The organism is Streptomyces ficellus (assembly GCF_030406405.1).
In the GTDB taxonomy this organism is placed as follows: domain Bacteria; phylum Actinomycetota; class Actinomycetes; order Streptomycetales; family Streptomycetaceae; genus Streptomyces; species Streptomyces ficellus_B.
Window position 1 is genome coordinate 171,882 of record NZ_JAUEPL010000003.1, and the last position, 85,549, is coordinate 257,430.

The following is an 85,549-nucleotide window of genomic DNA, read 5'->3' on the forward strand; positions in this document are numbered from 1 at the left end:
GCAGCGCACCGCGCCGAAGGCCGAGTCGAAGACCGTCACCACCCCGACCGGCACGAAGGTCGAGAAGGGCGACGGCGAGTACAAGGTCAAGGCCGGCGACACCCTCAGCACCATCGCCCAGGCGAAGAACGTCGAGGGCGGCTGGAAGAAGCTGTTCGAGCTGAACAAGGACATCGTCGACGACGCCGACCTGATCTACCCGGGCCAGCAGCTCCACCTGAGCTGACCCCCTCCGCCGCCCCGGCCCGGCGCGCTCTCCCCCGTGCGCGCCGGGCCGGGGCTTTTCGGCGCCGGCCGCCGAAGCCCACGGCCCGGCTTGCCTACCGACCGGTAAGTTTCGTGGCATTTCGCACCGTATGCAGGCTCCTGAGCCCTTTTTCGTCCCAGGAGGCGGGCGTCGGCTGGTCACGGCTCCCCGGCCGGTTAGGCTCTTGCCGCAAGGCCAAAGAGACCCTGCACCGCATGCGTCACATTTTGCGTCACATCCCAGAAGGAGATGCTCGTGCCGTCCATCGACGTCGTCGTAGCCCGGGAAATCCTGGACTCCCGAGGCAACCCCACGGTCGAGGTCGAGGTCGGCCTCGACGACGGCAGCACCGGCCGTGCTGCCGTCCCGTCCGGTGCGTCCACCGGCGCGTTCGAGGCCCTGGAGCTCCGCGACGGTGACAAGGACCGCTACCTCGGCAAGGGTGTCGAGAAGGCCGTCCTCGCCGTCATCGAGCAGATCGGCCCGGAGCTCGTCGGCTACGACGCCACCGAGCAGCGGCTGATCGACCAGGCGATGTTCGACCTGGACGCCACCCCGGACAAGTCGTCGCTCGGCGCCAACGCCATCCTCGGCGTCTCCCTCGCCGTCGCGCACGCCGCCTCCGAGGCCTCCGACCTCCCGCTCTTCCGCTACCTGGGCGGCCCGAACGCGCACCTGCTGCCCGTTCCGATGATGAACATCCTGAACGGCGGCTCGCACGCCGACTCCAACGTGGACATCCAGGAGTTCATGATCGCGCCCGTGGGCGCGGAGTCCTTCTCCGAGGCCCTGCGCTGGGGCACCGAGGTCTACCACACCCTGAAGAAGGTCCTGAAGGAGAAGGGCCTGTCGACGGGTCTGGGCGACGAGGGCGGCTTCGCCCCGAACCTGGAGTCCAACCGCGCCGCCCTCGACCTCATCCTGGAGGCCATCAAGCAGGCCGGTTACGCCCCGGGCAAGGACATCGCGCTGGCGCTCGACGTCGCCGCGTCCGAGTTCTACAAGGACGGCGCGTACGAGTTCGAGGGCAAGACCCGCTCGGCCGCCGAGATGACCGAGTACTACGAGGAGCTCGTCGCCTCCTACCCGCTGGTCTCCATCGAGGACCCGCTGTTCGAGGACGACTGGGAGGGCTGGAAGGCCATCACCGAGAAGCTCGGTGCGAAGGTCCAGCTCGTCGGTGACGACCTGTTCGTCACCAACCCCGAGCGCCTCGCCCGTGGCATCGAGGAGGGCGCGGCCAACGCCCTGCTCGTCAAGGTCAACCAGATCGGTTCGCTGACCGAGACCCTGGACGCCGTCGAGATGGCCCAGCGCAACGGCTTCAAGTGCATGATGTCGCACCGCTCCGGCGAGACCGAGGACGTCACCATCGCCGACCTGGCCGTCGCCACCAACTGCGGCCAGATCAAGACCGGTGCCCCGGCCCGCTCCGAGCGCGTCGCCAAGTACAACCAGCTGCTGCGCATCGAGGAGATCCTCGACGACGCGGCGGTCTACGCCGGCCGCAGCGCCTTCCCGCGGTTCCGCTTCGCGGACCAGTAGGCACAGTCGCTTCGCGGACCAGTAGGCACAGTCGCTTCGCGGACCGGTAAGCGCGGTCGCCTCGCTGACCGGTAGGCGCGGTCGCGTTCGCGGACCGGTAGGCGCGGTCGCGTTCGCTGACCGGTAAGCGCGGTCGCCTCGCGGATGACCGGCGAGCACGGCAGCGCGGCAAGGGCTGATCCGCGAAGAGCCCGGTTACGTACGTCCCCGGCCACGGTCCCGTACCGTGTCCGGGGACGTCCGTACGTAGCAGGGGAGGCGCACACGATGGCCCGGGACCGGTTCTCCACCGCGACCAGGCTGCGACTGCTCGGCGAGCAGACCGCCGCCCGCGTCTACCGCTCCCAGACCCGCCGGCAGGCCCGCCGCTCCCGGCTCACCGGCCGCGCGGCCTTCCTCGTGCTGGTCGTCTGCTCGATGGTGGTGGCCCTGGCCTATCCGATGCGCCAGTGGGTGTCCCAGCGCGCCGAGATCGCCGAGCAGCAGCGGCTGGCGGCCGAGGCGAGCGAGCGCGTCGAGCGGCTGCGCGACGAGAAGGCGCGGCTCCAGGACGACGCCTACATCAGGCGGCTCGCGCGCGAGCACCTGCACTACGTACTTCCCGGGGAGACCGGTTACACGGTCATCGACCCCGACGCGGCACGTCAGCGCCGCACCGACCAGGGCGCGGCGGACCGCCCCTGGTACTCCAACCTCTGGGACGGCGTGGACAGCGCCGACCGCACCACGGACAAGTAGAACCAAGGCAGGCATGGACACCCCCCCTCCGCAGACCGAACGCACCGAGCCCACCGAGGCGGACGTCGAGGCGTTCAAGGAACAGCTCGGCCGCCCGCCGCGCGGCCTGCGGGCCATCGCGCACCGCTGCCCGTGCGGCCACCCGGACGTGGTCGAGACCGCGCCGCGGCTCCCCGACGGCACGCCGTTCCCGACGACGTACTACCTCACCTGCCCGCGGGCGAACTCCGCGATCGGCACGCTGGAGGCGAACGGCGTCATGAAGGAGATGACGGAGCGGCTCCAGCAGGACCCCGAGCTGGCCGCCGCCTACCGCGCCGCGCACGAGGACTACCTCGCGCGCCGTGACGCCATCGAGGTCCTTGAGGGCTTCCCGAGCGCGGGCGGCATGCCGGACCGCGTGAAGTGCCTGCACGTCCTGGTGGCCCACTCCCTCGTGGCGGGCCCCGGCGTGAACCCGCTGGGCGACGAGGCCCTCGCGATGCTGCCCGAGTGGTGGGCCAAGGGCCCCTGCGTCACCGCCCACCAGCAGGCCGAGGAGGCCGGATCGTGACCCGGGTCGCCGCCATCGACTGCGGTACGAACTCCATCCGCCTCCTCATCGCCGACATCGACCCGGCGACCGGCGAAGTCACCGACCTGGACCGGCGGATGACGATCGTCCGCCTCGGCCAGGGCGTCGACAGGACCGGCCGGCTCGCGCCCGAGGCGCTGGAGCGGACGTTCGCGGCCTGCCGCGAGTACGCCGCCGCCATCAAGGAGTACGGCGCCGAGAGGCTGCGTTTCGTGGCCACCTCGGCCTCGCGCGACGCGGAGAACCGGGACGACTTCGTACGGGGCGTGCTGGACATCCTGGGCGTGGAGCCCGAGGTGATCACCGGCGACCAGGAGGCCGAGTTCTCCTTCACGGGGGCGACGAAGGAGCTGACGGGCTCCGACGAGTACCTGGTCGTGGACATCGGCGGCGGCTCCACGGAGTTCGTCGTCGGGAGCACGCACGCGCGCGCGGCCCGGTCGGTCGACATCGGCTGCGTACGCCTGACCGAGCGTCATGTGCGCGGCGACCCGCCTTCGGAGGCGGAAGTCGCGGCGATCCGGGCCGATGTCGAGGCGGCCCTCGACCTGGCGGAGCAGACCGTTCCGCTGCGCGAGGCGCGCACGCTCGTCGGGCTCGCCGGGTCCGTCACGACGGTCGCGGCGATCGCGCTGGGCCTGGAGGCGTACGACTCGGCGGCGATCCACCGCTCCCGCATCCCCTGCGAGCGGGTCGCCGAGGTGACCGCGCGGCTGCTGGCGGCGACCCATGACGAGCGGGCGGCGATCCCGGTGATGCACCCGGGCCGGGTGGACGTCATCGTCTCCGGGGCGCTGGTCCTGCTGGCCGTCATGGAGCGGATCGGGGCGCGCGAGGTGGTCGTCTCCGAACACGACATTCTGGATGGAATCGCCCTGTCCCTGGTGTGACGGAACCTCCGCCGGACACCCCCGGCGGGACCTCCCCGGAAAAGTTCGTGAAGTTCTTCACAAGGAAAAGGGCCCTGATGGGGGTCGCTGAGCCCGTTGAGGGCCTCCGGCGGCCCGGTCAGGGCCCTTTCGCAGGCGTGGAAGCGGCCCGTGGCTATGTTTCCCAGGCGTGAACGCCAGTGGTCATTTCGTGTGACGAACCGTTCGCAGCCGCAGTTCACAAGGGGTGAAGAACGCCGTCCGTGACACCCTGGTTCCCTGGCCGCGCCATGACCTCGCTCACGTGGGCCGCGCAGTGTAGCAGAGGTGCGCCAGAAGCTTGTGAAGGGGCGCACGAGCGGCCCCCCTGAGGCGGGTGGATACTCGATGGCATGAGCACCACGGAGCGTCCCAGGATCCTCGTAGTAGGCGGTGGGTACGTAGGCCTGTACGCAGCTCGGCGCATTCTGAAGAAGATGCGCTACGGCGAGGCGACCGTCACGGTCGTCGACCCCCGGTCGTACATGACCTACCAGCCCTTCCTCCCCGAAGCCGCCGCCGGCAGCATCTCGCCGCGGCACGTCGTCGTCCCGCTGCGACGCGTGCTGCCCAAGGCGGAGGTACTCACCGGCCGGGTCACCACGATCGACCAGGACCGGAAGGTCGCCACCATCGCGCCGCTCGTCGGCGAGGCGTACGAGCTGCCCTTCGACTACCTGGTCATCGCGCTCGGCGCGGTCTCCCGCACCTTCCCGATCCCCGGCCTCGCCGAGCAGGGCATCGGCATGAAGGGCATCGAGGAGGCCATCGGGCTGCGCAACCACGTCCTCGAGCAGCTGGACAAGGCCGACTCGACGAACGACGAGGAGGTCCGCCGCAAGGCGCTGACCTTCGTCTTCGTGGGCGGCGGCTTCGCCGGCGCGGAGACCATCGGCGAGGTCGAGGACCTGGCCCGCGACGCCGCGAAGTACTACAAGAACGTGAGCCGCGACGACATGCGGTTCATCCTGGTGGACGCCGCCGACAAGATCCTCCCCGAGGTCGGCCCCAAGCTCGGCCAGTACGGCAAGGAGCACCTGGAGAGCCGTGGGGTGGAGATCTACCTCAACACCTCCATGGACTCCTGCGTCGACGGCCACGTGGTGCTGAAGAACGGCCTGGAGGTCGACTCCAACACCATCGTGTGGACCGCCGGTGTGAAGCCGAACCCGGCGCTCGCCCGCTTCGGTCTCCCGCTCGGCCCGCGCGGCCACGTGGACTGCGAGCCCACGCTCCAGGTCAAGGGCACCGACCACATCTGGGCCGCCGGCGACAACGCCCAGGTCCCGGACCTCGCCGCCCGCAAGGCCGGCAACGAGAACGCCTGGTGCCCGCCGAACGCCCAGCACGCGCTGCGGCAGGCCCGGGTCCTCGGCGACAACGTGATCTCCGGCATGCGGGGCTTCCCGCAGAAGGAGTACAGCCACGCCAACAAGGGTGCGGTCGCCGGTCTCGGCCTGCACAAGGGCGTCGCGATGATCGTCATGGGCAAGATGAAGATCAAGCTCAAGGGCCGTCTCGCCTGGTACATGCACCGCGGCTACCACGGCATGGCGATGCCGACCTGGAACCGCAAGATCCGCGTCTTCGCGGACTGGACGCTCGCGATGTTCCTCAAGCGCGAGGTCGTCTCGCTCGGCGCGATCGAATCGCCGCGCGAGGAGTTCTACGAGGCGGCCAAGCCGGCCCCGGCGGCGACGAAGTCGGCCCCGGAGAAGGCCAAGGCCTCCTGACCGTTCCGCCCGGTCACCCGGTCACCTCGCCGAGGGGCCGCCCGCCATCCGTGGTGCGGGCGGCCCCTTCGCGTTCCCCGTTCCGGGCGCGGCGACGGCCCTGCCCCTTCGGCCCCCACCGCCGGCCCCGCCGAGCGGTGGCCACCCCACCAGCCCGGGTTCAACGGGTCTTGGAGGTGTGGGTGGGATCGGGGGGCGTGCGCGCGCGCCCGCGCGTGACCCCGCGGCGACGGTCCAACGGTCCCGCGGCGTCGTCCGGCCCGGCGCGTCGGTCGTTTCCCGGGGGTCCGGCGGGGGGAGGCTCCGGCGGGGTGAAGGGGTGTCAGGGCAGCGCGGGCGGAGGGTGACGGCACGCATTTTGCTCCCGCGTTGCCTCGTTTCGGGACTGCATTCGTCCACCCCGGGTGTTTACGTGGTGTTGAGCATTTCTGGGATTTCCGTCATCACGGAGGTGTGCGTCATGGCCGACGCCGCGTCGCGGCTGACCGCTCTCGCCAAGGACCTGCTGGGACATCCGCTGCCGATGCGGATCCGCGCCTGGGACGGCAGTGAAGCGGGGCCTCCCGATGCGCCCGTGCTCGTCGTACGCCACCGCAGGGCTTTGCGCCGGCTGCTGTGGAGGCCGGGGGAGCTCGGCCTCGCCCGTGCCTGGGTCGCGGGCGAGCTCGACGTCGACGGCGACCTGTACGAGGCCCTCGACCGGCTCGCGGGCCTGATCTGGGAGCGCGGCGCCGACGCCAAGGACGCCGTGCACGCCGTACGCGACCCCAGGTTCCGTGCCGCCGCCCGTGGCCTGCTCCAGCTCGCCGGGCCGTGGCCGCCGCCTCCGCCGCCCGCCGAGGAGGTCAGACGCCGCAGCGGCCCGCTGCACACCAAGCGGCGCGACAAGGAGGCCATCAGCCACCACTACGACGTCGGCAACGACTTCTACGAGCTGGTGCTCGGCCCCTCCATGGTCTACTCGTGCGCCTACTGGTCCAAGGACACCACCCTCGAACAGGCGCAGGCCGACAAGCTCGACCTCATCTGCCGCAAGCTCGCCCTCAAGAAGGGCGACCGGCTGCTCGACGTCGGCTGCGGCTGGGGCTCGATGGCCATCCACGCCGCCCGCGAGTACGGCGCCCGCGTCGTCGGCGTCACCCTCTCCACCGAGCAGGCGGCCTACGCGCGCAAGCGCATCGCCGATCAGGGCCTGACCGACCTGATCGAGATCCGCGTCCAGGACTACCGGGACGTCAAGGACGGGCCGTACGACGCGATCTCGTCCATCGGCATGGCCGAACACGTCGGCGCTGCCCGCTACCGCGAGTACGCCGACGAACTGTACGCCCTCCTCAAGCCCGGCGGCCGGCTCCTCAACCACCAGATCGCCCGCCGCCCCGAGAAAGACGAAGCGGCCTACCACGTCGACGCGTTCATCGACGCCTACGTCTTCCCCGACGGCGAGCTGGCCCCCGTGGGCCGTACCGCCGCCGCCCTCGAAGAGGCCGGGTTCGAGGTCCGCGACGTCGAGGCCATCCGCGAGCACTACGGCCTCACGCTCCGCCAGTGGGTGGCCAATCTGGAGGCCAACTGGGCCGAGGCCCAACGGCTCACCTCACCGGGCCGCGCCCGCGTCTGGCGGCTCTACATGGCCGCCTGCGCCGTGGCCTTCGAGCGCAACCGGATCGGCGTCAACCAGATCCTCGCCGTACGGACGCCCGAGGACGGCACCTCGGGCCTGCCGCTGCGGCCCAGGGCGTGGACCGAGACCACCTCCTGAGCGCCACGCCCCGAGTGCCACCACGTCGTGAGCACCGCGTACGCCGAAGGGCCGGGCTCCCGCACCAGGAGCCCGGCCCTTCCGCGTGCGTACCCCGACCGCTACTCGGTCTTGATGGCGTTCAGCATGTTCAGCCTCGCCGCGCTGCGCGCCGGCCACATCGCGGCCAGCACGCCCACCAGGGCCGCCAGAATCAGGAAGATCCCGATCCGGTCCCACGGGATGACCAGCGCGTAACCCGGCAGGCTCGACTTGATGGTCTGGCCGATCGCCCAGCCGAGGAACGAGCCGAGGCCGATGCCGACCACCGCGCCGAAGACCGAGATGACCACGGCCTCCAGCCGCACCATCCGCTTCACCCGGCGCCGGTCCAGACCGATCGCCCGCAGCATGCCGATCTCCTGCTGCCGCTCGAAGACCGACATCGCCAGGGTGTTGACCACGCCGAGCACCGCGATGAGGAGCGCCATCGCCAGCAGGCCGTACATGACGTTCAGCATCATGTTGATGAAGCCGCCGAACTGGTCGCGGATGTCCTTGTGGTCCATCACGCTGATCGCGGGATTCTCACCCAGGGCGCTGATCAGGGCCTTCTCGTTCGCCGCGGTCTGGCCGCCGGCCATCTTCACGAAGATCTGCGGGATGTACGGCTTCGCCTCGTGCGGGGCGACCACCTCGGTGTCCACCAGGACCGGCGAGAGGAACTCGCTGTCCTTGAAGATCGCGCCGACCGTCAGTTCGCCCTTCTTGTCGTCGTTGAACGTCACCGGCAGGGTGTCGCCGACCTTCCAGCCCTGCTTGGTGGCCGTCTTCTCGGCGATCGCCAGCTGGCCCTTGCCGAGCGTGCCCAGCGAACCGTTCACCAGCTCGACGTTGAGGACCCGCTCGATGTCGCCCGGCGTGATGGCCGACGCCGACACCCAGTCGCCCTTGATCTCGAAGGACGAGGACTGCTGCGGCGAGACCGCCGTGACGCCCGGCACCTTCTCCAGCGCGGCCAGCGCGGACTTGTCCAGGTCACCGCCGCTGGCCATGGCGACCATGTAGTCGGCCTTGATCTGGTCCGTGGTCATCTTGTCCAGGGCCGTGCCGACCGTGACGCCCAGCACCGACAGGCCGGTGACCAGCGTCAGGCCGATGGCCAGCGCGGAGGCGGTGGCGCCGGTACGGCGCGGGTTGCGGACCGCGTTCTGCCCGGCCAGCTTGCCCGACACCCCGAAGGCACGGACCAGCAGCGGCCGTACGAGGGCGATGACCGGGCGGGAGAGCAGCGGGACCAGCACGATGACGCCGATGAGCGCGAGGAACGCGCCGAGGGCGATGATCCACCGGCCGTCCGAACCCATCGCCGCGCCGGCCACGATCGCGCCCGCGCCGAGGGCCGTGATCACTCCGCCGATGGAGTTGCGAACGACCAGGGACTTGGTGGTGGCCACCGCGTGGACGCTGCTCATCGCCGCCACCGGCGGGATCTTCGCGGCGCGGCGGCCGGGCAGCCAGGCGGCGAGCATCGTGATCAGCACGCCGACGCAGAGCGCGGCGATCACCGGCGTCGCGGTGATGACGAGCGGTCCGGCCGGCACCTTCATGCCGAACGCGGCCATCCCGGAGCGCAGGCCCGCGGCCAGGCCGACACCGAGCGCCAAGCCGACCACGGACGCGACCAGGCCCACCACACCGGCCTCCGCCAGCACCGAGCGGGTGATCTGCTTGCGCGAGGCGCCCACGGCCCGCATCAGCGCGAGCTCCTTGGTGCGCTGCGCGACCAGCATGGTGAAGGTGTTGGCGATCAGGAAGATCCCGACGAACAGGGCGATGCCCGCGAAGCCGAGCAGGATCTGATTGAGGCTGCTCAGCCCCTCCTCGATCTCCTTCGCCTGCTCATCGGCGAGCGCCGCGCCCGTCTTGGCCTCGGCGTTGTCCGGGATCAGCGGCTCGACCGCGTCGAGGATCCGGCGGTCGTCGGCGCCGGACGCGGCGGTGACGGTCAGGTCCCGGTAGTAGCCCGGCGCCAGGTAGAGCCGCTGGGCGACGGAGGTGTCGAAGAGGACCAGGCTGCCACCGGCGCTGACGGCGCCGTCCTCGGTGGTGAAGACACCGGCGAGGGTGTACTCCTTGACCGGCCCGTTGGTGGCGACGCGGACCTTGTCGCCGACCTTGTACTCGCCCTTGGCGGCGGTGTCCTTGTCCAGGGCGATCTGGTCGTCCTTGACGGGGCCGGAGCCCTGCACGAAGTCGTAGGCGGCGTCCTCGCCGTCCTTGCCGGGGGCGAAGTTGGAGCCCTTGTTGGACCAGCCGGCGCCGATCAGCTTGCCGTCGGGGTCGGCGACCCCGGCGAAGCCGTCCACCCGCCCGGTGACGGAGGCGACCCCGTCCAGCTTCCCGATCCTGTCGAGGGTCTGCTGCGAGAGGCCGGGCTCCTGCTTGGCGTCGCTCTCGCTGGCGTACGAGGTGACGGCGACCGCGACGTTGTCGTAGCTCTTGGCCGACTGGCTGCGGAAGGCGTGGGAGAGGGTGTCGGTGAAGACCAGGGTGCCGGAGACGAACGCCACGCCGAGCATGACGGCGAGCACGGTCATCAGCAGCCTGGCCTTGTGCGCGAGCACATTGCGCAGGGCGGTACGGAACATGAGGTGTGAGTCCTGGGGTGAAGTGGGATCGGCGGGAATCCGGGGCGGCGCCCCGGCGGCGCGTCAGCTCGTGCGGCCCTTGGCGTCGAACTCCTTCATCCGGTCGAGCACGCCGTCCGCCGTCGGGTGCAGCATCTCGTCGACGACCCGGCCGTCCGCGAGGAATATCACCCGGTCGGCGTAGGAGGCGGCCACCGGGTCATGGGTGACCATCACGACGGTCTGGCCCAGTTCGCGTACGGAATTGCGCAGGAAGCCGAGCACCTCGGCGCCCGAGCGCGAGTCGAGGTTTCCGGTGGGCTCGTCGCCGAAGATGATCTCGGGGCGGGAGGCCAGGGCGCGGGCCACGGCGACGCGCTGCTGCTGGCCGCCGGAGAGCTGCGCCGGCCGGTGGCTGAGCCGCCCGGACAGGCCCACCATGTCGATGACCTTGCGCACCCACTCCTTGTCGGGCTTGCGGCCCGCGATGTCCATGGGGAGCGTGATGTTCTCCTGGGCCGTCAGCGTCGGCAGCAGGTTGAACGCCTGGAAGATGAAGCCGATCTTGTCGCGGCGCAGCTGCGTGAGCTGCTTGTCCTTCAGGGAGCCGAGCTCGGTGTCGCCGATGCGCACGGACCCGGCGCTGAAGGTGTCGAGGCCGGCCACGCAGTGCATCAGGGTCGACTTGCCGGAGCCGGACGGGCCCATGATCGCGGTGAACTCGCCCTGGTGGAAGTCCACGGTGACCCGGTCCAGGGCCACCACCTGGGTTTCCCCCTGTCCGTAGACCTTGGACAGATCCGTGGCGCGGGCGGCCACCGCGGTGGCGCGGTAAGCGGTGGGGCTGGTGGTCACGAGGGGACTCCTGTCGAGGGTTCCGCGGTGTCGCGGCGGTTGTTCGAGGACTCATCCATCGTCTTCGCCGCGTGGCGCCGGGGCGTCCGCCCGCGTGCCCGTTCCTGGGGCAGCCTGGAGTCGGACCGGCGGGCCCGCCCCTCCTCCTGAGGTATGACGGCGCCCCTGAGACGCGGTCCGGGGGCAGGAGGGGTGGCGAGGGGAGGGAACGGGAGCGGGGAGGGCAGGGAAAATCGGGAGGGTTCTCCGACCGGGTGACATCAGGCGGCGACTTTCCGTCATTCCTTTGCGCGTGCCTTTCGCGGCCGCGAGCCCCGCAGGGATGGCCACCGAACGCCCTCCACCTGCGCTGACACACCCTCAGACGTCAATAAAATAAGACAACATCGGGCCACTGTTCCGCTGTTCGGGGGACGCGTCCGGATAGGCTCCTGTGCCAACGCGGAGCCGCGCGCCACGCCCGGATGGTGGAATGCAGACACGGCGAGCTTAAACCTCGCTGCCCCTTCGAGGGCGTACCGGTTCGAGTCCGGTTCCGGGCACTCACGACGCACCCCACGGGAGCGGTCCCACGACGTCGCGGGCCGTAAAGATCCTCCCCGAGCACTAGGGTGTTTCTTTTGCTCGCCCATTACTCTTGTTCCAAGGCCGCGCACGGCGGCCATGGAGGAGTGAGATGAGGAGCAGCAACCCGGTCTTCTCGCGACGGGGGTTCAGCCGCGACAACGGCTATGCGGGCTTCAACGCGCAGCAGCCGCAGGCCGGGGGCCCCGCCGCTGGAACCAACCCCTACGCGACGAACCCGTACGCCACCAACCCGTACGCGACGCAGGACGCCCAGCGCGGCGCCCCCGCACAGGCCCCGGCGCGCCCGGGCGCGATGACCATCGACGATGTCGTCTCGCGCACCGCCATGACGCTCGGTACGGTCTTCGTCACCGCGGCTCTCGCCTGGTTCCTGATGCCCGTCGACCCCGCCAACCTGGGCAGGTCGTACGGCATCGCGATCGGCGCGGCCCTCGTGGCCTTCGTCTTCGCGATGATCCAGGCCTTCAAGCGCAAGGCCTCGCCCGCGCTGATCCTGCTGTACGCGGCGTTCGAGGGCGTCTTCCTCGGCGTGATCTCCAACGCCGTCTCGACGTACGTCTCACCGGGCGTCGTCCCGCAGGCGGTGCTGGGCACCATGGCGGTCTTCGCCGGTGTGCTGATCGCGTACAAGATGCGCTGGATCCGCGTCACCCGCCGCTTCTACGGCTTCGTGATGGCCGCGGCGATGGGCTTCATCCTGCTGATGGCGGTGAACCTGCTGTTCTCCGTCTTCGGCGGCGGTGACGGCCTGGGCTTCCGCAGCGGTGGCCTCGGCATCCTGTTCGGTGTCATCGGCATCGTCATCGGCGCGTGCTTCCTGGCCCTGGACTTCAAGCAGGTCGAGGACGGCATCGCGTACGGCGCTCCGCGCGAGGAGTCGTGGCTGGCGGCCTTCGGCCTCACCATGACCCTGGTCTGGATCTACCTGGAGTTCCTACGGCTGATCTCGATCCTGCAGGGCGACGACTGACGCCCGTGATCGTGGGAAGGGCCCGTCCGGCATACGCCGGGCGGGCCCTCCGCCGTGTTCGACGCCCGTCGTCAGAGCAGCTTCCGCGCGGCTCGCCTCAGGTCGTACTCATGGATGATCGCTTTGGCGTGTCCGTAACTGAGGTTGTGCTCGCCCCGGAGCCAGCTCACCTTCTCCTCGAAACGGACGAGGGAGGGGCCTTCCTCGACGGCGCGAAGCCATTCGGACACTTGCCGGCCGGTGCAATGGGGAATGCGGGAGAGCAGATTTCGATGGGTCTCTTCGGAGAAGACTTGGGACATCGGCGCCTCCGGACGCTTTGCGCGTGTGCTCCTTCACGACACCGTGCCCGAGCGTTCGCCCGTTGGCAACAGTCCCTTCGGGGCGCGTAGGGTCGCGGGGTGCTTGATACGACTGAGCTGACCGTCGCCGTCGAACGGTTCGCCGACCGGCTGCGGGCCGCACCGCAGAGCCGGCTCCAGCGGGGCGCGGCGGCCCAGGGACTGGCGCTGGCCAGGGAATTGTCGCTGCGGGCGCAGCGGATCGAGGCGCCGGACGCACCGCCGCGGACCATGCCGGACGCCGGGATCTTCGCGGTTGCGGACCAGCTTGTGGTGGCGTGCAACGATCTGGCGGAGGTCTTGCGAACGGCCCCGGCCGGCTCTCCGCTCCAGGGGGAGCTGCTGCGGCGGGAGCTTGACGAGGCCGTGGCGGCGGTGCGGCGGGCGGCCGCTACAGCGACGCTATGACGCGGTCGGCCAGGATGTAGACGTTGTCGGCGTCGCTGCCGTCGCCGCACGCGAAGGTCAGGGCGTACGCGCCCGAGACTCCGGAGCCGCCCAGCAGGACGGGCGTCTCGCCGCTGCGCAGCGCGTCCGCGAGGCGCTCGGCGGTCTCCCGGTGGCCGGGGGTCATGCACAGGGTCGTGCCGTCGGCGAAGACGTACACGTCCAGCGTGCCGAGCGGACCGGGGCGTACGTCGGTGAGCGCCGTACGCGTCTCGGCGAGCTCCTCCAGCCGGGCCACGGTGCGCTCGTGGTCGGTGACGACAGGTGTCTGGACCGGCACGAAGTCGGGGTGGGAGGGGTGGCGGCGGCGGGCCGCGGCGAGCTCCGGGGAGTCCTCGGGGTACTCGGTGAGGCCGGGGAAGTCCGGCAGCTCGGCGAGCGAGTCGAGGTCGTCCAGACCATCGGCGTACTCCGCGTACTCGGCGCCCAGGTCCATGGCCTCCAGGCCCGCGAAGTCCGCCTGGCGCGGCACGAAGAACGGCCCCTCGTCCGCCAGGCCGGCCATCCCGCCCAGCAGCGGCCCCGGCGCGTCCGCGGCGTCCCTGGCCTCCTGGGCGGCCCAGAAGGCCCGCGCCTCGGCCAGCTCGCGCTCACGCTCCTCGGCGAGGGCCTCGGCGACGGCGGCGCGTATGTCCTCGGCGGTGCGGGCATGGGGTACGGCGGGAGCACGGCCGTCGCCGTTCGCGGCGGCGAGCTCCGTGCGCAGCGCCGTGACCTGCTTGCGCAGCCCGTGGGCGGCGTGCAGGGCAGCGGCGCCCACGGCCGTGGCGGCGGCCGTGGTCATCAGCAGGGCGAGAGACATGGCGCTCACTGACTTACTCCCGGTTTCAATCGATCCCCCGCACTTCCTACATCAGCTTGTCGTGTGCTCGCGCCCCCTGTCAGTGCATTACGTCACGAATTGGACAGGTATTTTGTCGCGGCGTTCGCGCCGCTGACAGCCATGACCTGCACAAACGAATCTCCCCCGGGAGATAGGTCACATCCTGGGGGAGATTCGGTCACGGCTGGGACGCGGAACGATTGGTTCACGAGCGTGCTCTCGTGGTCGGGTTCCGCTTCGCTATCGCTGCGGGCAGGTGCCGCCCTCGCCGCGTGGGGGAGCCGTATGCCGGTACGGCCGGGCGGCCCCTACCCTCCGCTACAGCTCAGCTGAGCCGCTCGGTGTTCTTGGTCGCGCTCAGCTTCGCTACCGCTGCGGGCAGGTGCCGCCTCGCTGCGTGGGGGAGCCGTATGCCGGTACGGCCGGGCGGCCCCTACCCTCCGCTACAGCTCAGCTGAGCCGCTCGATGACCATGGCCATGCCCTGGCCGCCGCCCACGCACATGGTCTCCAGGCCGAACTGCTTGTCGTGGAACTGGAGGCTGTTGATCAGAGTGCCGGTGATGCGGGCGCCGGTCATGCCGAAGGGGTGGCCCACGGCGATGGCGCCGCCGTTGACGTTGAGCTTGTCGAGCGGGATGTCCAGGTCCCGGTAGGACGGGATGACCTGGGCGGCGAACGCCTCGTTGATCTCCACCAGGTCGATGTCGCCGATGGTCAGCCCCGCGCGCCGGAGGGCCTGCTGGGAGGCCTCGACGGGCCCGTACCCCATGATCTCCGGGGAGAGGCCGGAGACGCCGGTCGACACGATGCGGGCGAGCGGGGTGAGGCCCAGCTCGCGCGCCTTGGTGTCGGACATGATCACGAGCGCGGCGGCGCCGTCGTTGAGCGGGCAGCAGTTGCCGGCGGTGACGCGGCCGTCGGGGCGGAAGACCGGCTTGAGGCCCTGGACACCCTCCAGCGTGACGCCGGCGCGCGGGCCGTCGTCCTTGGAGACGACGGTGCCGTCGGGGGTCGTGACCGGCGTGATCTCGCGCTCCCAGAAGCCGTTCTTGATGGCTTCCTCGGCGAGGTTCTGGGACCGTACGCCGAACTCGTCCATCTCCTGGCGGGTGACGCCCTTCAGGCGGGCCAGGTTCTCCGCGGTCTGGCCCATCGCGATGTACGGGTCGGGCAGCAGGCCGTCCTCGCGCGGGTCGTGCCAGTCGGCGCCCTCCTGCTCGGCGCGGGCGGCGGTGCGGGCCTCCGCCTCGGCGAAGAGCGGGTTGTGGGTGTCGGGCAGGCCGTCGCTGGTGCCCTTGACCGAGCGGGACACCATCTCGACACCGGCGGAGATGAAGACGTCGCCCTCGCCCGCCTTGATGGCGTGCAGGGCCATGCGGGAAGTCTGGAGCGATGAGGAGCAGTACCGGGTGATGGTGCAGCCGGGGAGGTGGTCCATCCCCATCTGCACGGCGACGATACGGCCGAGGTTGTGCCCCTGCTCGCCGCCGGGCAGGCCGCAGCCGAGCATCAGGTCATCGATGTCACGCGGGTCGAGCTCGGGCACCTTGGCGAGCGCGGCCTGGATGATCGTGGCGGTCAGGTCGTCCGGCCGCAGGTCCTTCAGCGAGCCCTTGAAGGCCCGGCCGATGGGGGAGCGGGCGGCTGAGACGATCACGGCTTCGGGCATCACGGCTCCAGAGGGGCGAAGGGCAGGACTGAGAGGGAAGTTACCTGTACGTACCGCATAGGTCACCGGGGCGGGCATGTGATGCGGACCGCATTTCTAAGCGCTCGCTCAGGTGGGGTTCCGATTCCCCGCTCTGCCCCTTCCCGAAACCCGGGGCTCCACCCCCTGGCCGGCCCCGTCAGGAGTGGGCGTCCGGGAGGGGCGCCGGGTCCGGGACGGCGGCGGGCAGCCGGCGACGGCGGCGGTGCTTGAGCAGCGCCCACGGCGCACGCGCGCCCGTGACCTCCGTACCGGCCTCCTCCACCGCCTCCGCCGCGGCCTTCGCGACCGGCAGCATGCCCTCCCGGCGGTCCGCCTCCAGCCGGTCCTCCTCCGGCCATACGCCCAGCACCGCACAGACCGTCGGCAGCACCGCCATCGCTGCCGTCGCGTACCCCTCCGCCGACGGGTGGTAGTTGTCCGCCCCGAACATCTCCCGCGGGTTCGCCGCGAACTCCGGCCCCAGCAGGTCGCCCAGCGAGACCGTACGGCCGCCCTGCTCCACGACCACGATCGTCTGCGCCGCCGCCAGCTGCCGTGACACCCGCCGCGCCAGCCACCGCAGCGGCTGGTACACCGGCTCGATCGTGCCCAGGTCGGGGCAGGTGCCGACCACCACCTCCGCTCCCGCCGTACGCAACCGGCGCACCGCCGCCGCCAGATACCGCACCGACTGCGTCGGCGACATCCGGTGCGTCACGTCATTCGCGCCGATCATGATCACGCACGCGTCCGGGAGCCGCCCCGGATGGGCCAGGAGGAGCGTGACCTGGCGCTCCAGGTCGTCGGAGCGGGCGCCGGGGAGGGCGACGTTGCGCAGCTCCACGGGACGCTCCGCGACCGCCGCCAGGCCCGACGCCAGCAGCGCGCCCGGTGTCTGGCCCGCCCGCCGCACGCCCTGCCCCGCCGCCGTCGAATCACCCAGGAGGGCGAGCCGCAGGGGCTCCGCACCGCCTTCGTACCCCCGGCCGTACAGCCCGTCGGCCGCCGGCGGCAGCGGCGCCACACCACCACCCACCGAACGCTTCGCGAGCTGCACCTCGGCCAGCAGCACTCCGACCGCCGCCACCCCCAGCAGGCCGGCGCCGCCGCCCCCGTACGCCGCTCCGGCGGCGATCCGCCGTGCCACCCTCGCCCTCGACATAGGGGCAGTCACCTCCTCGTAGCCGTACAAGAGCTAACTGCCCCGTAACCACCTCCGACTACGCATACGCTGGCTGGACCATTACGGAGACCCCGGAGACTACGGTGCAATACCACGACTCGATGATCAGCCTCGTCGGCAACACCCCGCTGGTGAAGCTCAACAGTGTGACCGAGGGCCTTCAGGCCACCGTCCTTGCCAAGGTCGAGTACTTCAATCCCGGCGGTTCGGTCAAGGACCGCATCGCCCTGCGCATGATCGAGGCGGCCGAGCAGAGCGGCGCCCTGAAGCCCGGCGGCACCATCGTCGAGCCCACGTCCGGCAACACGGGCGTCGGGCTCGCCATCGTGGCCCAGCAGAAGGGCTACAAATGCATCTTCGTCTGCCCCGACAAGGTCTCGACGGACAAGATCAACGTTCTTCGGGCGTACGGTGCCGAGGTCGTCGTCTGCCCCACGGCGGTGGACCCCGAGCACCCCGACTCGTACTACAACGTCTCCGACCGCCTCGTCCGTGAGACGCCCGGTGCGTGGAAGCCCGACCAGTACTCCAACCCGAACAACCCCCGTTCGCACTACGAGACCACCGGTCCCGAACTGTGGGAGCAGACGGACGGGAAGATCACCCACTTCGTCGCCGGCGTCGGCACCGGCGGCACCATCACCGGCACCGGCCGCTACCTGAAGGAAGTCAGCGGCGGCACGGTGCGCGTCGTCGGCGCCGACCCGGAGGGATCGGTTTACTCCGGCGGCTCCGGGCGGCCCTACCTGGTCGAAGGCGTCGGCGAGGACTTCTGGCCCACCGCGTACGACCGGACCGTCACCGACGAGATCATCGCCGTGTCCGACAAGGACTCCTTCCAGATGACCCGCCGCCTCGCCAAGGAGGAGGGCCTCCTCGTCGGCGGGTCGTGCGGCATGGCCGTCGTCGCGGCGCTGCGCGTCGCCGAGGGCCTGGGCCCCGACGACGTCGTGGTCGTCCTGCTGCCGGACAGCGGCCGCGGCTACCTCTCCAAGATCTTCAACGACGAGTGGATGGCCGACTACGGCTTCCTGGAGGAGGCCGGCCCGTCCGCCAGCGTCGGCGACGTGCTGCGCCACAAGGAGGGCGGGATCCCCAAGCTCGTCCACATGCACCCGGAGGAGACGGTCGGCGAGGCCATCGACGTCCTGCGGGAGTACGGCGTCTCCCAGATGCCCATCGTCAAGCCCGGCGCCGGACACCCCGACGTCATGGCCGCCGAGGTCGTCGGCTCCGTCGTCGAACGCGAGCTGCTGGACGCCCTGTTCACCAAGCGCGCCTCCCTGGACGACCCGCTCGACAAGCACATGAGCGCGCCGCTGCCGCAGGTCGGCTCCGGTGAGCCGGTCGCCGACCTGATGTCCGTCCTCGGTGACGCGGACGCGGCGATCGTGCTGGTCGAGGGCAAGCCCACCGGAGTGGTGAGCCGTCAGGACCTGCTCGCCTTCCTCGCGCGAGGCGGCAAGTAGGCACCGCGCCACGGAGCTTCGCGCAAACGGTACGAGCACGTCACGTAGCGGCAGCACCCGCTTAACACGCGCCCGGCATCGTCATCCGTGTCGGCGTAAGGGAACTTCCGGAGCGGCTCCCGGACCTCTCAGCACGCCGCGGACGCGGAGACCGGCCCTGACCCGGGCCCGTGTCCCCCGCGGGGACCGCCGTCGTCCCGCCCCCCGGCAACGGGGGTGCGGCGGTCCCCGCGGTTTCCTCCCTCAGCCCCGGATCTCCGTGTCGTCCGGGAGTAGTTCGGTGATCCTCGTCCAGATGGGCGTTCAGTAGCCAGTCCGTCACCGATGGCCTCGCGGTTCTCCCGGATTCAGCACGCCGCGCCGCCGAACACGAGGCCTGTGCCGGTGCTCAGGCCGGGCTTGACGGGTCGGGCGCCACGGTCGGCGCGGTCAATCCTCGGGCAGCTGCGGGCAGTGGCCGGCCGGGGGTTCGGCCCGTCGGTGGTTGGGCACCGAGCGGTCCTCGCCACTCCGGGGTCCGGCTATCGCTTGCCGGGGCTGTATACCGTCATGCAGAGTGCTGGGTGAGTGAATAAAACGAGGGGGACGGACGGCATGAACGACAGCCCTGCCACACGGCTGCAGGCGCTCTTCGAGGGGCACCGGCTGACGCCGACGCAGCGGCGGATCGCGCACTCGATGGTGCGGCGCGCCGCCGATGTGCCGTTCCTGTCGAGCGTGGAGCTCGCCGAGCTGGCCGGAGTCAGCCAGCCGTCCGTCACCCGGTTCGCGGTGGCGCTCGGGTTCGACGGCTACCCCGCGCTGCGCAAGCACCTGCGCGAGGTGGCGCCCGGCGAACCCGCCGCGGGGGCGGGCGAGTCGGCGCTCAACGAGTACCAGCAGGCGGTGCTCGGCGAGATCGAGAACCTGCGCCATCTCGCCGAGATGCTCGCCGACCCCGAGCCGGTGGAACGCGCCGGGCGGCTGCTCGCCTCCTCCCGGCCGCTGCCCGTGCTGGGGCTGCGCGCCGCGTCCTCGCAGGCGCGCGGGTTCGCGTACTTCGCGGCCAAGGTCCACCCCGACGTACGGCTGCTCGACGAGGGCGGCACGATGCTCACCGACCGGATCGACGCGGCGGTGCGCGCGGGCGCCACGGTGCTGCTGTGCTTCGCGCTGCCCCGCCACCCCCGGGAGGTCGTGGACGCCCTCGCGTACGCCCAGGAGGCCGGTCTGACCGTCGTGACGGTCGCCGACTCGGCGTTCGCCCCGGTCGCCAAACACAGCGACCTGCTGCTCCCCGCGGCGGTCGGCACCGGCCTCGTCTTCGACACCGCGTGCGCGCCGATGCTGCTGGGGCGGGTGCTGCTGGAGGCGATGTGCGACGGGCTGCCGGACGCACAGGCGCGGCTGGAGGAGTTCGACGCGCGGGCGGCGGCCCGTGGCCTGTTCGTGGAATAGGGCGGGTTCGGCAGGTTCCTCGAAGGGCTTTTCCCTCTCAGGAGACTTTAAGGAAAGGGCGCTACCCTCCCGCCGCACCCAGGTGGTCGTGGAAAGGGAGGCGGACGTGGCGCGGGGAGCGCAGACGCTGGCGAGAGTGGCCGTGGTCGTACGGGCGGGGGCGGCACCCATGTGGTGGCTGGGGCTGCTGGCCGCCGCTGCCGGGGCGTGGCCGGAGGGGCTCACCGGGCGGCGCATCGGGCTGCTGACCGGGGCCGCGCTCTTCCTGGCGACCGCCACCGTGGTGGCGCTGGCGCGGCGCGGGCGGTACGCGCGGCTGGCGGCGCAGGCCACCAGGGCCGCGCGGGCCGACTTCCTCCAGGACCGGGCCGTGACGCTACGGGTCTGGCGGCGCGCCCACCGCTGGTGGCTGGCGGCCGCGTTCCTCGCCGCGCTCGGCTCGTCGTTCGCGCTGCCCGGCGCGGGCGGGCTGTGGCTGGCGGGCGCGGGCGCCGGGCTGTGGCTGAAGGCCGTGTGGCTGGGCCGCCGGGAACGTACCGAGGACAGGCTGCTGTGGGTGCGTACCGACTGGCTGGCCAAGGGACCTGCCGGCAAGCCCGTCAAGGCGTACCGGTCCACGGGCATCGCGGCGGGCGACGCCGCGCCGGGCGGGGCGCGGCGGCGCCGCTGAGCCTGCGTCAGATCTCCAGCTCCGCTTCGATCTTGCGCAGTTGGTGGCGTGCCATCGCCAGGTTCGCCCGGTTCTTGTCGAGCGCCAGGTAGAGGAACAGGCCGTTCGTGCCACGGCTCTTGAGCAGCCGGATCAGGTGGTACTGACCGCCCAGGGTGATCAGGATGTCCTCGATCTCGTCCTGGAGGCCGAGCATCTCCATGGTGCGCAGCTTGGCCCGTACGACATCGGTGTTGCCCGCGGCGGCGACCGCCAGGTCGAGATCCTTGCCGCCGCCGATCGTGCCGAGCGCCATCCCGCTGGTGTAGTCGACGAGCGCCGCGCCCAGAGCGCCGTCGATGGTGGTCGTGGCTTCCTTGAGGGCGGTTTCGGCGTTGGCCATGGCGTATCACGCTTCCTTCGGTTGATGGGACGGGAGGGGCGGTATGGCGGGCAGGGGCAGGGGTGCCGGTGACCGGGCGGGTTCGCGTCGTTCCAGGGCGCCGTCGACCAGCTCGCCGATGCGGGCACTGGAGCGCCGGGCCTCCAGGTGGAGGCGGCCCACGTTGACGCGGGGCTCGGCGAGCAGGGTCAGCACGGCCGCGCCGCCCGCCGCGTACGTCGCGACGTAGCCGTCCTCGCCGCGCACCAGCAGCTCGCGGAAGGCGCCCTGTCCGGTGGCGTCGGTGAGCCGCAGCGCGACGCCGAGCGCGGCCGCGGTGAGCGCGGCGACGCCCTCCGCGGCGTCGGCATCGGCCGTATCGCGGGCCAGCACCAGGCCGTCCGCGGTGGCCGCGAGAGCGCCGGTCAGCTGCGGGAGACGCGCCCGCAGACGTCTGAGCTCGCCGAGCACCTCGGCTTCGGCCGTCATCAACTGCCTCCTCTCGGCGCGCTGTCGCAGGGCGCGCCTCATGAGCTGGTCGGGCGGGGCGTCACAGGTGTGCCTCCAGGGCGTCACGGAGCCGGCGGAGCAGGGCGATGTCGGGGTCTCGGGCTGGGGCGGGGTCTGGGTCTGGGTCTTGGTCTTGGGCTCGCTCTGGGGCGGGGTCTCGGTCTGGGTCGCGGTCTGGGTCTGATGCGGTTTCGTTGGGGGCCGGCTCGTACGGGGTCGGCTCGTGCGGGGTCGCGACGAGCCCGGCCGCGGCCAGCCGGCGGACGTCCAGCAGGGTGTGGAAGGCGGGGCGGCCCAGTGCCCAGGCGAGCTGCGCGGGGGTACGGACCCCGTCGGCCTGCGCCAGCAGGGCGCGCTGACGGGCGGTGACCGTCTGGCCGGGGGACGCGGGCCGGGGAACGACGGGCGCGGTGTCGACGGCCGGATACGGCCACACGCTGTCGAGCAGCAGGCGGCGGCGCAGCGTCTCCCGCTCCACGTCGGTCGCGGAAACGGGGCGCACCGTGCCGGTCCAGGGGGCGACGCCGTACCGGAAACGGGCGGGGCCGCCGGGGGCGAGGGCGAAGAACGCCGCGTCGAACAGAGCCCCCAGCAGGCAGATCTCCAGCTCGCCGGCCGCGATCCGCCCGCGCGCCAGCCGCCCGCCTGCCGTCAGCAGCACGTCCGGCCCGGGCGCGACCGGGCTCTCGGCGTGCACGATCCGCCCCTCGACCAGGTACAGCGTGCCGTGATCGCGCAGCAGCGCCCCGGTCGCCCGCTCCTCGGCGAGCCTCAGCAGCATGGGCGACACCACCGCCCCGCCGACGTGAGCGCTCACACCAGCACCAGCCGCTCGGCCAGCTCCCGCAGGCGGAGGCGGGCGAGGGCCAGGTTGCCGGTGGAGCGGTCCAGCCACAGATGGAGGAAGACGCTGCTGTCGAACGTCGTCCCGACGAACCGCAGCACGTGATACGCGGTACGGGTCGTCACGATCACGTCCTCGACGGGCGGTTCCCGCACGGTGACAGGCGATGAGACCGAAGGTTCGAGGGCCGGATCGGCGGGGGTGACGTGTTGCCCGTTCACGTCCGGGGGCGGCAGCTGGGCGGAGGCGGCCGCGGGCGGCGGATCAAAGTCCGAAACCTGCCGGGCGGCGACTGCGGCCCGTCCCGCGAGGAGCGGGAGCCGGGGGTCGGCCGGTGAGGAGGGGTGGGTAGCCGGCGCGGTCGGTAAGCCTGTGGGCCCGGCCGGCGTGGCGGGGTGGGTGGCCTGTGAAGCGGTGGGGGCGGTCGGTGGGGTGGGGTGGCTGGCCGGTGTGGCGGTGGGGGCGGTTGGCGTGGCGGGGTGGGTGGCCTGTGAAGCGGCGGGGTCGGTCGGTGGAGCGGGATGGCTGGCCGGTGTGGCGGTGGGGGCGGTCGGCGTGGCGGTGGGGGCGGCCGGTAAGCGGGTGGGACCGGTCGGTGTCCCCCGGTGGGTGGTGCGTGAAGTGGCGGGGCCGGTCGGTGGGGCGGGGGGGCTGGCCGGTGTGGCGGTGGGGCCGGTCGGCGGGCTGAGGTGGCTGGCCGGTGACGCGGGCGGGCCGGCCGGCGTGGCCGAGAGGTCGGCTCGTAAAACGGCTGGGTCGATCGACGGGACCGGTGAGGCTGTCGGCGTGGCCAGTTGGGTGGCCGGTATCGCGGGCGGGGCGGTCGGCGTGGCCGGTAAGCCCGCTCGGTCGGCCGGTATCGCCCGGTCGGTGGCCCGTGAGGCGGGGTCGGTCGGCGTGGCCGGTTGGGCGGCCCCCCGTGAAACAACGGCGTCAGTCGGCGTGGCCAGTGAGGCTGCGCTGCCGGGCGGTGGGGGCTCGGTCCCGCGCCCGGGGGCGGCCGAGAAGGCCGTCCCGGGCAACGCGTCGCCCCCCGAGGCGCACGCGAACGACTCGTACTCCGCCGCCGCCCGCGCCAGTTCGGCCGTTTCCGCGGCGGTCGTCTCGTGGTCGCCCACCGGGGACTGGCCGGCCGTGCCGAGGGCGAGGCCGCTGGTCCAGTCGACGAGCGCGGCGCCCCGCGCGCCCGGCAGGGCCATCGCTTCGAGCAGGCACTCGTCGATTCCGGGCACGCGGGCTCCCCTCCCTGTGTTTCCCGTTGCGCAACCACATCGCTGTGACGGTGACGTTACTCAACGTTCGCCCTACAGGGGGGAGTTTTGGCATTTTCCCGTGGAACGTGCCAGGCGGGTGATACAGTCGCCGGTTACGCCTCTCCGCGCACCCGCATCACCACCTTGTTCACCGCCCACAGCCCCACGCCGATCGCCACGAGGATCGCCGCCCGGATGTAGACGTCCGCGTCCCGCTCGGCCAGCGGGCTGGCGAGGATCAGCGCGGTGATCGCCCCGAGGACCGGCAGCACCGTCGGCGTACGGAAGTGCTGGTGGTCGACCGGGTCGCGGCGCAGCACCAGTACCGCGATGTTGACCACCGCGAAGACGCACAGCAGCAGGAACGCGGTCGTGTCGCCCAGGCCCTCGATCTCGCCGGTCGAGACCAGTCCGATGGCGAGGATGGTCACGAAGACGATGCCGACGACGGGGGTGCGGCGCACGCGCAGCACGCGGCCCATCGCGCGCGGCAGGATCCGCTCGTTGGCCATGCCGTAACAGAGCCGCGAGGCCATCATGATGTTGATGAGGGCGGAGTTGGTGACGGCGAACAGCGCGATGAGGGCGAAGACCTTGGGCGGGAAGTCGAGTCCGCCGGCCTTGACCACCTCCAGCAGCGGACCGCTGGACTTCTCCAGGGTCCGGTAGTCGACCAGGAGTGAGGAGACCAGCGCCACCAGGACGTAGATGGTGCCGGTGACGGCGACGCCGGTGAAGATCGCCCGGGGGAAGACGCGGACCGGGTCGCGGGTCTCCTCGGCCATGTTGACCGAGTCCTCGAAGCCGACGAACGCGAAGAAGCCGAGCGCGGTGGCCCCCAGCACGCTGGTGAGCAGCGCGTACCCGGTTCCGGTCGCCTGGAACTCACCCAGCCGCGACGGCTCTCCGCCCTCCGTCAGCACCGCCCACGCGCCGATGGCGAGGATGACCGCCAGGCCGGTCACCTCGACGAGCGTGAGGACAACGTTCGTCTTCACGGACTCCGACACGCCCCGGAGGTTGAGCGCGGCGAGGGCCAGGATGAACAGGATCGCGATCAGCGTGGGCGGAACCACGCCTTCCGTGAACTCGGCGAGGTAGTCACCGCTGAACGCGCGGGCGGCGGCGCTGGCGGACGACAGGCCCGAGCACATCACCATGAAGGCGACGATGAAGGTCAGGAAGGGGACCTTGAAGGCCTTCTGGGTGTAGAGGGCCGCTCCGGCCGCCCTCGGATACTTGCCGACGAGTTCGACGTACGACGCCGCCGTCAGGATCGCGACGACGAAGCCGATCACGAAGGGCAGCCACAGCGCGCCCCCGACCTTCCCCGCCACCTTGCCGGTGGTGGCGTAGATGCCGGTGCCCAGGATGTCGCCGATGACGAAGAGGATCAGCAGTTTCGGCCCGATGGCCCGCTTGAGAGCGGTCGGTTCCTCGGGGTGGCCCCGGGCCGGCTCTTCGGTGGTGGTCATGGGGAGGTTCTGCCCGAAGTGGCCGACGAGATTCCGCTCAGTTCATCCGATCGGTTCAGCCCGTCAGCAGTCCGTCAGGAGTCCGTCAACAGTCCGTCAGCAGTGCGTCCGGGTGTCCGCCGCCCGCCTCGGCGACGATCTCCGCGACGGTCTGCGGCGGGCGTACGGTCGCGAAGCGGACGCTGCCGTCGTCGCGGACCGTGAACCCGTACACGCCCGGGCGGGTGAGGGAGTTGTACGCGTAGTGGTGCGCGAAGTAGTACGCCCCGGTGTCCAGCGCCGCCACGATGTCGCCCTGTTCGAGCAGCGGCAGCGGGCGCTTCACGGCCAGCAGGTCGCCCGCGAAGCACGCCGGTCCCGCCACGTCCTGGTCGACGGCCGGGCCCTGCTTGGGCCGCCCCTTCGCGTCGTACGCGGCGATGCGCAGCGGCCACGACGCCGGGTCGTAGACGGTACGGGTGGCGACCTGGACGCCCGCGTGCGTGACGGCGATGGGGCGGGAACCCGACGTCTTGGCGTACTCGACACGGGCCAGGACCGTGCCGTGCTTGGCCAGCAGTGACCGGCCGAACTCGGTGACCAGGCCGTACCGCCCGTCGAAGAGCCCCGGCACTTCGGTGGCCAGGAGGCGGGCGTACTCGGCGTACGTCGGGGTCTCGTCGTCGGAGGTGAAGTTGACCGGCAGGCCGCCGCCGATGTCGATGGTGTCGACCTGGCGGCGCCCGGCGGCCGCGTTGATCTCCTCGGCGAGCTCGTAGACCTCCTTGATGCCGGTGACCATCAGCCCGAGCGGTACGCCCTGGGACCCGGAGTGGGTGTGCAGCCGGGTCAGCCAGGGGCGGGCGAGATACGCCTGGACGACCCGGGCGCGGGCGCCCTCGTCGCGCAGCGCGATGCCGAACTTGGAGGTCGCGGTGGCGGTGGAGAGCGCGTCGATCGTGCCGCCGCCGATCTGCGGGTTCACCCGGAGGCCGAGGGGGGAGCCCGTGTGGCCGTGGGCGGCCAGCAGCGTGTCGAGCCGGGCCAGCTCCTGCGGGTTGTCGGCGTTGACGGCGATGTTGAGGGCCAGGGCCTCGCGCAGCTCGGCGGGGGTCTTGGCGGGCGAGTCGAGGACGATCCGCTCCGGTGGGACGCCGGCGGCGCGGGCCAGGGCCAGCTCGCCGGGGCTCGCGACCTCGGCGCCGAGCCCCGCCTCGTACAGCAGGCGCAGGACGGGGACGAGCGGGCAGGCCTTGACGGCGAAGGCGTGCAGGACGGGCGCGTCGGTGACATCGGCGAAGGCGGCGCGCAGCGCGGCGGCGGAGGCGCGGATGCCGGCGACGTCGAGAAGGGCGGCGACGGGTTCGGTCCCGGTGAGGAGGGCTTGGTCGACTGCTGCTCGTACGGCCTGATCGCGACGGTCTGAAGCCATGTTCTCCAGCCAATCACCCGGCCTCGCGCACCGCAGCCGTTGACTACATCTATTCATCGGTCCAAGATGTGAATAACTGGTTCTGCAATCAGTGATCGCGATCAGCGATAGCAATCAGCGATCGCAGTCAGCGATCCGCCATCAGCATCCGAGGAGGCATCCCCATGTCAGGACCCCGCCCCGTACGGGCCCCGCGCGGTACGGAACTGAGCGCCCTGGGATGGCAGCAGGAAGCCGCGCTGCGGATGCTGCAGAACAACCTCGATCCCGAGGTCGCCGAGCACCCCGACAAGCTCGTCGTCTACGGCGGCACGGGCAAGGCCGCCCGCGACTGGCGTTCCTTCGACGCGATGGTCCGTACGCTGCGCACGCTCAAGCAGGACGAGACGATGCTCGTCCAGTCCGGCCGCCCGGTCGGCGTGATGCAGACCCACGAGTGGGCCCCGCGCGTCCTCATCGCCAACTCCAACCTGGTCGGCGACTGGGCGAACTGGGAGGAGTTCCGGCGCCTGGAGGCCCTCGGCCTGACCATGTACGGCCAGATGACCGCCGGGTCGTGGATCTACATCGGTACGCAGGGCATCCTCCAGGGCACCTACGAGACGTTCGCCGCCGTCGCCGCCAAGAAGTTCGGCGGCACCCTCGCCGGGACGATCACGCTGACCGCCGGCCTCGGCGGCATGGGCGGCGCCCAGCCGCTCGCCGTGACCATGAACGACGGCGTCGCCATCTGCGTCGACTGCGACCCGCGCGCCATCGAGCGCCGCATCGAGCACCGGTACCTGGACGTCCGCGCCGACTCGCTCGACCACGCGCTGTCCCTCGCCGTCGAGGCGCGCGACGCCCGCCGGCCGCTGTCCATCGGCGTCCTCGGCAACGCCGCCGAGCTCGTCCCGCAGCTGCTGGCGATGAACGCCCCCATCGACATCGTCACCGACCAGACCTCCGCCCACGACCCGCTGTCCTACCTGCCGCTCGGCGTCGCCTTCGAGGACATGGCCTCCTACGCCGCCGAGAAGCCCGCCGACTTCACGCAGCGGGCGCGCGAGTCGATGGCCCGGCACGTCGAGGCCATGGTCGGCTTCATGGACGCGGGCGCCGAGGTCTTCGACTACGGCAACTCCATCCGTGGCGAGGCGCAGCTCGCCGGCTACGACCGGGCGTTCGCCTTCCCCGGCTTCGTACCGGCGTACATCCGCCCCCTGTTCTGCGAGGGCAAGGGCCCCTTCCGCTGGGCGGCCCTGTCCGGTGACCCCAAGGACATCGCCGCCACCGACAAGGCCATGCTGGAACTCTTCCCGGAGAACGAGTCCCTGGCCCGCTGGCTCAAGATGGCCGGCGAACGCGTCCACTTCCAGGGCCTGCCCGCCCGCATCTGCTGGCTCGGCTACGGCGAGCGCGACCGCGCGGGCGAGCGCTTCAACGACATGGTGGCCTCCGGCGAGCTGGCCGCCCCCCTCGCCATCGGCCGCGACCACCTCGACTGCGGCTCCGTCGCCTCCCCGTACCGCGAGACCGAGGCCATGCTCGACGGCTCCGACGCCATCGCCGACTGGCCGCTGCTCAACGCCATGGTGAACGTCGCCTCCGGCGCCTCCTGGGTCTCCATCCACCACGGCGGCGGCGTCGGCATGGGCCGCTCCATCCACGCCGGCCAGGTCACCGTCGCCGACGGCACGCCACTGGCGGCCGAGAAGATCCGCCGCGTCCTGACCAACGACCCGGGCATGGGCGTCATCCGCCACGTCGACGCGGGTTACGACCGCGCCGAAGAGGTCGCCACCGAGCGCGGCGTCCGCATCCCGATGCGGGAGGAGTCATGAGCGAGGTGGTGGGCGATCGTCCCGCAGGGCAGCGGGGGCGCCTCCCTGGGGGTACCCCCGGGCGAAGCCCCGGGCGAGAGGCCCAGGGGGCGGGTGGGCGCGGGGCGGCGGAGCCGGGGCCCTCGTTCCACACCATGTGGGCCGAGCTCGCGCCCATCGGCCGCCACCCGGCGAGCGGCGGCTACCGCCGCTACGCGTGGACCGGCGCCGACGCCGACTGCCGCACCTGGTTCCAGGAGCAGGCCGAGGCGCGCGGGCTCACCTACGAGACCGACCGCAACGGCAACCAGTGGGCCTGGCTCGGCGACCCCCTCGGCGAGGACGCCGTCGTCACCGGCTCGCACCTGGACTCCGTCCCGGACGGCGGCGCCTTCGACGGCCCGCTGGGCGTCGTCTCCTCCTTCGCCGCGCTCGACGAACTCCGCCACAGGGGGGTGGAGTTCCGCCGACCGGTCGCCATCACCAACTTCGGTGACGAGGAGGGCGCCCGCTTCGGCCTCGCCTGCGTCGGCTCCCGGCTGACGGCCGGGCAGCTGACGAAGGAGGCGGCGTACGAGCTGCGCGACGGCGACGGCGTCTCGCTGCCGCAGGCGATGGAGGCCGCCGGGTACGACCCGGACTCCATCGGCCCCGACCCCGAACGCCTCGCCCGTATCGGGGCGTTCGTGGAGCTGCACGTCGAGCAGGGCCGGGCCCTCGACCTGACCGGCGACCCGGTCGGTATCGCCTCCGCCATCTGGCCCCACGGCCGCTGGCGGTACGACTTCCACGGCGAGGCCAACCACGCCGGGACGACCCGCCTGGCCGACCGGCGCGACCCGATGCTCACGTACGCCGAAACCGTCCTGGCCGCCCGCCGTGAGGCACAGCTCGCGGGCGCGGTGGCGACCTTCGGCAAGATCGCGGTCGAGCCGAACGGCGTCAACGCCATCCCCTCCCTCGTACGCGGCTGGCTGGACTCGCGCGCGGCCGACCAGGCGACGCTGGACACGGTCGTCGCCGGTATCGAGGCGGCCGCCCACGAGGCCGCCGCCCGCCAGGGCGTCGACCTCACCGTCGTACGCGAGTCCTTCACCCCGGTCGTCGAGTTCGAGCACGCCCTGCGCGACGAGCTCGGCAAGATCCTCGGCGGCCAGGTCCCGGTCCTCGGCACGGGCGCCGGGCATGACGCGGGCATCCTGTCGGCGTCCATTCCGACGGCCATGCTGTTCGTACGCAACCCCACGGGCGTCTCGCACTCCCCGGCCGAGTACGCGGCCGAGGACGACTGCGTGGCCGGCGTCCGCGCACTCGCCGACGTACTGGAGGGCCTGGCGTGCAGGTGACGACGTACTGGGCGGAGCACGCCTGGCTCGGTGACCGTGTCGAGCCGGGCGTCGCCCTCACTGTGTCCATGAGCGGCTCCGCCGCGGGGACGGATGGCCGCGTCACCGCCGTACGCACCGGTGCCGACACCCCCCCTCCCGGCGCGGTCGTGCTGCGGGGCCTGACCCTCCCCGGCCTCGCCAACGCGCACAGCCACGCCTTCCACCGGGCCCTGCGCGGCACGGTCCAGGTCGGCAGCGGGACCTTCTGGACCTGGCGCGAGGTCATGTACCAGGTCGCCTCGCGCCTGACCCCCGACACCTACTTCGCGCTGGCCCGCGCCGTGTACGCCGAGATGGCCCTGGCCGGCATCACGGCCGTGGGGGAGTTCCACTACCTCCACCACGCGCCCGGAGGCACCCCCTACGCCGACCCCAACGCCATGGGGGAGGCGCTGATCGCGGCGGCCGGCGAGGCGGGCATCCGCATCACGCTGCTCGACACGGCGTACCTGTCCTCCGGCTTCGGCGCCGCCCCCGACCGGCACCAGCTCCGCTTCTCCGACGGCACCGCCGACGCGTGGGCCGAGCGCGCCGCCCTGCTGAAGGACCGGGAGGGCGTCCGCATCGGAGCGGCCATCCACTCCGTACGAGCCGTCCCCGCCGCCCAGTTGTCCACGGTGGCCCAGTGGGCCGCCGACCGCCAGGCGCCCCTGCACGTCCACCTCTCCGAGCAGACGGCCGAGAACGACGCCTGCCTGGCCGCCCACGGGTGCACCCCCACCCGGCTGCTCGCCGACCACGGCGTGCTCGGCCCGCGCACCACCGGCGTCCACAACACCCACCTCACCGACGATGACATCGCCCTCCTCGGCGGCTCCGGCACCGGCACGTGCATGTGCCCGACCACCGAACGGGACCTCGCGGACGGCATCGGACCGGCCGTCGCCCTCCAGCGCGCCGGCTCGCCCCTGTCGCTGGGCAGCGACAGCCACGCGGTGATCGACCTGCTGGAGGAGGCGCGGGCGATGGAGCTCGACGAGCGCCTCCGCTCCCGCACCCGAGGCCACTGGACGGCCGCCGCACTGCTGCGCGCCGCCACCGCGGACGGGCACGCCGCCCTCGGGTGGCCGGACGCCGGCCGCCTCGAAACCGGGGCGCTCGCCGACTTCACGACGATCGCCCTCGACACGGTCAGGACAGCGGGACCGGTGCCGCGTCTGGCAGCTGAGACAGCGGTATTCGCCGCGTCGGCAGCGGATGTGCGCCATACGGTCGTGGGCGGTCGTCATGTCGTACGGGACGGGTCCCACGCCCTGATCCCGGACGTACCCCGAGCCCTGACCGACTCGATCGCCGCGCTGCACCGCTGAAACCGCTGAAGGAGACACCCCTCACCATGAACAGCATGAACAGCGGCCCCGAGACGACGAACAGCCCCCCGGCGACAGCCGCCCCCGCGACGGCGAACAACACCGTCGCGGCGACGGCCACCGTCATCACCAACATCGCCAGCCTGGTCACCAACGACCCCTCCCTGGGATGGGGGTCCCCCCGCTCCAGCACATTCGAGAGTGGGGGAGGATCCCCCCTCGGACTGATCCAGGACGCGGCCGTCGTCATCGAAGGCGACCGCATCGCCTGGATCGGTGAAACCAGCAAAGCACCCGCCACTGACAATCGGGTCGACGCGGGCGGCCGGGCCGTGATCCCCGGGTTCGTCGACTCCCACTCCCACCTGGTCTTCGCGGGCGACCGCACCGCCGAGTTCAACGCCCGCATGTCCGGGCAGCCCTACGCCGCCGGCGGCATCCGCACCACCGTCGCCGCCACCCGCGCCGCCACCGACGAGGCCCTCGAAGCGAACCTCACCCGCTATCTGCGCGAGGCGCTGCGCCAGGGCACGACCACCTTCGAGACCAAGTCCGGCTACGGCCTCACCGTCGAGGACGAGGCCCGCGCACTGCGCATCGCCGCCGCCCACACCGACGAGGTCACCTACCTCGGCGCGCACATCGTGTCGCCCGACTACGCCGACGACCCCGCCGGGTACGTCGACCTCGTCACCGGCCCGATGCTGGACGCCTGCGCCCCCTACGCCCGCTGGATCGACGTGTTCTGCGAGAAGGGCGCCTTCGACGGGGACCAGGCCCGCGCGATCCTGACGGCGGGCAAGGCACGCGGCCTCCACCCGCGCATCCACGCCAACCAGCTGACGTACGGCCCCGGCGTCCAGCTCGCGGTGGAACTCGACGCGGCGTCCGCCGACCACTGCACGCACCTCACGCAGCAGGACGTCGACGCCCTCGCGAGCGGCGACACGGTCGCCACCCTCCTGCCCGGCGCGGAGTTCTCCACCCGCGCCGAGTGGCCCGACGCCCGCCGCCTGCTCGACGCGGGCGTGACCGTCGCCCTCTCCACAGACTGCAACCCGGGCTCGTCGTTCACCTCCTCGGTGCCGTTCTGCATCGCCCTCGCCGTACGCGACATGGGCATGACCCCGGACGAGGCGCTCTGGTCCGCGACGGCGGGCGGCGCCGCGGCCCTCCGCCGCACCGACATCGGCCGCCTCACCCCCGGCGCCCGCGCAGACCTCGCCCTCCTCGACGCCCCCTCCCACGTCCACCTGGCGTACCGCCCCGGCGTCCCCCTGGTATCGGCGGTCTGGCGCCGCGGCGAGCGAGTCGCCTGACGCCCGCTCCTCGTCGCGACGCCCTAGCGTGGAAGGGTGCCCGGGAGCGGAAACGCGGTGACGCTGTTCCTCTGCGGCGACGTGATGCTCGGCCGCGGGGTGGACCAGATCCTGCCGCATCCCGGCGACCCTGCCCTCCGCGAGGGGTACATCCGAGACGCCCGGTCGTACGTCGAGCTGGCCGAGGCGGTGAACGGCCCCATCCCGCGCCCCGTCGACCCGGCCTGGCCCTGGGGCGACGCCCTCCCGGTGCTCGACGAGGCCGCGCCCGACGCCCGGGTGGTGAACCTGGAGACCAGCGTCACGCGCAGCGACGCGTTCGCGCCCCGCAAGCAGGTGCACTACCGGATGCACCCGGACAACCTGCCGTGCCTGGCGGCCGCCCGGCCCGATGTGTGCGTGCTGGCCAACAATCACGTGCTCGACTTCGGCCGCCAAGGGCTGGAGGACACGCTCGACGCCCTGGCCGGGCCCGGCGTGCGGGTGCGGGCCGTGGGGGCGGGGCGCAGCGCGCAGGAGGCGCGGCGGCCCGCGGTCGTCACCCTGCCCGGCCGCCGGCGGGTTGTGGTGGTCGCCCTGGGGATGGAGTCCAGCGGCATCCCGCCCGACTGGGCCGCCGGCGAGGACCGGCCCGGTGTCGCCTTCGTACCGGAGCCGGCGTATGAGGCGGCGGCCGACGTCATCCGGCGCGTACGCGACGTCAGGCGCCCCGGCGATGTGGCGGTCGCCAGCGTCCACTGGGGCTCCAACTGGGGGTACGGCGTGGGGCGGGACGAGGTCCTGTTCGCGCACGCGCTGATCGACGGCGGCGTGGACGTGGTGCACGGGCACTCCTCGCACCACCCCCGTCCCCTGGAGCTGTACCGGGACGGGCTCGTTCTCTACGGCTGCGGCGACTTCGTCGACGACTACGAGGGCATCACCGGCTACGAGCACTACCGGGACGACCTCCGGCTGCTGTACCTCGTGACGGTGGAGCCGGGTTCCGGCAGGCCGCCCACGGTTCGGATCGTCCCGATGCAGGCCCGGCGCATGCGCCTGCACCACGCCTCGCGCGAGGACCGCGAGTGGCTGCGGGGCACGCTGGACCGCGTCAGCCGAGGCTTCGGCGTACGCGTCGGCATCAGCCCCGATGGCGCGCTTGTCGCAAACCCCCGTTAGCCCCCGTTGCCCCCTACGTACCACGTACAGCCACACGGCCGTGCGCCCCGAGCCCCGACTACGGCGACCTGGTCGCGCTCGCCCACAGGCGGGCGCGTGGCAACCTGGCCGGATGAAGACGATCGGACTCATCGGCGGCATGAGCTGGGAATCCAGCGCGGAGTACTACCGGCTCCTCAACGAGCTGGTACGCGAGCGCCTCGGCGGGCTGCACTCCGCCCGCTGCATCCTGCACTCCGTGGACTTCGCGGAGATCGAGCGGCTCCAGGCCGCCGGTGAGTGGGAGCAGGCCGGGGAGATCCTCGCCGAGGCCGGGCGCGGGCTGGCCGCCGCCGGGGCCGATCTGCTGCTGATCTGTACGAACACGATGCACAAGGTCGCCGGGCAGGTGCAGGACGCGGTGCCCGTGCCGCTGCTGCACCTCGGGGACGCCACCGCCGACGCCGTACGCGAGGCGGGGCTGAGGACGGTGGGGCTGCTGGGGACCGCGTTCACCATGGAGCAGGATTTCTACCGCGACCGGCTCGCCGGGCACGGGCTCACCGTGCTCGTCCCCGGGGCCGAGGGGCGGGCGGAGGTGCACCGGATCATCTACGAGGAGCTCTGCCTGGGCGTCGTCAAGGACTCCTCCCGCGCCGCCTTTCGGCGGGTCATCGATCAGCTCGTGGCCGACGGCGCGGAAGGCGTCGTGCTCGGCTGCACCGAGATCGAGCTGCTGATCGGGCAGGAGCACAGCCCGGTACCGGTCTTCCCGACCACCCGCCTGCACGCCGAGGCCGCCGTCACCACCGCGTTGTCGCCCTGACCGCCCCCAATCACGCCGCCCCCCAACACAGCCCCCCAACACAGCTCCCCACCACGGCAGTTCCCCAACATGGCGAAAGGGTCCACTCCTTGACGGAATGGACCCTTCCAGGAGGGGTACGCGACCGGGGTCACTCCTCCAGGGTCAGACCCTTGCGGAGCTTGCCCAGGGTGCGGGCGAGCAGCCGTGACACGTGCATCTGGGAGATGTTGAGCTCCTCGCCGATCTCCGACTGGGTGAGGCCGGCGACGAAGCGGAGGGAGAGGATCTTGCGGTCACGCGCCGGGAGCGAGGCGATCAGCGGCTTGAGGGACTCGATGTACTCGATGCCTTCGAGACCGTGGTCCTCGTAGCCGATGCGGTCGGCCAGCGCGCCCTCGGTGTCGTCCTCCTCGGGCTGGGCGTCGAGCGAGCTCGCGGTGTACGCGTTGCTCGCCGCCATGCCTTCGACGACCTCCTCCTTGGTGATGCCGAGCTTCTCGGCCAGTTCCCCCACGGTGGGGGAGCGGTCGAGCTGCTGGGCCAGTTCGTCCCCGGCCTTGGCCAGGTCCAGGCGGAGTTCCTGGAGCCGGCGCGGGACGCGTACGGACCAGGAGGTGTCGCGGAAGAAGCGCTTGATCTCTCCGACGATGGTGGGCATCGCGAAGGTGGGGAACTCCACGCCTCGGCTGAGTTCGAAGCGGTCGATGGCCTTGATGAGGCCGATCGTGCCGACCTGGATGATGTCCTCCATCGGTTCGCTGCGGGAGCGGAACCGGGAGGCGGCGAACTTGACCAGTGCGAGGTTGAGCTCGACCAGCGTGTTGCGGACGTACGCGTGCTCGTGCGTCCCTTCCTCGAGGGCTTCGAGGCGTGCGAAGAGCGTCTTGGACAGAGCCCTCGCGTCGAGCGGTTCGACTTCGTCGTACCGAGGAATGTCGGGCAGGAGACCGAGTTCTTCGGTCTCGATCTGTTCGATCTGGTGGGGCGATGTTGCCGACGGCGCGTCGGGGGTACGCGTTTCGTCGAGCCGGGGTGACATGGTCTCCTCCATCGTTCTCGGCATATGGCCGCCGATGCCGATACGAGCGTCTGCGGTGTGCGGCGCCTCCAAAGCCGGCCGTGTTGGTTGTGTCCCTACTAGCCCTACCCGCTTGGCATGGATCGTTGCAAGTGTCAATTGTCCCATATATACGGTTTGTAGTTAAGTCTCGACTACCGACTGCCGTGGAGAAGGCGTAATGTTCTACCGACTTAACGGCATCGGCGAAGAGGGGCGGCATGGACCGCGGGACGGTCGGCAGCGCGAATCAGGGCCGACTCAAGGTCGGGGTCCGGACGGAGGGGCGCAGCGAGATCCTCACACCGGCGGGTGAGCTTGACCACCACACCGCCGAATTGCTGCGCGAGCCGCTGGACGCCGCCTTGGAGCGAGGATGCGCACGCCTCGTGATCGACTGCTCGCAGCTTGTGTTCTGCGACTCCACCGGGCTCAACGTCCTGCTCGGCGCCCGCCTGAAGGCGGAGGCCGCCGGCGGAGGGGTCCACTTGGCGGGGATGCAGCCCGTGGTCGCCAGGGTCTTCGAGATCACCGGCGCCGAAGCGGTGTTCACCGTGCACGATTCGCTGGAAGCGGCGCTCGCCGACTGACGCGACAAAGCGGGTGTTGTCCGGGAACGGCCGGGCAGAAGAACCCCGCGGCACCCTGCGGAGGGCCACCACACTCTCTGTGACGACGTAATGGCGACTTGGTGATTCGGTGAGGTGAAGCGCTGATGGGTACCACCCAGCAGCATCCGCCGAGCGATCTCGGCCCCGAGGCGGACGGCTCCGCGCTCGGTGTCTCCGTTCCGGCTCCCTCTCCCGCGTCCACCGTGCCGGAGGTGAGGTCCGACATGTCAGGTGCGGCGTCCGCGGCGACGCCGGCGGGGCGCCGGATGCGGCGGCTCTCGCTGGGCAGTGCGAGCGGGATCGTTCCGCTGGCCCGTGACTTCACCAGGCAGGCGCTCTACGACTGGGGCTGGCTGCCGGCGGCCACCGCCGACCGGCGCGCCGCCGCCGAGGATGTCCTGCTCGTCGTCTCCGAGTTGGTCACCAACGCGTGCCTGCACGCCGAGGGGCCCGAGGAGCTGCGTGTCTCGCTCGACTCGAAGGTCCTGCGCCTGGAGGTCGAGGACCGCGGCGCGGGTCAGCCCACGCCGCGCACGCCCCACAGGGCCGGGCGGCCCGGCGGGCACGGCATGTTCATCGTCCAGCGCCTCTGTCTGGACTGGGGAGTCGTACGGTCCACCGACATGCCCGGCAAGACGGTCTGGGCCGAACTGGCGGCGCCCGCCTAGTCACTTGGCGGGCGGGGTCCTCCCGGCGGTTGTGGAGCATGGCGATACGCCATGCTCTTTGTCTTGCCTTTGTCTTGCCCCGCCCCGGCATGGCCGCAGACGTGTGCGACCGCACATCTGATGGATGGTCAGGCGCGCGAGCGGTGAACGCGAAGGGCCGCCGCACCGGTCGAATCGGTGCGGCGGCCCTTCCCACGGCTGTAGGCGTAGGCGTCAGTGCACGTTGCCCATCAGCGTCTGGACCTTCTTGCGGTACATGTACACCGCCAGACCGGCCACGACGGCCAGCGAGGCCTCCATGGCGATGATCCCGGTGCCGTTGAGGTCGACACCGCCCAGGGACAGCAGACTCGTGGCGCAGTCGCCCGCGGTGACCGCGAGGAACCAGACACCCATCATCTGGGAGGCGTACTTCTGCGGCGCCATCTTCGTGGTCACCGAGAGGCCGACCGGGGAGAGGCACAGCTCGCCGATGGTCTGGATCATGTAGATCGAGACCAGCCACATCGGCGACACCTTGGTGCCGTCGCCCGCCATCGCCATCGGCACGATGAAGACGAAGAAGGACGCGCCGACCAGGACCAGACCCATCGCGAACTTCACGATGGTGTTCGGCTCCTGGTTCTTACGGGCCAGCCACAGCCACAGCCAGGCGAAGACCGGGGCCAGCGCCATGACGAACAGCGGGTTCAGCGACTGGAACCAGGTGGCCGAGAACTCGAAGCCGAGCACGCTGCCCGCGGTCTTGTCGTCCGCGAAGAGCGACAGCGTCGAACCGCCCTGGTCGTAGATCATCCAGAAGACGGCGGCGGCCACGAAGAACCAGATGTAGCCGTTCATCTTCGACTGCTCGGTGGACGACAGCTCCCTGTCGCGCTTGATGCGGACCAGAACCGCGACCGGGATGATCAGACCGGCCAGCGTCAGCGGCACGAGCGCCCAGTTCAGCGTGAACGCGCCCAGGGCGACGACGGCGCCGTAGAAGGCGGCGGTGGCCAGGGCCGCGCCCGAGGCCTTGAGCAGGATCGTGCGGCGCTCCTCGGGGCTCAGCGGGTTCGGTACGACGCTGCTCTCGGGGCTCAGGTGCCGCGTACCGAGCAGGAACTGGAGCAGGCCCAGGCCCATGCCGACCGCCGCCAGAGCGAAGCCGAGGTGCCAGTTGAACTCCTTGCCGACTGTGCCGATGACGAACGGAGCGGCGAAGGCACCGAGGTTGATGCCGATGTAGAAGAGGGTGAAGCCACCGTCCCGGCGCGGGTCCTCGGGGCCGTCGTAGAGGTGGCCGACCATCGTGGAGATGTTGGCCTTCAGCAGACCGGAGCCGACCGCGACGAGCGCCAGACCGGCGAAGAACAGCGCCTGACCGGGCAGGGCCAGGCACAGGTGACCCACCATGATCACGGCACCGGCGATGGTGACGGTCTTGCGGGCGCCCCAGACGCGGTCACCGAACCAGCCGCCCGGCATGGCCATCAGGTAGACCATCGACACGTACACGGAGTAGATCGCCGTGGCCGTGGCCGCGGTCATCGCGAGGCCGCCGCCCTGGCTGCCGGCCGCGGCGTCGGCGCCACCCGAGACCAGGTAGTACACGAGGAGGGCGCGCATGCCGTAGTAGCTGAAGCGCTCCCACATCTCGGTCAGGAAGAGAGTGGCCAGGCCGCGGGGGTGGCCGAAGAAGGCGGTCTCGCCGCGAGTGATACCCGCCGAGTCCTTCGTCAGGCTGGACGCCATGGTCGATCCTTGCTCGCTCGGGACGCGCGGTGCTTCGTGAGCGGTCACGCGGCCGGTGGGGGGCGGCCGGCGCCGGCGCGGTTTCCGCCCCACCCCACGCCCGCAGGGGTTCGCCCCCGTACGGGGTACGGAGGCGAGGACGGTCCCGTACCGGGATCCACGCCCCGGACGCGACAGCGCGCGGTGGGGCCCGGCCCAGGTCATTCACTGTCTCAGGGCCGGCGGTGCCGGTCCTGCGCAGAAAGAGAGACCCTCGGCGGCGCTGTAGGCGGGCCGAAGGGTCCCGGGATAGTGCATCAGGCGCCTCGCAACCATACGTCACGACACGGCGGGATATGGCAGGCTTGAGAGATGCATCACAAGGTCCACTGGAACCATCCGGCCGGATTCCAAGGTGTAGACCAGGATGTCATCCCACACCCGCAGGTCGTGTTGATCATCGTGTGATCCCCCGGCGTACGCCGTCCGGTGCGGACTACCATCACCCCATGACCCGTGTACTGCTCGCCGAGGACGACGCATCCATCTCGGAACCGCTGGCCCGCGCCCTGCGGCGGGAGGGTTACGAGGTCGAGGTACGGGAGGACGGACCCAGCGCGCTCGACACCGGCCTGCAGGGCGGCGTCGACCTGGTCGTACTGGACCTCGGGCTGCCCGGCATGGACGGGCTGGAGGTCGCCCGGCGGCTGCGCGCCGACGGCCACACCGTGCCGATCCTGGTACTGACCGCCCGCGCCGACGAGGTCGACACCGTCGTCGGGCTGGACGCGGGCGCCGACGACTACGTCACCAAGCCGTTCCGGCTCGCCGAGCTGCTCGCCCGGGTACGGGCGCTGCTGCGGCGCGGCGCCAGCGAGCCGGCCCCGCAGCCCGCCACCCACGGGGTGCGCATCGACGTCGAGTCGCACCGCGCCTGGATGGGTGACGAGGAACTCCAGCTCACCGCCAAGGAGTTCGACCTGCTGCGCGTCCTCGTCCGCGACGCGGGCCGGGTCGTCACCCGCGACCAGTTGATGCGCGAGGTGTGGGACACCACGTGGTGGTCCTCCACCAAGACCCTCGACATGCACATCTCCTGGCTGCGCAAGAAGCTCGGCGACGACGCCGCCAACCCCCGCTACATCGCGACCGTCCGCGGTGTGGGCTTCCGCTTCGAGAAGAGTTAGCAGGACACCGTGCGCCGCCGACTGATCAACTCCACGCTCGCGGTGGTGCTCGTCGTCATCGCCGTCTTCGGCGTGTCCCTGGTCATCGTGGAGACCCGCACCATCAGCAGCAGCGCCCAGGAGAGCGTGGACTCCGAGGCGGTCCGGCTGGTCAGCATCGTCGACAGCCGGCTGATCGGCGGCGAGCCCGTCAACCCGGACATCCTCGCCGAGCAGAGCGGCGCCAAGCGGTACGCCCTGATCGAGATCCCCGGCCGCGCCCCCATCGAGATCGGCGAGCGGCCGGAGGGCAGCGTCATCTCCGGCGTCGCCCACGGCGAGCGCGGCGAGACCGTCACCGTCCAGGAGTCCCGCTCCACCGTCACGCGCGAGGTGGGCCGCACGCTGCTGATCATCGGCGCCGTGGCGCTGCTCGCCGTGGTGGCCGCCGTCCTCCTCGCCGTACGCCAGGCCAACAAGCTCGCCTCCCCGCTCACCGACCTCGCCGAGACCGCCGAACGGCTCGGCTCCGGCGACCCGAGGCCGCGCCACAAGCGCTACGGGGTGCCCGAGCTGGACCGGGTCGCGGACGTCCTCGACGCCTCGGCCGAGCGGATCGCCCGGATGCTCACCGCCGAGCGGCGCCTCGCGGCCGACGCCTCCCACCAGTTGCGTACGCCCCTCACGGCCCTCTCCATGCGGCTGGAGGAGATCTCCGTCACCGATGACCTGAAGACGGTGAAGGAGGAGGCGCACATCGCGCTCACCCAGGTCGAGCGGCTCACCGACGTGGTCCAGCGGCTGCTGACCAACAGCCGCGACCCGCGCACCGGCTCGGCGATCGCCTTCGACCTGGACGAGGTCGTCAAGCAGCAGATCGAGGAGTGGCGCCCGGCCTACCGCAGCGCGGGCCGGGCGATCGTCCGCTCCGGCAAGGTCGGCATGCGGGCCGTCGGCACGCCCGGCGCGGTGGCCCAGGTGCTCGCGGCCCTGATCGAGAACTCACTCATGCACGGCGGCGGCACGGTCGCGCTGCGCACCCGCGTCATCGGCAACCAGGCGGTGGTCGAGGTGACGGACGAGGGTCCGGGCGTCCCGGACGACCTCGGAGCGCGGATCTTCGAGCGCACGATCAGCGGGCGCAACTCCACGGGGATCGGGCTCGCCGTCGCCCGCGACCTGGCGGAGGCGGACGGCGGACGCCTGGAACTGCTCCAGCAGCAGCCCCCGGTCTTCGCGCTCTTCCTCAGCCGCGAGGTCCGCAGCCGCAAGGACAAGCACGACGAGCCGCGCCCGGTCCGCTAGCAGGTGGCACGCCCTAGCGGCGCGGGCCCGCCGACGCCGTAGGCCGCTTGTGCCGCCGCTGCTCCAGGATCGCCTCCGCCGTCTGCACGGCCTCGCGGGCCGGCAGCGCCCGGAACACCCACGTGCGGTACGACCAGAAGCGGAACAGGGTCGCGACACCGATGCCGAAGAACTTGAAGAAGTTGCTCTGCAGCGGGGTGTCCCAGCCGAAGCCGTACGTCGCGGCGTACAGCACGCCGTTCTCGATCACCAGGCCCACCACGCTGAACAGCAGGAACAGCGTGAGTTCCCTGGTGCGGCCGCTCTTGTCACGGTCCCGGTACGTGAAGTAGCGGAAGCCCACGTAGTTGCAGGCGATGGCGACGACCGTCGCGATCAGACTCGCCCGGACCACCGGGATCTCGGTGGTGTGGCGCACCAGGTTGAAGACCGCCATGTTGACCAGCAGGCCGAAGCCGCCGACGAGACCGAACTTGGCGATCTCGCGGACGAGCTGGTCCAGCCGCACACGCAGTGCGCTGCGTTCACTCATGGTGATCTTTCAGCCCCGTCCGGTCGGATCAGTCAACCAACCCATGCTAACCACCACCCGATGGAGGCGCTCGGGATGCGCGAGAGCCGCGGGGGTGCTGTGACAGAGCCCCCAGGGAGGGGCGGATACCCTAAGAGGGTGACGTTCCCGGTAGTAGGCATGGTGGGCGGCGGTCAGCTCGCCCGTATGACCCATGAGGCGGGCATCCCCCTCGGCATCAAGTTCAAGCTGCTCAGTGACAGCCCCCAGGACTCCGCGGCCCAGGTGGTCCGCGATGTCGTCGTCGGCGACTATCGCGACCTGGACACGCTGCGTGAGTTCGCGCGCGGCTGCGATGTGATCACGTTCGATCACGAGCACGTACCGACCGAGCATCTACGGGCCCTGGAGGCGGACGGCATTCCCGTCCGGCCGGGGCCCGACGCGTTGGTGCACGCCCAGGACAAGGGCGTGATGCGGGCGAGGCTCGACGCGATCGGCGTGCCGTGCCCGCGCCACCGCATCGTGGCGGACCCCGCCGACGTGTCGGCGTTCGCGGCGGAAGGCGACGGCTTCCCCGTGATCCTCAAGACGGTGCGCGGCGGGTACGACGGCAAGGGCGTGTGGTTCGTACGCTCCGAGGACGAGGCCCGCGACCCGTTCCTGGCGGGCGTGCCGGTCCTCGCCGAGGAGAAGGTCGACTTCGTCCGCGAGCTGGCCGCGAACATCGTCCGCTCGCCGCACGGCCAGGCCGTGGCGTACCCCGTCGTGGAATCGCGGCAGGTCGACGGCGTCTGCGACACCGTGATCGCCCCGGCCCCCGACCTGGACCCCGAGCTGGCGGGAAAGGCCCAGGAGCTGGCGCTGCGCATCGCCCAGGAGCTCGGCGTCGTCGGCCACCTCGCCGTGGAGCTGTTCGAGACGCGCGACGGCCGCATCCTGGTCAACGAGCTGGCCATGCGCCCGCACAACTCCGGCCACTGGACCCAGGACGGCGCGGTCACCTCCCAGTTCGCCAACCACGTACGCGCCGTGCTCGACCTGCCGCTCGGCGACCCTCGCCCGCGCGCGACGTGGACGGTCATGTGCAATGTGCTGGGCGGTGACTACCCGGACATGTACCAGGCGTACCTGCACTGCATGGCCCGCGACCCGCAGCTGAAGATCCATATGTACGGCAAGGACGTGAAGCCCGGCCGCAAGGTGGGGCACGTCAACACCTACGGCGACGACCTGGACGACGTGCTGGAGCGCGCGCGCCATGCCGCCGGCTATCTGCGAGGAACGATCGTTGAGTAATCCACTCGTGGGCATCGTCATGGGCTCCGACTCCGACTGGCCCGTCATGGAGGCCGCGGCACAGGCGCTGGACGAGTTCGAGATCCCGTACGAGGTCGATGTCGTCTCCGCGCACCGGATGCCGCGCGAGATGATCGCGTACGGCGAGGACGCCGCAGGGCGCGGCCTGAAGGCGGTCATCGCGGGCGCGGGCGGCGCGGCGCACCTGCCCGGCATGCTCGCCTCCGTCACGCCCCTGCCCGTCATCGGCGTGCCCGTCCCGCTGAAGTACCTCGACGGCATGGACTCCCTCCTGTCGATCGTCCAGATGCCCGCGGGCGTCCCCGTGGCGACCGTCTCGGTGGGCGGCGCGCGCAACGCGGGCCTGCTGGCCGCCCGCATCCTCGCGACCGCCGACCCGGACCTGCTCGCCCGCATGCGGGACTTCCAGCAGGAGCTGAACGACCAGGCCACGGAGAAGGGCAAGCGGCTGCGGGCGAAGGTCGAGGGCTCGGCGTCGTTCGGGTTCGCCAGGTGACAGCCGCCCGGCTGCTGGAGGAGGCGCGCTCGCTGCTCGCCTCCTTCCCCGTGGTGGACGGCCACAACGACCTGCCGTGGGCGCTGCGCCAGAACGCCGGGTACGACCTGGACCGCCTGGACATCGCGGCGGACCAGACGGGCCGGCTCCACACCGACATCCCGCGACTGCGGGCCGGCGGGGTCGGCGGGCAGTTCTGGTCGGTGTACGTACGCAGTGACATGGCGGGCGACGACGCGGTCAGCGCGACGCTGGAACAGATCGACTGCGTCGACCGGCTGCTCGCCCGCTACCCGGCCGACCTGGCGCCCGCGCTGACGGCCGACGACGTGGAGGCGGCCCGCGCGTCCGGGCGCGTCGCGTCGTTGAAGGGCGCCGAGGGCGGCCACTCCATCAACAACTCCCTCGCCACCCTGCGCGCCCTGTACGCGCTGGGCGTCCGCTACATGACGCTCACGCACAACGACAACGTCCCGTGGGCGGACTCGGCGACCGACGAGCCGGGCGTCGGCGGCCTGTCGGCCTTCGGCCGCGAGGTGGTCCGCGAGATGAACCGCCTGGGCATGCTGGTGGACCTCTCGCACGTGGCGGCGACCACGATGCGCGACGCGCTCGCCACCTCCGAGGCGCCGGTGATCTTCTCGCACTCCTCGTCCCGGGCGGTCTGCGACCACCCGCGCAACGTCCCCGACGACGTCCTGGCCCAGCTCCCCGCCAACGGCGGCGTCGCCATGGTCACGTTCGTCCCCAAGTTCATCCTGCCCGCCGCGGTGGAGTGGACCCGGCGGGCCGACGAGAACATGCGGGCGCACGGCTTCCACCCGCTGGACACCACGCCGGAGGCGATGCGCGTCCACGCGGCCTTCGAGGACGCCGACCCCCGCCCGGTCGCCACCGCCGCCACGGTCGCGGACCACCTCGACCACATGCGCGAGGTCGCGGGCATCGCCCACATCGGCATCGGCGGCGACTTCGACGGCACGGCCTTCACGCCCGGCGACCTCCAGGACGTCTCCGCCTACCCGAACCTCGTCGCGGAGCTGCTGGCCCGCAAGTGGTCGCGTACCGACATCGCGATGCTCACCTGGTCCAACCCCCTGCGCGTCCTGCGCGACGCGGAAGCCGTCTCCCGTGCGCTCGCCTCCCGCCCGCCGTCCACGGCGACGCTCCGGTCCCTGGACGGCTGACCCCTCCGTACCCCTTCGCCCCTACGCGGTAACTCACCCATACGCAGTACGCCGCCGCGACCCCCGCCCCCGCCCATGGCAGCGTGGCCCTATCGGCTCGCCGTCCCTGGAGCGGAGCTCCCCATGGCAGACCTGCAGGACCACCCGTACGCGGACGCCTCCGCGGTGGGGGAACTCGACGACGCTCCGAGCGGCGCCGCGGAAGCGCCCACCCCCGCCGAGATCGATGTCGAGCGGGCCCGCGTACTGCTCGCCGCGCAGCTCGTGGTCGACGGTCACAACACCCTCGCCCAGGAGCTCGACCGGACGCACTGGCACGACCTCCAGCACGGCTCCGCCCTGCTCGACACCGACATCCCCCGCATCCGCGCCGGCGGCGTCGGTGCCCAGTTCTGGTCCCTGCACGTGGCGCCCGGCCACACCGCCGTCAGAGCCACCCTGGACCGAATAGACGCCGTTCGCACCCTCATCGCGTCCTGTCCCGAGGCCCTCCGGCTCGCCCTCACCGCCGCCGACATGACGGACGCCCGCGACTGCGGCCGTATCGCGTCCCTCCTCGGGCCCGTCTCGGGCACCGCCCTCGAGGACTCGCTCGGCACCCTGCGCGCCTACCACGCGCTCGGCGTCCGCAGCGTGAGCGTGGCCGGTACGCACTGGACCGGCGCGCCCGACGGCCTGACGCCGCTCGGCGAGGAACTGGTCCGCGAGATGAACCGCCTCGGCGTCCTGGTCGACCTGTCGGGCGCCTCTGCCCCCACCATGGACCGCGTCCTGGACGTCACCAAGGCGCCGGTCATCCTCTCCCACTCGGCGGCCCACGCGCTCACCCCCCACCACGCCAACGTCACCGACGACGTACTGCGCCGCCTGCACGTCAACGCGGGCGTCTGCATGGTGAGCTTCGCCCCCGACCAGGTCGCCTGCCACCTCGGCCACCCGGCCACGCTCTGGGACGTGGCGGACCACGTGGAACATGTGCGCGCGGTCGCCGGACCGGAGTGCGTCGGCCTGTCCGGTTCGTACGGCATGGCCACGGACGCCCCGCACACCATCGGCCTCGAAGACGCCTCGTGCTACCCGAACCTGATCGCCGAACTGCTCCACCGCGACTGGTCGGAGGCCGACATCGCGGCCCTCACCTGGGGCAACGCGGCCCGTGTCGTACGCGAGGCGCAGGCGGTGGCCCGCCCGGCGGCGTGACCGCGCGCGGCGTGACCACGCGGCGGGACCACGCGCGTTCCCGTGGCAGCGGAGCCGGAGCCGGCCCCCGGGAGGCGAGCCGTCAGGCCCGCGGGCGCCCCATCGCGCGGAACGTCCAGCCCGCCTCGCGCCAGCGTGCCGCGTCCAGCGCGTTGCGGCCGTCCAGGATGATGCGTGACGACGCGACCTCGCCCAGCTCCGCCGGGTCCAGCTCGCGGAACTCGCGCCACTCCGTCAGGTGCAGCACCACATCGGCGCCCCGCACCGCCTCCAGCGCGCTGTCGGCGTACCCCAGCGTCGGGAACAGCCGCCGGGCGTTGTCCATGCCCTTCGGGTCGTACACCGTGACCTGGCCGCCCTGGAGGTGGATCTGCCCGGCGACGTTGAGCGCGGGCGAGTCGCGGACGTCGTCCGAGTCCGGCTTGAACGCCGCGCCCAGCACCGCCACCCGCTTGCCGAGGAACGTGCCGTCGCCGAGCGCCTCCCGCGCCATGCCGACCATCTGGCCGCGGCGCCGCATGTTGATGGAGTCGATCTCGCGCAGGAAGGTCAGCGCCTGGTCCGCGCCCAGCTCACCGGCGCGCGCCATGAAGGCCCGGATGTCCTTGGGCAGGCAGCCGCCGCCGAAACCGATCCCCGCCCGCAGGAACTTCGCGCCGATCCGCTCGTCGTACCCGATGGCCTCCGCCAGCTTCACCACATCGCCGCCCGCGGCCTCGCACACCTCCGCCATGGCGTTGATGAACGAGATCTTGGTCGCCAGGAAGGAGTTCGCGGCGGTCTTCACCAGCTCCGCCGTCGGGAAGTCGGTCACCACGAACGGCGACCCCTCCTCCATCGGAGTGGCGTACACCTCGCGCAGCAGCTTCTCCGCCGCCGCGCTCTCCACACCCACCACGATGCGGTCGGGGTGCAGCGTGTCCTGCACGGCGAAGCCCTCGCGCAGGAACTCCGGGTTCCACGCCAGCTCCGCGTCCGCACCCACCGGCGCCCGGTCGGCCAGCAGCCGCGCCAGCCGCTCCGCGCTGCCGACCGGCACGGTCGACTTGCCGACGACCAGCGCGGGACGCCGCAGGTGCGGCGCCAGCGAGCCGAAGGCGGCGTCCACGTAACTCATGTCGCAGGCGTAGTCGCCGTGCTTCTGCGGGGTGTTCACGCACACGAAGTGGATGTCGCCGAACTCGCCGACCTCCTCCCACGACGTCGTGAAGCGCAGCCGCCCGGTCGAGCCCTCGATCCCCGCGACGTGCCGCCGCAGCAGCTCCTCGAGACCCGGCTCGTACATCGGGACGCGACCCGCCGACAGCATCTCGATCTTCTCGGGTACGACGTCGAGGCCCAGCACCTCGAACCCCAGCTCCGCCATGGCCGCCGCATGGGTGGCGCCGAGGTATCCGGTGCCGATCACGGTGATCTTGAGGGCCATGCGGTGCTCCTGGGAGGTAAGGGGCTGGACTGCGGGAGCGAGCATAGTCGGGCCCCGGCCCGGGCACGGTTTCCGACGGGTCGGTGCTGTCACCAAGGTCACGTATGCCTGACCGCCGGCGCCCTCTAAAATTCGGGTTACTTAACGGTAGTTAGCACCAGCTCAGGGGAGTGAGTGATCGTGGCGCCAAAGGGAGACAAGCACCGTGCCTGACTTCGACCTGTACCGCCCGTCCGAGGAGCACGAGATGCTCCGGGACACCGTCCGCTCGCTCGCCGAGGCCAAGATCGCGCCGTTCGCCGCCGCCGTGGACGAGGAGGCCCGCTTCCCGCAGGAGGCGCTGGACGCCCTCGTCTCCTCCGAGCTGCACGCCGTGCACGTCCCCGAGAGCTACGGCGGCGCGGGCGCCGACGCGCTCGCGACCGTGATCGTGATCGAGGAGGTGGCCCGCGTCTGCGCGTCGTCCTCCCTCATCCCCGCCGTGAACAAGCTCGGCTCGCTGCCCGTGATCCTCTCCGGCTCCGAGGAGCTGAAGAAGAAGTACCTGGGCCCGCTCGCCAAGGGCGACGCGATGTTCTCGTACTGCCTGAGCGAGCCCGACGCGGGCTCGGACGCCGCCGGGATGAAGACCAAGGCGGTCCGCGACGGCGACCACTACGTCCTCAACGGCGTCAAGCGCTGGATCACCAACGCCGGAGTCTCCGAGTTCTACACGGTCATGGCCGTCACCGACCCCACCAAGCGCTCCAAGGGCATCAGCGCCTTCATCGTCGAGAAGTCCGACGAGGGCGTCTCCTTCGGCGCCCCGGAGAAGAAGCTCGGCATCAAGGGCTCACCGACCCGCGAGGTCTACCTCGACAACGTACGCATCCCCGCCGACCGCATGATCGGCGAGGAGGGCACCGGCTTCGCCACCGCGATGAAGACCCTGGACCACACCCGCATCACCATCGCGGCCCAGGCCCTCGGCATCGCCCAGGGCGCGCTGGACTACGCCAAGGGGTACGTCCAGGAGCGCAAGCAGTTCGGCAAGCCGATCGCGGACTTCCAGGGCGTGCAGTTCATGCTCGCCGACATGGCGATGAAGCTGGAGGCCGCCCGCCAGCTCACCTACTCGGCCGCGGCCAAGTCGGAGCGTGTCGACGGCGACCTGACGTTCTTCGGCGCCGCCGCCAAGTGCTTCGCGTCCGACGTCGCGATGGAGGTCACCACCGACGCGGTCCAGCTGCTCGGCGGCTACGGCTACACGCGCGACTACCCGGTCGAGCGCATGATGCGTGACGCCAAGATCACCCAGATTTACGAAGGCACGAACCAGGTCCAGCGCATCGTGATGGCCAGGAACCTGCCGTAACACCCCTCGCACCGCACCGCACCGCACACCACGGCCCCCGGCGCCATGCCGGGGGCCGTCGCCGTCTACGCTGCGCTGCCGCACCGCCGGCACAGCACCGAGTAGGAGTCCCATGAGCGCCGACCGGCAGATCTCCGCACTGCTCAAGCAGATAGCGACCCAGGACGTCGCCGTCGTGACGAGCCAGTTCTTCCACGCGAGCAGGGCCGCCACGCTGGCGCACGTCGCCGAGTACTACGGCTTCGAGTACGCCGAGGCATGCCGCGAGGGCCACAACATGCAGACCCTCAGCGTCTACCTGACCCGCGACCCGTCCCCCGCGGCCCGCGAGCGCGAGGCGGCGACCATCGCGGCGCACCCGCGGGCGGGCAACGGCGGCACCGCGCCCGGGCTCCAGCCGGGGACGCTCAAGCCCACCGCCGAGGCGGAGGAGGCCGTCGCCCGGCTGACGGACCTGATCACGTTCGACGTCCGGACGCAGATGGCGGGGGCACGGCGGATGGGCGTCGCCTGGGCCGGTGTGGCGGTCATGGTCGTGACGCTGCTCATCGTCGGGATGTACGTCGGCGCCATCGCGGGCGGCGCCGCACTGGCCGCGTTCCTGGCCGGCGCCGTCAAGTTCAGCGACATGCGGCGGGAGCGGATCGGGCGGCGCCTGGAGGAGGCCGGGTTCGTCCCGGTCGTGGACGAGGCGGGCCGGCGGCGCTTCGTGCGCCCCGGCCGGCAGCTGCCCGGCCACGCGAACCCCTTCGCGAGCTGAGCCCGGAGGCCGGCCCGGCACGCCGTACGGCCCGGCGCCCCCGCGTCAGTTGCCGGTGACCGTGACCTTCTCGTCGTTCTGGATCTGCCGCACCAGTTCCCGCATCTTGGGCTTGTCCCACGCCAGGTTGCCGCCGCGGGTGCCGTTGATGGGCATGTTCATCGACGTACCGTCGCCGCCGCTGATGCCCTTCATCGCGAAGAACATCTTGCCCAGGTCGAACAGCGACATGTCCTTGTCGACGATGAGCGTGTCCAGGCCCGCGCCGAGCGTCGGGTACAGCTTGAAGGGGTTGAGGATCGTGCCGGGCGTCGCCGCCTGGCTCGCCAGGGCCGACAGGAACTTCTGCTGGTTCTTCGTCCGCGCCAGGTCCGACTCGGCGAAGGCGTACCGCGTCCGTACGAAGGCCAGGGCCTGCTCGCCGTCGAGGGTCTGCTTGCCCGCCTGGAAGTCGGCGCCGGACTTCTTGTCCTTGAAGGCCTTGGGGATGTCCATCTCGACACCACCGAGCGCGTCCACGATGTTCGCGAAGCCCGCGAAGCCGATCTCGGCGTAGTGGTCGATGCGCAGCCCGGTGTTGTGCTCGACGGTCCGCACCAGCAGCTCGGGGCCGTCCTCGGCGTACGCGGCGTTCAGCTTCACCCGGCGGCCCTGCGCGGGGAAGGTCTTGCCGGACTCGGAGCCGACGAACGAGGGGATCTCCACGTCCGAGTCGCGCGGCAGCGAGATCATGGTGTTGCCGCTGGAGCAGGCCGCCAGGATCATCATCGAGTCGGTGCGCTTGCCCTCGGCGGACCCGGTGTGCAGCTTCCGCTTCTCCTCGGCCGTCATGCCCTCACGGCTGTCGGAGCCGACGATCAGGTACGTCGTGCAGTCGCCTTCCTTCGGCCGGTCGATGACCTTGGCGAGGTCGACCTCGCGGCGCATCTTGCCGTCGGCCCAGAAGTACGTGCCGATGGTCGTGCCGAGGACGGCCACCAGCAGGACGATCGAGCCGGCCTTTACCCGGCGGCCCCAGTCGGGCGCGGGCTGAGGGGAACGGACGGGATGGCCCGGGTGGCCGCCGTGAGCGCCGCGGCCGCCGCCCTGGGGGCTGCCGTAGACCTGGCCCGTGTTGTACCCGCTGTCGTACGCCGGGGCCGAGCCCGGGGCCTGGGCGTAGACGTCGTCGTACCCCTGCGGCTGCGGCGGAACCGTGGGCCGCCGCACATGGCGCATCGCCCGCGCGCCCTCCGGCTGGGCGTCGGCGCTGCCACGGCCGTAGCGCGCGTTGCGGTCGTCGGTCCATCCCTCAGGCCAGTCATTCATGCGGACCAGTGTGCAGGCCGCCCCCCGGCGCCTTACAGGGTGGGTGGGAGATAGCAGCGGGCCTGTAGCGAAGCTGATGCAATGAGGCGCGCCGAAGCCGTGACGGACTCGGGCATAGGGTGGAGGGCATGACAGATCAGGCCTCTGAGGAGGGAATCGTGCCGGAGGGGAAGCCGACCGCGGCGTCCCGCACGACCCTCAGCCACATCATGACCGGCAGCGACACGAACCTCCTCGGTACGGTGCACGGCGGCGTGATCATGAAACTGGTGGACGACGCGGCGGGCGCCGTCGCCGGCCGCCACTCCGGCGGGCCGGCCGTGACGGCGTCCATGGACGAGATGGTCTTCCTGGAGCCGGTCCGCGTCGGGGACCTGGTGCATGTGAAGGCGCAGGTGAACTGGACCGGCCGGTCCTCCATGGAGGTCGGCGTCCGGGTGCTGGCCGAGCGGTGGAACGAGTCCACCCCCGCCACCCAGGTCGGCAGCGCCTACCTGGTCTTCGCCGCCGTCGACGCGGACGGCAAGCCCCGCCGCGTACCGCCCGTGATCCCGGAGACCGAGCGGGACAAGCGCCGCTACCAGGAGGCGCAGATCCGGCGTACGCACCGGCTGGCCCGCCGCCGCGCCATCAAGGAACTGCGCGAGAAGCGCGCCGCGGAAGGTATGCAGGACTGATCCCGGCCTGGTTCCCAAGACAGGCCCTGGGCCGTGTCCGCAAAGCCCCGTCTGCCTGGCGACTGGCGACTGGCGCCTGGCGACGTGGCGACGCCTGGCCGGTCTGAGGGCGGACGACGCCGCCTCGCGGACTCTCCCTAGCCGCAGACGACCTGGTCGCCGGTGACCACGCCGAACTCGCCCTGGTAGACGTTCTCGGCCCGCACCGGCAGCACGCCCGCGAAGTTGGCCCCCGCCGTCACCTTCAGCGTCGCGCCCTGCCCGTACACCGGCCGCAGCTGGGCTCCCGGCAGCGCGGTGGCCAGCGACCTGGCCGAGCGGTCCCAGCGCGGGTCGAACCAGACGATCGTGCGGCCCACATCGCGGCGCGCCCAGTTCAGGGCCGTCCGCGTCGTCCGGAAGCCGGTCGCGCGCAGCGCCGCGTCGACCTTGGCGCCCAGGCCGTGCACCCGCGTCCCGTTGTAGACCTGCACGCGGATCTGCTGCGGCGAGACCTCGACCAGCTTCTTGCGGACCGTGCTGCGCGGGATGTGCGGGGCGAGGGGCTGGTCCTGGCGCAGTGCCTGGAACAGCTTCTCGGCCTTCACCAGGTCCCACTTCACCGTCGAGCCGAGGCCCTTCACGGGGAAACTCGCCTGGGCGACCGGTACGGAGGTGAACTCCGAGGACGCGGCGGTGAAGCCGCGCATCGCCTTGGCGAGGGCGAGCATCTCCTGCGGCCCGAAGCCCTGGTCGGCCCGGACCGAGCTGAGCATCGCCGTGACGACCTGCTGGAACCTCACCGGGTTCAGCAGGGTGCCGTTGCTGGTCGCCTGGTCGATCAGCGCCGCCATGAACCGCTGCTGGCGCTGCATGCGGCCCAGGTCGGAGGCCCCGTCGACATGACGTGAGCGCACGTACTGCAGTGCCTGCCCGCCGTCCAGCTTGTGCGTCCCGGCGGGCAGGGCGAGGCCGGTGTACGCGTCCCTCATCGGCTTGGCCGTGCAGATCTCCACCCCGCCGATGGCGTCGACGGTGCGCATGAAGCTGGTGAAGTCGACCTCCAGGTAGTGGTCGACCTTCACGCCGGTCATGTGCTCCACGGTCCGTACGGTGAGGTTCGGCCCGCCCTCCGCGTACGCGGCGTTCAGCTTCAGCGGGTGCTTGTGGTGGTACGTGCCGGAGGTGGCGTCGGTGTGGGGCGGGATCTCGGCGTACGAGTCGCGGGGCAGGGACACCATGCTCGCCCGCTTACGGTCGGCCGAGATGTGCACCAGCATGATCGTGTCGGTGCAGCGGCAGGGGGCGCCGCCGAGCCGGTACCTCACCTTCTCGGCGGGCGTGATCTTGTCGCGGCCGTCCGTGCCGACGAGGAGGATGTTGGTGCCGTGACCGGGCGCGGGGCGGTTCTTCATGTCCCTGAAGGGGTCCACCCGGCCGATCTCCGTGTCGAGGCTCGTCACCATCGCGTGGCCGATCCCGCCCGCCGCCAGGACCAGCACGGACAGGGTGGTCACCATCCGCATGGCCCACCGCGGCCGGTCCCGCCGCTGCCGCCCCGTGGCGGTGGCCGGCGCCCCCCGCCGCCCGCCGGGCGCCGTCGCGCGGCGCGTGAGGGTCGGGGACGGGTCACGCCGTGTGGTGGGTGCCGGGTCCCGCCGCGTGGCCTGCGCCGGGTCCCGTCTCGGCTGCCGGGGGGCGGGTGGCCGGGGGCGGGCGGGGCGGCGGGGCGGCGTGGGCACGAAGGACACCTCCGCGGGCGAGTGGGGGAATAGTCAGCACAGTAGGCCCATACGATCAGTGCCCGCCCGTACCGCCCGGGCGGCGCGCACCGGTGTCCCCCATTCGCGGTAACGTGGCAGGCCATGAACGCCACGCCCCTGCCCCCGGTCTCCGTGATCATGCCGGTCCTCAACGAGGAGCGGCATCTGCGTGCCTCCGTCCGTCACATCCTCGAGCAGGAGTACGACGGCGAGATGGAGGTGGTGATCGCGCTCGGCCCGTCCACGGACCGTACCGACGAGATCGCCGCCGAGCTGGTCGCCGAGGACCCCCGGGTGCACACCGTGCCGAACCCCACCGGGCGGACCCCCGCGGCCCTGAACGCCGCGATCAAGGCGTCACGCCACCCGATCGTGGTGCGGGTCGACGGGCACGGCATGCTGTCGCCGAACTACATCGCGACGGCCGTCCGCCTGCTGGAGGAGACCGGCGCGCAGAACGTCGGCGGCATCATGCACGCCGAGGGCGAGAACGACTGGGAGCACGCGGTCGCCGCCGCGATGACCTCGAAGATCGGTGTCGGCAACGCGGCCTTCCACACGGGCGGCGAGGCGGGCCCGGCCGAGACGGTCTACCTGGGGGTGTTCCGGCGCGAGGCCCTCGAACAGCAGGGCGGCTACAACGAGGAGTTCATCCGCGCCCAGGACTGGGAGCTGAACTTCCGCATCCGCGAGGCCGGCGGCCTGATCTGGTTCTCGCCCGAGCTGAGGGTCCAGTACCGCCCCCGGCCCTCGGTGCGCGCGCTGGCGAAGCAGTACAAGGACTACGGCCGCTGGCGCCATGTCGTCGCCCGCTACCACCAGGGCTCCATCAACCTCCGCTACCTCGCCCCGCCGACCGCCCTCTGCGCCATCGCGGCGGGCATCGTGGTGGGCGCGACCCTCACCCCGCTCGGCTTCGTGATCCCGGCCGGCTACCTGGCGGCCATCGTCGCCGGCTCCGTCCCGGCCGGCCGCGGCCTCCCCCTGAAGGCCCGCCTCCAGATCCCGGTGGCGCTGGCGACGATGCACATGTCGTGGGGGTACGGGTTCCTGACCAGCCCCCGCTCGCTGGCCAGGAAGGTCATCGCCAGCCGCCGCCCGGCGGTGCGGACGGCGGCGTAGCGCCGCCGTTCACCAGGTGAAGTCGGGGTCCACCGGCATGCACTCCTTGGTGTTGTCCGCCGTGAGCGCGCCAGCCGAGGCCGGTGCCTTGCCGGTGGTCCTCGCCGCCTTCGGATAGGCGTCGCCCTCGCGCCAGTCGGCGCCCACGACGAGCGTGATGCCCTCGACCGCGCTCGACTTCGTCACCGAACCGATCGGTATCCCCAGGGCCTTGGCGACCGCCTGCGCGTCGCCCTCCAGATCCGCGCTCGGGAACTGCACGACCGTCCTGGCCTGGCGCGGCGTGACGACGTCGGCACTGGCCAGGGTGTAGCCCTTCGCGGCCAGCAGCCCGGCGACCTCGGTCGCACGCCCCTTCGCCGCCCCCAACTGGTCGGTGGAGGTGCCGTTCCGCACGGTCACCGCGGTCTCGGCGGCAGGGGCGACGGGGTCCTTGCTGACGGCCGGGGCGGTGCGCCGGGACGCCTTGCCGTCCAGCGGGATGTCCTGGCGGATCATCTCGAAGAGCTGCTCGGCCTCACCGGGCTTGGGCTCCACCTTTCCGGGGGAGCGGGTCGAGTAGAAATTGGGCATCGTCGTCATGGTGATGCGTGCGGTCGGGACGCTCTTGAGCTCCTCGGCCAGGTTGTACAGCTTCGAGATGGTGTTGAGCTCCGGGTCCACGGTGAGCGCCCCGATGGCCGCCTCCGCCAGCTTGCGCAGCTTGTTGGGGTCGGTGAGCTTGGTGCTCGCCCGCAGCTCGCGCACCATCGAGTTCATGTACATGTGCTGGGCGCGGGTGCGGGCCAGGTCGGTGCCGCCCTCGAACCCGTACCGCGTGCGCAGCCACTGCAGCGCCTGCTCGCCCTTGACGGGGTGCGTGCCGGCGGGCAGCTTCAGGCCGGAGCCCTGGCCCTGGGCGTTGCGGGAGTGGATGTTCTTCGTGACGCACACGGGTACGCCGCCGATCGCGTCGGCCATCGCCACCACACCCGCGAAGTCGACCATCATGAAGTGGTCGATACGGATGCCGGTCAGCTCGTACCAGGTGGCCACCGTGCACCCCGGACCGCCGCGGCTCAGCGACTCGTTGGTCGAGGCCCACTGCCGCTCCGGGTAGACCTTGCCGGCCGCCTTGTCCTCGCACTCGGGGATCCTCAGCATGGTGTCGCGCGGCATGCTCACCACGGAGATGTTGCTGCGGTCGGCGGAGATGTGCACCAGCATCTGTACGTCGGCGAGCGGGGGGCCGTCGAAGGTCTCCCTGGCCCCGCCCAGCTTCTGGTTCTCCTTGGAGTTCCGCGCGTCGGAGCCGATCAGCAGGATGTTCAGCGGTGTCTGGCCCGCGGCGTTCGCCCTGTGCTCGGCCATCTTGTTCTTGCCGAGGTAGAGGTCGTCCTTCTTGATCTTGCTGTTGAGGTGCTCGTAGTACAGGTAACCGGCGCCCGCCGTGGCGAGTATCAGCAGGGACAGGACCGAGGCGCTCCAGCGGAGCACCCGCCGTTTGCCCGCCTTGCCGCTCCTGGCGCCCTTGCCGACGCGGCGACGACCCCCGCCGCCATCGCCGCCATCGCGGCCGCCAGGCCGGCGGGCCGTGCCACCGGCCGGGCCCGCCGCGGCGGAGGCGGCCGCCGCGGCCGTACCGGGACCGGACGACGGGTCGTCGTCCCGGCCCGCCGCTCGGGCGTGCGGAACGCGTTCCCGCGTCCCCTCCCCACGCACGCTGCTGTGTCCCACCCGGGTCCCCCTGTCGATCAGGCGTGCGTCACTGCGCGCACACCTGTTTGTCGGCCTCTACCTTCTGCACACCCTCCGGCGCCTTCGCCGGACCGGTGATGGGCACGCCCGCGCCCTTGAAGTCCCCGCCGAGGGTGAGCGTCATCGGCTCCATCTCCCCGGCGTCCTCGGTGCCCTGCTTCAGCGCCGTGGCGGGCAGGCCCATCAGGTCCGCCAGCTTGCGTGCCTGGTCGGCCTGGTTCGGGGCGAACTCCAGCGTCGTCCTGTCGATGTCCTGCGGGGCGTTGCTCTTGTTCGCGGACTTGAGGACGCCCTGCTCGTTCTGCAGCCAGGTGATGGTCGCCTGCGCGCCGCCCGTCCTGCCGCTGCCGTTGTAGACGTCCACGCGCACGTCGGACGCCGCCGCGCGCGGGCCCTTGAGCAGTGCCGCCTGGGCGTTCTTGGCGTCCTTCTCCTTCTGCTTGACCTCGGTGAGCGAGACGTCGTTCTGCATCATCGAGAAGAGCGGGTTCGCCTTGGCCTCGTCGACGACGACCGTCGCCTTGACCGTCTCGGCCGGGTTGTCGATCACGGGGAGGGTGGTGAAGGTGATGTTCTTGGGGTTCACCTTGGACAGCTCCGTACCGAGGTCCTGAAGCTTCTTGATGCTCCCTATCCCCGTGTCGACGGTGAGCGCCTCGGTGGCCGCCTCCGCCAGGTCCACCAGCTTGGAGGGGCTGGTGAGAGTCTCACTCGACTTCATCTTGCGGATCATCGAGCTCAGGAACTGCTGCTGCGTCTTGATGCGGTCGAGGTCGCTCTCGTTGCCGAAGGCGTGCCGGGTGCGTACGAAGGCGAGGGCGTCCTCGCCCGCCAGGACGTGCGTGCCCTTGGTGAGCCGCAGTTTCGAGCGCTTGTCGTCGACGTCCTTGGCCACGCACACCTCGACACCGCCGATCGCGGTCGTCAGCGTCTTCACCGCGTTGAAGTCGGCCATCATGAAGTGGTCGACGGTCAGCCCGGTGATCTCCTTGACCGTACGCATCGTGCAGCCCGGGTCGCGGCCGGACTGGCCGAGGCTGGTGTTGAACCGGACGTTCTGCTGGCCCGGGATCACCTTCGTACCGTCGGCCGTCTTGGTCTCGCAGTCCGGGATGTCGGTCATCAGGTCGCGCGGGATGGACATCGCGGTGGCGTTCGTCCGGTCCTTGGAGACGTGGAAGAGGATCGTGGTGTCGGCGTGGCCGGCGCTGTTCTTGTCGCCGTACCCCTCGTTGCCGTCGCCGGTCCGCTTGTCCGTACCGATGACCAGGATGTTGATGGCCTGGTCCTTCTTGAAGCCGCCGCTCCCGGCGCCCGCGATGTCGACCGTGCTGATGTTGGAGTTGAGGTGCTCGTAATAGGCGTACGCGGAGGCGGCGAGGACGACCAGGACACCGGCGGTCGCACCGCCGGTCCACATCAACGCCTTTTTCTTGGCGGACTTCTGCGGCTTGCGCTTGCGGCGGCCGGCCGCGGGGGGCGCCCCGCGCCCGCCCGGGGCGTCCGCGGCCCCGGGTGCGCGGCGCCTGCGCTGGCCGGGCACTCCGGCCGCTGTGCCGCCGGTTGTGGCGCCGCGGGTCCGGGAAGCCGGGGAGGTCGTGCGCGAAGCGCCGGCGCCACGGCGACCGGTGGGGCGGGACGGCTGTGCCGAAGGCGCCGACTGCCCAGCGGAATGGTCCAGTCGCAATTCGTAATTGCCAGTCTGCGGGTTGAGTACCCACTGGTCGGCGGGGTCGATGTCGTCCGCCCGTCCACGGCTGTGCGCGTCCACGGTTGCTTGGGTCCTCCGTCGGTGCCACGCGAGGCGCCTCCCCCGACAGGCGCTCGGTTCCACAATCCCTGAGTGCTGCGACCTCACGGTCGGGAGCACCCGGATCGCGTCACACTATCCGCCCAGTTCAACGTCGGGCGACGTCCGTGACAAATTGCACGCCTCTTACAAGCGGGCAATCCGCCCAATCCACTTAGACCGACGCCCAGTCTTTGGGTATCGCTTTACTCCGCGCCGTCAGCGGCAGGTGCCGACGGCCGCATTCGTGCCCGCGAACGTCGGCGCCGCGGAAGGGCTCGCGTCCCCCCGCTGCCCGCTCGGCGCGCCCGGCTCCTCGCCGCCGGATTCGGGCTGCCCGTCCCCGGGGACGACGACCACCGGTTCGTCGTCCCGCAGCCGCTTGAACAAGCTGTTCGCACTGGGTTGTACGAGTTCGTCCCGGTTCGGGTTTCCGCTGTAGGGGCGCCGCGGCACGGTCAGGAACTGCACCTTCTCGGTCGGTACGCTCCGCATGGCCCGCGACAGGTCGTAGAGGTCCTTCAGGGAGTCCAGACCCGGGTCGGTGGTGAGGGACTTGGTCGCCGCGTCGAGCACCGGGTAGAGGCGGGCCGGGTTGAGCAGCACGCCGTTGCTGTGCACCTTGTTGACCAGCGCGGCGAGGAACTGCTGCTGGCGTTCCATGCGTTCGGTGTCGCTGCCGTCGCCGAGGGACTTGCGGGCCCGTACGTAACCCAGTGCCTGCTCCCCGTTGAGCGTCCGGGCGCCGGCCTTGAGGTTCAGCTTCGCGTCGGGGTCGTGGATGGGCTTGCTGACGCACACCCGTACGCCGCCGACCGCGTTCACCATGTCCTTGAAGCCCCGGAAGTCGATCACCACGTGGTGGTCGACGCGGATGCCGGTCAGCTTCTCCACCGTACGGATCGTGCAGGCCGTCCCGCCGAGCTCGAACGCTGAGTTGAACTGGGCGAACTGCGCGGCGGTGCGGGTGCCGTCGCGCTTGCGGCAGCTCGGGACGCGCACCATGAGGTCCCGCGGCACGGACACCGCCGTCACGCCGCGCCCGTGGGCGGCCAGGTGCAGCAGGATCGTCGTGTCGGAGCGCTGGGTGCCCTTGTCCCGGCCGTACTGGGCGTTGCCGCTGCCGGCGCGGGTGTCGGAGCCGATGAGCAGGATGTTGCGCGCGCCGCGCACCAGGGAGGCGGGGCGTTCCTTCGCGTACCGCTCCAGCTCCGTGGCGGCCGAGGTGTCGGTGGTGATGTTGCCGTCGAGCTTCTGGTACAGCCACCAGCCGGTGCCGGCGGCCCCGAGCACGACGACGGCACCCGCGAACGCGGCGGCACGCAACCAGCGCGGGCGGAAGCGGCGCAGGTCCTGCCGGGTGGGCCGGGGGGCCGGTGTCCTGGTGCTGCTGACGCGCCTGGACTCCTTCGTCGCGGTGCGCGCGCGTTTCCTGCCGCTCCTGCCGTTCTTGGCGGTCCTGCTGCTCTTGATGCCCTTGCTGCTCTGGGTGCTCTTGACGCGCTTGCCGCGTTTGCCGCCGCTCGGCGTACGGGCGTTGCCCGGTGCCGGAGGCCCGGACTGCTCCGACGCGGCGTCACCGGCTGGGCTGCCCGGCCCGGACGCCCCCGATGGGGGGTCCGGCTCCGGGGGCGTACCAGCGCTGTCCGTCACGTGTTCCGTCCGTCCGTCATGCCTGCGAGGCGTCGGCTGTCCGTCTCCGATCATCCATCGGAGACGGCGCCACGACCCGGGCAACTCGGCGCACCGTGCGCCGGACGGGTGCACTTCACTCGCGCCGGGTCACACCAGGGTCGTGGTGACGCGCTCGCTCTCGATCCGCTTCTCCAGGGCCTGCGGTGACAGCCGGTCCAGGTTGCGGCACAGGACGACGGACGCGCCGGCCGCCAGCGGTGCGTACAGCCCCGCCGACAGGCCCTCCCAGGTGTCGTACGGCAGCGCCGACAGCAGCCGCGCGCCCCCGGCGAGGCCCAGCCGCTCCGCGTCCGCGCGCGCCCGGTCGACGATGTGCGCGCCGGTCAGCTCGCTACCGCCCACCGCGAGCGCCGGGGCGGCGGGGTCCACCGGGGCGTACGGGGCGAAGCGGTCGCCCTGCGTCGGGACCTCGACCGCGTAGTCGGCGTACCCGGCCGGCGGCGTGGGGAAGCGGCGTCCCAGGGGTGCCAGGGACAGTGCGAGCCGCTCGCCGGGGCAGGCGAGGCCGTCATCGAGCCGGCCGGGCCCGGCGACGACGTGGTCGGCGGCGGCGGGGTCGCCGTCGAGGTCGGCGACGACGCCCACCGAGGAGCAGGCGATCAGCCAGACCGCGGTCTGCCAGTGCGCGGGCAGCAGCAGCGCGAGCCGGTCGCCGGGCTCGGCGGACAGGCCGTCCTGGAGGAGGTTGGCTGTCTTGGCCACCCAATTGGCGAAGGTGGCCACCGACAATTCGACGCGCTCTGCGGTGGCGTCGTCGTAGTAGGTGACCAAGGGACGGGCCGGATCCGCGGCGAGCGCGGATCGCAGCAGGTCGGCGGGGGTGCGGTCGCTGGCGTTCACGCGCGCAAGGGTACGCGCGCGGGCGGGGCGGACGCCGCCGTACCGGTGACGGGGTCCACCGGTCGGACCGATGGGGCGTCAGTTTTCCTGACGCGCGCGGGCGGTCGCGGTTGCCGAGTATCGCCTCATGCGTGCCTACCTTGCTTCCTCGATCGGCGTCGCGTGCACCGCCGCCCTTGTGCTCCCGCTCACCCTCCCCACCGCCTCCGCGGCCGCCCAAGCCCCGGCACCCGCCCCGCGCCCCGACCGGGCCGCTGCCGCCGGCTCCGCCGCGCCCGACAGGTCCGCCGCGCCCGACAGGTCCGCCGCGCCCGACAGGTCCGCCGCGCCCGACAGGTCCGCCGCGCCCGACAGGTCCGCCGCCCCCGCCGGGGAGGCGGCCGTGTCCGGCTCCACGCAGTCCCTGCCGCTCGTGCCGCTGCGAGCCGAGCGGGTGGCGGGTGTGCCGCAGCAGGGGCTGGCCCGGCGCGACGTGCGGCCGTTCTCGCTGGTCGGCGTCGTCTGGGACGACCCCGACGCGGAGCTGCACGGCTCGGTCGAGGTCCGCACCCGTGCCGTCGGCGGCCACACCTGGTCCGGCTGGCAGGCCGTCGAGACCCACAACCACGCACACGCCGCCGACCCCGGCACTCCCGAACGCGACTCGGGCACCGTCCGCGGCTCCACCGCCCCGCTGTGGGTCGGCGCCTCGGACGGCGTCGAAGTACGCGTACGGGCCGAGGCGCCCCGTTCCGGCTCCACCGCCCCCCCGCTGCCCCGGGGCATGCGCATCGAACTCGTCGACCCCGGCGACGAGCCCAGCAGTGAGGACCCCGCCCAGGGCCCCGAGGTGCCCGAGGACGCCACGCAGAGCGACACCACGCAGAGCGACACGGCGCAGAGCGACACCACGCAGAGCGACACGGCGCAGGGCGACACCACGCACAGCGACACGACGCAGAGCGCCGAAGCCGACACCACCGGCCAGGTCCCCGCCCCGGCCCCGGCGCTGACCCCGGAGGAATCCGCCGCCTCGGCCGTCAACGCCGAACTCGTGCCGCTCGGCGCCACCGAGATCCCCGAACTGTCCAAGGAGGAGACCGAGGCCGCGCTCGCCGACGAGTCGGAGGAGCAGGCCGGTGAGTTCGTGAAGCCGTACGTCGGCCCCCGCCCGCGCATCATCACCCGCAAGGGCTGGCGCGCGGACGAGAAGCTGCGCGAACGCGACTTCGTCTACACCAAGTCCGTCCAGGCCGCGTTCGTCCACCACAGCGCCACCGGCAACAACTACACCTGCAAGCAGGCCCCCTCCGTCCTGCGCAGTATTTACCGCTACCACGTCAAGAGCAGCGGCTGGCGCGACATCGGCTACAACTTCGCCATCGACAAGTGCGGAAACATCTACGAAGGGCGTGCGGGAGGCGTGGCCAAGCCGGTGCTGGGCGCGCACACGCTGGGCTTCAACAGCAACAGCATGGGCATCGCCGTCCTCGGCACGTACAGTCAATCGACCCCGCGCTCCGCCGCGGTGACCGCGGTGGCGAAGCTGACGGCGTGGAAGCTCGGGCTGTACGGAAAGGATCCGCGGGCCAAGACCACGCTGACGTCCGGCGGCGGAAACCGGTACAAGAAGGGCACGAAGGTCAAGCTCAACGTCATCTCCGGGCACAGGGACGGCTTTTTGACCGACTGCCCGGGAGCCAAGCTCTACGGCAAGCTGGGCACGGCCCGGAAGGCGGCGGCGAAGTACCAGGGCCGGTGACGACCGGGGAGGCTGTACCGAACGGTCTGCATACACTGTCCGGTCGTATCGGTCATATGACCGAGGCGGCCATCGACCGGACCCAGCAGGAAGCAGAGACGACAGGTGACAGAAGCGATCCTCCTGGTCGGTGGCAAGGGCACCCGGCTGCGTCCGATGACGGTCCACACGCCCAAGCCGATGGTTCCGGCGGCGGGTGTCCCGTTCCTCACGCACCAACTGGCCCGCGCGCGGGCGGCCGGCGTGGAGCACATCGTGCTGGCCACCTCGTACCTCGCCGAGGTGTTCGAGCCGTACTTCGGCGACGGCTCGTCGCTCGGCCTGCACATCGAGTACGTCACCGAACGCGAACCGCTCGGCACGGGCGGAGCCATCCGCAACGTCGCCTCGCGCCTGCGCTCCGGCCCGGACGAACCGGTCCTGATCTTCAACGGGGACATCCTCACCGGCCTGGACATCCCGGCGCTGGTCGACACCCACGAGACGTCCGGCGCGGACGTTTCGCTCCATTTGACCCGCGTCGAGGACCCGCGCGCCTTCGGCCTGGTGCCCACCGACCCGACCGGGCGCGTCACCGCCTTCCTGGAGAAGCCGCAGACGCCCGAGGAGATCGTCACCGACCAGATCAACGCGGGCGCGTACGTCTTCCGCCGGTCGGTCATCGACACCATCCCCACCGGCCGCCCCGTCTCGGTCGAACGCGAGACGTTCCCCGAGCTGCTGGCGACCGGCGCCCACCTCCAGGGCATGGTCGACTCGACGTACTGGCTGGACCTGGGCACCCCGCAGGCGTTCGTACGCGGCTCCGCCGACCTCGTGCTCGGCCGCGCCCCGTCCCCGGCGGTGCCGGGCCGCCGGGGCGACCGGCTGGTCCTGGCGGGCGCCACGGTGGCCGAGGACGCCAAGCTCACCGGCGGCACGGTCATCGGCACCGGGGCGACCGTCGCGGAGGGCGCCCGGATCGACGGCAGCGTGGTGCTGGACGGCGCGCTCGTGGAGGCCGGCGCGGTGGTCACCGACTCGCTGATCGGCGCGGGCGCGCGGGTGGGCGCGCGGACGGTGCTGCACGGCGCGGTGATCGGCGACGGCGCGCGCGTGGGCGCGGACAACGAACTGCGCGACGGCGTACGGGTGTGGTGCGGGGCGCGGCTGCCGGACGGTGCGGTGCGGTTCTCGTCGGACCAGTGACCCGGCTGGGTCTACCCTCGTAGGGACCCCGACCCTGAGGACCGCACCCCGTGGCAGGCCGTTACGCCCCGCGCCCGACCCGCACGACGACCGTGCACGGCGCCGTACCCGTGCAGGGTTCGCCGGCCCGCGCGCGGTCCCGGACCCGGAGCTGGGCCCCGCCCTGGCCGCTGGACCTGGGGCTCGCCCTCGGCCCGCTGCGGCGCGGCCACGGCGACCCCACCTTCCGTACGGCCCCGGACGGCTCCCTCTGGCGCGCGTGCCGCACCCCGGCGGGCCCCGGCACGCTGCGGCTCGCGGCGCGCGGCGGGGCCGTCGAGGCGGAGGCGTGGGGCGCGGGCGCCGAGTGGCTGCTGGAGCAGGTCCCGTCCCTCCTGGGCGCCGATGACGACCCCTCCGCCTTCACCCCCCGCCACCGCCTCCTCGCCGTCACGGAGCGCCGCCGCCCCGGTCTGCGGCTCACGCGCACCGGGCTGGTGATGGAGTCGCTGATCCCCTCGATCCTGGAGCAGAAGGTCACCACGGGCGAGGCGTACCGGGCGTGGCGGCTGCTCGTACGCGGATACGGCGAGCCCGCCCCTGGCCCGGACAACCGCCTGTACGTCATGCCGGAGCCGCGCACCTGGGCGCTGATCCCGTCCTGGGAATGGCACCGCGCGGGCGTGGACTCCAAGCGCTCCTCGACGATCCTGCGCGCCGTGCGGGCGGCCCGCCGCCTGGAGGAGGCCGCCACGATGGAACCCGAGCAGGCCCGGCAGCGCCTGGAGCTGATCCCGGGCATAGGCCCCTGGACGTCCGCCGAAACGGTCCAGCGCAGCAACGGCGCCCCGGACGCGGTCACGGTCGGCGACTACCACCTGCCCGGCATCGTCGGCCACGCGCTGGCCGGCCGCCGGGAGGCCGACGACGAGGAGATGCTGGAGCTCCTGGAGCCGTACGCGGGCCAACGCCACCGCGCCGCCCGCCTGATCCTCCTCAGCGGCCACACCCCGCCCCGCCGCGCCCCCCGCTTCACCCCCGGCAACATCGCCGCGCTCTGACGGGCCCCCTTCGCGCTCGCCGCGCTCTGACCGGACGCCGTGCTCCCCGTGCTCGCCGTGCTCCCCGTGCTCCCCGTGTTCGCCGTGTTGGCTGTGCCCGCCGCGTTTGCCGTGCCCGCGCTCGCCGTGCCCGCCCGCCCGGCCGGCCCCCGCCCGCCCGGCCGGGGTGCCGTTGGGGCCGCTCGCAACGCCGCCCCCAGCCACCCCGGCTCACCGCACCTCGACGAACCCCTCCGCCTCCCGCGCCGGGCGCGGTACCGGCGGCGCAGCCGCGTGGCCCACCGCGACCGCACCCATCGGGTCCCAGTCGTCCGGCAGGTCCAGTACGTCCCGTACGACGTCCCGGCAGAACATCGTCGACGACACCCACGCCGCCCCCAGCCGCTCGCCGGCCAGCGCTACCAGGAAGTTCTGCACCCCCGCGCCCGCCGCGACCACGAACATCTCCCGCTCCGCCGCCGCGCGCCGCTCGTCGCCGTACGGGTGCGAGCCCTCCATCACCAGGCACGGCACCACCAGGTAAGGCGCCCGCCGCAGGACGTCGCCGCGCCGGACGCGGCGCGCGATGGCCTCCTCGCCGAGGCCGTCGCGCCGCAGGTCCGCGATCCACGCGTCGCGCATCGCGTCCAGCAGCCGTATCCGCGATTCCGCCGACTCCAGCAGCACGAAGCGCCACGGCGTGGTGTGGTGGGGCGCGGGCGCCGTCAGCGCCGCGGCGACCGCCCGCCGCACCGCGCCCGGGTCCACGGGGTCGGCCGTGAACTCCCGCACCGTGCGCCGTTGCGTGACCGCCTCGCGTACCGCCTCCGACGTACCGAGCCGGAACATGTCGTCGGCCGCGTTGCGCACCAGCGCCCGGGCCCCCGCCGAGTCGTCGGGGACCACCAGGTGCGCCAGCCCCCGCACCACCGCGACCGGCAGCCCGGCCGCCTTGCCCTTCACCAGGTCACCGGCCGCGGCGAGCTCGTCGGCACTGGCGACCACGGTGGCGACCAGCGGGTTGCCGTACGTGTCGGTGCCGCCGCGCAGGTCGTCCAGCACGCGTACGCCCGCCGCGCCGATCGCCACATCGGTGAGCCCGCTGCGCCACGGCCGCCCGGAGGTGTCCGTGACCACGACGCCGACGTCCACACCGAGCGCGTCCCGCAGCCCCGCGCGTATCGCACGTGCGGACGCGTCCGGGTCCTCCGGCAGCAACAGCACGGTCCCGGCAGGGGTGTTGGACGCGTCGACGCCCGCCGCGGCCATCACCAGCCCCTGCCGGTTCTCGACGATGCGAAGGGCACCGCGCCGCGCCACCACCCGTACCGTCTCGGCATCGATGGCGGCCTCCCGGTCGTCCGCCGCGACGATCCGCCCCTCCGCCTTGCTGACGATCTTCGACGTGACGAGCAGGATGTCACCGTCGGCCAGCCCCGGCTCGGTGGCGGCGATCAGCTTGGCGAGGTCGTCACCCGGACGCACCTCCGGCAGCCCGGGCAGCGCCCACACCCGGTAGGAGGCGGAGGGCGTCATCCACGCACCTCCTCGGCGAGCGCCAGCGCTTCCCGGGCCATCGCCGCCGTGGCGTCCACGTCCGTCATCATCAGCGGCACCGCCTGGCAGCGGATGCCGGCCGCCTCGACCTCGCCGACCGTGCCGGCGTCCACCGTGTCGACGAGCCAGCCGTCCAGCAGCCCGGAGCCGTAGTGCTGGGCGACCGCCGCGGCCGTGGACTCGACGCCCACCGCGGCGAGCACCTTGTCGGCCATGCCGCGCACCGGGGCGTTCCCGACGATGGGGGACAGGCCCACGACCGGCACGCCGGCATCGGCGATCGCCTCGCGGATCCCGGGCACCGCGAGGATCGTCCCGATGCTCACGACCGGGTTGGACGGCGGGAAGAGCACCACGTCCGCCTCACCGATCGCCTCCAGCACGCCCGGCGCCGGCTTGGCCTGCTCCGCGCCGACCGGCACGACGGCGTGCGCGTCCACGGAGGCCCGCAGCCGCACCCAGTACTCCTGGAAGTGAACGGCCCTGCGCTCGCCCTCGACCTCGATGGCGACGTGCGTCTCCACGCGGTCGTCGGACATCGGCAGCAGCCGTACGCCCGGCTTCCAGCGGGCGCACAGCGCCTCGGTGACGGCGCTCAGCGGGTAGCCGGCGGCCAGCATCTGCGTACGCACGATGTGCGTGGCGAAGTCGCGGTCACCGAGCCCGAACCAGTCCGGCCCCACCCCGTACGCCGCCAGTTCGCTCTTGACCTGGAAGGTCTCGTCCGCGCGCCCCCAGCCCTGCTCCTCGTTGATGCCACCGCCCAGGGTGTACATCACCGTGTCGAGGTCGGGGCAGACCTTCAGCCCGAACAGATGGATGTCATCACCGGTGTTGCCGATGACCGTGATGTCCGCGTCCGGCGCGGCCTGCTTGAGGCCGCGCAGGAAACGGGCACCGCCGATGCCGCCGGCCAGAACCACAATGCGCATGTACGGCAGTGTGTCAGGCGGCTACGACATCCTGGGCCTCCGGGGCCGAGCACCTGTCGCCGTGCATCGGCATGTCGGTCAGGCCCGGGTAGTAGACGTGCAGGCTCACGGCCGGTTCGAGGGCGTCGTTGACGACGTCGTGCGCGTACCCCGGCGCGAAGACGCGCTGGGCGCCCGAGGCGAGTACCCGCGTGCCCTTTTCCGTACGTTCCGTCAGCTCCCCTTCGAGCACGGTCAGTACGCCGGACGAGTCGCCGTGGTCGTGCAGCCCGGTGCCCTGGCCGGGGACCCAGGACAGCAGCCACACCTCGTAGCCGGGGCCGGTGCGCAGCCGGTGGTACCAGCGGGTGGTGGCGTCGTACTCGACGAGGTGCGCCCACTGGGAGCGGTCGGCGGCGATCGAGCGGGCGAGCCCGGCGAACTCGGCCACGGTGGACGGGTGCTCCTTGGCGGGCTGGAGCAGGTGCTGTACGGCGAGGATGTCGCCGGCGATCTGGAGGTCGCTGTCGCTGTTCATGGGTGCGGTGGTTCCTCGGAAGAAACAGGTGCGGGGGCAGGCGCAGGGCCGACGGACCGAGCGGTCATGCGGTCATGCGGTCATGCAGGGCAACGCGGGAGACGCGGAAAGGAGACGCTGGAGCGCTACGGCATCAACAGCTGGAACAGCGACAGCGACAACAAGGGCGACAGTGCGCCTGGACAGCGCTGCGGAACCCACGGAGGTGGGCTGCGGAGGGCGCTGTGGTCGCTGGCATGTCATCAAAGGTGACCGGCTCGATTCCTTCTGTCAACCCAATGACCGATTTGGCGGCAATGTTTCACCTCATCCGGTTACTCCGTCCGGAGAAAGGTTTGTGCAGGCCGAGGTCGGGACACATGCGGCAGCAACCACCCGCGCAAACGTCGTCGCGTTCTCGTGACCTGACTGTGATCCGGGTCGCTTCGCCGGCTCGATCGCAACACGGTCGAAGTCGTGGACGTCCTCCCTGGAGAGAGCGCTGAAAGGGAGGGTGCGGGCGGGGCGGCGGCATGTGTCTCATTTTTGCTGATTTGAACACTTTCCGCATAGCCTTGGTTCCGCAGAGTGAATACCGGGCCCAATAGCAGATCCCGGCTTGACTGGCCCGCAGCACCGCACTTGTAATTTCACTCGTGTCGTTAGGCCGAAATCGACAAACGGCCACATCACGGGGACGCAAAGACCGACGAGGGGCGCACATGACCGAGTTGTTCGAGGAACTGCTGGTCGAGGACGCGGATGAGGAACTCGGCTGGCAGGAGCGCGCGTTGTGCGCCCAGACGGATCCGGAATCCTTCTTCCCCGAGAAGGGCGGATCCACTCGCGAGGCCAAGAAGGTATGCCTCGCGTGCGAAGTCCGTTCGGAATGCCTTGAGTACGCGCTCGCCAACGACGAAAGATTCGGAATCTGGGGCGGCCTGTCGGAGCGCGAGCGCCGCCGCCTGAAGAAAGCCGCCGTCTGACGCCCGCCCGCCGGGCGCCCGTCTGACGCCTGCCCGCCGGCGCCCGTCCGGCATACGGTCCACCCGGCGACCGTCCGCCCGGCCTCCGGAGAGTCACGCCCGGCGCGCCTCCGTCCGATGCCCGGGCGGCCCGCGCCCGGACGCCCGTCCGGCCACCGGCCGGTCGCGGCGGGCCGCCGCCCGGCCGCTGGAGCCGCCGCCCGCCCGGCCGGGAACCGGCCGCGAACCGGCCATCATCGGCGCCGTCCGGCCGCCAACCGGCCAAACGGCACACACATGTACGTAAAGAACGGTCCGCGGCCCGTGCTCTGTCCACAGGCGGCGGACCGCTCTCGTGCCAGCCATTAGTGTGGGGCCCCGTCCAAGACGCTCCAGCGCCCCCCCGCGGGGCGACCCCCCGGCCGGAGGGCCCGTACCCCGATGTCCGCCACCACAGCCGCGTTCCCGACCGCCTCGACCGCCTCGTCCGCACAGCAGCCCGAGTTCCCGAGGCACGTCGTCACCGCCGTGCTCGTCTCCCACGACGGCGCCCGGTGGCTGCCGGACGTCCTCGCCGGACTGCTCGGACAGGAACGCCCCGTACAGAACGTCATCGCCGCCGACACCGGCAGCGCCGACGACTCCGCGCGGCTGGTCGGCGAGGCGATCGGCGACGAACGCGTGCTGCACCTCGCGCGCCGTACGGGCTTCGGCGCCGCCGTCGAGGAGGCCGCCCGCACGGCGCCCGTGCTCGGCCCCGAAGAGCTGCCCTACCTGAAGCGGCCCAGCGGCTGGGACCCGGTCAGCAGGACCTGGCGCGACGACACGTACGACATGCCCGAGCTGCCGCACGGCGAACCCGTGCAGTGGCTGTGGCTGCTCCACGACGACGCCGCCCCCGAGCCCGGCGCCCTCGCCGAACTGCTGCGCGTGGCGGACGGCGACGAGTACGCCGCGATCGTCGGACCCAAGCTGCGCGGCTGGTACGACCGCAAGCAGCTGCTCGAAGTGGGCGTCTCCATCGCCAATAGCGGTCGCCGCTGGACCGGCCTGGACCGGCGCGAACAGGACCAGGGCCAGCACGACCAGGTCCGCTCCGTGCTCTCCGTCTCCAGCGCCGGCATGCTCATCCGCCGGGACGTGTTCGAGCAGCTCGGCGGCTTCGACCGGCGCCTGCCCCTGATGCGCGACGACGTCGACCTGTGCTGGCGCGCCCACTCCGCCGGACACCGCGTCCTCGTCGCCCCCGACGCCGTCCTCCGGCACGCCGAGGCCTCCGCCCGCGAGCGCCGCACCGTCGACTGCGCGGGCCGCTCGGTCGCCAGCCCCCACCGCGTCGACAAGGCGGGCGCCGTCTACACCCTGCTCGCCAACGCGCGCGGCGTCGCCCTGCCGTTCGTCCTGCTCCGCCTCGTCGTCGGCACCCTGCTGCGTACCCTCGCCTACCTCGTCGGCAAGGTGCCCGGCCAGGCGGTCGATGAAGTCATGGGCCTGTTCGGGACGTTGCTGCGGCCCGAGCGGATCATCGCGGCCCGCCGCCGGCGCTCCCAGCGGTCCGTGGACGCGGCCGAACTGCGCCCGCTGTTCCCGCCGCCCGGCGCGACCGTCCGCGCCACCGTCGAACAGGTCATGTCCAACTTCGGCGGCACGGACGCCGATTCGGGCGGCTCGCGGCACGGCGTCGTCGAGTCCGGCCCGGGCGGGGACGACGCCGACTACCTGGAGGTCGAGCAGTTCGCCCGGCTGAAGAAGATCGCCCGCAAACCTGGGCCGGTCCTCTTCGCACTGCTGCTGCTCGTGTCGGTGGTCGCCTGCCGCGGGCTGTACGGCGGCGGCTCGCTCGCCGGCGGCGCCCTGCTGCCCGTCCCCGACGGAGTCGGCGACCTGTGGGCCCGGTACGCGGACGCGTGGCACCCGCTCGGCACCGGCGGCACCCAGAGCGCCCCGCCCTACCTCGCGGTCCTCGCCGCCCTCTCCGCCATGTTCCTCGGCTCCACCGGCCTCGCCCTCACCGTGCTGCTCGTCTGCTCGGTGCCGCTGGCCGGCGTCACCGCCTACTTCACCTCCCGCTCCCTGGTCCAGTCCCGGCTGCTGCGCGCCTGGGGCGCCATCGCGTACGCCTTCCTGCCCGCCGCGACCGGGGCCCTGGCGACCGGACGGCTCGGCACGGCCGTCCTCGCCGTCCTGCTGCCCCTGATCGCCCGGGCCGCCGTCGCGGCGCACGGGCTGCGCGGCGGCGGCAGTGGCGCGCCCCGCGGCAGTTGGCGCGCCACCTGGGCGTACGCCTTCCTGCTCACCATCACCATGGCCTTCACGCCCGTCGTCTGGCCGCTCGCGGTCGCCCTCGGGCTTGCGGTCCTGGTACTGCGGCGCGACGACATCGCCGCGTACGGGCTGCGCTTCCTCGCCGCCACCGGCACACCGCTGCTGCTGCTCGCCCCCTGGTCGCTGTCGCTGCTGACCGACCCGTCCGGCTTCTTCAAGGAAGCCGGGGTGGAGTTCGGTACGGGCTCGGCGACCCCCCTCGACCTGCTGGGCGTCAGCCCCGGCGGGCCGAAGGCGGTCGGCGGGCTCGTGCTGATCGGTCTGGTCCTGGCGGCGCTGGCGGCCCTGTTGCGCGGCGAACGGCGCTTCGCGATCCGTACGGCCTGGGTCGTGGCCGTCGTCGCCCTCGTCTTCGCGGTGCTCACCAACAACTCCGGCTGGGCCGGCCCCGCCACCCTCGTCTACGGCATCGCCCTGCTCGCCGCCGGCATGCTCGGCGCGGAGGGCGGGCGCACCCGCGTCGCCGCCCAGAGCTTCGGCTGGCGCCAGCCCGTCGCCGTACTGATCGCGCTGGCCGCCGCCGCCGGCCCGGTGATCTCCGCGGCCGGCTGGATGATCGGCGGCGCGGCCGGACCGCTGGAGCGGCGCGACCCCGTCCAGGTGCCCGCGTTCGTCGCCGAGGAGAGCGGCACCCGCGACCAGCCGCGCACCCTGGTGCTCGGCGGCACGTCGGCCGCCGAGGTCCCGTACACCCTGGTCCGGGGCTCCGGCGCCCGCCTCGGCGACGCCGAGCTGACCGCGTCCGGCGGCGGCGACGCCCGCCTCGACAAGGTGGTCGCCCACCTGGTCGCCGGCTCCGGCGCGGACCAGAGCGACCAGCTGAGCGGCTTCGCGATCCGGTACGTCCTGGTACGGGACGGGGCGCCGCGCCAGACCAGCCGTGTCCTGGACGCCACCCCCGGGCTCAGCCGGCTCAGCCAGCTGGACGGCAGCGCCCTGTGGCGGGTGGACCGCCAGGTCGCGCGGGCCACCATCGTGCCGGGCGGGGACGGCAAGGGCGAGCGGCTGCCGGTCGCCTCCGGGCCCGTCGAGGCGCACACCGAGATCCCCGCGGGCGGTCCCGGACGCGTCCTGCGGATCGCGGACCGGGCGGACGACGGCTGGCAGGCCACTATCGACGGGCGCCCGCTGGAGAAGACGGTCGTCGACGACTGGGCCCAGGGCTTCGAGCTGCCCGCCGAGGGCGGGCGCCTGGACCTGACGTACGAGAACTCCCTCGGCCACACGGTCTGGATCTGGGCGCAGTGCTTCCTGGCCGTCGTGCTCCTGGTGCTCGCCCTGCCGGGCCGGCGCCGGGACGTCGACGACGACCTGCCGGAGGAGGAGCCCGCCGTGACCGCCGAGGACCTCGCGGGCGACGGACGACGCGCGCGCCGGCTGCGGGCGGCGGCGGCCGCCGAGGCGGAGGCCGAGCCCGGGACCGCCCCCGACGCCGAGCCCGCCCCCGTACCCGTACCGGACGCCGATCCGTACGCGCACGGGGTGCCGCAGCAGCAGTCCTACGCCGAGTGGGACGGCCAGTCGTATGCGCCGTACCCGCCGGCCGAGCAGTACCCGCAGCAGCAGTACCAGGCGGACGGGTACCAGCAGTATCCGCAGGAGTACCAGCAGTACCCGCAGCAGCAGTACCAGCAGCCGTACGACCAGCAGCAGTCCTACGAGCGGCAGTCCTACGAGCAGCAGCCCCATGAGCAGCAGCCCTACGAGCAGGGGCAGTACGAGCAGTACCAGCAGGGGCAGTACGACCAGCGGTACGGCTACGGCTACGAGTACGACGACGAGCAGCGTCCCGACGGGAGCAGCAACCAGTGAACCGGACGACCCTCTCCCTCCTCGCGGCCGTCACCGCTCTCGCCGCGGTCACCGGTTTCGCCGTGCTGAGCGCCCCGGAGGGCGACGGCGGGACGGCGACGGCCGCCACGGCCCCGGCGCGCCTCCCCGTCGAGCGCTCCAGCCTGCTGTGCCCCGCGCCGAGCAACTCCGAGGTCGCCGAGACCGTGTACACGTCCTTCACCCCGGCCGGCGAGTCCGGGTCCGGTAGCGGTACTGGTAGCGGTAGCGGTAGCGCTAGCGGCGAGGCGGGTCGGGCGGAGCTCAAGCCGTCCGCCGCCACGGTCGACGCGACGACGGCCGACCCCAAGAAGGCTGACGACAAGGCCGCCGACAAGGCCGACACGGTGAAGAAGGCCCCGGCCGCCGACAAGGCCGTCGTCACCCTCACCCAGCCCGGCAGGCCCGTCTCCGCCGAGGCCGACGGCGGCGACGCCCCCGCCCTGGTCGGCACCGCCTCCGGGCGGCTCGCCCCCGGCTGGACGACCCAGCAGACGACGCTGGTCCCGGCGGGCGGCGCGCGCGGGCTGCTCGGCGTCGGCTGCACCGCGCCCGACACGGACTTCTGGTTCCCCGGAGCCTCGACCACCAAGCAGCGCCAGGACTACGTCCACCTGACCAACCCCGACGACACCGCCACGGTCGTGGACATCGAGCTGTACGGGCCCAACGGCGTTCTGAAGTCGCAGCTCAACGAGGGCATCACGGTCCCGGCCCGGTCCAGCGTCCCCGTCCTGCTGTCCACCCTGACGTCCGACCCGGCCGCCGAGGACGTCACGGTCCACGTCACCACCCGCAGCGGCCGGGTGGGCGCGGTGGTGCGCTCCGCGGACGACAAGCTCGGCAGCGACTGGCTGCCCGCCTCCACCGACCCCGCCGGGACGCTGGTGCTGCCGGGCATCCCGGCGGACGCCACGTCCGTACGGCTGGTGGCGTACGCGCCCGGCGAGGACGACGCCGACCTGAAGATCCAGCTGGCGAGCCCCACCGGCACGATCACCCCGGCCGCGGCCGAGACCTTGCACGTCAAGTCGGGGATGACCGCGTCGGCCGACCTGGAGGACGTCACGCGTGGCGAGGCGGGGTCCCTGGTCCTGTCGCCCGCGAAGGGCGGAGGCGGGACACCGGTGGTCGCCGCGCTGCGCGTCGTACGCGGCAAGGGCGACAAGCAGGAGGTGGCGTTCATCCCGGCGACCGGTCCGGTGGGGGAGCGGGCGACCGTCGCCGACAACCGCGCCGAGGGCACCACGCTGTCGCTGACCGCGCCGGGCGAGACGGCCCAGGTGAAGGTCACCGCGTCGGCCGGTACCGAGGGCGGAACGCCGGCCGGCAAGACGTACACCGTCAAGGGCGGTACGACACTGGCGGTCACCCCGCCCGTACCGGCCGGGCTGAAGGGCTCGTACGCGCTGACCGTCGAGACCGTCTCGGGCGGCCCGGTGCACGCGGCACGCACGCTCGCCGCGCCGGAGGACGGCATCCCGATGTTCACGGTGCAGACGCTCACCGACGACCGCGGCACGGTCGAGGTCCCGGCGGCGAGGCAGGACCTGTCCGTACTGGACCAGTGACAACTGGCCCCGCGGTCGCGGCCGTAGCGGGGATCAGTCCTGGCCGTACCGGGGATCGACGGACTCGGGGGCCAGGCCCAGCAATTCGGCGACCTGCTCGACCACGACCTCATGGACCAGCAGGGCACGTTCGTCGCGGTTCTTGGCGCGCAACTCGACCGGCCGCCGGTAGACGATGATCCGCGCGGGCCGGTCGCGGCCGGCCGGGACCGAGGCGCCGAGCGGCACGGATTCGTCCGGCGAGGCGGGCACCTCCAGGACGTGGAAGTCGACGTCGGCGAGCTGTGGCCAGCGCCGCTCAAGCCGCTCCACCGAGTCCTGCACCAGATCGCGGAAGGTGTCCGCGCGGGTGGCGGAGAGCGGTACCTGGGGCGGGGCGACGGGCCCGCGCATGCCGCGGCCGTGGCGGTCTCGGCGGCGCGGGCGCGGCTCGGCCGGGAGGGGCGGTACGGGACTGTCCATCACTGAGGCAGGGTAGCTCTCCCCGGCGTACGGCGATCCTGCCGCGCGCCGGCTCGACGGCATGTCATCAAGTGAACGTTTCGGCCATGCTTCGGCGCGATTCGGCATGACGGCCTGATCGGTTCGCTCGTCGGGATTGACCGGATTCGTTCGAGGTCATGCCGGTACCCCGGACACCGCCATCCACGCCTCGGCTCTTCCCAGCAGGTCAAAGGAGCGGGCGCGGGGCCCGCTGTGCGGGACGTCACACCGCGACACGGGCGAGTGACCTGGTGGAGAGTCGTCGCGGCCCGCTCAAGAGTGCGGTACCGTCCAACGTCGTGAGCCCTGTACGTCGCTGTTCGCGCACCGCGTGCGGCCGCCCTGCCGTCGCGACACTGACGTACGTCTATGCCGACTCGACTGCGGTCCTCGGCCCGCTCGCCACCTACGCCGAGCCCCACTGCTACGACCTGTGCGCCGAGCACAGCGAGCGCCTGACCGCGCCGCGCGGCTGGGAGGTCGTCCGCCTCTCGGACGGCTCCGGCCCGGCCCGCCCCAGCGGCGACGACCTCGAAGCGCTCGCCAATGCCGTACGGGAGGCCGCCCGCCCCCAGGAGCGCGCCGCGCAGGCCGGCGGCAAGACCGGCGGCCGTGGCGGCGACCCGGTGGAGGTCGGACGCCGCGGGCACCTGCGGGTGTTGCGCTCCCCGGACTCCTGATCCCGGACTCCTGTTCCCGCACCCCTGGTCCGCACCCTGATCCGGACTCCTGACCCCGCTCCCCTGACCGCGCAAGTCCTCGGTCCTGGGCTCCTGATCCTGGCCTCTGCCCCCTACGGGTAGTTTGTGTACTCCACTTTGTGCAGGAGGGCCGGGGAAAAGTGACTGCTGATCTGTCTGATCTGTCGCGGATCGTGAAGGCGTACGACATCCGAGGGGTGGTGCCGGATCAGTGGGACGAGCCGCTGGCGGAACTCTTCGGTGCGGCGTTCGTCGAGGTGACCGGCGCCGACGCGATCGTGGTGGGCCATGACATGCGCCCCTCGTCGCCCGGGCTCTCCCACGCGTTCGCGCGGGGTGCCACCCGCCGGGGCGCGGACGTCACGCTGATCGGCCTGTGCTCCACGGACCAGCTGTACTTCGCGTCGGGGCACCTGGGGTTGCCGGGCGCGATGTTCACGGCGTCGCACAACCCGGCCCAGTACAACGGCATCAAGCTCTGCCGCGCGGGCGCGGCGCCGGTGGGCCAGGACACGGGCCTGGCCGAGATCCGCGCGCTCGTGGAGTCCTGGCGGGAGTCCGGCGCCCCGGCCCCGGCGGCGACTCCCGGCGCGGTGACGGAGCGCGACACGCTCACCGACTACGCCGCCCACCTGAAGTCCCTCGTGGACCTCACCGCCATCCGCCCCCTGAAGGTCGTGGTGGACGCGGGCAACGGCATGGGCGGCCACACCGTGCCCACGGTGTTCGAGGGGCTGCCCCTCACCCTCGTACCGATGTACTTCGAGCTGGACGGTACGTTCCCCAACCACGAGGCCAACCCGCTGGATCCGGCCAACCTCGTGGACCTCCAGCAGCGGGTGCGCGACGAGGGCGCGGACCTGGGCCTGGCCTTCGACGGCGACGCCGACCGCTGCTTCGTGGTGGACGAGAAGGGCGAGCCGGTCTCCCCGTCCGCGATCACGGCGCTGGTCGCCGCGCGTGAGCTTGCCAGGAACGGCGGCACAGGGACGATCATCCACAACCTGATCACGTCCTGGTCCGTCCCCGAGGTCGTACGCGAGAACGGCGGCACGCCGGTGCGCACCCGGGTCGGCCACTCCTTCATCAAGGAGGAGATGGCCAGGACCGGCGCGATCTTCGGCGGCGAGCACTCGGCGCACTACTACTTCCGGGACTTCTGGAACGCGGACACCGGCATGCTGGCCGCCCTCCACGTCCTGGCGGCCCTGGGCGGCCAGGACGGCCCGCTCTCCGCGCTCGTCGCCTCCTACGACCGTTACGCGGGCTCGGGCGAGATCAACTCCACGGTCGCCGACCAGTCGGCCCGCATGGCGGCGGTACGGGAAGCCTTCGGATCCCGCGACGGGGTGACCGTCGACGACCTGGACGGCCTCACGGTGACGGCGGAGGACTGGTGGTTCAACCTCCGCCCCTCCAACACGGAACCGCTGCTGCGCCTGAACGTCGAGGCCCGCGACGAACCGACGATGACCAAGCTCCGCGACGAAGTCCTCACCCTCGTCCGCACCCCCTGACCCCCTCCCCGGCCCCCCGGCCCTCACCAGCCGGGAGGCCGGGGGCTTGCCCCCGGTCTCGGAAGCGCCGGTGGCCCCCGGTTTCGGGAAGGGACGGGCTGGGGAGGCACCCCACCTCCGGACCCCGACCCCCGGGCCCAACCCCCGGACCCGGACCCCCGGACCGCGACCCCGGACTCGGACCCGGACCCCCCCAACACCCGACCCCCGACCCCCGGACCCGGACCCCACCCGCGCCAACCCCGCACCCCCCGGCCGGCCAGCGGTAGGCTGACCAGGCCCCATGCACACCGCGACCGGAACCACGCCCGAAGGGACCCACCCCATGCCGCTCGAAGCCGGCCTTCTGGAGATCCTCGCCTGCCCGGCCTGCCACGCGCCGCTCAGCGACCGCACGGCAGCCGAGACGCCCGAGCTGATCTGCACCGGCGAGGGCTGCGGCCTGGCGTACCCCGTACGGGACGGCATCCCGGTCCTCCTCGTGGACGAGGCCCGCCGCCCCGCCTGACGGCACCCGCGACGGGCGCCGCCGCTCACGGCCGGCACCGCGCGAACCGCACCCCACCCGCACGGCGATCGGAGGCCCCACCTCATGCTCGACGAGTCGCTGCTCGACGACCCGGACGCCCTGGCCCGAGTGGACCGCCGCGGCCTCCTCCGCGGGGCCGCCGAAGCCGGCGCGCGCGTACGTACCGCCGCCCGTTACGCCGCCGAAGCCGGCGTCACCGAGCTGAACCCCGACGGCCGCCCCCGCGCGGTCCTCATCGCGGGCCCCGGCACGGCCGCGACGGGCGTCGCCGACCTGGTGGCCGCCCTCGCCGGCGCCTCCGCGCCCGTCGCCCGCCTGCACTCCACGGGCGTGGCCCCCGCCGCGGGCGCCCTGCGCTGGACGCTGCCGGGGTGGGCCGGTCCCGTGGACCTGCTGATGATCGCCACGACCGATGGCGCCGAACCCGGCCTCGCCCTCCTCGCCGAGCAGGCGTACCGCCGTGGCGTCACCGTCGTCGCCGTCGCTCCACACGGCTCCCCGCTGTCCGAGGCCGTCGACGGCACGCACGGTCTCGTCGTCCCCATGGCCACCGCGCCGCAGGAACTGTCCGAGGACACGCAAGCCGCGTCCCCGGCCGCGCTGTGGGCGCTGTTCACCCCGCTCCTCGCCCTGCTCGACCGCCTCGGCCTGGTGACGGCGCCCGACGACAGCCTGCAGAAGGTCGCCGACCGCCTCGACCGCACCGCCGAACGCTGCGGGCCGGCCGTCGCCACATACAGCAACCCGGCCAAGACCCTGGCCGCCGAGCTCGCCGACAGCCTGCCGCTCATCTGGACCGAGGGCACGACCGCCGCCCCGGTCGGCCGCCGTTTCGCCGCCGTACTGGCGGAGCTGGCCGGCCGCCCGGCCCTCGCCGCCGAACTGCCCGAGGCGCTTCCCGCGCACGGGGTCCTGCTCGCGGGCGACTTCGCGGCCGGCGCGGACCCCGACGACTTCTTCCGTGACCGCGTCGAAGAGGCGCAGGCCCTGCACACCCGGGTCGTCCTGCTCCGCGACCGCCCCGCGGGCGCGCTGACCGCCGCGCCGGCCGCCCGCGAACTGGCGCTGAGCCACGACACCACCGTCAGCGAACTGGAACCGCAGGAGGACGGCAGCGACCTGGAAGCGTTCGCCGAACTGCTCGCGGTGACGGACTTCGCGGCCGTCTACCTGTCACTGGCGTCAGGCCCCCGCACCACCTGACGCCACCCACGCCACCGCCCCAGCCCCCGTGTCCCGAGGAAAGCGAATGGACCGCCTCTCCAACACCGTCCGCCCCTACGCCTGGGGCTCCACGACGGCCATCCCGGAGCTGCTCGGCGTCGCCCCCACCGGCGAGCCCCAGGCCGAGATGTGGATGGGCGCCCACCCCGCGGCCCCCTCCCGCGTCACCCGTGCGGCCACGGGCACGGAACAGCCCCTGTCCGCGGTCATCGAGGCGGACCCGGAAAGGGAGCTCGGCCCGGCCACCCTCGCCAGGTTCGGCCCCCGCCTGCCGTTCCTCCTCAAGCTCCTCGCGGCCGGCGCCCCGCTCTCCCTCCAGGTCCACCCGGACCTCGCCCAGGCGCAGAGGGGATACGCCGCCGAGGAACGCGCCGGCATCCCCATCGACGCGCCCCACCGCAACTACAAGGACGCCAACCACAAGCCCGAACTTCTCTGCGCCCTCACCCCCTTCGAGGGCCTGTGCGGCTTCCGCGCTCCCGATGAGACCGCCGAACTCCTCGCCGCGCTCGACATCGACTCCCTCAAGCCGTACGTCGACCTCCTCCACGCCCACCCCGAGGACGCCGCACTGCGCGAGGTCCTGACGGCCGTCCTGTCCGCCGACCGCACCGAGATGGCCGCCACCGTCACCGAGACCGCGGCGGCCTGCGAACGCCTCGGCGGCGCCCACGCCCCCTACGCCGCGCTCGCCCACCACTACCCCGGCGACCCGGGCGTCCTCGCCGCCATGCTGCTCAACCACGTACGCCTCCAGCCCGGCGAGGGCCTCTACCTCGGCGCCGGCGTCCCGCACGCGTACCTCGGCGGCCTGGCCGTCGAGATCATGGCCAACTCCGACAACGTCCTGCGCTGCGGCCTGACCCCCAAGCACGTCGACGTCCCCGAACTCCTCCGTATCGTCCGCTTCGAACCGACCGACCCCACGGTCCTGCGCCCCGAGGCGTCCCCCGCCGGCGAAGAGGTCTACGAGACGCCCGTCGACGAGTTCCGCCTCTCCCGTTACGTACGGCCGGAAGGCGCCGCCCCGGTCGACATCACGGCCCCCACCCCGCAGATCCTCCTCGCCACCGCGGGCACCCCCCACGCGAACGACCTCCCCCTCAGCCCCGGCCAGTCCGTCTTCGTCCCAGCGGGCGAAAAGGTCGAACTGTCCGGTACGGGAACGGCCTTCCGCGCCACGGTCGTGGCCTGAGCGGTGACCTGGACGGTGGCCTGAAGCAGCCCCCGCCACGCTTGCTGCAACAATGTGCGGCCGTACGAACGACCACCCCCCTCAAGGACCAACGAAGGGACACCCGCACGCATGAGCGCGTCAGGCGGAACCAAGGCGATCGTGGCGGCGCTCGTCGCGAATCTCGCGATCGCGGCGAGCAAATTCGTGGCGTTCCTCTTCAGTGGTTCGTCCTCGATGCTGGCGGAGAGCGTGCACTCGCTCGCCGACTCCGGCAACCAGGGCCTGCTGCTCCTCGGCGGCAAGAAGGCCCAGCGCGAAGCCACCCCCCAGCACCCCTTCGGCTACGGCCGTGAGCGCTACATCTACGCCTTCCTCGTCTCCATCGTCCTGTTCTCGGTCGGCGGTATGTTCGCCATCTACGAGGGCTACGAGAAGATCAAGCACCCGCACGAGATCGAGGCCTGGTACTGGCCGGTCGGCGTCCTGATCTTCGCGATCATCGCCGAGACGTTCTCCTTCCGGACGGCCATCAAGGAGTCCAACCAGATCCGCGGCACGCTCTCCTGGAAGGAGTTCGTACGCCGCGCCAAGGCGCCCGAGCTGCCCGTCGTCCTCCTGGAGGACCTCGGCGCGCTGGTCGGCCTGATCCTGGCGCTCGTCGGCGTCAGCCTCGCACTCGTCACGGGCGACGGCGTCTGGGACGGCATCGGCACCCTCTGCATCGGCGTCCTGCTGATCGCCATCGCGATCGTCCTCGCCGCCGAGACGAAGTCGCTGCTCCTCGGCGAGGCGGCCGGCGTGGACGAGGTCAGGAAGATCGAAGAGGCGCTGGTCGACAACAACACCGTCACCGGCATCATCCACATGCGTACGCTCCACCTCGGCCCCGAGGAACTGCTGGTCGCCGCGAAGATCGCCGTCCACCACGGCGACACGGCCACCGAGATCGCGGCCGCGATCGACGCCGCGGAGGACCGCATCCGTACCGCCGTGCCGATCGCCCGCGTGATCTACCTGGAGCCCGACATCTACAGCGAAGCCAAGACCGGCACCCCCAGCTGACCGGCGAAAGGCCCCCGCCCCCAGGGCGGGGGCCTTCCCACACCCACCCTCCCGGGCTTGTCCGGGCCCGGACCCCACCCGATCGACCCGACCCGGGGTCGACTGGACGGGGCTGGACGGGGCTGGACGGGGCTGGACGGGGACGGGACCCCCTCACCGCCCCAGGCGGACTGTGGGTCGCCGGACCGATCGGTGTAGATTCGTGACGAGAGCCAGACGTCGCTGCTGATGGCGGTCGGGCGGTCCACGACGGACCGGCCGAGGGAGAGAGGGCCTCCGACGACTGCACTGCGAGTGCCCGGGCATCCTTGTGCCCAGCCGCCTCCGCAGAGCCAGCCGTACCCACCCTCGACCCAACACGAGGAGCAGCTCCACATGACGACTGTCGCCAACCGACAGGACTTCAAGGTCGCCGATCTCTCCCTGGCCGAGTTCGGCCGCAAGGAGATCACCCTCGCCGAGCATGAGATGCCGGGCCTGATGGCGATCCGCAAGGAGTACGCCGAGACCCAGCCGCTCGCCGGCGCCCGCATCACCGGCTCCCTGCACATGACCGTGCAGACCGCCGTCCTGATCGAGACCCTGGTGGCCCTCGGTGCCCAGGTCCGCTGGGCGTCCTGCAACATCTTCTCCACGCAGGACCACGCCGCCGCCGCCATCGCCGTCGGCCCGGACGGCACCCCGGACAACCCCCAGGGCGTCCCCGTCTTCGCCTGGAAGGGCGAGACGCTGGAGGAGTACTGGTGGTGCACCGAGCAGGCTCTGACCTGGCCGGACACCCCCACCGGCGGCCCGAACATGATCCTCGACGACGGTGGCGACGCCACCCTCCTCGTCCACAAGGGTGTCGAGTTCGAGAAGGCCGGCGAGGCCCCGGACCCGTCCACCGCGGACAGCGAGGAGTACGCCCACATCCTCCGTCTCCTCAACCGCACCCTCACCGAGAACCCGCAGAAGTGGACCCTCCTCTCCTCCGAGATCCGCGGCGTCACCGAGGAGACCACCACCGGCGTCCACCGCCTGTACGAGATGCACCGTGACGGCACGCTGCTGTTCCCGGCGATCAATGTGAACGACGCCGTGACCAAGTCGAAGTTCGACAACAAGTACGGCTGTCGCCACTCCCTCATCGACGGCATCAACCGAGCCACCGACGTCCTCATCGGCGGCAAGGTCGCGGTCGTCTGCGGCTACGGCGATGTGGGCAAGGGCTGTGCGGAGTCGCTGCGCGGCCAGGGCGCGCGGGTGATCGTCACGGAGATCGACCCGATCTGCGCGCTCCAGGCGGCGATGGACGGCTACCAGGTGACGACCCTGGACGAGGTCGTCGACCAGGCCGACATCTTCATCACCACCACGGGCAACAAGGACATCATCATGGCCTCGGACATGGCCAAGATGAAGCACCAGGCGATCGTGGGCAACATCGGCCACTTCGACAACGAGATCGACATGGCCGGCCTGGCGAAGATCCCCGGCATCGTCAAGGACGAGGTCAAGCCCCAGGTCCACACCTGGACCTTCCCCGACGGCAAGAAGATCATCGTGCTGTCCGAGGGCCGCCTGCTGAACCTGGGCAACGCCACCGGTCACCCCTCGTTCGTGATGTCCAACTCCTTCGCGGACCAGACGCTGGCCCAGATCGAGCTGTTCACCAAGCCCGAGGAGTACCCGACCGACGTCTATGTGCTGCCCAAGCACCTTGACGAGAAGGTCGCCCGTCTCCACCTCGACGCGCTCGGCGTGAAGCTCACCACGCTCCGCCCCGAGCAGGCCGCCTACATCGGTGTCGAGGTCGAGGGCCCGTACAAGCCCGACCACTACCGCTACTGACGGCGCCCGTGCACTGACGCACGTCCGCAGCAGCTGACCAGCGGCAGCAGGTACCAGGCAGGCCCCCGCACCCCCGTGCCGGGGGCCTGCCCCATATCCGGCGCTTGCCTACCGCCGATCCCGAGGACCCGAGGACCCATGCCCCGCGGCCGTTATTCGCTCCATGATCCGCACGATCACACCCCCCTCGGTGAAGAGCACTTCAACTGCGCACCGGGCCCGTCCGGCTGGCGCTACGTCTCCCAGATCACCACCCCCTCCGGCGACCACGCCGGCTCCGTCGACCTCGCCCTCGACGACCTCGGCCGCCCCATCCGCCTCGAACTGCACGCCGCGAGCTGGCAGGTCCGCGGCGCCGCCCTCGACGGCGTCACCTGGGTCCGTACCGACCCCACCGGCACATACGCCACCGAAGGCAATGTCCGCGCCCATGCCTTCACCGGCACATCCCCGGCGTTCCTCATCGCGACTTCTCGACTCCTGCGCCTCACCCCCGGTTCTCCCCCCACCCGTGTCCGCCTCGTCGCCTTCACGGACCCGGTCCTCGCACCCCGCACGGTCGACCAGTCGTGGGCCCTGGTGAAGAGTGAAGCGCACACCACTGACAACGGCCCCCTGACCGTGGACGAATACCAGGTCAGCGCCCTCGACACGGGCGAACAGCACACGGTCCACATCGCCGGTGACGTGGTCCTCGCGGCCCCCGGCGTCGAGCTCGAAGACCTCCAGACCCCGCCGTCGGTCTTCCCCTGACCTACGCGGGCGGAGCGAACCCCGTCGCAGGCGGCGTCCTCCGGCCTTGGCCGCCTTCGCCGCCCTCCCCGGACGGAGCCCCCGCCGGATGACCCGCCGCCGCCCGGTCGCTCACCGCGCCGCTGACACCGCCCACGGCAGCCCAACCCCCGACAGCCGGTCCAGCCACACCGGCTCCATCCACTCCAGCGGCATTTCCGCCCCCTGGCGCCCCGAAGACCCCAACCGCCCCAGCAGCCCCCTTTGCCCCACCGCCGGCCGACGAGCCACCCACCGCCGCGGCCCCGCCAACCCCCGGAGCCCCGCCAATCCCGGCGGCCCCGCCAACCCCCGGGGTCCCGCCAATCCCCGCCGACGGGCCATGTCCCGTCGTGGGGCCATCCCCCCGCGGGGCGAATGTCCGCCGGGCATCCCGGGCCTGCCGCTCGTTCATCACCCCGGCCAGATACTCCACCGCCGGAACACCCGGCGGAGGCGGGGCACCCGTCAGCGCCACGAGGTCGTCGGCCAGCCGCTCCGCCAGTGCCCGTCCCACCTCGGCGTCGAGCTGCCGCATCCGCGTCAGGTACTGGCGTATCGCCAGCCAGAGATCGTCCGGCACCGCCGACAGATCCAGCTGCGCGAACCGCCCGACGAGCCAGGGCGGCGGAGGCGGCACGGCCACCGTCCGAGCCGCCGGAACCCGCTCTCGTACGACCAGCGTCCCCGCGAAAACGTCACCGATCCGCCGCCCCCGCGCCGACACCAGCGAAGCGATACACGCCACGACACCGAAGGTCATCAGGATCTCGAAGACACCTATCGCCCCCCGCACCAGCGCGTGCCGGAACCGGATCGGCCCCCCGTCGTCCCGCACCACCCGCAGCCCGCACGCCATCTTTCCCAGCGAACGCCCACGAGTCAGGGTCTCCACCGCGATCGGCGCCCCCACCAGGACGAGCAGGAAAGTGGCGATCGACACCGCCATGACAGCCGCTTCGTCCAGCGACGCGGTCGCGACCGCCAAACCGACGGATATCAGCAGATACGCGGCCCAGACCACCACCAGATCAATGGCGAGGGCCAGCGCCCGGCTCGGCAGCCTGGCCGGCTGAAGGCCGAGTACGACGGCATCACCCGTCACAACCCCGTTCACAGCGCCCACCCTTCCTCGACCTTCCCAAGCCCTTCCGAACGCCAGTCTGCCAAGCTGGCCAGCAGCGCGCCGCAGTAGTACGAACCGTACGCACCAGTGCCTGGAGCAGCAGCCGATCATGGATCTCGACGTCTACGTCACCGCCCACCGAGCCGAGTGGGACCGCCTGGACCACCTCCTGCGACGCGGCCGCTACCTGACCGGCGCCGAGGCCGACGAACTCGTCGCCCTCTACCAGCGCACCGCCACCCACCTCTCCTTGATCCAGTCCAGCGCTCCCGACCCCATGCTCACGGCCCGGCTCACTCAACTGGTGGCCCGCGCACGAGCCATGGTCACCGGCACCCGCCGCGCCTCCTGGCGCGACGCCGCCCGCTTCCTGACGGCCGGGTTCCCCGCAGCGGTCTACCGCTCACGCCACTGGTGGATCCCGACGGCCGTGCTGTCCACGCTTCTGGCGGTGATCATCGGCTGGTGGATCAGCGCCCACCCCGAGGTGCAGTCCGCGATCGCCGCCCCCGATGAACTCCGCGAGATGACCCGCCCCGGCGGTGAGTACGAGACGTACTACTCCAGCCACCCGGCCGCCTCCTTCGCGGCCCAGGTCTGGACGAACAACGCGCAGGCCGCAGCCATGTGCCTGGTCCTGGGCGCCTTCCTCTGCGTTCCGGTGCTCTGGATCCTCTTCCTCAACATGCTGAACTTGGGCGTCGGCCTCGGTCTGATGTCCTCGGCGGGACGCCTGGACACCTTCCTGGGACTGCTTCTTCCGCACGGACTGCTCGAACTCACCGCCGTCTTCGTCGCCGCCGGCACAGGCCTCCGCCTCGGCTGGACCCTCATCGACCCAGGCCCCCGTCCCCGCCGCACAGCCCTGGCCCAGCAAGGCCGCGCAGCCGTCGGCATGGCCATCGGCCTTGCCCTGGTCCTCTTCGTCTCCGGCGTGATCGAAGGCTTCGTGACGCCCTCAGGCCTGCCCACCTGGGCCCGCATCGCCATCGGCATCACCGCTGAGCTGGCATTTCTCCTGTACGTGTACGTCCTCGGCGGCCGCGCTGCCCGAGCGGGCGAAACCGGGGACGTGGAGACCACCGACCGCAGCGCCGAACTACCGACCGCCGCCTGATGTGCGTACGCCCCCGCTGACCTGCTAGTCTCCTCTTCGCCCACAGAGCTGTTGACACGGCGCACGTGGGGAGGTAGATTTAAACGGTTGCCCGGGATTGGACAAGTCCCAGGTTGGACGTTAAAGTCTCGCTCGCTCCGAATGGAATTGTTTCCCACGGAGCCACCCCGATTGCTTATCCGAATCACAAAGCCGATTAGGTCGGCGGAAATGCTTCTGATAAAGTCGGGGTCAGCCGAAAGGCAAAGGCCCTCCAGCGGCCACCGGAAACAAAATCCGACCGGAAACGGAACGGAAAACGGATCTGGTAGGGTTGGAAACACGAAATACCGAAGGGAAGCGCCCGGAGGAAAGCCCGAGAGGGTGAGTACAAAGGAAGCGTCCGTTCCTTGAGAACTCAACAGCGTGCCAAAAATCAACGCCAGATATGTTGATACCCCGTCCATCTTCGGATGGTCGAGGTTCCTTTGAAGAAAACACAGCGAGGAT

The 85,549-nt window shown here is 71.8% G+C and carries 71 protein-coding genes, 1 tRNA gene and 1 pseudogene (1 of these 73 running past the window's edge); 46 read left to right on the top strand and 27 right to left on the bottom strand.

Annotated features, from left to right (window positions below):
• The 7 genes from QWM81_RS03510 to QWM81_RS03540 form a co-directional block, all read left to right on the top strand.
• Positions 1-226: the final stretch of a LysM peptidoglycan-binding domain-containing protein gene (locus tag QWM81_RS03510; protein WP_290109961.1), read on the top strand. Its footprint begins 464 nt before the window's first position; 226 of the gene's 690 nt are visible here — the last part of the coding sequence; its start codon lies beyond the left edge, outside the window; its stop codon occupies positions 224-226.
• A gap of 270 nt (positions 227-496) precedes the next feature.
• The gene (gene eno / locus QWM81_RS03515; RefSeq protein ID WP_435372317.1) at positions 497-1,792 is read left to right on the top strand and encodes a phosphopyruvate hydratase; all 1,296 of its coding nucleotides are present in this window, start codon (positions 497-499) and stop codon (positions 1,790-1,792) included.
• Between the two features lie 267 nt (positions 1,793-2,059).
• A complete protein-coding gene (locus QWM81_RS03520) occupies positions 2,060-2,530 on the top strand; it encodes an FtsB family cell division protein (RefSeq protein WP_290109963.1) in 471 nt (156 codons plus the stop codon).
• 13 nt (positions 2,531-2,543) lie between these two features.
• Positions 2,544-3,083 (top strand): DUF501 domain-containing protein, encoded by a 540-nt coding sequence (locus tag QWM81_RS03525; RefSeq protein ID WP_290109964.1) that lies wholly within the window; start codon positions 2,544-2,546, stop codon positions 3,081-3,083.
• Positions 3,080-3,994 carry a Ppx/GppA phosphatase family protein gene (locus QWM81_RS03530; RefSeq protein WP_290109965.1) on the top strand — a complete coding sequence of 305 codons (915 nt, stop codon included), beginning with the start codon at positions 3,080-3,082 and terminating at the stop codon, positions 3,992-3,994. Before QWM81_RS03525 ends, QWM81_RS03530 begins: the two co-directional genes overlap by 4 nt.
• A gap of 371 nt (positions 3,995-4,365) precedes the next feature.
• Complete coding sequence (locus QWM81_RS03535; RefSeq protein ID WP_290109966.1) at positions 4,366-5,745, top strand: NAD(P)/FAD-dependent oxidoreductase; 1,380 nt, start codon at positions 4,366-4,368, stop codon at positions 5,743-5,745.
• Between the two features lie 460 nt (positions 5,746-6,205).
• Positions 6,206-7,507, top strand: coding sequence for a class I SAM-dependent methyltransferase (locus QWM81_RS03540; protein WP_290109968.1), 1,302 nt, complete (start codon positions 6,206-6,208; stop codon positions 7,505-7,507).
• Positions 7,508-7,608: 101 nt separating this feature from the next.
• Here QWM81_RS03540 and QWM81_RS03545 read toward each other — a convergent pair whose 3' ends face one another.
• Together QWM81_RS03545 and QWM81_RS03550 are read right to left on the bottom strand one after the other, a co-directional pair.
• Positions 7,609-10,137, bottom strand: coding sequence for an ABC transporter permease (locus tag QWM81_RS03545; RefSeq protein ID WP_290109970.1), 2,529 nt, complete (start codon positions 10,135-10,137; stop codon positions 7,609-7,611).
• Between the two features lie 63 nt (positions 10,138-10,200).
• Positions 10,201-10,971 (bottom strand): ABC transporter ATP-binding protein, encoded by a 771-nt coding sequence (locus QWM81_RS03550; protein WP_290109971.1) that lies wholly within the window; start codon positions 10,969-10,971, stop codon positions 10,201-10,203.
• Positions 10,972-11,429: 458 nt separating this feature from the next.
• Between QWM81_RS03550 and QWM81_RS03555 the strand changes: the two genes are divergently transcribed.
• Positions 11,430-11,513: transfer RNA gene (locus QWM81_RS03555), tRNA-Leu, on the top strand.
• A 134-nt stretch (positions 11,514-11,647) separates the two neighbouring features.
• Positions 11,648-12,529 carry a Bax inhibitor-1/YccA family protein gene (locus QWM81_RS03560; protein WP_290109972.1) on the top strand — a complete coding sequence of 294 codons (882 nt, stop codon included), beginning with the start codon at positions 11,648-11,650 and terminating at the stop codon, positions 12,527-12,529.
• A gap of 71 nt (positions 12,530-12,600) precedes the next feature.
• Here the strand turns inward: QWM81_RS03560 and QWM81_RS03565 are convergent, their stop codons facing one another.
• Positions 12,601-12,831, bottom strand: a complete 231-nt coding sequence (locus QWM81_RS03565) for a DUF4287 domain-containing protein (protein ID WP_290109973.1) — start codon at positions 12,829-12,831, stop codon at positions 12,601-12,603.
• A gap of 99 nt (positions 12,832-12,930) precedes the next feature.
• On the opposite strand from QWM81_RS03565, the gene QWM81_RS03570 reads away from it, so the two are divergent.
• Positions 12,931-13,278, top strand: a complete 348-nt coding sequence (locus QWM81_RS03570; protein ID WP_290109974.1) for a hypothetical protein — start codon at positions 12,931-12,933, stop codon at positions 13,276-13,278.
• On the opposite strand, the gene QWM81_RS03575 is transcribed toward QWM81_RS03570, so the two are convergent.
• The 3 genes from QWM81_RS03575 to QWM81_RS03585 all read right to left on the bottom strand — a co-directional run bounded on the left by QWM81_RS03575 (position 13,262) and on the right by QWM81_RS03585 (position 16,994).
• A complete protein-coding gene (locus tag QWM81_RS03575; RefSeq protein WP_290109975.1) occupies positions 13,262-14,128 on the bottom strand; it encodes a hypothetical protein in 867 nt (288 codons plus the stop codon). The two genes, QWM81_RS03570 and QWM81_RS03575, sit on opposite strands and share 17 nt — an antisense overlap.
• A 462-nt stretch (positions 14,129-14,590) precedes the next feature.
• Entirely contained in the window at positions 14,591-15,811 is a 1,221-nt protein-coding gene (locus tag QWM81_RS03580) for an acetyl-CoA C-acetyltransferase (protein WP_290109976.1), read from the bottom strand.
• Positions 15,812-15,989: 178 nt separating this feature from the next.
• A complete protein-coding gene (locus QWM81_RS03585; RefSeq protein WP_290109977.1) occupies positions 15,990-16,994 on the bottom strand; it encodes an SGNH/GDSL hydrolase family protein in 1,005 nt (334 codons plus the stop codon).
• Between the two features lie 104 nt (positions 16,995-17,098).
• Here QWM81_RS03585 and QWM81_RS03590 point away from each other — a divergent pair, with 104 nt between their 5' ends.
• The 3 genes from QWM81_RS03590 to QWM81_RS03600 all read left to right on the top strand — a co-directional run bounded on the left by QWM81_RS03590 (position 17,099) and on the right by QWM81_RS03600 (position 20,591).
• Entirely contained in the window at positions 17,099-18,484 is a 1,386-nt protein-coding gene (locus tag QWM81_RS03590) for a cystathionine beta-synthase (RefSeq protein WP_290109978.1), read from the top strand.
• A gap of 594 nt (positions 18,485-19,078) precedes the next feature.
• Positions 19,079-19,921 carry a MurR/RpiR family transcriptional regulator gene (locus QWM81_RS03595; RefSeq protein WP_290109979.1) on the top strand — a complete coding sequence of 281 codons (843 nt, stop codon included), beginning with the start codon at positions 19,079-19,081 and terminating at the stop codon, positions 19,919-19,921.
• A 106-nt stretch (positions 19,922-20,027) separates the two neighbouring features.
• Entirely contained in the window at positions 20,028-20,591 is a 564-nt protein-coding gene (locus QWM81_RS03600) for a hypothetical protein (RefSeq protein WP_290109980.1), read from the top strand.
• A 7-nt stretch (positions 20,592-20,598) separates the two neighbouring features.
• Here QWM81_RS03600 and QWM81_RS03605 read toward each other — a convergent pair whose 3' ends face one another.
• The 6 genes and pseudogenes from QWM81_RS03605 to QWM81_RS03630 form a co-directional block, all read right to left on the bottom strand.
• On the bottom strand, positions 20,599-20,973 hold the full coding sequence (locus QWM81_RS03605) for a hypothetical protein (RefSeq protein WP_290109981.1): 375 nt from the start codon (positions 20,971-20,973) through the stop codon (positions 20,599-20,601).
• A gap of 6 nt (positions 20,974-20,979) precedes the next feature.
• Positions 20,980-21,441, bottom strand: a complete 462-nt coding sequence (locus tag QWM81_RS03610; RefSeq protein ID WP_290109982.1) for a roadblock/LC7 domain-containing protein — start codon at positions 21,439-21,441, stop codon at positions 20,980-20,982.
• A gap of 61 nt (positions 21,442-21,502) precedes the next feature.
• Positions 21,503-22,243, bottom strand: coding sequence for a transcriptional regulator (locus tag QWM81_RS03615; protein WP_290110050.1), 741 nt, complete (start codon positions 22,241-22,243; stop codon positions 21,503-21,505).
• A gap of 1,079 nt (positions 22,244-23,322) precedes the next feature.
• A pseudogene (locus QWM81_RS03620) lies at positions 23,323-23,538 on the bottom strand (hypothetical protein); the annotation flags it as partial.
• A gap of 134 nt (positions 23,539-23,672) precedes the next feature.
• Complete coding sequence (locus tag QWM81_RS03625; RefSeq protein ID WP_290109983.1) at positions 23,673-25,034, bottom strand: APC family permease; 1,362 nt, start codon at positions 25,032-25,034, stop codon at positions 23,673-23,675.
• Between the two features lie 85 nt (positions 25,035-25,119).
• Positions 25,120-26,445, bottom strand: a complete 1,326-nt coding sequence (locus QWM81_RS03630; protein WP_290109984.1) for a type III PLP-dependent enzyme domain-containing protein — start codon at positions 26,443-26,445, stop codon at positions 25,120-25,122.
• Between the two features lie 164 nt (positions 26,446-26,609).
• Here QWM81_RS03630 and hutU point away from each other — a divergent pair, with 164 nt between their 5' ends.
• The 6 genes from hutU to QWM81_RS03660 all read left to right on the top strand — a co-directional run bounded on the left by hutU (position 26,610) and on the right by QWM81_RS03660 (position 34,230).
• Positions 26,610-28,268, top strand: coding sequence for a urocanate hydratase (gene hutU, locus QWM81_RS03635; protein WP_290109985.1), 1,659 nt, complete (start codon positions 26,610-26,612; stop codon positions 28,266-28,268).
• 134 nt (positions 28,269-28,402) lie between these two features.
• Positions 28,403-29,593 (top strand): allantoate amidohydrolase, encoded by a 1,191-nt coding sequence (locus QWM81_RS03640; RefSeq protein WP_290109986.1) that lies wholly within the window; start codon positions 28,403-28,405, stop codon positions 29,591-29,593.
• The gene (locus QWM81_RS03645; RefSeq protein WP_290109987.1) at positions 29,584-30,945 is read left to right on the top strand and encodes a formimidoylglutamate deiminase; all 1,362 of its coding nucleotides are present in this window, start codon (positions 29,584-29,586) and stop codon (positions 30,943-30,945) included. The genes QWM81_RS03640 and QWM81_RS03645 overlap by 10 nt, the downstream gene beginning before the upstream one ends.
• 35 nt (positions 30,946-30,980) lie before the next feature.
• Entirely contained in the window at positions 30,981-32,264 is a 1,284-nt protein-coding gene (gene hutI / locus QWM81_RS03650) for an imidazolonepropionase (protein WP_290110051.1), read from the top strand.
• Between the two features lie 36 nt (positions 32,265-32,300).
• Entirely contained in the window at positions 32,301-33,425 is a 1,125-nt protein-coding gene (locus QWM81_RS03655; protein ID WP_290109988.1) for a CapA family protein, read from the top strand.
• Positions 33,426-33,537: 112 nt separating this feature from the next.
• Positions 33,538-34,230 carry an aspartate/glutamate racemase family protein gene (locus QWM81_RS03660; protein WP_290109989.1) on the top strand — a complete coding sequence of 231 codons (693 nt, stop codon included), beginning with the start codon at positions 33,538-33,540 and terminating at the stop codon, positions 34,228-34,230.
• A 130-nt stretch (positions 34,231-34,360) separates the two neighbouring features.
• Here QWM81_RS03660 and QWM81_RS03665 read toward each other — a convergent pair whose 3' ends face one another.
• The gene (locus tag QWM81_RS03665) at positions 34,361-35,263 is read right to left on the bottom strand and encodes an RNA polymerase sigma factor SigF (protein ID WP_290109990.1); all 903 of its coding nucleotides are present in this window, start codon (positions 35,261-35,263) and stop codon (positions 34,361-34,363) included.
• Positions 35,264-35,490: 227 nt separating this feature from the next.
• Between QWM81_RS03665 and QWM81_RS03670 the strand changes: the two genes are divergently transcribed.
• Together QWM81_RS03670 and QWM81_RS03675 are read left to right on the top strand one after the other, a co-directional pair.
• Positions 35,491-35,859, top strand: a complete 369-nt coding sequence (locus QWM81_RS03670; protein WP_290109991.1) for an STAS domain-containing protein — start codon at positions 35,491-35,493, stop codon at positions 35,857-35,859.
• A 125-nt stretch (positions 35,860-35,984) separates the two neighbouring features.
• Positions 35,985-36,548 carry an ATP-binding protein gene (locus tag QWM81_RS03675; RefSeq protein ID WP_290109992.1) on the top strand — a complete coding sequence of 188 codons (564 nt, stop codon included), beginning with the start codon at positions 35,985-35,987 and terminating at the stop codon, positions 36,546-36,548.
• A gap of 213 nt (positions 36,549-36,761) precedes the next feature.
• On the opposite strand, the gene QWM81_RS03680 is transcribed toward QWM81_RS03675, so the two are convergent.
• A complete protein-coding gene (locus tag QWM81_RS03680) occupies positions 36,762-38,282 on the bottom strand; it encodes a peptide MFS transporter (RefSeq protein ID WP_290109993.1) in 1,521 nt (506 codons plus the stop codon).
• Between the two features lie 488 nt (positions 38,283-38,770).
• Here QWM81_RS03680 and QWM81_RS03685 point away from each other — a divergent pair, with 488 nt between their 5' ends.
• Together QWM81_RS03685 and QWM81_RS03690 are read left to right on the top strand one after the other, a co-directional pair.
• Entirely contained in the window at positions 38,771-39,448 is a 678-nt protein-coding gene (locus tag QWM81_RS03685) for a response regulator transcription factor (RefSeq protein WP_290109994.1), read from the top strand.
• Between the two features lie 9 nt (positions 39,449-39,457).
• Positions 39,458-40,732 (top strand): sensor histidine kinase, encoded by a 1,275-nt coding sequence (locus QWM81_RS03690; protein WP_290109995.1) that lies wholly within the window; start codon positions 39,458-39,460, stop codon positions 40,730-40,732.
• 13 nt (positions 40,733-40,745) lie between these two features.
• Here QWM81_RS03690 and QWM81_RS03695 read toward each other — a convergent pair whose 3' ends face one another.
• Entirely contained in the window at positions 40,746-41,264 is a 519-nt protein-coding gene (locus QWM81_RS03695; protein ID WP_290109996.1) for a GtrA family protein, read from the bottom strand.
• Between the two features lie 75 nt (positions 41,265-41,339).
• Between QWM81_RS03695 and QWM81_RS03700 the strand changes: the two genes are divergently transcribed.
• The 4 genes from QWM81_RS03700 to QWM81_RS03715 all read left to right on the top strand — a co-directional run bounded on the left by QWM81_RS03700 (position 41,340) and on the right by QWM81_RS03715 (position 45,446).
• Positions 41,340-42,542, top strand: coding sequence for a 5-(carboxyamino)imidazole ribonucleotide synthase (locus QWM81_RS03700; protein WP_290109997.1), 1,203 nt, complete (start codon positions 41,340-41,342; stop codon positions 42,540-42,542).
• Positions 42,505-43,059: a 5-(carboxyamino)imidazole ribonucleotide mutase gene (gene purE / locus QWM81_RS03705; RefSeq protein WP_435372318.1), complete on the top strand. Its 555-nt coding sequence runs from the start codon at positions 42,505-42,507 to the stop codon at positions 43,057-43,059. Before QWM81_RS03700 ends, purE begins: the two co-directional genes overlap by 38 nt.
• The gene (locus QWM81_RS03710) at positions 43,056-44,246 is read left to right on the top strand and encodes a dipeptidase (protein WP_290109998.1); all 1,191 of its coding nucleotides are present in this window, start codon (positions 43,056-43,058) and stop codon (positions 44,244-44,246) included. Before purE ends, QWM81_RS03710 begins: the two co-directional genes overlap by 4 nt.
• Before the next feature lie 123 nt (positions 44,247-44,369).
• Entirely contained in the window at positions 44,370-45,446 is a 1,077-nt protein-coding gene (locus tag QWM81_RS03715; protein ID WP_290110000.1) for a dipeptidase, read from the top strand.
• A gap of 82 nt (positions 45,447-45,528) precedes the next feature.
• On the opposite strand, the gene QWM81_RS03720 is transcribed toward QWM81_RS03715, so the two are convergent.
• Positions 45,529-46,872 (bottom strand): UDP-glucose dehydrogenase family protein, encoded by a 1,344-nt coding sequence (locus QWM81_RS03720; protein WP_290110002.1) that lies wholly within the window; start codon positions 46,870-46,872, stop codon positions 45,529-45,531.
• A gap of 205 nt (positions 46,873-47,077) precedes the next feature.
• On the opposite strand from QWM81_RS03720, the gene QWM81_RS03725 reads away from it, so the two are divergent.
• A complete protein-coding gene (locus tag QWM81_RS03725) occupies positions 47,078-48,226 on the top strand; it encodes an acyl-CoA dehydrogenase (protein ID WP_290110003.1) in 1,149 nt (382 codons plus the stop codon).
• A gap of 112 nt (positions 48,227-48,338) precedes the next feature.
• A complete protein-coding gene (locus tag QWM81_RS03730; RefSeq protein ID WP_290110004.1) occupies positions 48,339-48,986 on the top strand; it encodes a hypothetical protein in 648 nt (215 codons plus the stop codon).
• A 45-nt stretch (positions 48,987-49,031) separates the two neighbouring features.
• On the opposite strand, the gene QWM81_RS03735 is transcribed toward QWM81_RS03730, so the two are convergent.
• Positions 49,032-50,294, bottom strand: coding sequence for an LCP family protein (locus QWM81_RS03735; RefSeq protein ID WP_290110006.1), 1,263 nt, complete (start codon positions 50,292-50,294; stop codon positions 49,032-49,034).
• Between the two features lie 128 nt (positions 50,295-50,422).
• Here QWM81_RS03735 and QWM81_RS03740 point away from each other — a divergent pair, with 128 nt between their 5' ends.
• Positions 50,423-50,971, top strand: coding sequence for an acyl-CoA thioesterase (locus QWM81_RS03740; protein WP_290110008.1), 549 nt, complete (start codon positions 50,423-50,425; stop codon positions 50,969-50,971).
• A 137-nt stretch (positions 50,972-51,108) separates the two neighbouring features.
• On the opposite strand, the gene QWM81_RS03745 is transcribed toward QWM81_RS03740, so the two are convergent.
• Positions 51,109-52,692 (bottom strand): LCP family protein, encoded by a 1,584-nt coding sequence (locus QWM81_RS03745; RefSeq protein ID WP_290110009.1) that lies wholly within the window; start codon positions 52,690-52,692, stop codon positions 51,109-51,111.
• Between the two features lie 123 nt (positions 52,693-52,815).
• On the opposite strand from QWM81_RS03745, the gene QWM81_RS03750 reads away from it, so the two are divergent.
• On the top strand, positions 52,816-53,835 hold the full coding sequence (locus QWM81_RS03750; RefSeq protein ID WP_290110010.1) for a glycosyltransferase family 2 protein: 1,020 nt from the start codon (positions 52,816-52,818) through the stop codon (positions 53,833-53,835).
• Positions 53,836-53,844: 9 nt separating this feature from the next.
• Here QWM81_RS03750 and QWM81_RS03755 read toward each other — a convergent pair whose 3' ends face one another.
• The 4 genes from QWM81_RS03755 to QWM81_RS03770 form a co-directional block, all read right to left on the bottom strand.
• Positions 53,845-55,551, bottom strand: coding sequence for an LCP family protein (locus QWM81_RS03755; RefSeq protein WP_290110011.1), 1,707 nt, complete (start codon positions 55,549-55,551; stop codon positions 53,845-53,847).
• Positions 55,552-55,579: 28 nt separating this feature from the next.
• Positions 55,580-57,343: an LCP family protein gene (locus QWM81_RS03760; protein ID WP_290110012.1), complete on the bottom strand. Its 1,764-nt coding sequence runs from the start codon at positions 57,341-57,343 to the stop codon at positions 55,580-55,582.
• 237 nt (positions 57,344-57,580) lie between these two features.
• Positions 57,581-59,014 (bottom strand): LCP family protein, encoded by a 1,434-nt coding sequence (locus QWM81_RS03765; RefSeq protein WP_290110013.1) that lies wholly within the window; start codon positions 59,012-59,014, stop codon positions 57,581-57,583.
• Positions 59,015-59,143: 129 nt separating this feature from the next.
• The gene (locus QWM81_RS03770) at positions 59,144-59,896 is read right to left on the bottom strand and encodes a TIGR03089 family protein (protein ID WP_290110015.1); all 753 of its coding nucleotides are present in this window, start codon (positions 59,894-59,896) and stop codon (positions 59,144-59,146) included.
• Positions 59,897-60,023: 127 nt separating this feature from the next.
• Here QWM81_RS03770 and QWM81_RS03775 point away from each other — a divergent pair, with 127 nt between their 5' ends.
• The 3 genes from QWM81_RS03775 (at position 60,024) to QWM81_RS03785 (ending at position 63,865) form a co-directional block, all read left to right on the top strand.
• A complete protein-coding gene (locus tag QWM81_RS03775; protein ID WP_290110017.1) occupies positions 60,024-61,637 on the top strand; it encodes an N-acetylmuramoyl-L-alanine amidase in 1,614 nt (537 codons plus the stop codon).
• Positions 61,638-61,742: 105 nt separating this feature from the next.
• The gene (gene manB / locus QWM81_RS03780) at positions 61,743-62,825 is read left to right on the top strand and encodes a mannose-1-phosphate guanylyltransferase (RefSeq protein WP_290110018.1); all 1,083 of its coding nucleotides are present in this window, start codon (positions 61,743-61,745) and stop codon (positions 62,823-62,825) included.
• A gap of 50 nt (positions 62,826-62,875) precedes the next feature.
• Positions 62,876-63,865 (top strand): DNA-3-methyladenine glycosylase family protein, encoded by a 990-nt coding sequence (locus tag QWM81_RS03785; RefSeq protein ID WP_290110019.1) that lies wholly within the window; start codon positions 62,876-62,878, stop codon positions 63,863-63,865.
• Between the two features lie 210 nt (positions 63,866-64,075).
• Here QWM81_RS03785 and QWM81_RS03790 read toward each other — a convergent pair whose 3' ends face one another.
• The 3 genes from QWM81_RS03790 to QWM81_RS03800 are packed head-to-tail and all read right to left on the bottom strand — an operon-like array spanning position 64,076 to position 66,850.
• The gene (locus QWM81_RS03790) at positions 64,076-65,380 is read right to left on the bottom strand and encodes a coenzyme F420-0:L-glutamate ligase (protein ID WP_290110020.1); all 1,305 of its coding nucleotides are present in this window, start codon (positions 65,378-65,380) and stop codon (positions 64,076-64,078) included.
• Positions 65,377-66,333 (bottom strand): 2-phospho-L-lactate transferase, encoded by a 957-nt coding sequence (cofD, locus tag QWM81_RS03795; protein ID WP_290110021.1) that lies wholly within the window; start codon positions 66,331-66,333, stop codon positions 65,377-65,379. The genes QWM81_RS03790 and cofD overlap by 4 nt, the downstream gene beginning before the upstream one ends.
• A 13-nt stretch (positions 66,334-66,346) precedes the next feature.
• Positions 66,347-66,850 (bottom strand): cysteine dioxygenase, encoded by a 504-nt coding sequence (locus QWM81_RS03800; RefSeq protein WP_290110022.1) that lies wholly within the window; start codon positions 66,848-66,850, stop codon positions 66,347-66,349.
• A gap of 701 nt (positions 66,851-67,551) precedes the next feature.
• Between QWM81_RS03800 and QWM81_RS03805 the strand changes: the two genes are divergently transcribed.
• The 3 genes from QWM81_RS03805 (at position 67,552) to QWM81_RS03815 (ending at position 73,520) form a co-directional block, all read left to right on the top strand.
• On the top strand, positions 67,552-67,815 hold the full coding sequence (locus tag QWM81_RS03805; RefSeq protein WP_105871487.1) for a WhiB family transcriptional regulator: 264 nt from the start codon (positions 67,552-67,554) through the stop codon (positions 67,813-67,815).
• Positions 67,816-68,235: 420 nt separating this feature from the next.
• Positions 68,236-71,931: a glycosyltransferase family 2 protein gene (locus tag QWM81_RS03810; RefSeq protein WP_290110023.1), complete on the top strand. Its 3,696-nt coding sequence runs from the start codon at positions 68,236-68,238 to the stop codon at positions 71,929-71,931.
• Positions 71,928-73,520 carry a DUF5719 family protein gene (locus tag QWM81_RS03815; RefSeq protein ID WP_290110024.1) on the top strand — a complete coding sequence of 531 codons (1,593 nt, stop codon included), beginning with the start codon at positions 71,928-71,930 and terminating at the stop codon, positions 73,518-73,520. Before QWM81_RS03810 ends, QWM81_RS03815 begins: the two co-directional genes overlap by 4 nt.
• Positions 73,521-73,553: 33 nt before the next feature.
• Here QWM81_RS03815 and QWM81_RS03820 read toward each other — a convergent pair whose 3' ends face one another.
• Positions 73,554-73,982 carry a metallopeptidase family protein gene (locus tag QWM81_RS03820; protein ID WP_290110025.1) on the bottom strand — a complete coding sequence of 143 codons (429 nt, stop codon included), beginning with the start codon at positions 73,980-73,982 and terminating at the stop codon, positions 73,554-73,556.
• A 272-nt stretch (positions 73,983-74,254) separates the two neighbouring features.
• On the opposite strand from QWM81_RS03820, the gene QWM81_RS03825 reads away from it, so the two are divergent.
• The 8 genes from QWM81_RS03825 to QWM81_RS03860 all read left to right on the top strand — a co-directional run bounded on the left by QWM81_RS03825 (position 74,255) and on the right by QWM81_RS03860 (position 82,799).
• Positions 74,255-74,683: a DUF3499 domain-containing protein gene (locus tag QWM81_RS03825; protein WP_290110026.1), complete on the top strand. Its 429-nt coding sequence runs from the start codon at positions 74,255-74,257 to the stop codon at positions 74,681-74,683.
• Between the two features lie 161 nt (positions 74,684-74,844).
• Positions 74,845-76,221 (top strand): phosphomannomutase/phosphoglucomutase, encoded by a 1,377-nt coding sequence (locus tag QWM81_RS03830; RefSeq protein ID WP_290110027.1) that lies wholly within the window; start codon positions 74,845-74,847, stop codon positions 76,219-76,221.
• Positions 76,222-76,546: 325 nt separating this feature from the next.
• A complete protein-coding gene (locus QWM81_RS03835) occupies positions 76,547-76,729 on the top strand; it encodes a Trm112 family protein (RefSeq protein ID WP_290110028.1) in 183 nt (60 codons plus the stop codon).
• 84 nt (positions 76,730-76,813) lie between these two features.
• Positions 76,814-77,953 (top strand): SIS domain-containing protein, encoded by a 1,140-nt coding sequence (locus QWM81_RS03840; protein ID WP_290110029.1) that lies wholly within the window; start codon positions 76,814-76,816, stop codon positions 77,951-77,953.
• Between the two features lie 46 nt (positions 77,954-77,999).
• Positions 78,000-79,169: a mannose-6-phosphate isomerase, class I gene (gene manA, locus QWM81_RS03845; RefSeq protein ID WP_290110030.1), complete on the top strand. Its 1,170-nt coding sequence runs from the start codon at positions 78,000-78,002 to the stop codon at positions 79,167-79,169.
• A gap of 111 nt (positions 79,170-79,280) precedes the next feature.
• Positions 79,281-80,213, top strand: a complete 933-nt coding sequence (locus QWM81_RS03850) for a cation diffusion facilitator family transporter (protein ID WP_290110031.1) — start codon at positions 79,281-79,283, stop codon at positions 80,211-80,213.
• 375 nt (positions 80,214-80,588) lie between these two features.
• A complete protein-coding gene (ahcY, locus tag QWM81_RS03855) occupies positions 80,589-82,046 on the top strand; it encodes an adenosylhomocysteinase (RefSeq protein ID WP_290110033.1) in 1,458 nt (485 codons plus the stop codon).
• Between the two features lie 138 nt (positions 82,047-82,184).
• Complete coding sequence (locus QWM81_RS03860) at positions 82,185-82,799, top strand: hypothetical protein (protein WP_290110036.1); 615 nt, start codon at positions 82,185-82,187, stop codon at positions 82,797-82,799.
• Position 82,800: 1 nt separating this feature from the next.
• Here QWM81_RS03860 and QWM81_RS03865 read toward each other — a convergent pair whose 3' ends face one another.
• A complete protein-coding gene (locus tag QWM81_RS03865; RefSeq protein WP_290110038.1) occupies positions 82,801-83,934 on the bottom strand; it encodes an RDD family protein in 1,134 nt (377 codons plus the stop codon).
• Between the two features lie 118 nt (positions 83,935-84,052).
• On the opposite strand from QWM81_RS03865, the gene QWM81_RS03870 reads away from it, so the two are divergent.
• Entirely contained in the window at positions 84,053-85,060 is a 1,008-nt protein-coding gene (locus tag QWM81_RS03870; RefSeq protein ID WP_290110039.1) for a stage II sporulation protein M, read from the top strand.
• The last annotated feature ends 489 nt before the right edge of the window (positions 85,061-85,549 follow it).

Bases quoted from the DNA above. Each gene is read 5' to 3' on its own strand.
- QWM81_RS03565 (WP_290109973.1), bottom strand. From the start codon at position 12,831: ATGTCCCAAGTCTTCTCCGAAGAGACCCATCGAAATCTGCTCTCCCGC.
- eno (WP_435372317.1), top strand. From the start codon at position 497: ATGCTCGTGCCGTCCATCGACGTCGTCGTAGCCCGGGAAATCCTGGAC.
- QWM81_RS03525 (WP_290109964.1), top strand. From the start codon at position 2,544: ATGGACACCCCCCCTCCGCAGACCGAACGCACCGAGCCCACCGAGGCG.
- QWM81_RS03520 (WP_290109963.1), top strand. From the start codon at position 2,060: ATGGCCCGGGACCGGTTCTCCACCGCGACCAGGCTGCGACTGCTCGGC.
- QWM81_RS03850 (WP_290110031.1), top strand. From the start codon at position 79,281: ATGAGCGCGTCAGGCGGAACCAAGGCGATCGTGGCGGCGCTCGTCGCG.
- QWM81_RS03750 (WP_290110010.1), top strand. From the start codon at position 52,816: ATGAACGCCACGCCCCTGCCCCCGGTCTCCGTGATCATGCCGGTCCTC.
- QWM81_RS03545 (WP_290109970.1), bottom strand. From the start codon at position 10,137: ATGTTCCGTACCGCCCTGCGCAATGTGCTCGCGCACAAGGCCAGGCTG.
- hutU (WP_290109985.1), top strand. From the start codon at position 26,610: ATGTCAGGACCCCGCCCCGTACGGGCCCCGCGCGGTACGGAACTGAGC.
- QWM81_RS03870 (WP_290110039.1), top strand. From the start codon at position 84,053: ATGGATCTCGACGTCTACGTCACCGCCCACCGAGCCGAGTGGGACCGC.
- QWM81_RS03740 (WP_290110008.1), top strand. From the start codon at position 50,423: ATGACAGATCAGGCCTCTGAGGAGGGAATCGTGCCGGAGGGGAAGCCG.
- QWM81_RS03610 (WP_290109982.1), bottom strand. From the start codon at position 21,441: ATGACGGCCGAAGCCGAGGTGCTCGGCGAGCTCAGACGTCTGCGGGCG.
- QWM81_RS03535 (WP_290109966.1), top strand. From the start codon at position 4,366: ATGAGCACCACGGAGCGTCCCAGGATCCTCGTAGTAGGCGGTGGGTAC.
- QWM81_RS03625 (WP_290109983.1), bottom strand. From the start codon at position 25,034: ATGACCACCACCGAAGAGCCGGCCCGGGGCCACCCCGAGGAACCGACC.
- hutI (WP_290110051.1), top strand. From the start codon at position 30,981: ATGAACAGCGGCCCCGAGACGACGAACAGCCCCCCGGCGACAGCCGCC.
- cofD (WP_290110021.1), bottom strand. From the start codon at position 66,333: ATGCGCATTGTGGTTCTGGCCGGCGGCATCGGCGGTGCCCGTTTCCTG.
- QWM81_RS03685 (WP_290109994.1), top strand. From the start codon at position 38,771: ATGACCCGTGTACTGCTCGCCGAGGACGACGCATCCATCTCGGAACCG.
- QWM81_RS03730 (WP_290110004.1), top strand. From the start codon at position 48,339: ATGAGCGCCGACCGGCAGATCTCCGCACTGCTCAAGCAGATAGCGACC.
- QWM81_RS03715 (WP_290110000.1), top strand. From the start codon at position 44,370: ATGGCAGACCTGCAGGACCACCCGTACGCGGACGCCTCCGCGGTGGGG.
- QWM81_RS03790 (WP_290110020.1), bottom strand. From the start codon at position 65,380: ATGACGCCCTCCGCCTCCTACCGGGTGTGGGCGCTGCCCGGGCTGCCG.
- QWM81_RS03585 (WP_290109977.1), bottom strand. From the start codon at position 16,994: ATGTCGAGGGCGAGGGTGGCACGGCGGATCGCCGCCGGAGCGGCGTAC.
- QWM81_RS03640 (WP_290109986.1), top strand. From the start codon at position 28,403: ATGTGGGCCGAGCTCGCGCCCATCGGCCGCCACCCGGCGAGCGGCGGC.
- QWM81_RS03630 (WP_290109984.1), bottom strand. From the start codon at position 26,445: ATGGCTTCAGACCGTCGCGATCAGGCCGTACGAGCAGCAGTCGACCAA.
- QWM81_RS03675 (WP_290109992.1), top strand. From the start codon at position 35,985: ATGGGTACCACCCAGCAGCATCCGCCGAGCGATCTCGGCCCCGAGGCG.
- QWM81_RS03810 (WP_290110023.1), top strand. From the start codon at position 68,236: ATGTCCGCCACCACAGCCGCGTTCCCGACCGCCTCGACCGCCTCGTCC.
- QWM81_RS03860 (WP_290110036.1), top strand. From the start codon at position 82,185: ATGCCCCGCGGCCGTTATTCGCTCCATGATCCGCACGATCACACCCCC.
- QWM81_RS03805 (WP_105871487.1), top strand. From the start codon at position 67,552: ATGACCGAGTTGTTCGAGGAACTGCTGGTCGAGGACGCGGATGAGGAA.
- QWM81_RS03670 (WP_290109991.1), top strand. From the start codon at position 35,491: ATGGACCGCGGGACGGTCGGCAGCGCGAATCAGGGCCGACTCAAGGTC.
- QWM81_RS03735 (WP_290110006.1), bottom strand. From the start codon at position 50,294: ATGAATGACTGGCCTGAGGGATGGACCGACGACCGCAACGCGCGCTAC.
- QWM81_RS03835 (WP_290110028.1), top strand. From the start codon at position 76,547: ATGCCGCTCGAAGCCGGCCTTCTGGAGATCCTCGCCTGCCCGGCCTGC.
- QWM81_RS03680 (WP_290109993.1), bottom strand. From the start codon at position 38,282: ATGGCGTCCAGCCTGACGAAGGACTCGGCGGGTATCACTCGCGGCGAG.
- QWM81_RS03840 (WP_290110029.1), top strand. From the start codon at position 76,814: ATGCTCGACGAGTCGCTGCTCGACGACCCGGACGCCCTGGCCCGAGTG.
- QWM81_RS03700 (WP_290109997.1), top strand. From the start codon at position 41,340: ATGCGCGAGAGCCGCGGGGGTGCTGTGACAGAGCCCCCAGGGAGGGGC.
- QWM81_RS03720 (WP_290110002.1), bottom strand. From the start codon at position 46,872: ATGGCCCTCAAGATCACCGTGATCGGCACCGGATACCTCGGCGCCACC.
- QWM81_RS03820 (WP_290110025.1), bottom strand. From the start codon at position 73,982: ATGGACAGTCCCGTACCGCCCCTCCCGGCCGAGCCGCGCCCGCGCCGC.
- manA (WP_290110030.1), top strand. From the start codon at position 78,000: ATGGACCGCCTCTCCAACACCGTCCGCCCCTACGCCTGGGGCTCCACG.
- QWM81_RS03800 (WP_290110022.1), bottom strand. From the start codon at position 66,850: ATGAACAGCGACAGCGACCTCCAGATCGCCGGCGACATCCTCGCCGTA.
- QWM81_RS03540 (WP_290109968.1), top strand. From the start codon at position 6,206: ATGGCCGACGCCGCGTCGCGGCTGACCGCTCTCGCCAAGGACCTGCTG.
- QWM81_RS03595 (WP_290109979.1), top strand. From the start codon at position 19,079: ATGAACGACAGCCCTGCCACACGGCTGCAGGCGCTCTTCGAGGGGCAC.
- purE (WP_435372318.1), top strand. From the start codon at position 42,505: ATGCCGCCGGCTATCTGCGAGGAACGATCGTTGAGTAATCCACTCGTG.
- QWM81_RS03615 (WP_290110050.1), bottom strand. From the start codon at position 22,243: ATGCTGCTGAGGCTCGCCGAGGAGCGGGCGACCGGGGCGCTGCTGCGC.
- QWM81_RS03775 (WP_290110017.1), top strand. From the start codon at position 60,024: ATGCGTGCCTACCTTGCTTCCTCGATCGGCGTCGCGTGCACCGCCGCC.
- QWM81_RS03580 (WP_290109976.1), bottom strand. From the start codon at position 15,811: ATGCCCGAAGCCGTGATCGTCTCAGCCGCCCGCTCCCCCATCGGCCGG.
- QWM81_RS03605 (WP_290109981.1), bottom strand. From the start codon at position 20,973: ATGGCCAACGCCGAAACCGCCCTCAAGGAAGCCACGACCACCATCGAC.
- ahcY (WP_290110033.1), top strand. From the start codon at position 80,589: ATGACGACTGTCGCCAACCGACAGGACTTCAAGGTCGCCGATCTCTCC.
- QWM81_RS03660 (WP_290109989.1), top strand. From the start codon at position 33,538: ATGAAGACGATCGGACTCATCGGCGGCATGAGCTGGGAATCCAGCGCG.
- QWM81_RS03560 (WP_290109972.1), top strand. From the start codon at position 11,648: ATGAGGAGCAGCAACCCGGTCTTCTCGCGACGGGGGTTCAGCCGCGAC.
- QWM81_RS03665 (WP_290109990.1), bottom strand. From the start codon at position 35,263: ATGGAGGAGACCATGTCACCCCGGCTCGACGAAACGCGTACCCCCGAC.
- QWM81_RS03695 (WP_290109996.1), bottom strand. From the start codon at position 41,264: ATGAGTGAACGCAGCGCACTGCGTGTGCGGCTGGACCAGCTCGTCCGC.